Source organism: Ferruginivarius sediminum (genome assembly GCF_003344765.1).
In the GTDB taxonomy this organism is placed as follows: domain Bacteria; phylum Pseudomonadota; class Alphaproteobacteria; order Kiloniellales; family Rhodovibrionaceae; genus Ferruginivarius; species Ferruginivarius sediminum.
In genome coordinates this window covers 54,268-169,202 of record NZ_QPMH01000008.1, presented here as the reverse complement: position 1 = coordinate 169,202, position 114,935 = coordinate 54,268, and the positions used below count along the sequence as shown (strand labels likewise).

The following is a 114,935-nucleotide window of genomic DNA, read 5'->3' as shown; positions in this document are numbered from 1 at the left end:
GGGCTGGCCAGTTCGCTGGGTCTCGACGGTCGACGACGCTATCCGGATCGATGCCCAGACCCGCAAGCAATTCCCGATAGAAGCGGTCCTCGATGGCGCCGACCGCAATGAAGCGCCCGTCCGCAGCCTCGTAAACGGTATAGTAGGGTGCGGCACCGTCGAGATAGTTGCTCTCCCTGTTTTCTCGCCAGAGTCCCATGGCGTTCAGACCGTGGAACATGGTCATCAGCGAGACGCTGCCGTCGCTCATGGCGGCATCGACGACTTGCCCGCAGCCTGTGCGCGAGGCGTTATGCAAGGCTGACAACAAGCCGAAAGCAAGATAGAGCGCGCCGCCGGCGAAGTCCCCAACCAGATTCAACGGCACGACCGGAGGCCCCTCGCGCCGGCCGACTGCGTGAAGTGCGCCGGAAAGTGCGATGAAATTTATGTCGTGTCCGGCCCGCTCGCTCAGGGGCCCATACTGTCCCCAACCTGTCATCCGTCCATAGACCAGGCGCGGATTGCGATTGAGGCATACGTCGGGGCCAAGACCGAGACGCTCCATTACGCCTGGCCGAAAACCCTCGATCAGGACGTCCGCCTTCTCGACGAGGTCGAGCGAAAGGGCCGTGCCTGCCGGGGATTTCAGATCGACCGCGACGGATCGCCGGCCACGGTTCAGGAGGTCCAGCTTTGGTTCGCGCTTGCCGCCAGCGGCATTACCGCCAAGGCGATCCAGGCGAACTACGTCGGCCCCCTGATCGGCAAGAAGCATTGCGCAGAACGGGGCGGGCCCGATTCCGGCGAATTCGACGACGCGCACGCCTGTTAGGGGACCTGTCGCCATGGAACATCTCCTTGTCGTTTACAGTAAGATTGTTGACATTCTATAGAAACAGGCGGTACGGAAAAAGAGCGTATCGGGGTGGTGTGCGGGATCGGTGTCGCAATGACGGTCCCGCAGTTTCGACCGCACCCGATTCCGGAAGTATGGCCCTTTGCGGGGGACGATGGAGAAGCTCCGAGTTTTGTTGGCGTGTGGGGCGGTGGCCTTGGCCGGCTGGTGGTTTGCAGGTCACATTCCCCTTTTGGCGCCGCCGGTGACGGCCATCGGGATTGGGTTCATCGCGATAAACGCGGTTGGCTGGCTGCGGCAGACATTACCGGCCGGAGAACTCTCGTATCTGGCAAGAATTGCACTGCAAACAGCCATCGTTCTGATGGGCGCCAGCCTTGACCTCAATGAACTCTGGCGGGCGGCTGCTGCGTCGATTGAGGTCATCGTCGTCACGCTTACCGTGGGCCTCGCAGCCGCCTTGGTGCTGGGACGCGCGCTCGGGGTTGCCTGGAGGCTGCGCGCCTTGATCGGAGCGGGAACGGTGATATGCGGAGGGTCCGCTATCGCTGCGGTTGCTCCCGCCATTCGTGCAAGGGCGGATGACATCGCCCTTTCGGTCTCCATTATCTTTCTTTTCAACGTGATCGCTGTGCTGATTTTTCCGGCCGTCGGGAATTTCATGGCGTTCTCGGACCAGGCTTTCGGGCTCTGGGCGGGAACGGCGATCAACGATACCTCAGCCGTCGTCGCCGCGGGTTATGCCTTCAGTGACGCGGCCGGCGACTATGCGACCATCGTGAAGCTGGCCCGCAGCACGTTCATTCTGCCCCTGGTCCTGGCCTTCGCGGCGGGCAACGCGTTGATGAGCAATGACGATGAGGCGGATCGGGCAGCGCAGTCCGGCGTCCGGGGCCGGTTGGCCGGATGGGTCAGGGCGGTGCCGATATTTATCGTGCTCTTCGTCGCTGCGTCCGCCCTCAACACCGCCGGGGCTCTAGGCACGCTCATCCCTCAGCTTGCCGACCAGGCAAGCGGATGGCTCATGCTGCTGGCCCTGGCGGCGCTGGGCATGCAGACCGACTTGCGAAGTATGGCACGAACAGCGGGGCCGCCACTCGTCCTCGGTCTGGCAACGTGGGCTGTGGTGGCGGTCACGTCCCTGCTGGTTCAGGCGCTTACAGGACAAATCTGACAATCGGGACTCCTGACAATCGGGACTGGGGCATCGGGTTACTTGAGACAGGAGGAAGGGCGAACATGAGCAGCAATACGGACCCTGTGGTCATCGTGGGCATGGCACGAACACCGGTCGGTGGTTTCCTGGGCGAGCTCTCCGGTTTGAGTGCGAGCGACCTGGGCGGTCACGCTATTGCCGGCGCGATCCAGCGCGCGGGTCTTTCACCGGAAGCTGTGGACGAAGCTCTGATGGGCTGCGTTCTGCCTGCGGGACAAGGGCAGGCGCCGGCGCGTCAGGCCGCTCGGAAAGGCGGTTTGCCCGACAGCGTCGAGGCGGTCACCGTCAACAAGATGTGCGGTTCGGGGATGAAGACCCTGATCCAGGCGCATGATTCCCTGCTTGCCGGCACAAAGCGTATCGTTGTCGCGGGCGGGATGGAGTCGATGAGCAACGCGCCTTTCCTGCTCCCGAAGACCCGCAAGGGATGGAAGTACGGGCCATTCACGACAGAGGATCATGTGGCGCTGGACGGTTTGGAGGACGCTTACCAACCGCGACAGCCCATGGGCAAGTTCGCCGAGGACTGCGCCGAGTTGTATGGCTTCGATCGCAATACACAGGACGCTTACGCGCTGGAATCGCTCCGACGCGCGCGGGCGGCAACGGAAGACGGGACTTTCGCCGGCGAGATCCATCCGGTCGAGGTTGTGGGCCGAAAGGAAACTACTCTCGTCGATACCGATGAGCAGCCTGGACGGGCCAGCGAGGAAGCCATTCCCCACCTTCGCCCGGCATTCAAGGAGAACGGCACTGTCACGCCGGCGAGTTCCAGCTCGATTTCCGATGGCGCGGCAGCCCTTGTGGCAACCCGCCTTTCCATTGCCGAGGATCTTGGACTAAGGCCGCTGGCGCGTATTGTCGGCCATGCCGGCCACGCTCAAGCGCCGGGTTGGTTCACGACGGCACCGGTTCATGCAATACGAAAACTACTTCAGGATATCGGCTGGTCTGCGTCCGACGTCGACCTTTACGAAGTCAACGAAGCCTTCGCGGTCGTGGCAATGGCGGCAATGCATGACCTGTTGATTCCGCATGACCGTTTAAACGTCCACGGTGGTGCTTGCGCCTTGGGCCATCCGATCGGTGCCTCCGGCGCCCGCATCGTGGTCACGCTCCTCAACGCCATGCAACGACGCCAAGTTAAACGCGGCGTTGCGGGCATTTGCATTGGCGGCGGCGAAGCGACGGCCATCGCGTTGGAGACGCTTGCCATTAGATCTCAACTCCGGTCAGCACTCTGATGCGGTTTGCATCGAGGCCATCTCGATAGAACACCCGGAGCTTTCCGTAGACTCGAACCGCGGTGGCGCGCTTGACGTCATAACCGGGCCGAAAGATGTCCCTCGGCGTGTGCCTGTGCGACGGTAGGCGCAATGCGCGGCGCGCCACGTATCTCGATCGGTAGTGCTCCAACGCCGAGAGAGGCAGTTGCTTCCCTGCCTTCAACTGCCTTGCGGCACTGCGCTGCCCGAAGTACCCGCTCCGTCGGAGATGATCCAGTTCGTGCGGGAGCAGCGCGCAGCCAGCTTCAACCTCCTCGCGGGTTAACCATCCCGCCGGCGGCTCGGCGAACGGCTCCAGCGCCGCGTCGATCTGGTGTGCCGGAAACCGAAGCGCATCCAGCGATGTACCGCAGGCATGTAACGCCACAATAGGGAAAATAGAGATTTGGCTGGGGCGCCAGGATTCGAACCTGGGATCACGGGACCAAAACCCGATGCCTTACCGCTTGGCTACGCCCCAACGCGGCGAGCGGGCTGGAACATAGCGTCGTGATGGCGCGCTGGCAACGGCTCCGCGATGCCCGCTCGGCTCTTTCCGCTCAACCTTCCAGCGGGGCGGACCTTAACCACCAGGAAGCGTGGGCGGCGGCAAGCTGTGCGGCGGCGGCATCGGCGGAGGCTTCGTCCGCGTAAAGCCCGAAGCAGGTGGCGCCGCTGCCGGACATCCGCGCCATGAGGCAGCCGCCCGTATCGCCCAGCGCGGCCAGCACAGCGTCGATTTCCGGTGCCAGATCGCGGGCCGTCGCTTCCAGGTCATTCGCATCCTGGCCCAGCCGCCGGGCCAAGTCGCCCACGTCGCGCGGTGCCCGGTCCCAGCGGTGGGCGGGATGTCCGGGACGCTCGGGCCGGGCGCGGAAGACGGCGGCGGTGGACAGTTCGACACCCGGATTCGCCAGTACCAGCCAGCCCTTGGGCAGGTGCGGCGCGGGGCCGATCCGCTCACCGATGCCGGAGACATACGCGGCCTGCCCATAGAGGCAGATCGGCACGTCCGCGCCCAGTTCCAGGGCCAGCGCGTAAAGCTCGTCCGCCGCCGGCGACAAGCTCCACAAGGCCGAGAGCGCCTGCAGCGCCGCGGCGGCATCGGCCGAACCGCCCCCAAGGCCGGCAGCCACCGGAAGTTGCTTGTCCAGCGTGATCATGGCGCCCGCGTCCACGCCGGCGTGCGCCGCCAGACGGCGGGCGGCGCGCAGCACGAGATTGTCGTCCTGCTCGCGCAGGGCTTCGGCGAACGGTCCCGACAGCTCCAGGCTCAGCGTCTCCGCCGGCGCGACGTGGATCCGATCGCCCACGCCCGCGAAGGCGATCAGCCCGTCCAGTTCGTGGTAGCCGTCCTCGCGCCGGCCAAGCACGCGCAGGCTGAGGTTCACCTTGGCGCGGGCAAGGCGCGTGATTGCGCCCTTGCCCGCGCTGACCGCCCCGGATGCCGTCATCCGTTCGGCTGGTCGGCCGCGTCCAGGCCGTCTTCGAGCTTGCCCTCGATGCTGGAAACGACGTCCGGCTCCGGCTCCAGGCTCAGCGCGCGGTGCCACTGGAAGCGCGCTTCCTGGCGGCGGCCGACGCGCCAGTAGGCGTCGCCCAGATGGTCGTTGATCACCGGATCCGCCGGCTTCAGCGCGGCCGCCCGCTCAAGGTAATCGACCGACTCCGCGTAGTGACCCAGCCGGTAGTGCGCCCAGCCGAGGCTGTCGACGATATAGCCGTCCTCCGGGCGCAGCTCGACGGCGCGCTTGAGCATGTCGAGCGCCCGGTCAAGATGGCTCTTCTGCTCCACCCAGGAATAGGCGAGGTAGTTCATGACGTAGGGTTGCTGCGGTTGCAGCTCCAACGCCTTCAGGAGGTGCTCCTCCGCCTCGGGCCAGCGCTCGGTACGCTCCAGCGCGATGCCGCGGAAGTAATAGAGCGTCCAGTGCCGCTTGGCGGGTTCGTCGATGCGCGCCAATGCCCGGCTGTATGCCTCGTCCGCTTCGGCGAAGCGCTCGCGCGAGCGCAGCAGGTTGCCGATACGGTATAGCGGCTCATAACGGTCCGGATGCTCGGCGGCTACCCGCTCCAGCAGGTCGATGGCGTCTGCGTCCCTCTCCAGCGTCTCCAGCGACTCGGCCTCGCGCAGCCGGGCGACGTAATGGAAGGGGGATGTCGTATCGACCTTGCGATAGGCCTCGATCGCCGCTTCGTGCCGGTTCTGGCTTTGCAGGATCTCGCCGACCAGGATTCGCGCGACCGTGAAGTCCGGCCGCATGTGCAGGGCATAGCGAATGTAGACCAGGGCGATGTCGGTCGCTCCCTGCTGATCCAGCAGGCCGGCAAGGTTGAACAGCGCCTCGGAAATCCCCTCCGCCGGCGTGGCGATGGCCGGCGCGGGCGGCGTGTCACCGCGCTGCCCGGCCTCGGCGAGGATGGCTTCCATCACAGGGCTGCCCGGATCCTCCGCCAGATAGCGGCGATAGAGTGCCACCGCCTTGTCGGTGTTGCCCTGGCGCTCGTGGAAGTTCCCGATCAGCCAGGCCAGCCGCAGGGATGGGGACCCGACCTCGGAGAGGGACGCCTCGTAAGCCTGGTTCGCTTCCTCCGACGCGTCGGCCATGTCCGCGATCAGCGCGGCGTGCAGGTTGCCCAGCATGGAGAAGCCGTCGACGGCCTTCAGGTCCTCCAGGCGCGCCATTCCGGCCTTCCAGTTGCCGCGCGCCGACTCGGCCCAGGCACCCAGCAGCGGTGCGGTCAGCGACGACAGCCCGCGATCCGGCAGCCGGTCGAGAAGCTGTCCCGCCTGTTCCAGCTCGCCGGCGCGGAATTGGTCCAGCACCAGCAGCAGGGTCGCCGGGCCGTGGCTGGGCCGTAACTCGGTCAGGCGCTGGGCGAGGCGGCGCGCCTCCGCCATCCGGCCCTCCGTCGCCATCAGCATGAATGTCTGGTGCAGCAGCGCCGGGTTGTCGGGGTCGTCCTCCAGCGCGCGGGCCAGATAGTCCGCCGCCGCCGAGAGGTCGCGCTGCCGGTTGGCGAACATCCCGGCCAGATAGTCGCCGAACGGCGAGGCGATGGACGTCGCCTCGGCATACTCGGGCGCCTGGGTCGCAAGCGCGTCGCGGTTGTCGGCGGTGGCCGCCGGCGCGTCGATCGTCCCGGCCCGGGTGCAGCCGGAGAGCATGAGAACGGTCACCACGGCGGCGCCCAGCGTGCGCGCCGCGGGGAACTTGACGAAGATCGGTGTCACGCGAAGACGTCTCCTTGCCGGCAGGCCGGCAGCTTTCCACAATGGTCGATACAACCGCCCGACTGCGGCATTCCTATGGCGTGCGCGTCGTCGGCATTCTATCCATGAGGCGGGCGATCTCACAATGTTGCCGGTGCCACCTCCTGCCGTTCATGATCGCCGCTGCCCGATGTCCGATACCTCTGAGGATGCTATTCTGTCGAACATAATGATCGATGAACGGGACAACGCGCTGGCAGCGCTGCAGTGGCTGATCGAGGCGGGCGCGGACGAAGCGATCGGCGATGAGGCGGTCGACCGCTACGCCGCGGCGCGCGCGGCCCGTGCCAGCGCATCGCGCTCCGCGAAGCCGCCCGCGGCCGGCGCGGATAGGCAGGGGAAGCCCGAGCCGCGCGCGGCACAGGGCGGCCGCCAGGGCGCGGGACCGCCGGTGTGGCAGCCGCCGGGCGGCGAGCTGCAATCGGCGGAGGCCGCGCGCGGGCACGCCCGCTCGCTTGCAGCCAACGCCACGACGCTGGACGAGCTTCGCGCGGCGCTTGAGAGCTTCGACGGCTGCCCGCTGAAGGCGACGGCCACGAACCTGGTCTTCGCGGACGGCAATCCCGAAGCGCGCGTGATGATCGTCGGCGAGGCGCCGGGCGCGGAGGAGGATCGGCAGGGCCTTCCATTCGTCGGCACATCGGGCCGGCTGCTCGACCGCATGCTGGCCTGCATCGGCCTAAGCCGGCAGGAAAGCGTCTACATCACCAACGTGCTGTTCTGGCGCCCGCCCGGGAACCGCACGCCGACCGCGGCGGAGACGGCCGCCTGCCTGCCGTTCGTGGAGCGGCACATCGCGTTGAAACAGCCGGATTACCTGATCTTCTGCGGGGGCAGCTCGGCAAAGCGGCTTCTAGGGCGGGAGGAAGGCGTGCTGAAGCTGCGCGGCCACTGGTTCGCCTACCAGAACCCGGACATGGCCACCTCGGTTCCGGCGCTGGTGACGCTGCATCCCGCCTACCTGCTTCGCCAGCCGCAGCAAAAGCGCCTGGCGTGGCGCGACGTTCTGGCGTTCAAGGCGGCGATGGACGAAGGACGTGACCCGACAATCGGGGGCGATGCCAATCCAGATTAGTACAGGCGTACTCTCGCGCGTATTGCGGGCATCAACGTTGTTTATCCTCTCAGTAAAACCAATTAACCGCTTTCTAAGCGCTATGGTGTGTCTTGGGGAAACGAGCAACGTTGGCGCAGCAGGCATGTCGTGTCGCACTTGCCGCGTGTTGTCGATTTGAGTACGAAGGGCGCCGGGACGCGAATCTAAAATGCTGGGGGACATGGCTTGAAGGGGGCGATCCTGCGCTGTGCCGCGATGGCGATGGTCATCGCGGCCGTGTTCGCGCTGCCGGCCGGCGCGACATCGCCGGAAGGCGAGGAGACGGCCGTCGCCACCGCTGGCCTCCCGGGCCACCCGCTGCCGGCGGTGTTGAGCGACAAGGATGTCGAGCTGTACCGGCGGATGTTCGAGCTTGGCGAGCCCGGCCGCTGGGACGAGGTCGACCGGCTGATCGGGAAGCTCGGCAACAAGCTGCTGCTGGGGCATGTGCTGGCACAGCGCTACCTGCATCCGACGAAGTACCGGACGCCGTTCCACGAGTTGCGGGATTGGCTGCGGGATTACCACGACCATCCGCAGGCCGAGCGCCTGTACAAGCTGGCCCAGCGGCGGCGGCCCAGCGGGGCCGGTCCGGTGCATCGCAACACGTACACTCGCGGCGATTACGCCGGGCTGCCGGCGCGCATGGCGTCGAAGGACGAGCGTACAAGGGTTTCGCGCACGGCCGGGCAGCGGCGCAAGGCTCGCCGCATCCTGCGCCGCGTGGGCTGGAACGTGCTGAATACGCGGCTCACCATCACCGAGAGGTATTTGGAAGAGGACGAGGTCGCCAGTCTTCTCACCGCCGACGAGACGGCGAAAGCGTATGCCCGCGTGGCTGCCGGCTGGTACTACTACGGCAACGACGACAAGGCCTTCGCGCTGGCGCAAAAGGCGGCGGCGCGGGCTGAGACCTGCGTCAGCGGGGCGCACTGGATCGGCGGCCTTGCGGGCTGGCGCAAGGGCAAGCTGGACGCCGCGGCGACGCACTTCGAAGGATTGGCCGGCTGCGAGTTCTCCAGCGAGCGGATTCGCGCGGCGGGCGCTTATTGGGCCGCGCGCGTGCATCTACGCCTGCGGCAGCCCGACCGCATGAGCCACTGGCTGCGTCGGGCGGCGGCGCACCCGCGCACCTTCTATGGTCAGCTTGCACACCGCGCGCTGGGCACGAAACAGCCGCTGCGCTTCGACCCGGCGGCGGTGGACGAGGCAGCGTTGACCCGCTTGTTGCAGGATCCCGCCGGCCGCCGCGCCATCGCCCTGCTGCAGCTCGGCGAGCGGGAGCGCGCCCGGCGCGAGTTGCTCGGCGTTCAAGGCTGGTCCGACCCGAAGATGGCCGGCGCCCTGCTGATCGCTGCCGAGCGCGGCGGGCTGTCGGCGCTGGCCTTCCGGCTGGCGCAACATCTGGCGGACGCGAAGTCGCCCGAATGGTCCGAGGCCGCGATCAACGCGGCGCTTTATCCGTTGCCGCCGTACCGTCCGGCAACCGGGTTCCAGGTGGACCGGGCACTTCTGTATGCGATGATGCGCCAGGAGTCCGGCTTCAACCCGGATGCGAAGTCGGGTGCCGGCGCGCGCGGGCTGATGCAACTGATGCCGGCGACGGCAAGCTTCGTGGCGCGGCGCGACAACTTTGTGTACAGCCGCCGGGCGTTGTACCGGCCCGACCTGAACCTCGATCTGGCTCAGCGCTATGTGGCGCACCTGCTTGGCAGCAAGGTGGTCGGCGGCAACCTGTTCAACTTGGCGGCGGCGTACAACGGCGGGCCGGGCAATCTGGCGAAGTGGCGGCGCGAAACGGCCTTCGAAGACGACCCGCTGCTGTTCATCGAAAGCCTGCCGTCGCGCGAAACGCGCTTGTTTGTCGAGCGGGTGCTGACCAACTTGTGGATATACCGGCAGCGGTTGGGCCAGCCGGCGCCGTCGCTCAAGGCCATCGCCGCGGGCGATTGGCCGCGCTACCAGCCGCTGGACCGGCCCTTGCAAGAGGTCGCCCAGAAATGAGCCGTATCGACGAAAGCCTGCCCTTCCTGCCCGTCAATATCGCCGTCTTAACGGTGTCCGACACCCGCAGCGAGGCCGAGGACAAGTCCGGCCGCACGCTGAAGGAGATGATCGAGGCCGATGGCCACCGGGTCATCGACAAGCGAATCGTGCGCGACGAGGTTGACGCCATTGTCGCGGTGCTGCGCGGCTACATCGCCGATGCCAGTGTGGACTGCGTGATCTCCACCGGCGGCACGGGTGTAACCGGCCGCGACGTCACGCCGGAAGCCTTCCGCCAGGTCTTCGACAAGGAGATCGACGGATTCGGGGAGCTGTTCCGCTGGGTCTCCTACCAGAAGGTCGGCACCTCGACGATGCAGTCGCGCGCCGTCGGCGGTGTCGCCGGGGCGACCTATCTGTTCGCGCTGCCCGGCTCGACCGGCGCCTGCAAGGACGGATGGCAGGACGTGCTGCGCCCGCAGCTCGATTCGCGGCATCGCCCCTGCAATCTGGTGGAACTGATGCCGCGCCTGCAGGAACACCTGAAAGCAGGCTGACGACGAGTCGGCGTCCGCTCCGCCTATTCCTCCTGCTCCGCCATCGCGGCCTCGGCCTCGACCGGAACGCCCGGCTCATCTTTCGACGTGCGGATGACCTGGATCGTCTGGACGGTCGCCACGTGCGGGGCGGAAGTGAGTTGTGTCGTCAGCTCGTTCTCGTGCGCCGTGTTGCGGGCCACCAGCTTCAGCAGGAAATCGTGCGGCCCCCGGCACATGTGGCACTCCCGCACCTCCGGCCATTCGTGCATTTGCGATTCGAAGGCCTTGAGAACCGAATCGCTCTGGCTGTCGAGGCCGACAAGGGCAAAGAACATCACCTCGTAGCCCATCGCCTCGGGCGCCAGGTCGGCGTGGAAGCCACGGATATAGCCGGATTCCTCCAGCGCGCGCACACGGCGCAGGCAGGGCGGGGCGGAGATGCCGGCGCGGCGCGCCAGTTCGACGTTGGTGATCCGGCCGTCTTGCTGCAGATCCTGGAGGATGCGCAGGTCGATTCGGTCCAGCTTGACACGGCGCATGTTCGAATCCTCCACTCAAGACAGGTAACGGCGAAAGGATATTACCCACCCGTAGACGGTGGGCCAAGAGCCGATCACTTTACAGGGTCCGCTGCTTCGGCTTGCCAGGGTACCGGCCGGCAGGGCAGTCTTAATAGTGATGATGCACGATTCCCGCAATAACCCGCGACCGGATTGCTGGGTGGTGACCGATGGGGCCGCCGGCGCCGAGAACCAGTGCCTCGGCCTCGCAGAGGCGCTTGGCTTCGACCCCGTGGTGAAGCGAATCCAGGTGCGCGCGCCCTGGCGTTGGCTGCCGCCGGATCTGTGGCTGAATCCGGTCGCCGCACTCTCGGGAGAGGGCGATGCGATGGCGCCGCCCTGGCCACGGGTACTGATCGCCAGCGGCCGCAAGGCGGCGGCGCCGGCGTTGGCGGTGCGCAAGATCACGCGCGGCAGGACCTTCACCGTGCAGATCCAGGACCCGCGCGTGCCCGCCGACGAGTTCGATGTCGTCGTGGCGCCGAAGCACGACAACGTGCGCGGCGACAACGTGATCCCGACCGTCGGCTCGCTGACCCGCATTACCGAGAAGCGGTTGAACGCGGCCGGCAAGCAGTTCGCGGGCCTGGTGGAAAGCCTGCCCGCGCCACGCGTCGCAGTCCTCGTCGGCGGGCGCAGCAAGGCCTATGATCTCAGCGCGAACACCGCACGGCGCCTGGGCCAGGATCTTGTCGACATGATTGCCCGGTACGGCTGCGGCGTGATGATGACGACCTCGCGGCGCACGCCGCCGGAGGCGGCCGGGGCCCTGCGCGAGACGCTGGAAGGGCAGGCCGCGGTGATCTGGCAGGCCGGCCGTGACGCGGGCGAGAACCCCTATTTCGGCTTTCTGGCGCTTGCCGACCACATCGTGGTCACCGCCGATTCGGTGAATATGGCGAGCGAGGCGGCCAGTACGGGCAAGCCGGTCCATGTGGTCGAACTGGACGGCGGGCGCGACAAATTCCGCCGCTTTCACGCGCAACTGCGCGAGCTTGGCGCCGCCCGGCCGTTCGACGGGCGCCTGGAGGCGTGGTCGTACACCCCGCTTGACGAGACGCGGCGGGTCGCCCGGCTGGTCCGCAAGCGATTGGAAGCGCGGGAAGAACGCCGGCAGGCCTCACGCGCCGAACTCCTCGCGTCCGCCTAGAGCCCCTGCATGCCCTGTCAAAGGCAAGCGTCGCGAGGTGGCGAATAGACCGGAAGCTGCTTTGATCCGGCCGTTCCGCTCAACTATAACCCGTCCGCCATGACCCAGCACGTCTACCTCGATCCCGTCTGCATCACTGGCCCACAAGCAGCGGCGGAGTCCGCGCTGCCGCTAGCCGGCGGTCCCTTACGCTTCAACGCGTGCCAGGTGGCCCGCCGCGATGACGCCGCGCCGGCCGAGGTTGCTCGGCAGACGCTGACGATTCCGGACCTTGCGCAGGAGCCGACGGCGAAGGACTGGCTGCCGCGCCTGTCGCGCCCGCGTGCGGCCATCGCCGGGCTGACGTTCGAGAAGCCGCGCGTCATGGGCGTCCTCAACGTCACGCCGGACAGCTTCTCCGACGGCGGCGACCGCTTCGACGGCCAGCGCGCCATAGACGATGGCCTGGCGATGTGGGAGGCGGGCGCGGACATCCTCGACATCGGCGGCGAATCGACCCGTCCGAATGCGGAGCCCGTGCCGGTTGAAGAGGAACTGCGCCGCGTCCTGCCGGTCATCGAGGCACTGACGAAGGCCGGCTGCCGTGTCTCCATCGACACCCGTCACGCCCGCACGATGCGCGAGGCGATTGCTGCCGGTGCGCGGATCGTCAACGACGTCACCGCGCTCACCTGGGACGAGGATAGTACGCGCACCGTGGCCGAGGCCGGGGTACCGGTGATCCTGATGCATATCCAGGGCACGCCTCGGACGATGCAGCGCGATCCGCGCTACGATGACGCCGCGCTGGACGTTTACGACTGGCTTGCCGCCCGCGTCGCCGATTGCGAGGCCGCTGGAATCGCGCGGGAGAACATCGTCGTCGATCCCGGCGTCGGCTTCGGCAAAACGGTGCAGCACAATCTGGAACTGATGGACCGCCTGGCGCTTTTCCAGGGGCTTGGTTGCCCGGTCATGCTGGGGGTTAGCCGCAAGTCCACCATCGGCCGCATCGGCTTCGGCGCCGCGCCGAAGGACCGGCTGCCCGGCTCGCTGGCGGCGGAGCTGGCGGGCGTGCAGCGTGGCGTGCAGATCGTGCGGGTGCACGATGTCGGCGAAACCGTGCAGGCGCTGGAGATGTGGCGCGCGATTGCCCTGGCGGAGACGCCGGCGCATGCGACGGCCTGACGTTTTTGTTGAAAAGGTCTAGAATTTCGTAAGGTTTCCGGGGTCCAATGGCGCCTTGGACACGAATGTTTCCCACGGGGGGATGACCCGAATGACTCGCAAGCTCTTCGGCACCGATGGAATCCGGGGCACGGCCAACAGGGAGCCGATCACGGCCGAGACGGCGCTGTCCGTCGCCATGGCCGCCGGCGCGCAGTTCCGTCGCGGCGACCACCGGCACGTGGTCGTCATCGGCAAGGATACGCGGCTGTCGGGCTATATGCTGGAGCCGGCGCTGACCTCCGGCTTCCTGTCGGTCGGCATGGACGTCGTGCTCCTGGGCCCGATTCCCACACCGGCGGTGGGGATGCTGACCCATTCCCTGCGTGCTGACCTGGGCGTCATGATCTCCGCCTCGCACAATCCCTACGACGACAACGGCATCAAGCTGTTCGGCCCCGACGGGTTCAAGCTGTCGGACGAGGTCGAGGCCGCGATCGAGCACCGCATCGCCAGCGGCGTCCACGAGACGCTGGTGGCGCCCGGCCGCCTTGGCCGGGCCCGCCGGCTGGACGACGCGAACGGCCGCTATATCGAGTTCGTGAAGAGCACTTTTCCCCGCCGTCTGCGCCTGGACGGGCTGAAGATCGTGGTGGATTGCGCGAACGGTGCCGCCTACAAGGCCGCGCCGCGCGTGCTTTATGAGCTGGGCGCGGAGGTCGTCGACATCGCCTGCGACCCGGACGGCTTCAACATCAACCATGAATGCGGCGCCACGTCGCCGGGCGCGATGCAGAGCGCAGTCGTCACGCATGGTGCGGACCTGGGGCTATCCCTGGATGGCGACGCGGACCGACTGATCGTCGCGGACGAGCGCGGCAAGCTGATCGACGGCGACCAGATCATGGCGCTGATCACCGGCTTCATGCAGCGGGAGGAGCGGCTGTCCGGCAACGGGCTGGTGGCGACGGTGATGTCCAACCTGGGGCTGGAAAGGCACCTGCACGGCCTGGGCCTGGACCTGATCCGCACGCCGGTGGGCGACCGCTATGTGGTGGAGCGCATGCGCGCCGACGGCTTCAACATCGGCGGGGAGCAGTCGGGGCACATCGTGCTGTCCGACTACACGACCACGGGCGATGGCCTGATCGCGGCACTGCAAGTGCTGGCGCCCCTGGTGGAAAGCGGGCAGCCGGCCAACGAGCTTCTGAGCGTCTTCGAGCCGGTGCCGCAAAAGCTGACCAACGTGCGCGTCGCCGACCGGACGGTGATGAACCTGGCGGCGGTCAAGGAAGCGGTGGCGGCGACGGAGTCGCGCCTGAAGGACCAGGGCCGGCTGGTCATCCGCCCATCGGGCACCGAGCCGGTCATCCGCATCATGGCCGAGGGCGACGACGCCGACATGATCGGCGAGCTGGTGGAGGAACTGGCCGAGGCGATCCGCATCGCCGGCGAAGGCGGCCGGCGGGCCGCGCCATGAGCGCAGGCGGCGGCAAGCGCGGGCGCGTGCTGATCGTCGCCGGCTCCGATTCCGGGGGCGGCGCGGGGATACAGGCCGACATCAAGACGGTGACGTGTCTCGGCGGCTACGCCATGACGGCGATCACCGCGCTGACGGCGCAGAACACCCAGGGCGTCCATGGCGTTATGGGCGTCAATCCCGCCTTCATCCAGCAGCAGATGCGCGTGGTGCTGGACGATATCGGCGCCGATGTCATCAAGACCGGGATGCTGCACAACGCCGAGGTCATCGAGGCGGTGGCCGAGGTGCTGGACGAGGCGCCTGGCATTCCCGTCGTGGTCGATCCGGTCATGGTGGCGCAAAGCGGCGCGTCGCTGCTGGAACCGGAGGCCGTGCGGGCGCTGGTCCGCGATCTGGCCCCGCGCGCCAGCCTGATCACCCCGAACGTGCCCGAGGCCGACAGGCTGATCGGCACGGAGATCGCCGATCTGGAGGCGCAACGCCACGCCGCGCAGGCGCTGCTGACCATCGGCGTGCCTGCTGCGCTGGTGAAGGGCGGCCATCTGCCGGGGCCGGAGATCCACGATGTACTGGCCAGCGCCGACGGCTTGGAGGAATTCAGCGGCCCGCGCGTCCGGACGGACCAGACGCACGGCACGGGCTGCACGCTGGCCTCCGCCATCGCCACCGGCTTGGCCCAGGGCTACGATATGGCCGGGGCGGTCAGGCGCGCCCGCGCCTATCTGCGCCGCGCGCTTGAAACCGCGCCGGGGTTTGGCAAGGGGCAGGGGCCGGTCAATCACGCCTGGACGGTACAGCCCTTCGACGGGAAGTCGTAAAAGGTGCGTTGTCGGCAGCGGATGCGTTCGGCCGGGCGCTATTTGCCCGCGTCCGACGCATTCGCGAAGGACATGTAGTAGAGGATCATGTTCGTCTCGCCGCTATCGTCCACTAGCGGTAGGGCGAGGGTGGCGTACAGCTTGAAGTTGTTCGGGGTCCAGGTAACCGGCGTCATGGGCAGGAAGTACGGTTGCCGGGTCTCCGCCGCCCACCGTGCACGCGCGGCAACCTTTTCGGTGTTCGGCAGTTCGTCCAGGTAGTACCCGGTGGTGTCGTGGCCCGTTTCCTCCGCGATACGGGTCCCGACGAGTCGGATCCGGAAGCGCCAGGGCTTGCGCTCGACCTCGAACAGCGTGATGCCTGGGAGGACGCGGGGAAAATCCGTTGGGTCGAAATCGCTTCGCTTCCGGGGTATCCCGTGACGCTCACCCTCCTTCCACCAATTCCACAACTCACGAGCGTGCAGATCCGGCAGCAGTTCTTCGTCGATATTCCTTATCATACCTTTGTTTGAGGTTTTTCCGCTCAAATGTTTTTGCCAACGACACACGTCAGGGACGGGATGAAGCGTCGAGCGATCAATAGCGGATGGGTTTAAAGAGTGCCAACAGCAAAATTGTCGAATTACAAATAAGAAATGTCTTGCGTTACGACTGGAGGTTGCTGGCATGGGGCCTCTGCAAAGAAGCATTCACTATGTATAACATGAGTTAAATTGTTTCGAAAGCAGTGGCGGTCGAAGGGCAATAATTTCGACTGTAAATATGAAGCCAATGGCTCAGCCAAGTTGCCGGGCTATCCCGAGGCGCGCTTCACGTCCGTCTCTTCCTCGCTCGCGGCAGTATCGGCGCAGGGCCCGGCCTCGATCTGGATCGTCGCGTGATCGACGGCGAAGCGCTTGCACAGCACGGTCTTGATCCGTTGCAGGACGGCCTGCTGGTCGGCGTCCTCCGGCACGCGGGCGTGCAGCGTCACCATCGGCCGTTCGTTGGTCAGCGACCAGGCGTGGACATGATGCACGTCCTCGACCTCGGGCACTTCGGCGCGAAGGTGCTGCTTTAGCCGCAGGATGTCGATATGGCCCGGCGTCCCCTCCAGCAGGATGTGGCCGGACTGGCGCACCAGATGCCAGGCGCTGCGCAGGATCAGTCCGGCCACCACGAGCGACAGGATCGGGTCGATGGGCGTCCACCCCGTCGCCATGATGACACCGGCCGCAACGATGGCGCCGACAGAGCCCAGCAGATCGCCCATGACGTGGAGAGCCGCGCCGCGCAGGTTCAGGTTCTCGCGGTCGCCGCCGTGCAACAACCGGAAGGCGACCAGATTCACCACAAGCCCCAGCGCAGCGACGGCCAACATCGTGCCGCCCATCACCGGCACGGGTTCGAGCAGGCGGCGGACAGCCTCGAACACGATGAAGGCGACGATAACGAGCAGTGTTCCCCCGTTGACGAAAGCGGCGAGCACCTGGAAGCGGTGGTAGCCGTAGGAGCGCTTCGGGTCCGCCGGGCGCCGGCTGATCCGGAAAGCCAGCCACGCCAGGAACAGCGAGGCCGTGTCGGTCAGCATGTGCCCGGCATCCGCCAGCAGCGCCAGCGAGCCGGAGATCAGGCCGCCGACGACCTCGGCCACCATGAACGCGCCGGTCAGCAGCATCGCCAGGAACACCCGCCGCTGCCCGTCGCTGTCGCGTGGCGGGGCGTGATGATGATGGTCGTGATCCGCGTGGCGGCTGTCGGCGTGACTGTGCGGCATGCCTGTGGCTGGCTGGTTGGAACCTTCTACCCGACAGATTTGCGCGCTGGTGGAATGAAGATCAAGGTTCCGCTCCAATCAGGTGCGTTGAACTTCGGCTGCCTTGTCCCCAGGTTGCCAGCCGTGTGATGGGTCGGGAACCATCCTGAATTCAAAGAAGCAAGAAGGGACTGCCGCTTAGGCAGACGGGCGCATTGGCGGGCAAGGCACGCTTGGTGGACGACATGATCGTCGTCCGGCCGGGAGCGGAAGAGGCGATCAAATCCGGCCGCACAAGGCAGTTCTGGCGAGAGAAGCTGCGCGACAGCATCGCCGATGCCCTTACGCGCGGGGGCATCGAGCACGAGTTGCGCCTCAGCTTCGGCCGCATCTTCGTCGCGACGCCGCGCGTCGATGAAGCGCTTGGTATCCTGCCGTACGTCTTCGGCGTCTCGACGTTCTCGCCGGTCCGCGCCGTCGCGCCGGCGGAGATGGACGAGATCGTACGCATCGGCAAGGAGGCGTGCCACGGTACTGTCCGGGGGCGTACGTACGCCGTACGCTGCGGACGGCAGGGCGGGCATTCGTTCTCGTCCGTCGAAGTGGAACGGACGCTGGGCGCGGCGCTCAACGAAGGCGCCACGGTCGACCTTGATAACCCGGAGGTGACCGTGCGCGTCGAGGTGCTGGGCGGCCGCGCCGTGATCACTGAAGAGCGCCGCCAGGGCGCCGGCGGTCTGCCGGCCGGCATGCAGGGCCGGGCGCTGGCCCTGCTTTCGGGCGGCTACGATTCGGCGGTTGCGGCCTGGCGGACCATGCGCCGCGGCGTGGAACTGGACTTGTTGCTGTGCAACCTGGGCGGCGCCGCGCAGGAACGGATGGTCCTGCAGGTCGCCAAGTTCCTTTACGAGGCCTGGGGCCATGGCCAGCAAAGCCGGTTCCATGTCCTGGATTTCCGCCCGGTGATGGAGGATATCCGAGCCCATATCCGCCCCGGCCTCTGGCAGGTCGCCCTGAAGCGGCAGATGTACCGCGCCGGCTGCCGCGTGGCGGCGGAAACGAAGGCCGAGGCATTGGTGACGGGAGAGGCGATCGGACAGGTCTCGTCCCAGACATTGGGCAACCTTCAGGCGATAGAGCCCGTGGCCGACCGGCCGGTCCTGCGCCCGCTGCTGGGCTTCGACAAGCAGGAGATCCTGGACGCCGCCCGGGCCATCGGCACCGCGCCCTTGTCAGAGCGCGTGCGTGAGACCTGTGCCCTGGCCGGCGGCCGCCCGGCGGTGCGCTCCCGCCCCGGCACGCTGGAGCGGGCGGAGGCGGCGCTGGATCCCGCCCTGCTGGCGCACGGCGTCGAGGGGCGGAAGGTCCTCGACCTCCGCAAGGTGACGCCGGACGAGTTGCGCCAGCCCTATCTCTTCGTGCGGGATATTTCCGAGGACGCCGTGGTGATCGACTGCCAGCCCCGGCACATGTACCGTGCCTGGCACGCGCCGGGCGCCGAGCACTGGGAAGCCGACCGCCTGGCCCGCGACTATCGCCGTTTGCCGCGCGAGAAGACCTACGTCCTCTACTGCACCTTTGGCACACAGACTCCGGTGCTGGCCGAGCTGATGCAGCAGGCCGGCTACGAAGCCTACGCCTTTGAGGGCGGCCTCAGCCGCGTGCAGGCCTGCGTGGAGGGAAAGGAAACGGAAGCGGTGAGGAGGGCCGTATAATGCACAAAACCCCGCCACGGGCGGCGGGGTCTTGCTGACACCGAGGCCGGTTTGCGATCACCATTCCTCGACGGCCAGCCTAAGCTGGACTTAACTGCCGGTGCGACCGACGACTGTCCTATATTTAGGACATAAGCGATCCTGTAGTCAACGCTAGACGCCGATGCCCGCCCTTACGCTAGCCTTCACGCGTTCCATCGTTCCGTCGTCGAGCACGCGCACATCATCAACGCGTTGCCCCTCATCCCACTTCTTGAAGAGGAATCGAAGACGGTGGAAGGCGACGGTCAACACGATGTCACCTTTCACCCACATGGTTGGGTTTCCGCATGGAGAAGGCAGAGGCGGATCGAGTGTAATCCGCAAATGATGCGGTAGGACCAGTCTGGGCCTTTTCGTGCTGAGCGGTACTATCGTGCAAAGCAGGTCTCTGCCTGGAATCGGTGCGGAGAGCACGATTGCTGGCCGCCGCTTACGCATTTCAGGCGTCCGAAAACCCTCGTTGAGGTCCACGCGGATGATCGTTCCCGGTAATGGATGTTGCTGCAACGTCACGAATTCGCCCCCATTTCGAGTCGCGAGCGAACTTAGTGCCTTCAAACAGATTTTTCTAGAAACGACCGGGCCCTAACCCTCCGCCGCTTTCCGGGCCATCGCCCTCAACCGCTGGGTGAGGGCGATGGAGAGCAGGACGGCGGCGGTGAAGACGTAGAGGCCGGCGTGGAGCGTGACCTCGCTGATCAGCGAAGCCTTGAGTGCCACGACCAGCAGGGCCACGACGAAGACGTCCAGCATCGCCCAGCGGCCCAGCAGGTCAAGGACGCCGAGGGCGCGGGGCAGGGCCGGTGCGCGGGCATCGACGCGGTACCAGAGCCACAGACCGGCCAGCAGCTTCGCCAGCGGGAAGGCGACGGCGAACAGCGCGACGACCGCGAACAGCAGCCACTCTCCCTCGCGCCAGAGCGCCACGACGGTGTCGAGCAACGAGACGCTGTCGTCCAGCCAGACGAATGTGCTGACCGTCATCAAGGGCAGCGTCCAGCCCGCCACCAACATGGCGAGCGTCATCGCGAGGCCGGGGCCGACGAGCCTGTCGACGCGGCGCGCGCGGGCGGCGAGGGAGGCTGCGTGCACTGGACGGATCATGGCGGTGGAGCCTTATGCGCCACATGCACGCCACGCAAGACCCATTGGCTTTGTGCGGCATTTCGCGACGTGTCGAGCGGGCCCTTCCCGGTATTTCCGTTTGCGCGGCAGGGGGCGGACGCGCTAGGACCATGCGGGCCCCGGCGGTGCTCTGCGCACGGCGGGTGCGTCCTGTGTGCCATACCGACGGGAATCGACGAAGGTCAGGTCCAGTCCAGAGATGAGCCGAACTTCGGAAAAGGCCTTGCTGCCTGCCGGGCTGCGCGATGTGCTGCCGCCGGATGCCGCCTACGAGGCGGATACGGTCGAGCGCCTGATTGCCGTGTTCTCGGCGCGCGGCTATGAGCGGGTGAAGCCGCCCCTCCTGGAATTCGAGGAGGCGCTGCTGTCCGGCGCGGGCGCGGCGCTAAGCCAGCAGACCTTCCGTCTGATGGACCCGGTGAGCCAGCGCATGTTGGCCCTGCGCGCCGACATGACGACGCAGGTGGCCCGCATTGCCGGCTATCGCCTCGCCAAGGTGCCGCGCCCGCTGCGGCTGTGCTACGCGGGCCAGGTGTTGCGGGTGAAGGGCAGCCAGCTTCGCGCGGAGCGGCAGTTCGCCCAGGTCGGCGCCGAGCTGATCGGCACCGACGCGGAGGCGGCCGACGCCGAGGCCGTGTCGATGGCGGTGGAAGCACTGCAAAGCGTGGGCCTGCAGCGGCTGTCGGTGGACTTGAACCTGCCGCCGCTGGTGGGCGCGCTGGCTGCTGAGCTCGGGCTCGATCCCGAGTTGACGGCGGAGCTGCGCCAGGCGTTGGACCGCAAGGATGCCGCGGCCGTCGAAACGCTGGCCGGGGCGCACGCCAAGCTGTTCCTGGGCCTGCTGCAGGCGGCCGGCCCGGCGGACGAGGCGCTGGCGAGACTGGAGAGGCTTGCGCTGCCGGCGGATGTCGCGGCGGGGGCCGGTCGGCTGGCGCGGGTGACGGTGCTGCTGCGCGCGGCGCTGCCGGACCTCACGCTGACGGTCGATCCGGTGGAGCACCGCGGCTTCGAGTACCAGACCGGCGTGTCGTTCACGATCTATGCCCGCGGCGTCCGCGGCGAGATCGGACGGGGCGGGCGCTACACCACCGGCGATGACGGGGCGGAAGAGCCGGCGACCGGCTTCACGCTGTTCATGGATTCCGTGATGCGCGCGATGCCGCCGGCGCCGCCGGGCCAGCGGGTCTATCTGCCGGCAGGCACGCCGCACGACGAGGCCCGCGCGCTGCGCGCCGACGGCTGGGTCACGCTGGCCGGGCTGGAGTCGGCGGCGGACAGCGCGGCGGAGGCGCGGCGGCTCGGCTGCGCGCACCTGTGGCAGGACGGCCGCGTGGTCGAACTCGACTGAAGCGAAACCGTTAACGAGATCTGCACGGAACGGATAGGACCTGGATGGCAAATGTCGCGGTAGTCGGCGCCCAGTGGGGCGACGAGGGCAAGGGCAAGATCGTCGATTGGCTGTCCGAGCGCGCCGATGTGGTCGTTCGCTTTCAGGGCGGGCACAACGCGGGCCACACGCTGGTGGTGGGCGGCGTCACCTACAAGCTGTCGCTGCTGCCATCGGGCGTGGTGCGTCCGGACAAGCTGTCGGTCATCGGCAACGGCGTCGTGGTCGACCCCTGGGCGCTGGCCGAGGAGATCGAGCGCGTGCGCGAGCAGGGGCTGGAACTGACGCCCGAGCGGCTGTGCGTGGCCGACAACGTCTGCCTGATCCTGCCGCTGCACGGCGCCGTCGACCGCGCGCGCGAGGCGGCCAAGGGGCACAACAAGATCGGCACCACCGGGCGCGGTATCGGCCCGGCCTACGAGGACAAGGTCGGGCGGCGGGCGATCCGGCTGTGCGACCTGGCCGACCCTGACCAGCTTGCCGAGCGTGTCGAGGGGCTGTTGCTCCACCACAACGCGCTGTTGCGCGGCCTGGGCGAGTCGACCTTCGAGGCCGAGCAGGTGATCGCGGAGCTGCGCGACATCGCGCCACGGATCCTGCCCTACGCCGGGCGGGTCTGGGATGTGCTGGATCGCGCGCGGCGCGCCAACAAGCGCATCCTGTTCGAGGGTGCGCAGGGGGCTATGCTCGACGTCGACCACGGCACCTATCCCTATGTGACAAGCTCCAACACGGTCGCGGGGCAGGCGCTTGCCGGCAGCGGTTTCGGCGGCAACCTGGATTTCGTGCTGGGCCTGACGAAGGCCTACACGACCCGCGTGGGCAGCGGTCCGTTCCCCACGGAACTGAACGACGAGGTCGGCCAGCGCCTGGCCGAGCGCGGGCACGAGCTTGGCACCGTCACCGGGCGGGCGCGGCGCTGCGGCTGGTTTGACGCCACGATGGTGCGTCAGGCGATCAAGGTCGGCGGGGTGGACGGAATCGCGTTGACCAAGCTGGACGTGCTCGACGGCATGGACGAGCTCAAGGTCTGCACCGGCTATACCATCGACGGCGAAACCTGCGACCACTTTCCCTCCTCGCCGCGTCTACAGGCGGCGGTGCGTCCGGTGTTCGAGACGCTCGACGGCTGGCACGAATCGACGCGCGGGGCCCGGTCGTGGGCGGATTTGCCGGCGACCGCCGTCAAGTATATCCGCCGGATCGAGGAACTGATCGAGGCGCCGGTCGCGCTGCTTTCGACCAGCCCGGAACGCGACGATACCATTCTCGTCCGCGATCCTTTTTTGTCCGACTGACGACTCGAAATCTTAACTAATATTTAGGCGCCTAGTGGTAGGTTCAATATCCCGCTCAACGGGGCGTTGAATCTATGGCTGGCGTGGACACGGAACTGGCGGAAAAACTGGCGGCACAGGACGCGGCGTTGACAGCGTCTGGTGTGCTTATGGCGCTCGTCGTGGCGGGCGCCATCTTCGTTGTGATCCTGATTCTCCGCGTGCTGCGGCAGCGCGAGATCCAGGCGTCGCAGGCCACCCAGCGTTTCGACGACATCACCGATGTCTCGGCGGAGTGGATCTGGGAAACGGATTCGCAACATTGCTTCACTTATTTCTCGCAACGGTTGAGGGAGGTCACCGGCCTGGACTTGCAGACGCTCTATGGCCGGTCCCGCTGGGATATCGCGCAAAGCCGCATGGCCGACCCGCTGTGGCGGGAGCATCTGAACGACCTCGCCGCGCGAAGGCCGTTCAGCAACTTCGTCTATGAACTGACGGACGGGCACGGCTGTAAGCGCTCCATCATGGTCAGCGGCAAGCCCGTCTTCGACCACGGCGGCACGTTCCTCGGCTATCGCGGCACCGGTATCGACGTCACCGCTTCCATGCAGGCGCACGAGGCCGCCCGCGCGGCGGAGCGGCGGGCCAGCGCCGTGATCGCGGCGACGCTCGACGCCTTCCTGGCAACAGACGGCGAGGGCAGGGTTGTCGACTGGAACGAGCGGGCCGAGGCGCTGCTGGGCTGGTCGCGCGCCGAGGCGGTGGGACAGCCGATCGACACGCTGTTCACTCCGGACGAGAGCGAGGCGCCGGAAGGGTTTTGCTTTCGCCGCTATATCACGGAAGCCTGTTACGGTCCCGGCCAGACCAAGCGCGTGGAAACCGCATTGCGCAACCGCCAGGGGCGGACCTTCCCCGTGGAATTGACGGTTACGTCGATCGCCGCCTCGGGCGGCTGGCAGTACGCGGCCTTCATCCGCGACATCTCCAAGGAACGCGAGTCCGCCCAGGCCCTGCGCGAGGCGAAAGAGTCCGCGGAGATCGCGAACCGGACGAAGAGTCAGTTCCTGGCAGCCATGAGCCACGAGCTGCGCACGCCGCTCAACGCGGTCATCGGCTTCTCCGAGATCATGGAACGCGGGCTCCTGGGTCCGCTGCCGGTCGCCTACCAGAGCTATTCCAAGGATATCCGCGACAGCGGCCGCCATCTGCTGAACGTCATCAACGACATACTCGACATCTCGAAGGTCGAGGCGGGGCGGATCGAGCTGAACGAGGGGGCCGTGGACGTCTTTGACATGGCGGAAAGCAGCATCCGTCTGGTCGAGGAGCGCGCGCAGCGCAGCGGTGTGAGCGTCGTCAACGAGGTGCCGGCCGATCTGCCGGCAATCTGGGTGGACGAGCAACGCCTGAAGCAGATCCTGCTGAACCTTCTCACCAACGCCGTCAAGTTCACCCCCGGCGGGACCGTCCGGGTGGGGGCCGAGGTCGACGGCGATATGCTCGTGCGCGTGTGCGACGACGGCGTCGGCATGGATGTGGCGGACGTGCCCGACGCCATGACCGCCTTCGTGCAGCTGGACAGTGGGCTGGATCGCAAGCACGAGGGGACAGGGCTTGGCCTGCCCCTGTGCGAGCGTCTGGCGAAGCTGCATGGCGGGACGCTGCACATCGACAGTGCACCGGGCGAGGGGACCACCGTGACGCTACGCTTCCCCGCCGAGCGGATCATGCGCGATTCCGCGGCACGCGCCGAGGCCGGGAAGTGAGCGTTAACCCGATCTTTGCTCTGATCCCATTTGCTAAGCGGTCATGGCGCATGGGGCGCGATCAGGCTGGGGCGTGACACGTGGCGGCGAAGGCATCCGATCAGCAACAGGAGGCATCCGGGAAGCGGCCGGCCGGCGAGGTGGCCATCGGCCGGCACATCCGACTGCGCACGACGCAGCCGATGCCACAGTTCGACCGCAAGACCGCCAAGGCTTACGCGGCTTTCGACAAGCGCTCTCCCAACACGCCGATGTATGCGCTTGTCTGCGACGAATCGGCGCCGCCGCGCCTGAACATCCTGGCGACGCTCTCGCGTATCGAGAATATGCCGTTCGTCGTGCCGGTCGATTGGGGCGTCGTCGATTGGCCCGATACCGGCGAGCGGCGCTTTGCCGTCGCCTTCGAAGCGCCCGTCGGCGAACGGATCGTGCCGGATCCCGAGCGGTCGTTCCGGCCGTGGCGCGACGAAAAGATCGTCGAGCACGTGATTGCCCCGGCGGTGCGGGTTCTCACTGAACTGGACAGCCGCGGGGTCACGCATCGGGGCATCTGCCTGGAAAACATCTACACCGGCAGTTCCGGCGTTGTGTTCGGCGAATCGGTGGGCGTGCCGGCGGGACTGATCCAGCCCACCGTCTATGAAACCATCCAGGCCGGGCAGGCGGCGCCGGAGGGCCGTGGTGAGGGGACGCCAGCGGATGACCTCTACGCCCTTGGCGTCGTCATCGTCATGCTGCTGCGCGGCGGCAACCGCATGGCCGGCTGGTCGGACGAGGATGCCGTCGCGGAGAAGATTGCCAACGGCAGCTATTTCGCCCTGCTTGGCCGCACGTCGGTGTCCCTGAAGCTGATGGAGCCGCTTCGGGGCCTGCTTTGCGATATCGAGGCCGAGCGCTGGGAGCTAAATGATCTGGAGATGTGGCTGAACGGCCGCCAGCTCAGCCCGATGCAGGCGACCTTGCCAACGAAGGCGCGGCGTCCCTTTACCTTCGACGGCGTCGAGTACATCAGCCCGCAGGCACTGGCGCACGCGATGGCCAACCGCTGGCCGGCGGCGTTGCAGGTGATGCGCCACGGCGATATGGACCTCTGGGCGCAACGCAATCTTCCGAACGAGATACAGGCGAACCGCATACGCGGGCTCCTGGTAGGCGGCCAGACTGGCCAGAGTGGTGGCGAGGACCGGGGGCTGGCGCGGCTCCTGATCGCCCTCGACCCGGCGGCGCCAATCCGAATGCGCAATCTGGCGGCGCGGCCGCGGGCGCTGGCGAAGGTGCTGGCGCTGAACTACGACAAGTCCAACGGCGTGCGCGACCTTGTGATCCACGCGATCCTGGCCAAGCTGCCGCAACGTTGGATCGAGTTCCAGCTTGAGGGCACACCCGACCCGCAGGAGATCCAGACCTTCGAGCGCATGGGTTTCTTCCTGGGCCGCAATCAGCCCGGCTATGGGGTCGAGCGCTTCATCTACGAGTTCAATGACGACTGGCCCTGCCTGTCGCCGCTGGTACGTGGGCAGTTCGTCCATACCATCGAGTCGCTGCTGCCCGCGCTGGAGCGCCTGGCGGAAAGCGGCGATACGCCCAGCGAACCCGTGGACCGCCATATCATCGCCTTCTGCGCGGCGCGGATGTATCCGCAGCCCGAACGCCTGCTGCAGGGCTTGGCCGACGCGCGCGATTCGATCACGCGGCAACGGGCCATCCTGCATCTGCTGGCGCAGCTTCAGCGCCGCCACGGGCCGGCGAAGCTGCCGGCGCTGACCCGCTGGGTGGGGGAGTTCGCCAATCCGGTCGTCGACTCCCTGCGCAATCAGAAGCTTAAGGACCGGGCGCGCAAGGCACTTGAACGTGCCGTCGAGCTGGGGTCCCTGGTCGAGTTGGTCGCCGGCGTGGACGATCCGGAGGCTCGCCGGCGGGACGTCAGCGGCTTCGAGATCGCGCAGAAAGAGTACGAGCGCATCACTCGGGAGATCGATTGGCTGGAAAACGGCGGTCTTACGGCCGCGCCGCGCATCGCCCAGGCCTCGGCCAGCGCGTCGGCCGCCGTTTCGGGGTTGTGCTCGGGTCTGATACTGATGTTCCTGACGTTGTTCTACGTACTATGAGGTGGATGGTTCGTCGGCGATGAGCAGTGCCCGCAGACAGCCCGGTGCGAACGGGAAGGCCGCGCCCGGCCGGCCGGGTGGTACCCGCAAGGCCTGGTCGAATATCGCCATGGGAATGTTCCTGCTTCCCGTCATGGCGGTGCTGCTACCGACGAGCATCGTTCTGGGCGTGCTGATGCTACCGACGCTGGCCGCGGGATTCGTCGGCCGGGGGCGGGCGCGGATGCTGGCCGCCACGGTCGGCATGCTGAACTTCGCCGGCTGCGTGCCCCCTCTGGTCGAGCTTTGGGGGTTGGGGCACACGCTGGCCGCCACCGGCGAGGTACTGGGCGAGCCGCTGATGTGGTTCGGGCCCTACCTTGCGGCGGCGTTCGGCTGGATGATCTTCCTGACGATCCCGCCGCTGGTTCATCGCTACTACGAAACAGTCACGAACAACCGCCTGAGCGCGCTTCGCAAGCATCAGGACCGCCTGCGCGAGGAATGGGGCGACGAAGTCGCGGGCGACGAGGCCGCGGCGGATGATACCAGCGCGGACAAGGCCGGCGAAGCCAGCGCCGCCGCATAGCGGCGCGTCGCTTCCTTTATGGGCGTTATCCGGCTGCGGGCCTTAGGCAGGCGGGGCTTCGCGACGGACGCGGCGGCGCAGTTCGATGAGGTACAGGATCACGAAGAAATAGAAGAAAAGCTCCTGCACCTCTGAGCCGCGATAGAACAGGCCGCTTGGGGTTCCGGCCAGCCATGCGCCTGCCTCCTCCAGCCGTACCGATTCAGCCATGAGCGCCGCCGGCAGACAGGTGATCGGCGGCATGATATAGGCGATACGGCTTCCGGCACTTGGCCAGCCGCGCAGCCGCTTCACGAACGGCAGGACGAGCCCGCCGGTGATGACGCCCAGTTCCAGCAGCAGGCGCGGCTTCTGGTCGAACCAGGAACTGACGTTGTGAAGGTTCGTCTCGCCCTGGTCGTTCATCGCCTGCCAGCCCTCGGGCGTGGCCCACACGAAAATGTGCTGGCCCCAGGACGCTTCCTCCCCGGCGACATAGGCACAGCCGGCCAACGCAAGCCCGACCCATCCGGCAAGCCAGCGGCGCTGCCGGACCTCGGGCCTTGTCAGCAGCATGGCCGCCAGAACGGCGCCCGCCGCGCCCTCGATCACGTGCAGCGTTTCCAGCACGCCGGTCTCGGGGATCATGTACTCCCGATAGAATTCCGGCGCCGCCTGCCCCAGGACAGCCAGGGTGACCGCGGTGGCGACGGGCAACCAAAGCCATGCCCACAGCGGCAAGGGTGCGGGCTTGGCGCCGGTCGAATCAATCTTTGCGCCCGCCTTGGAGCGGGCGCTGGTCAACTGCGACATCGTCAATCGAACCTTGGTTGCGTAGCGATGTCACATTAATGACGCCGTTCCGCGAGGGAAAGGATTCACTGCGTCCACAACCTTTGGACCGGCGTAGAGGTGGCGGTAAAATCACTTGGCGGGAAAACGAAAAACGCCGGCCCCCTGGTCTTGGGGCCGGCGTCTTTGACAGGCCGGCGCCCGGAATCAGGCTGTCGCGCCGAGCTGCTGTTCCTTCGCGGCGTTGCGGATCGACTTCTGCAGCTTCTCGAAGGCACGTACCTCGATCTGGCGCACACGCTCGCGGCTGATGCCGTATTCCTGGCTCAAGTCCTCGAGCGTGGTCGGGCTCTCCTTCAACCGCCGCTCCTCCAGGATGTGGCGCTCCCGTTCGTTCAGCGTCAGCATGGCGTCCTTCAGAAGGCCGCGGCGCTTTGTCAGTTCCTCGCGGTCGGCAAATTCGGACTCCTGGTTCTCGCCCTCGTCGACCAGCCAGTCCTGCCACTCGCCGTCGCCATCAATGCGCAGCGGCGCGTTCAGGGAGTGGTCCGGGCTGCCCAGCCGGCGGTTCATGTTGACCACGTCGGTCTCGGGCACGTTCAGGGCCTGCGAGATCTCGTTGATCTGATCGGGGTCCAGGTCGCCCTCGTCGATCGCCTGCATTTGGCCCTTCAGCTTGCGCAGATTGAAGAACAGCTTCTTCTGCGCCGCCGTTGTGCCCATCTTCACCAGCGACCACGAGTGCAGGATGTATTCCTGGATCGCCGCACGGATCCACCACATAGCGTAGGTCGCCAGACGGAAGCCGCGTTCGGGGTCGAAGCGCTTGACCGCCTGCATCATGCCGACGTTGCCTTCCGAGATCAGCTCGGACAGCGGCAGCCCATAGCCCCGGTAGCCCATGGCGATCTTCGCGACCAGACGCAGGTGGCTGGTCACCAGCTTATGCGCGGCGTCGACGTCGCCATCCTCGCGCCACCGCTTGGCGAGCATGTACTCCTCGTTCGCCTCCAGCATCGGGAACTTCCGGATCTCCTGGAGGTACTGCGAGAGATTGCCTTCGCTTGCGACTGTTGGAACTTGTGGCTGTGCCATGTGACGAACTTCTCCGAGACGACTCTAAACCGTGTGCCTACCTGTGCTCACGCTGCATCATTGGAACAACGCCGGGCACGCCGATTGTGTTCCCGCCGTGCCCTGGCAGGGGCGCCCGTGCATTTCGTATTCATGTCGTGAGCCCCCTATTGATGCAAGAATGAATATGAGTGATTTGGTCATATATTTCAAGGGGTGTTCGACAGCGCCTCGATCAGCCGGGCTAGATCGGTCGGCAGCCGGCTTTCGAAGCGGCATGGCGCGCCCGTCACCGGATGGCGGAAGCCCAGTGTCGCGGCATGCAGTGCCTGCCGGTCGAAGGCCCGGACGGCGTCGCGCGCCCGCTTGCCAAGCTGGCGCAACCGTTTGCCGTGGGCGCGGCCGTAAAGCGGGTCGCCGATGAGCGGGTGTCCCGCTTCGGCCAGGTGGACGCGGATCTGGTGGGTGCGGCCGGTCAGCAGGCGGCAACCGACCAGGGCGGCGTTTCCGTTGGCCAGGGCCCGCTCGACCTTGTAGCGCGTGACGGCCGGCCGGCCGCCGTGCGCCAGCACCGCCATCTTCTTTCGGTTATGCGGGCTACGGCCGATATTGCCGGAAAGTTCTCCCTGCGTGGGCGCGGGCACACCCCAGACGACGGCCTTGTACACCCGTTCGATCTCGCGCGCGGAAAATTGGCGGACTAGCTCGGCGTGGGCGGTCTCGGTCTTCGCGGCGACCAAAAGGCCGCTGGTGTCCTTGTCCAGGCGATGGACGATGCCGGGCCGCCGCTCACCGCCAATGCCCAGCAGGCTGTCGCCGCAATGTGCGATCAGCGCGTTCACCAGCGTCCGGTCGGGGTTGCCGGGGGCGGGGTGGACGACCAGGCCAGCGGGCTTGTCCACCACGATCACGGCCTCGTCCTCGTAGACGACGGCAAGGTCCATCGCCTGTGCCTGCGGCCGGGCGGGCGCGGGCGGCGGGACGTCCAGCACGAAGACCTGCCCGGCCTTTACGCGGTATGAGGCCTCGGCTATCGTCTCGCCGTCCGAGGTCAGGCAGCCGGCTTCGATCAACGCCTTCAGGCGGCTGCGGGACAGTTCGGGCAGCGCGGCGGCCAGCGTACGGTCGATACGCTCGCCGGCCCGGCTGGGCGGGGCGGTGATCTCGATACGTCTTGGGTCTGCCGCGTCCATCGTCTTTCCGGGTCAGCGAACGAACATCAAACGAACAGGATGGCAAGGCATGCAGGCGCTGAAGGCCCTGGTCATCGGCATGGGGATTCTCATCCTTCTCGGCACGGCGGTCGTGATCGTCACCCTTGTTTCGCGCGTCGGCGGCGTGGAGGACAAGGGCTTCGGCACGTTGTACCTCGATTTGCCGGAGAGTTGCCGGATCGCGGCGGTCACCGCGATGGAGGGCAGGGCGGTCCTGCGCCTGTCCGGGCCAGCCAAGGACGGCTGCGGCCGGCTGGTTGTCGTCGACCCCTTGGAAGGCAGCGTGCTGGGCCGCATCGAGCCCGGCGCCGCGCCGTCGGTGCCGGGCGGGGACGATTGAGCCGGCGTTTCACCACCGTATGAGTCCTATTCGACAGGTTCGAGCATGAACTTCGCAAGCGACAACACCAGCGGCGCCTCGCCGGAAATCATCGCCGCCGTTTCCGCCGCCAACACCGGCGCGGCGATGCCCTATGGCGCCGACGACATTACCGCGCGCGTCGCCCAGCGTCTGAACGAGGTCTTCGAGACGCAGGCCGTATCCTACCCCGTGGCCACGGGGACGGCCGCCAACTCCCTGGCGCTCGCCGCCGGGACGCCGCCCTGGGGCGCGGTTTACTGCCACGGCGATTCGCACATCAACCGGGACGAATGCGGCGCGCCCGAGCTGTTCACCGGCGGGGCGAAGCTGGTTCCGTTGGAAGGCGACGACGGCAAGGTGACGCCGGCGGTGCTTGAGGCCGCGCTGGCCGGTGCCAAGCCCGGCTTCGTGCATCAGGTGCAGCCCGCCATGCTGAGCCTGACGAACGCCACGGAGGCGGGGACGGTCTACACGCCGGACGAGGTCGCGGAACTCGCCGGGATCGCGCACGCTCACGGCCTCAAGGTCCACATGGACGGTGCGCGCTTTGCCAACGCCGCCGCCTCGCTCGGCTGCACGCCGGCGGAGCTGACGTGGAAGGCGGGCGTGGACGTCCTGGCTTTCGGTGCGACGAAGAACGGCGCGCTGGCGGCGGAGGCGGTGGTGTTCTTCGACCGCGAGCTTGCCGAGAACGTCGGCTATCGGCGCAAGCGGGCCGGCCACCTGTTCTCCAAGATGCGTTTCCTATCCGCCCAGCTTGAGGCGTACCTGAGCGACGGCCTGTGGCTCGCCAACGCCTCGCACGCCAACGCGATGGCCGCGCGGCTGGCGGCGGGGTTGTCGCACGTGCCGGGCTGCCGCCTCGTTCACCCCGTGCAGGCGAACGAGCTTTTCGTGGAGATGCCGGCGGCGACGGCGGACGCGCTGTCGGACGGCGGCTGCGTCTTCTATCGCTGGAAGCCCGGCGATCCGGTCTCGACCCGCTTTGTCACGTCGTTCAACTCCGACCCGGCGGACGTGGACAGGGCGGTGAAGCTGGCCCGCTCGGCCGCCGGGCAAAGCGCCGCCGAGTAGGCGCGGGGAGGCCGCCCGGTCGGCGAAAGCGGAGAATTTCTCGCAGTACCCCCCTTGCGCTGGCCTCGCGCCTTCGTTATGTAACCGTCCGCAGACGCCAAGCCAGCGTCCCCTTCGTCTAGTGGCCTAGGACGCCGCCCTCTCACGGCGGAAACAGGGGTTCGAACCCCCTAGGGGACGCCAATATTTTCCCTGCCGAAAAATCAGTGACTTAAAAGGCGGACTCGATCCCAAGGTCACCGTGCGGTCCATATAACCGGCCGGGCAGTTCGCCACACGATCAGTGGTCGTATACAGCTGTTTGCAGAAGAATCCGGACCTCCCTCGTTGATGCGCGTCAAGGCGCTCGCGGTGCATTTGGGCGAGCATCGCTGTCGGCAGCACGCGATCCGCGCTGGTTCGGCCGCCGAGGCCGTGCAAGTTCATAGTGAGGGCTTCTTAAATGACCGACACGCCGCCGATTGGCCAAAGGCAACGTCGCGACCGCTTGATCCGCGAGCATGAGCACGATCCTTACAAAGTCCGCTCAAAGCTGCCGGAGCCCAGCGTTTGTCCGCAGTGCGGCGTCGCTTATCAGGATGGGCGCTGGCAATGGCCTGGCCAACCGCCCGAAAATCCGCATGAGGAACTGTGCCCGGCCTGCCGGCGGACCAACGACCACTATCCCGCCGGGATCGTTCGTCTGGAAGGTGGGTTTCTGCGCGCTCACGAGAAAGAGATCCTGAGCCTTGCCCGCCATGAAGAGGGGCTGGAGAACGGCGAGCATCCGCTGCACCGGATCATGGCCGTCGAGCATGAAGATGGCGCGCTCGTCATCAAGACCACAGATATCCACCTTCCGCGCCGCATCGGCGAGGCGGTCGACAGGGCCTATAACGGAACGCTGGATTTCCATTACGAAGAGGAAACCTATCTGCTGCGTGTCGCGTGGTCGCGGGAGGCCTAGCGCCGAAACGGCGCGGCGAAGCATTGCAGGCCCTGCGTGGTGAGCATTGGCAAGGCTCTGGCACGGGCTGATTTGATCACGCGCTTTGCGACTGCCTACGCGAGGCGCAGCTCGTAAAGGCCCTTGGCGAGCTGGTCATGTAGATCGACTCGCTCCAGAAGCATGTCGGTGCCGGCGTCCTCGGCCTCGCTGACCGCTTTGGCCCAGTTGTCGCGGGCATGGTCGCCCTTGCCCACACGCGCGAGAGCGAGCAACTCCTCTCGAGCCGGCTGCGGCAGCGCGTCGATGGCTTCGCGCAAGGCGGAAAGGGACGGGTCGTCGGCCGGCAAGGGGTTGAACGCAAGCGATGCGGCCGCGTTGTGCGGTCCCTTGGCCGGCGGCGGCTCGGCCAGTTGCGCCTCTTTCATGTACTCGATCATCCGGTCACGCGCCAGCCGCGCGGCGCGCGCCAGTTCCGTGATACGCTTGGCATCCTCGGCGCCCAGATGGTCCAGCACGATCAGCCTCCTGCCCAGGTCGTCAGCCCATCTCGACCAACTTCCCGATATCAGCACAATAACCCCCGGCTGACCTTGATTCGCGTCAAGGCTAGTCGGCGCCGCCTGCGCGAGGGTTGGTCGGCGACTTCGCGAGCGGAACGGCCGTGTACGTGATGATGGATGCCATTCGGCGGGCGCAGGGCGAAGCGCTGGAGGCGCTGGGCTTCGGCCCGAGGGAATGCCCCTCTCGCAGCTTGGTGTCGGGCCGGCGCTGGCGCCTGCGTGACTACGGCAAATCCGGCGGAGCGCCTTCCCTGGTCATCGTCGCGGCACCGATCAAGCGGCCGTACATCTGGGATCTCGCCCCCGAGGTGAGCGCGGTGCGCTACTGCCTCGCCCAGGGATTTCGCGTCTTCCTGGTCGAGTGGATTCCGCCTTCGATGAGCGACCGCGGCGGGGGACTGAAAGCATACGCCGACGATGGAATCGGCGAGGCCGTGCGGATCGTCTCCACGGAAACGGGCGGCGCAAAGCCGTTCCTGATCGGCCACTCGCTCGGCGGCACGCTGGCCGCCGTTCACGCCGCGATGCATCCGCACCGGCTGGCCGGGCTGGTGCTTCTGGGCACGCCGCTCTGCTTTGCGCCGGGGTCCAGCCGGTTTCGCGATGCACTCGTTTCGATGGCCGGGCCGCTTGCCTGGAATGCCGACCCGGTTCAGGGCTCGCTTGTCTCGCAATTGAGCGCCCTGGCTTCGCCGGGAACCTTCGTCCGGTCGCGGATCGAGGATGCCGCCTGCGGCTGAATGCATCCATGATCGCATGCATAAAATACCGTGCGGGTACGGCGCCGGCGGCGAGAATGCGGACTCCTTGTTGGGGAAAGCCGGACAGGGATCTACAGTCTCCATTCCGGGTTCGCCGCATGACATCGGATTCCTGAAAGGGCAGGGCTTTATGCGTGAAGTTACCGAGTTTCCTCACCGTGTCCGCGTGATCGAGAACGCCTGGATCCCGATGTCCGACGGCACGCGGCTGGCGGCGAAGCTCTGGCTGCCGGCGGATGCGGAGGAGGCGCCGGTTCCGGCGATTCTCGAATACATCCCCTACCGCAAGCGCGACAACGAAGCGGTCCATGACTCGATCATGCACGGCTATTTCGCCGGGCACGGCTATGCCGGGGTGCGGGTGGACCTTCGCGGCTCAGGCGAGTCGGAGGGCGTGCTGAGGGACGAGTACCTGCCGCAGGAACTGGCCGACGGCCTAGACGTCCTGCGCTGGATCGCCGCGCAGCCTTGGTGCGACGGCAAGGTGGGGATGATCGGCATCTCCTGGGGCGGCTTCAACGGTTTGCAGATCGCCGCGCTTCGGCCGCCCGAGCTTGGCGCGGTCATCACCCTCTGCTCGACCGACGACCGCTACGCCGACGACATCCACCACATGGGCGGCTGCCTGCTTGGCGACAATCTCTCCTGGGCCTCGACCATGTTCGCCCGCAGCAGCCTGCCGCCGGACCCGGCGCTGGTGGGTGAACGCTGGCGCGATATGTGGATGGAGCGGCTGGAGGGCAGTGGGCTGTGGCTGGAGAAATGGCTGCGCCACCAGCGTCGCGACGATTACTGGAAGCACGGCTCGGTCTGCGAGGACTACGAGGCGCTCCAGGTGCCCGTCTACGCGGTCAGCGGCTGGGCGGACGGCTACTCCAACGCCGTTTTCCGCATGCTGGCGCATCTCAAGGTGCCGCGTAAGGGTCTCGTGGGGCCATGGAGCCACAGGTATCCGCACCTTGGCGTGCCCGGTCCCGCCATCGGCTTTCTGCAGGAGGCGCTGCGATGGTGGGATCACTGGCTCAAGTGCATCGACACCGGAATCATGGACGAGCCGATGCTGCGCGTGTGGATGCAGGACAGCGTGCCGCCGACCACCAGCTATGCCCACCGGCCCGGCCGCTGGGTGGCGGAGCGGGAATGGCCATCCCCGCTTATCCGCGAACGGCCGCTGCGCTTGATGTCCGGACGCCTCGTCGCGGACGACGCGGCACCGGAGTGCGGCGGCGAGGAAGTGCCGTTGGATATCCAGTCGCCGCTGACGCTCGGTCTGTTCGCCGGCAAGTGGTGCTCCTACGCCGCCGGACCGGATCTTGCCCACGATCAGCGGCAGGAAGATGGTGGCGCGCTCGTCTTCGAGACGGAGCCCCTGGGGGAGGCTCTCGAAATCTGCGGTGCGCCGGTGCTGGATCTTGAGCTGGAGGCGGACCAGCCGGTCGCGATGGTGGCCGCGCGGCTCTCGGATGTTGCGAGCGACGGCAAGGCAACGCGTGTCACATACGGCCTGCTCAACCTGACCCATCGGGAAAGCAGTGAGCATCCCGCGCCACTGGTGCCGGGCCAGCGTTATCGTGTCACCGTGCGGCTGAACGAGATCGCCCAGCGGTTCCCCGCGGGCCACCGGGTGCGCCTTGCACTGTCGACGTCCTACTGGCCGCTGGCCTGGCCGCCACCGAAGCCGGTGTTCCTGCGGGTTCATGCCGGCAAGAGCCGGCTGATACTGCCCGAACGCCCGGAACGGGACGAGGACGGGCGGCTTCCCGAATTCGGCGAACCGGAAGGGGCCGCGCCGCTGGAGAAAGTCCAGATCGAGGCCGGGCACCGGAACTGGCTGGTCCACCGCGACCTTGCCAGCGACGTTTCGACGCTGGAGGTCATCAACGACCTGGGTACCTTCCGTCTTCCCCACGCCGACCTGGTTCATCGCATCAAGGGGGTGGAGCGCTATTCCTCGCGCGATGACGAGTTTGACAGCCTGCGTGGGGAGACCGTGTGGGATCATGCGATATGGCGGGACGACTGGGCGATAAGCATGCGCACGCACACCGTCCTGAGCTCGACGGCGTCCCACTTCCATATCCAGGCGACGCTCGATGCCTACGAGGGCGACAAGCGCGTGTACTGCCGCAACTGGGACGTCTCGATCCCGCGCGACTGCGCGTGACGGACCTTCGGCGGCGCCCCGGCTTGATTCAACTCATGGGCGGCCTCTGGGTTCTGGACTAGGCTCGCTTCATTGTGGACATCACCGCCGCTGACTGTCGGCGCTTGTCCGATTTTCCCGGGATAGATTGCCATGACCGCCCAGCAGCCGAACCCCAGCGATATCGTCTACCGCCAGCCCACAATCGATGACGGCGAAACGATCTGGCGCCTCGTGCGCGCCACCGGCACGCTCGCCGAGAACTCGCCCTACAGCTACCTGATGTTCTGCCGATCGTTCGCGGATACCTGCATCGTGGCGGATGCGGGCGACCGCCTGGCGGGCGCGGTCCTGGCGTATACGCCGCCGCAGACGCCGGACGTCCTGTTCGTGTGGCAGATCGGCGTGCACCCGGCGTTCCGTGGGCGGAAACTCGGCTTCAACATGCTGGACCAGCTCCTGGACCGGCCGGCCTGTGCCTGGATCTCGCGGGTGGAGGCGACGGTGACGCCCAGCAACGACGCGTCGATGGGGCTGTTCCATAAGCTGGCCGAGTACCTGAACGCCCCCATGGAGCAGAAGGTGGCCTTCCCCGAGGCCGCGTTCCCCGAGGGCGAGGCGCACGAGACCGAGATGCTTCTGCGCATCGGTCCCATCGGGGCGCGCAAACAGCCGGAGCCCAGCGACATGGGGTTGTTCGAGCGCCTGGAGTCCGAAGTGCGCGCTTATAGCCGCGACTTCCCGACGGTCTTCACGCGCGCTTCCGGGGCGCTGATGTGGGACGAGCAGGGCCGGCGCTATATCGATTTCTTCGCCGGGGCCGGGGTGCTCAACTATGGGCACAACCATCCCCAGATGCGGCAACGCCTGATGGAGTACATGGCCGGCGACGGCATGCTGCACGGGCTGGATATGGCGACGACGGCGAAAGCCCGGCTGCTGCAGACGCTGGAGGAGGTCATCCTTTCGCCCCGGGGCCTCGACTACAAGGTGCAGTTCCCTGGTCCGACGGGCACGAATGCGGTGGAGGCGGCGCTCAAGCTGGCCCGCAAGGTGACGGGCCGGCACAACGTCGTCGCTTTCACGGCCGGCTTCCACGGCATGACCCTGGGCGCGCTTGCGGCCACCGGAAACCGCTTCAAGCGGCATGGCGCCGGTCTGCCGCTGGCCGGCACGGTGCATCTGCCATTCGATGGCTACCTGGGCGGAACCTGGGACAGCGCCGATCTGCTGGACCGCGTCCTCGCCGATCCCGGCAGCGGTATCGACCATCCCGCCGCCGTGATCGTGGAGACCGTCCAGGGCGAGGGCGGAATCAATGTCGCGAGCTTCGACTGGCTGAAGCGCGTCGCGGAGATCTGCCGGGCGAACGACGTCCTGCTGATCGTCGACGATATCCAGATGGGATGCGGACGCACCGGGCCGTTCTTCAGTTTCGAGCCAGCCGGAATCGTGCCCGATATCGTGTGCCTGTCGAAATCGATCGGCGGCATCGGCCTGCCGCTTGCCTTGACGCTGTTCCGCCGCGAATTGGATGTGTGGGAGCCTGCCGAGCACAACGCCACGTTCCGGGGCAACAACGCCGCCTTCGTGACGGCTGCCGAGGCCCTGGACATCTTTTGGCGCGACGACGCGTTCAGCGCCGCGGTGGCGCGAAAGGGCGCCCTGGTCGCCGAACGCCTTGCCGGCATTGTGGAGCGCTTTCCGGAACTGAAGCTCTGCGCCCATGGGCGTGGCCTCGTTCATGGCCTTGAGTGCGGCCTGGACGGCGTGGCCAAGCAAATCGTCCATCAAGCTTTCGAGCGCGGGCTGATCGCCGAAACCTCGGGCGCGCGCTCCCAGGTCGTGAAGGTGATGCCGCCGCTGGTCATCGACGACGAGACGCTTTCCGCCGGGCTCGACCTGCTTGAGCATGCCGTTGCCGCTCTGGCCATGGAGCCGGGGGAGGCTTCGGGCACGTCGGCAAGCTGAGCCGACAGCCTGTCCATGGACGGACGTGCGGGCTCGCCATGACGGCCGACGCCGGGATAAGGTCATGCAATGACCGATCGATACGATGATAGCAACCTGCTGACGTTGATCCGCGCTGGCCGGGTGTTTGCGCCGGAAGCGCTGGACGAGACCGACATCCTGATCGCCGATGGCCGCATCGCCGCGCTGGGCCGGGGCCTTGACGTGCCGGACGGCTGGCCGGTGGAGGTCGTGGAGGCCCGCGAACTGACCGCGGTTCCGGCGTTCATCGACCAGCACGTCCACGTGACGGGCGGCGGCGGCGAGGGTGGTTTCGCCACGCGCTGCCCGGAGATTACCGCGGCGGAGATCGCCGCCCGGGGTATCGCGACGGTCGTCGGCATTCTGGGAACCGATAGTATCAGCCGCTCCCCGGCCGATCTCCTGGCCAAGGTGCGCGGGCTGCGCGCGGAAGGGATCGCCGCCTACATGTACACCGGCGCCTACCGCGTGCCGCCGCCCACCCTGACCGGCGACGTGCAGACGGACCTTGCCTGGATTCCCGAGGTGATCGGGGTGGGCGAGATCGCGATCTCCGACCACCGCTCCAGCCAGCCACGGCAGGACGAGATCGAACGGCTGGTCAGCGACGCGCGCGTCGGGGCCATGCTGGCCGGCAAGCGGGGCATTTGCCACTTCCATCTCGGCGACGGCGAACGCGGTCTGGCGCCGCTACGGCGCTTATTGTCCGAAACCGAGATTCCGGCCGAGCAGGTGATCCCGACCCATGTGAACCGCAATCGCGCATTGCTGGAGGATGCGGCGGATTACGCGAAGGCTTTCGGGGCCTGCGTGGATGTGACGGCCTTCGATTCGCCGGGGCCGGACGATCTGTCGGGTTTCCAGGCGGTGTGCGATCTGCTGAAGCGCGGCGTCGCGGTGGAACGGATCACCATGAGTTCCGACTGCAACGGCAGCCTGCCGGATTTCGATGCAAAGGGCCGCTATCTGGGCATGCGCGTCGCCCGGAATACCGCCTTGATCGAGGACTGGCAGCGTCTCGTCCTGGAAGAGGTCCTGCCGCTCGACCGGGCGCTTGGCCTGATCTCCGGAAACGTGGCGCGGGTTCTGGGCCTGCAGGAGCGCAAGGGACGACTTGCTGCCGGCTTCGACGCGGACGTCACGCTGCTCGATGACAAAATGCGGCCGATTCGAACATTCGCGGGCGGGCAGTGCGTTTACGCCAGCGAGGCTTGAGTCCAGCCGCGGACCGGCGGTCAAAGCCGGTCCGCGGCAGTTTCAGGGCACGCCTCCTATTCGCCGTAAACCAACTCGGGCAGCCAGAGCGACAGTTCCGGAAACGCCATCACGATCGCCAAGCCGATCACCATGATCGCGACGAAGGGAATGATCGACAGGTAAATGTCCCTCAGATTGATGCCTTTCGGCGCCATCGCCTTCATTAAAAACAGGTTATAGCCGAAGGGCGGGGTCATATAGGCGATCTGGCAGGTTATCGTGTAGAGCACGCCGTACCACACCGGATCGAACCCCAGGCGCATCACCAACGGCACATAGAGTGGCGCAACGATCACCAGCATCGCGGTGTCGTCCAGGAACATGCCAAGGACGATGAACGATAGCTGCATCATGATCAGCGTCTCCCAAGGGCCGAGATGCCAGCCCTCCAGGAACAGGCCCTGGATCGCGTATTTTGCGCCCAGGCCGTCGAAAACCGCGCCAAAGCACAGCGCCGCCATGATCACCCAGAGGAACATGCAGCTTATCGACAGAGTCTTGCGGATCGTCTCCTGGGTCACGTCCCAGGTCAGGCGCCGCTTGACCGCCGCGACGATGGTTGCCGAGCCAGCGCCGACGGCCGAGCTTTCGACCAGGCTTGTAACGCCCGTGAAGAACAGGCCCATCATGGTGAAAAAGATCACCAGGGGCGTGATGCCGGCGCGCAGCAGGCGCAGCTTCTCCGGCCAACTGACCTCCTGACGCTCCTGGAGGGGCAGTGGCGGGCCCAGATGCGGCTGCAGCCAGCAACGGATCGCGATGTAAATCACGAACAGCGTCGCCAGCAGCAGGCCGGGAATGATGCCGGCGAGCCAGAGCTGACCGATAGGCTGCTTGGCAATGATGCCGTAGAGCACCAGCACCACCGACGGCGGAACCAGGATCCCCAGCGAGCTGCCCGCCTGGATCGTTCCGGTGATCATCAGCTTGTTGTAGCCGCGCCGCATCATCTCCGGCAGTGCGACGCTGGCTCCGATTGCCATGCCGGCGACGCTGAGCCCGTTCATCGCCGAGATCGCCAGCATCACGCCGATGGTCCCGATCGCCAGACCGCCGCTCAACGGGCCGGCCCAGACGTGGAACATCCGGTACAAATCGCTGGAGATACCGGATTCCGAGAGCATGTAGCCCATGTAGACGAACAGCGGCAGCGTCACGAGTGGATACCAGTCCAGCACCGTCATCGCCGCGTTGAACGGCATCTGGTTGCCGCCGGTGCCATAGAGAAGCAGCGCCGCGGACGCCGCCACGAAACCGATCGCGCCCACGACCCGCTGGCCCGTGAACAGGAGGACCAGCATGCCCCCCAGCATGGTGAGGGCGATGAGTTCGTTGCTCATTCGGCGTCCTCTCCCAGCGCCCGTGCCACGTTCTTCAGGAAGCGCGCCGTCGACTGCAGCAGCATCACCGCAATGCCGACGCACATGACGATCTTGATCGGCGCCATCGGAGGTGCCCAGGCGCTGCGGCTGTTTTCCCCGTACTTCAGCGCATACTCGGCACTGGACCAGCCGCCGTAGAGCAGCATCACGAGGTAGAAGATCAGGAAACAGATGGTAACCGCATCGACCGTCGCCTTGGTGCGCACGGACCAGCGCTCATAGAACAGATCCATGCGCACGTGAGAGCCGAGCTGCATGGAATAGGCGCCGCCGAGCAGGAAATAGGCGACCAGCATGAACTGCATGCTCTCGACCAGCCAGATGTAGGAGGTGTTGAACAGCACGCGAGAGAGGGCCGCGAAGAGCAGCGTGCCCATCATCACGAAAATCAGGTATACCGCGAAGCGCCCAAGCCTGTAGGACAGCTCGTCGACGGCACGAATGTAAAGTCTCAAGGGCTTTGGCATCCGAGCTTCCCTTTTCACGCAGGTCACGCCTTGTTGCCTGCATCCCCTGCCACGTCCCCATGCGCGGCTTTCCGTTGAAACTCTTCAGTCGAGTAGCAGCCCGGACACGCTTTCGAAGTCCGGAACGTGAAGCTGCGTTCGGCGGAACGCCGTCAGCCGGGCAGGCGTCCCGCGATGGCGTTCTCGATAAGAGGGCGTAGATTGTTCTTGTTGAGCGGTACCGGGTTGCCGCCGGCGGTCGGGTCGGTCTCGGCCATCCCGGCGATCCGGTCTATCCGGTCGGTCCCGACACCCAGGTCGGCCAGCGTATGCGGCACGCCGAGCGCCGTGCGCAGCTCCGTCACCCAGGCCATGATGCCGTCGAAGGACGGGTCGTCCAGCCCCAGGTAGGCCCCCAGGCGCGCGAGTTTCGACTCCACCGCCGCACGATTGAACGCCAGGACGTAAGGCATGACGACAGCGTTGGTCAGCCCGTGGTGGGTATCGTAGAGAGAACCGACCGGATGGCTGATCGCGTGGATCGCGCCAAGGCCCTTCTGGAATGCGACACACCCCATCATCGCCGCCGCCAGCATGTGGGCGCGCGCCTCCAGGTCGTTGCCGTCGCGATACGCTCTCGGCAGCGCATCCTTGATCATTCGTGCGCCCTCGGCGGCTATGCCCTGGGCCATCGGGTGGAAGCTGGGCGCGCAGTAGGCCTCCAGACAATGCGCCAGGGCATCCATCCCGGTGGCCGCCGTTACCCATTGCGGCAGGCCGGTCGTCAGCTCCGGGTCGCCGATCACCTGCTTGGGCAGGATCTCCGGGTGGAAGACCACGACTTTCCGGTCCACCGCGGCGATATGGATCACGGATGCCCGCCCGACCTCCGAACCGGTGCCGGCGGTCGTCGGAATCGCGATGGACGGGAGGATGCCCTCAACGTTTGCCTGCTTCCAGTTGTCGCCGATGTCCTCGAAGGCTTCCATGGGCAGGCTCTGCGCGGTCATGAACGCGATCGCCTTGCCCGCATCCATTGCGCTGCCGCCGCCAAACGCGATCACGCCGTCGTGGTTGCCGGCGCGCAGCACCTCGACCCCTTTGGTGACGTTCTCGTCGCTGGGATTGCCTTTCACGCCGGCGTAGAGATCGGCGTCGAATCCGCCGGTCTTAAGGATATCCAGCGTCTCGTGGACGATCGGGTTGTCGGCCAGGCCGGCGTCGGTCACCACCAGCGGGCGGCTCATGCCGGCCGCCCTGCACGCGTTCGGCAGCTCGCGCCGGCGGCCGGGGCCAAAGCGAATCGTGGTGGGAAAGGTCCAGGTTCCGGTGGGATTACTCATGTATCCAGTGTCCCTGTCTCAGATTCGATGGAGATTGAAGGATTTCGGACGCGTCAGCGGAGCGTAGCCGAGCCGGGACAGCGTGCAGCCGTGGCCCGAGTCCTTGATGCCGACCCAGGCCAGCGCGGGATCGAGGTAGTCCGACTTGTTGGCGAAGACGGTCCCGGTCGCAACCTCGTCGCCCAGCCGCCGCGCGGCATCCAGGTCCCTGGTCCAGATCGACGCGGTGAGTCCGAACGGGCTGTCGTTCATCAGGCGCACGGCCTCTTCGTCGCCGGCGACCCGCATGATGCCGACGACGGGACCGAACGACTCGTCCATCATCACCGCCATCGAATGGTCGACGCCGGTCAGGACCTGCGGGGCCATGTAGGGCGTGCCGTCGCTGGCCGCCGGGAACGCGCGCGGATCGATATGCGCGGTGGCTCCCGCCGCCACGGCCGCCTCGATCTGCCGGCGCACCAGCTTGGCCGCATCCGCCCGCACGAGAGGGCCGAGCGAGGTTTCCGGGTTCAGCGGGTCGCCCAGTTCAAGGCCGTTTACCGTCTCGACGAATCGGCTCAGGAAATCGTCGTAGATGTCGGCGTGCACATAGATCCGCTCGATGCCGCAGCAGGACTGTCCGCTGTTGAAGAAGGCGCCGTCCGCGGTGCCGTCGACCGCCTGCTCGAGATCGGCGTCGGGGCGGATGTAGGCCGGATCCTTGCCGCCCAGCTCCAGGCCCAGTCCCGGGAAGTTGCCGTCCGCGGCCTCCTGGATCGCGCGGCCGCCAGGAACCGATCCTGTAAAGCCGACGAACCCGATGCGCCGGTCGGCGACGAGGCGCGCGGTCGTGGCGCGATCCAGGTGCAGGCACTGGAAGACTCCCTCGGGCAGTCCGGCTTCCTGCAGGATCCGGGCCATGCGCTCGCCTGACAGCGGTGTCTGCGCCGAGGGCTTCAGCAACACCGCGTTACCGGCCGCGAGCGCCGGCCAGACCGCGTTGACCGCGGTCATGTAAGGGTAGTTCCAGGGCACCACGATCAGCGCAACACCGAGAGGCTCCCGGCGGATGAACTGGTGCTTCGCGCTGTCGTCGGCGACCGGGATGTCCGCCAGTTCCCGCGGCGCCGCATCGAGCATGTAGCGGGCGCGCTCGGCGAAGATATCGGCTTCCTTCGGCGAGGCCGCAATGGGCCGGCCCATTGATCGGGTGATCTCCTCGCCGAGGTCGTCGCGCTCGGCAACGATGCGATCGACCGCGTCACTCAGGATGGCAATGCGTCGATCGAGCGGCGTCGCCCGCCACGCGCGCTGGGCAGCGACGGCGCGGTCCAGTGCCGCTTCCACCTCGGTATCGGTTGCGTATGGCCGCTCGACGTAGACGGACCCGTCGATTGGCGAGATACACTGAAGGCGCTTGGTCATGGCTGCTCCGCCTCTTTATCTTCGCAAGATTCCGGTCCGACCGCCGTCAGCCGCGTTCGAACAGTCGGACACGCTCCCAGTCGGTCACGCGACGGTCGTACTCGTACTGCTCCCAGCGCCCGGTGTGGACGTAGTGGTCCACCACCTCGTCGCCGAGCGCCGCGCGCATGACCTCTGATTTGTCCAGTGCCTCGACCGCCTCGCGCAGCGTTTTCGGCACGTCCGGCACATTCTCGGCCTCGTAGGCGTTGCCGGAAAAGGCCTCGGGCAACTCAAGCTCGTTCTCGATGCCGTAAAGCCCGGCGGCGATGGTTGCGGCATAGGCCAGGTAGGGATTCGCGTCCGCGCCCGGGATGCGGCATTCGACGCGCCGGCCCTTGCCGTGGCCGATGATGCGGAAGCCGGCGGTGCGGTTGTCGAAGCTCCAGGCCGCCTTGGTGGGCGCGAAGGAGGCCGCCTGGAAGCGCTTGTAGGAGTTCACGTAAGGCGCGAAAAAGTAGGTCATCTCCCGGAATAGCGCCAGTTGACCCGCAAGGTAGTGCCGGAACAGCCTGCTCATGCCATTCGGATCGCCCTCGTCCGGAAAAAGGGCGGTATCGCGGGCCTTGTCCCACAGCGAACTGTGCAGGTGGAACGAGTTGCCGGCGTGCTCGAACGCGTATTTTGCCATGAAGGTCAGCGACTGGCCCCACGCGTGCGCGATCTCCTTGGCGCCGTTCTTGTAGATCGTGTGGCGATCGGCCATCTCCAGCGCCTCGGCGAATTTCAGATTGATCTCCTCCTGGCCCGGCCCGAACTCGCCCTTCGACACCTCGACCGGCACCCCGGAGCGATCCATGTGGTTGCGGATCGCGCGGATCAGCGGCTCTTCCTTCGTCGTCTGGAAGATGTGGTAATCCTCGATGTACCAGCCGCCGTGCGCGAGGTTGTCGTAGGTGTTGTCGCGGGCCGACTCGTACGACTCGTTGAAGACGTAGAATTCCAGCTCCGAGCCCATCTTGGCTGTCCAGCCGTGCTCGTCGAGGCGCGCCAGTTGCTTCTTCAGGATCTGGCGCGGGGCATGGGCCAGGTCGTTGCCGGCCTCGTCGCTGAGGTCGCACAGCACGATCGCCGTGCCCTCCAGCCAGTCGCAGCGGCGCAGCGTGCCAACGTCGGGCTTGAGGACGAAATCTCCGTAGCCAAGATCCCAGGATGCGGCCCTGTAGCCGGGCACCGGCTCCATATCCATGTCGCAGGCCAGCAGGTAATCGCAGGCGTGGGTTTCCTCGACGACCGAGTCTAGAAAGAAATGCGCGGTGGCCCGCTTGCCCAGCAGGCGTCCGAACATATCCGGAAAACAGACCAGAACCGTATCGATGGTTCCGGCCTCTGCTTCCTTGCGCAAATCATCCAACGTCAGCATGGGTATGTTCTCCCGCGGATTCTTCTGGTTGCCGTCCGTCCGATTGGCGGTTTTTCGGGTGGATCGCGTTACCGTGGCGCAGTCCGTGAATTCGAGTCCGTGTGCGAGAAATCCGGCAGCACGGCCCGCAGCGCCGCGCTCAGGCGATCCGCCCACTGGCCGCAGCCTGCGTCCGTCATCAGCTGGTTATTGGCGATCTCGATCATGACACAGGGAAGGCCTCGCTCTTCGCCGTGGCGTTCAATTGTATGATAAACGCGGTCATCGGGGCTGTACGGCCGGTTGAGTCCAAGCGTGAGGCGCGTGCCGTCGCATCCTTCGACCAATTGGCCGACCAGCCGGCGGGCCAGCCTCCGGTCGCGGTTGAGGATGATCCCGATGTCCCAGGGCCGCGTCATTCCGCCTATCCGTGGCGTGAAGCTGTGCACGCTGATGACGAGTTGCGTCTGCCGGGTCTCAAGGCGGGTGTCCAGGAGTTGGTCGATCGCCTGGTGATACGGCTGGTAAATGCCGCGGATTCTTGCCGACCTGTCGGCGTCGCTCATTTCGGCGTTGCCCGGCACGCGGATGCCGTCGTTCTCGACGACGATGCTGTCAGGGTCATCCGGCTTGCGGTTCACGTCGATGAGAAGGCGCGAATAGTTGCACAGGACGTACGCGGCGCCGAGCTTTCCGGCCATGGCAACCGTGAGCGCCGCGGCGCCGGGATCGTAGGCGATGTGTGTTTCAAGCTGCGCCGGGGTCAGGCCGAGACTGTCGAACGCATCCGGGATCGCGTTCGTCGCATGGTCGCACAGAAGCACGATTGGCGTGGGCGCGTCGGCACCGTGAACGCGTGCGGCGGGCTGCGAAAACGAATGTCTCGTGTCTGAAGGGCTCATCGTCTGGCACGCAGGAGTTCGCCGCGCGGCCGCGAAAACGCGGTCGTCGAGAGACGGCGGTGGAACATCTCACCGGAAAATCGGTGCGGCCCGGAGACGACCCCGCCGATCCCTTCCGGGTGACGGGGCCGCCTCCATGCGGATCGCTTGCGCTCAGGCCTATTCAACGCCGGCAAGGACGAAGTTGCTGCGGCGCGAAATGTAGCGCCAGTCCTCCTTGGTCAGCATGCCGTCCTGGTTAACGTCCTGAGCAATGAACTGATACTTGTCGTAGCCTTGGGCCTTGGCTTCTTCGAAACTGATCTTGCCGTCGCCGTTCTCGTCGGCCGTTTCGAAGGAAGGTTTCTCCATTTCGGCGGCCACGGCGGCGTTCGTCGCGGCCAGCCCGGCCACCATGGCCAGGGCGGATGCGGCGGCGATCGAAACGGTGCGGAACATGGTGTCCTCCTTTCCCGCGAGCGCGCGGGGTCGTGACATCAGGGATTCGAGCGGGTCCGTCGGCTACGCGCCGTAGCGGTATGGCGGGCCCGCCTTGCGCATCGTCTCGGTGTACTGCTTGAGGATCTCGACCACACGGGCGTTGCGCTCGCTCTCCTGCGCCCGCTCGTCCCAGAACTTGAACGCCTCGTCCTCGACCTTGCGCCACTCGGACTCGGGGATCGAGGTGGTCTCCAGCTTGTCCCCGTGGACACGGTAGTAAGCCTCCCCCCACCAGTACCATTGCAGGCGATTGTAGTGAGAGGCGTCGATGCACATCAGCCACAGGCGCTTCAGGCGCTCGGGGACCTTGTTCCAGCTTTCCGTGTTGACGAGGTAGGAACCGGCCCAGGCGCCGGAGACGTTGTTCGTGAGGTAGTAGCTGGTCACGTCGGCCCAGCCGGCGTTGTAGTCCTCGGCGATGCCGGACCACGCCACGCCGTCGAGCGAGCCGGTCTGCAGCGCGACCTGGACGTCTTCCCAGGGAATCGACACCGGCGTCACCCCGAAGCGTTCCATGAAGCGGCCCACGGTCGGGAACATGAAGAGCCGCAGACCCTTGAAATCCTCCATCGACCGGATCGGCGTCTTGGTCGCGAAGTTGCAGGGGTCCCAGGCGCCGGTCGAGAGGTAGGTGACGTTCTCGATCTCGCTGTAGGCTTCCTCGAAAACCTCCTTCAGCCCGTACCAGTTCCATAGCACCGGCACGTCGAGGTAGTAGCGCGAGGCGAACGGGAAGTACGCGCCGAAAATCGAGACGTCCACCGGCGCATTGATCGAGTCGTCGTCGCTTTGAATTGCGTCGACCGTGCCGTTTTGCAGTGCCCGAAACAGCTCGCCGTGAGGCACCAGCTGGTTGGCGTTGTACAACTCGATCTTCATCTCACCGTCGGCAATCCGATTGAACTCGTCCACCGACGGCTTGATCACCTTCTCCGCCAGCGCTGGACCGGCGTAGGTCTGCAGCCGCCAAGTAATCGGGCTCTGCGCCTTGACGTAAGGCGCGCCGATCGCTGTCGACGCCGCTGCAATGGATGCCGTGCCGGCGGTTCTGAGAAATTGCCGTTTGGTCACTCTGTTCTGATCGGTCATGCAGGCCTCCCTGTTGCGGCCTTCGAGAACGCGGTTTCACGTCGTTTTCCGATCACGGCTTTCGCCGCGACCGCAAAAAGTGTTTCATAAAATTTCCGAAGGAGTCCAGGCTTGAATAGCTTTTTTCAGAATCGCCATTCGTAGTGTTAGGGTTCACTCTGGGCGATTCGCCAACGCGGCGGGCGTCAACGGGAGATCGTGGAGGACGGGCTGGGAATGGACGAACAGCAATCGACCGTAGCCGAGGTGCTGCGCAGCCAGTTCAACACATTGACGCGTGCTGAGCGGCAACTGGCGGACGTGCTCCTGGCGCACTACCCGGTTGCAGGCCTGTCCAGCATCACCGGACTGGCCAAGAAGGCGCAGGTCTCGACGCCCACGGTCGCGCGCCTGGTGAAAAAGATTGGCTTCAGTGGCTATCCCGACTTTCAGGCCTCGCTGCGTTCCGAGCTGGAGGCCACGATATCGAGTCCCATCGCCAAGCATGATCAGTGGGCCGAGGGGGCGCCGGACACCCACATTCTCAACCGTTTCGCCGAAGCGTCGATGACCAATCTGCAACGGACCCTGAGCCGGCTGGACACCGACAGATTCGATGCCGTGGCAGGCCTGCTGGCGGATCCCGAGCGTGGCATCTACCTCGCCGGCGGCCGGATAACCCACTCGCTCGCCGAGTACCTTTTCACGCACCTGCAGGTCATCCGTGGCGGGGTCACGCTTGCGACTTCGCACGCGGGCAGTTGGCCGCACATCTTGCTCAACATGCAGGAGGGCGACGTCCTGATCGTGTTCGACGTGCGGCGCTACGAGAACAATCTGGTCCGCTTCGCGGAATTGGCGAGCGAGCGGGGCGTCATCGTGGTCCTGTTCACGGACCAATGGGGCTCTCCAACCGCGAAGCATGCGCGCCACGTATTCAGTTGCCGCATCGAGGCGCCATCCGCCTGGGACTCGTCGGTTGTCATGATGATGATCTCGGAAGCATTGATCGCCGCCGTCGAGAACCTGCGTTGGGAAGCCACGCGTGAGCGGATGAACGACTTGGAAACCCTGTTCGACCAGACACGGCTCTTGAGAAAATTCGTGTGAGACAGGGGTGCAAACCGGATCGCCAGGGGTGGTCGCCTATTTCTCCTCCCCCCACCGTGCGCCCGTCGGCCGCACGACGCGCGGGAAGGGCACCACAACGCGGGAGTGGGAGGCCACTGTCTGGAGGGGTCGGTTGAGGGCGTAGACCTGCTTGCCGGCCTCGATCATCACCACGCCGCCGAAGCGGTTGAACCAGCGCTGGCCGATACGCTCCCACGCCGGGGCGGTGGCAAGCAGGGTGCGGGTGCGCGTCGGCGGCACGAACAGCGCGTGGCTCGTCTGCATCGGCATGAACATCTGCTCGCGCAGCAGGCCCGCAAGCTGCGAGGCGCTGTAGGGATGGCCGTGGCCGAAGGGCGTACGCTCAAGCCGCGACCAGACGCCCCGGCGGTTCGGCACCACCACCAGAAGGCGCCCGTCGCCCATCAGCACGCGCCAGACCTCCTCCAAGAGCGGGCGAAGCTGCTCGGTCCGCTCCAGGGCGTGGACCAGGAGAACGCGGTCGATTGAATAATCGGGCAGGGGCAGCGTCGCCTCGTCGCTCAGCGCCACCGCGTTCGGCCCCTCCGGCGGCCAGCGCAGGACACCCTGCTGGGCCGGCATGAACGCCAAGACCCGCTCCGCCTCGTCGCGGAACTGCCGCAGATAGGGTGTGGCATAGCCCAGGCCCAGGACGCGCTGACCGGAAAGACTGGGCCAGATCGCGCGCACGTGACGGCGGATCAGGTGACGCGCCACCTGACCGGTTCGCCCGGCATAGAAATCGCGCAACTCGACGATATCCGCGAACATGCGCCGATTCTAACATAAAGCCGGTCGGGCGGGGAGTGACTCCCCCTCAGTCCGCTTCGTGGACAGCTCCTCCTCCGGGGAGCGACTTGGGGGAAACCAGACACCAGTCGTCTCCCCTGGCAGGGGAGACAGCTCGCCGCAAGGCGAGCAGAGGGGTGCGGCCTCTCGGCTTCGCGGCTGTCAGCATGGGGGCCTCCCTTTGTATCTTGGCGTTGCTGGTTGACGGCAAAAATAGGAATATTGACCTATATGCCATCCCCCGCTAGACTCGTGGCCAGTGTTTCAACGGCGAAGCTTGGGGGTGTCGATACCGCGGTCAAAGACTTCGAGCCAAGCGTCCGCGCCCGGCGATCCGTTTCCGTATGCAAACGTCATCATTCGTCATCATGACGGCCTCCGCCGTCTTCATCGGGCGGCGTCGCTTCCGGCAAGCTGGACAAAACCCGCCGAACCGCGATGCCCGCGCTGGACAGGGCGCCCGGGTCGACCAACATTGTGCGCGGAAAGAGGAAACCATCGCGCATGACCGACCGCACGAACGACGGCAAGACCCACCGGCACGACAACGGCGAGGGGTCGTCCCGCGCCCGGCGCCGCAGGCGGCGGGCGCAGGCGGATATGGCTCCAAAGGCCGGCGCGCCCTATCGCGACGAGGATTACGACGACGCCGAGAGCGCGGCGCGGCGTGCCGGTGGGCGCGACAGCGAGGGGCGGAACCTCGGACGCCGAATCAGGCGCTATGCCGAGGTCGGGCGCTCCGTCGGCGGGTTGGCGGCGCAGATTGTCGGCAACCGCTATCTCGGTGTCGAGCTGGATTCCGCCCAGCATTCCAGCGAGTTGAAGGCCGCGCTCGGCGGCATCAAGGGGCCGCTCATGAAGGCGGCGCAGATCCTGGCGACCATCCCCGACGCGCTGCCGCGCGAGTACGCCCAGGAGCTGCAACAGCTTCAGTCGAACGCGCCGCCGATGGGCTGGCCGTTCGTCAAGCGGCGCATGACCAGCGAGCTGGGCCCCGGCTGGCGCAAGCGCTTCAAGGAGTTCAGCCACGAGGCGGTGGCCGCCGCCTCGCTGGGGCAGGTTCATCTGGCGGTCGACGACCGGGACCGCAAGCTGGCCTGCAAGCTGCAATATCCCGACATGCAGTCCGCCGTGGACGCGGACCTGCAGCAGCTTCGCTGGGTGCTATCGATCTACCGGCGCTACGACAACGCCATCGACACCAGCGACGTTTACCAGGAACTTTCGGACCGTCTGCGCGAGGAGCTGGACTACGGCCTTGAGAGCCGTCACATGGCGCTTTACGGCCGCATGCTGGCCGACGAGAACGGCGTCCATGTGCCGGAGCCGGTGCCGGATCTGTCGACCCGCCGCCTGCTGACGATGACCTGGGTCGACGGCATGCGGCTGATGGAGTTCGTCGACCACCACGCCGATCAGGAAGAGCGTAACCGCGTCGCCTACAACATGTTCCGGGCGTGGTACGTGCCGTTCTATTACTACGGCGTCATTCACGGCGACCCGCACCTGGGCAACTACACGGTCCGCGCCGACGATCAGTCGATCAACCTCATGGACTTCGGCTGCATCCGCACCTTCCGCCCAAAGTTCGTCAAGGGGGTGATCGATCTCTACTGGGCACTGGAAAACGGCGACGAGGAGTTGGCCCGGCACGCCTATGCCACCTGGGGCTTCGTCAACCTCAACGCCGAGGTGCTGGAGGTCCTGAACCTCTGGGCCAGGTACCTCTACGGCCCCCTGCTGGAAGATGCGGTGCGGCCGATCCAGGACGACAACAGCCCGGCGTACGGGGCGGAGCTCGCGAACAAGATCCACAAGGAGCTGAAGCGCCTCGGCGGGGTAAAGCCGCCGCGCGAGTTCGTGCTGATGGACCGCGCGGCCATCGGCCTGGGCTCGGTCTTCATGCACCTAAAGGCCCAGATGAACTGGCACCGCATGTTCCACGACATGATCCGGGACTTCGATGCCGATGCCCTGGCGAAACGCCAGAAAGAGGCGTTGGAGGCGAGTGGCGTGCCGCTTCCCGCGTGAGCGGCCGGATTCTCGCGTAGGTTGATGCTCACGATTAGTTGAAGGGGTCGCGCGGCTTGGATCGGCGGAAAACGGCGGCGACAGACAACAACCGTGACTCGAAAAAAGCTACGAGTTAATCCGTTTTTAAGGCGAAAATGCGTCAATCTCCCCACGCCAGCGCGCTGCCATTGAGCGGCTGCGCGGCGTTTCAGCCTCCATTTGGAGCTATACAACCCATGCGGGTGTGGGGTGCGGTGTCCGGGGGCGGATGCCGCTGCATGGGGAGAGGGCGCGGGCGCCGCGGGGCGCCCGCGCCCTTGCTGTTTCTTGATGCCCGATCCCGGCGGGTCTCGATGTCGAACGGGGCGGGCGGGCAAGCCCCCCCCCCCCCGGCACTGCGAGACTCCGCCGGACGTGCTACAAGGCCCTGTCCGAACTGACTGAAAGGGCACTTGATGCAGAACGCCGGCCATCTCAACGACGTTCTGGTGGTCCTGCTCGCGGCCATCGTCAGCGTGCCGCTGGTGCAGCGCCTGCGGGTCAGCCCGGTGCTTGGCTATCTGGTCGCCGGCGTGGTGATCGGGCCGCACGCACTGGGCCTGATCCACGACCTGGAAGGCACCGAGATCCTGGCCGAGTTCGGGGTGATCTTCCTGTTGTTCGCCATCGGTCTGGACCTGCCGCTGCGCCGCCTGGTGGCGATGCGGCGGTATATCTTCGGCCTGGGCCTGGCGCAGGTTTTCCTGACCTCGCTTGCCATCGGCGCCATCGCCTATGCCGCCGGCCTGCCGCCGGAGACCGCGTTGGTGGTGGGCGGCGCGCTGGCCCTGTCGTCGACGGCGACCGTGCTGCAGCTTCTTGTGGAGCGGCGCGAGGTGGCCGAGCGGCACGGCCGCATGTCGGTGGCCGTCTTGCTGTTCCAGGACCTTGCGGTGGTGCCGCTGCTGGCCTTGCTGCCGATCCTGGCCGGCGGGTCGCGGGATATCGTGAGCGCGCTCGGCCTTGCCGGGGTCAAGGCGCTGGTGGCCATCGCGGTCATCCTGATCGTCGGGCGGCTGCTGCTGCGCCCCGTTTACGCGGTGATGGCGGAGACCCGGAACGCGGAGATCTTCGCCGCGACGAACCTGTTCCTTGTACTGCTCACCGGCTGGGCCACGGCGCAGGCGGGCATGTCGATGGCGCTGGGCGCATTCCTGGCGGGTCTGATGCTAGCCGACACGGAATACCGCCATCAGATCGAGGCGGATATCCAGCCGTTCCGCGGGCTTTTCCTCGGCCTGTTCTTCATGACCGTGGGCATGGGGGTCGACCTGGGCCTGATCGTGGCCGACGCCGCCGCGGTGTTCGGTCTGGCGGGGGCGCTGCTGGCCGGCAAGGCGGCGCTGTTGTTCGTGCTGCTGCTCGTCGGCGGCAATGGCGCCGGGTTGGCGGCGCGGGTGGCCCTGCTGCTGGCGCAGGGCGGCGAGTTCGCCTTCGTCGTCTTCGGGCTTGCGATGCAGCAGGGCATTCTGGAACGCGGCATCGGGCAGACCCTGGTGGCAGCCGTCGCGATCTCCATGGCCAGCACGCCGTTGTTCGCGGAACTGGGCAAGCGTATCGCCGCGCGCGGCGAGCGGCCAAAGGCCACGCCTGAGGCGCTGACCAAGGCCACCGGCGACATCGAAAACCACGTCCTGGTGGCCGGCTTCGGCCGTGTCGGCTGGACCGTGTGCAAGCTTCTGGAACGCAGCGAGATTCCCTATGTCGCACTGGATGTGGATATGGACCGGGTCCAATCGGGCCGGGAGCAGAACATGCCGGTCTATTTCGGCGATGCCAGCCGGATCGAGGTGTTGCGCGCGGCCGGGTTGGAGCGGGCGCGCTCGGCGGTTATCACGCTCGACCAGCCCCGGCTCGCGGAGCAGGCGGTCGCCGTCCTGCGCAGCTATGACCGAAACCTGCCGGTGGTTTCCCGTGCGCGCGACATAGACCACCGCAAGCGGCTGGAGGAAATGGGCGCGAGCGCGGTGGTATCCGAAGCCCTGGAGGCCAGCCTGCAGCTTGGCGCCAAGGTGCTGCGCCTGACTGGAACGGCGGGAGAGCAGGTGGAACAGGCCCTGGACGAGTTCCGTCGCGACGACTACGCGATCCTGAGCGCGCTGCCCGGCCGCGAAGGGGAGGACGGCGAGCCGGGGCCGGGCCGTTTCGCCGGCTGGCTCTCCCGCCACCTGCACCTGCGCCGCAACCGCGGTGGCAAGGGCACATAGGAGAGGGGCTCGCGCCGTCTACTCCGCCGCGCTGCGGATCGGGGCCGGGTTGCGGAAGGCCTCCAGAAGCTCCGCCTCGCGCGTCTTGGCGGTTTCCAGGTTGCGCATCTTTACGTGGCCAAAGCCGCGGATCTGCTGGGGCAGGGCCGCAAGCTCGACGGCAAGGGCGTGGCTGCCGGCGGTCATGCCGGTCAGCAGTTCCTCCACCAGTGCCTCGTACTCGCCGATCAAGGCGCGCTCGCGCTTGCGCTCGCCCGTGTAGCCGAAGATGTCCAGTCGGGTGCCGCGCAGGCCCTTCATGCGGGCCAGCAACTTGAAAAGCCGGAAGGTCCACGGCCCGAACTCGCGCTTCCTTGGCTCGCCGGTACCGGCGTCGGGACTGTTCATAATCGGCGGGGCGAGGTGGAACTTCAGCTTGAAGTCACCCTCGAACTGGCGCTTCAGCTTGCGCTCGAACTCGCCGCTGGTGAACAGGCGCGCGACCTCGTACTCGTCCTTGATGGCCAGCAGCTTGAAGTAGCTCTTCGCCACCGCCCAGCTCAGCGCCTCGTCCGTCGGCGCGACCTTGCGCTCGGCCGCGCGCACGCGCTCCACCAGCTTGCGGTGGCGTTCGCCGTAAGCGGCGTCCTGATAAGCGGTCAGGAAGGCGACGCGGCGGTCGATTGCTTCGTCCAGGCTCTCCGACAGCCGCTCGGAGCCCGTCGCCTCGTCCTTGCCCTGCGGCGCGGCGGCGCGGGCCACCGCGTCGAGGTCGTGCGCGGCGCGGCGGCCCCAGAGGAAGGCCTGCTTGTTGAAGTCGATGGCGACGCCGTTCAATTCCACCGCCTGCATGATGGCGCCGTGGCTGATCGGCACCAGACCCTTCTGCCAGGCATAGCCCAGCATGAAGAGATTGGTGGCGATGGCGTCGCCCATCAGCGCGGTGGCGATCTCCGAGGCGGCGATCAGCTCTGCGTGCTCCGGCCCGACGGCCTCGCGCACGCGCTGCTGCAGACGGCGGCCTGGGAAGGTGAAGTCGGGATTGCGGGTGAAGTCGCCGGTGATGGCCTCGTGCGTGTTGACCACGGCCCGCGTCCGGCCGGCGCCCATCTTGCCCAGCGCCTCGAACCCGGCGGCGACGACGAGGTCGCAGCCCAGCACCAGGTCGGCCCCGCCGGCGGACAGCTTGGTGGCGTGAATGTCTTCCGGCGTCGGGGCGATGCGCACGTGGCTCATCACCGCGCCGCCCTTCTGCGCCAGCCCGGTGATGTCGAGGACGGTGCAGCCCTTGCCCTCGATATGCGCGGCCATGCCCAGAAGCTGCCCGATGGTGACGACACCCGTGCCGCCGACGCCGGTAACGAGGACGCCATAGGGGGCGCCCACCTCCGGCAGCGTCGGCTCGGGCAGTTCCGGCCAGAGGGCCTCGTCGCTGTCGGCCGCCGTCTCCACGCCCTTGCGCAGCTGCCCGCCCTCGACCGTGACGAAGGAAGGGCAGAAGCCGTTCAAACAGGAGAAGTCCTTGTTGCAGCTTGATTGGTCGATGGCGCGCTTGGTGCCGAACTCGGTCTCGTGCGGGACGACCGAGACGCAGTTCGACTTCGCCGAGCAGTCGCCGCAGCCCTCGCAGACCAGGTCGTTGATGAAGACGCGCTTCGCCGGGTCGGGATACTGCTTGCGCTTGCGCCGCCGGCGCTTCTCCGCCGCGCAGGTCTGGTCATAGACGATGGCCGTTACGCCCGGCGTCTCGCGCAGCTCGCGCTGCACGGTGTCAAGCTCGTCGCGGTGCTTGATGGTGGTGCCCGGCGCCCACTCGACGCCGAGGGGATACTTCTCCGGCTCGTCGCTGACGACGCGGATGGTCTTCACGCCCTCGGCATAAAGCTGGCGGGTGATCATCGCCGGGTCGAGCGGGCCGTCGACGTGCTGGCCGCCGGTCATGGCGACGGCGTCGTTGTAGAGGATCTTGAAGGTGATGTTCACGCCCGCGCCGACGCAGGCACGCACCGCCATGATGCCGGAGTGGAAGTAGGTGCCGTCGCCCAGGTTCGCGAACACGTGCTCCGTCTTCGAGAACGGCGCCTGGCCGATCCAGGGCGCGCCTTCCCCGCCCATGTGGGTGAAGGTCTCGGTGTTGCGGTCCATCCACAGCACCATGTAGTGGCAGCCGATGCCGGCCAGCGCGCGGCTGCCCTCGGGCACGCGGGTCGAGGTGTTGTGCGGGCAGCCGGAGCAGAAATAGGGCACGCGCGACAGCGGCGCCGGTTCCTTGGTCAGCGCCTGTTCCTTCTTCTCCAGGAAGGCGAGGCGGTCCCGCATCCGCGGGCTGTCGTGGAAGCGGGCGATACGGGCGGCCACCACGCGAGCGATGCGTGCCGGCGTCAGCTCGCCGTCCGAGGGCAGCAGCCATTCCCGGTTCTCGTCGAACTTGCCGACGACGCGCGGACGCACGTCGGCGCGCCAGTTGTAAAGCTGCTCCTTCAATTGGTTCTCGACGACCGCGCGCTTTTCCTCGACGACGAGAACCTCTTCCAGGCCCTCGGCGAAGGCGCGGATGCCCTCGCGCTCCAGCGGCCAGGGCATGGCGACCTTGTAGACGGACAGCCCGATCTTGGCGGCCAGCTCCTCGTCGATGCCCAGGTCGTCAAGCGCCTGGCGCAGGTCGAGATACGCCTTGCCAGTCGTCACGATACCGAAGCGGCGGCTCGGGCTGTCGATGACGCGCTTGTCCAGCTTGTTGGCGCGCGCGAAGGCCAGGGCGGCATAGACCTTGTGGCGATGCAGCCGGGCTTCCTGCTCCAGCGCGGTGTCGGGCCAGCGGATGTTGAGGCCGCCCGGCGGCATCTCGACGTCCTCGGGCAGGACGATGCCGATGCGTCCGGGATCGACATGGACGGAGGCAGAGCTTTCCACCGTCTCGGTCACCGCCTTGAAACCAACCCAGCAGCCGGAGAAACGGCTCATCGCCCAGCCGTAAAGGCCGAGGTCCAGGATCTCCTGCACGTTGGAGGGGCTGAGCACCGGGATCATGGCGTCCATGAACGGGTGTTCGCACTGACTTGTCGTCGTGGACGACTTGGCGCCGTGGTCGTCGCCGGCCAGCAGCAGCACGCCGCCGTTCTTCGCGCTGCCGGCCATGTTGCCGTGGCGGAACACGTCGCCCGAGCGGTCGACGCCCGGCCCCTTGCCGTACCACATGGCGAAGACGCCGTCGTAGGCGAAGTCCTTGAAGATGTCGCCTTGCTGGCTGCCCCAGACGGCGGTGGCCGCAAGGTCCTCGTTGACGCCCGGCTCGAAGTGGATGGCGTTGTTTTTCAGGAATGGCTTGGCCGACCAGAGCTGCTGATCCAGGCCGCCAAGCGGGCTGCCCCGATAGCCGGAGATGAAGCAGCCGGTGTTCAACCCCGCGGCGCGGTCGCGCTGGCGTTGCATCATCGGCAGGCGGACCAGCGCCTGTGTGCCGCTCAGGTAGATGCGGCCTTCATCCAGGCTGTATTTGTCGTCGAGGCTCACCTTCGTCAGGGCCATGTGCGCGACGCCTCCATGTGAGCGGATGCCGAGGCGCTTCACGCGCGCTCTTCTTCCTTATCACGCACCAGGATAGTGCCTGACGGCGGGGCGGGACAATGCGTCGCGGTCTTGCCGGGCGCAAAACGCAAGAAACCGGCTTGCGGGTCGCAGCCTTGCGATAAAGCGCCGGGTCGTGGGTTCCGCCGCGCGAAATTTTATTGCGCGACATACGGTCCGCGACTCCGCGGATGCGGCTATGGCGTATCCGCACCCTATTGCCCTTTATGAGATAGATTCGTATTGCAAAATAATCGCGTTAGGTGTATTTCAAGCATAAGGGTCGCCACCTGAAGCCTCTAGCCATCGCGACGACGGGCGGCAAGCCGAATCGCGGACCGGCGGGCATGTGGCAGGTCATTGGTGAAGCTGTCCGCCCTCGCGACGGCCACGGGCCGGCGGGCATGCTTTTCCCCGCATTAAAATGGGAGGCCGTCTGATGGGGTCCGTTATCGTTATCGAGCCGTCGCCGGGAGGTCTCGCGCTTGTCGAGGCCGGCAAGGCGCACGGCAAGCACGTTGTCCTTCTGGCAAGCGCGCAGGCAGGCGAGAAAGTCCGCGCCGCCGCGAAGGCGCAGGGCGCGGAGATCGTCGATGTCGACACCAACGACGTCGATGCCGTGCTGGAAGCTTGCCGGTCCCTGGCGGGCACGCACGAGGTCGAGGCCGTGGTTCCGGGCATGGACTACTACGTGCAGGCGGCGGCGAAATCGGCACAGGCGCTCGGCCTGCCCGGTCTGTCGCCGGACCTGGCCCGGCGCCTGCGCAACAAGTACGAGGTGCGCCGCATGGTCGCCGAGGCCGGCGTCGCCACGCCGTCGTTCGCCCTGGTCGGCGACGACGAGAGCGATGTGGAGAATGCGGCCGCCATCACCGGCTTCCCGGCGGTGCTGAAGCCCGTGGACGCTAGCGGCAGCCTGGGCGTGCAGCGGGTGGACGACCTGGAGGAGTTGCAGAAGATCGTCGCCAAGCGGCGCGAAAAGGCGCTGGTCGATGTCGGGCGCCGCGTCGGCGAGGCCTGGATGCTGGAAAGCTACCTCGACGGCCCCGAGTACAGCGTCGAGGGCGTGATCGCCGACAACGGCCCGCTCGTCCTGACGGTCACGAAAAAGCGCCTGGGCCCCGAGCCTTACTTCATCGAGGTCGGCCACGTCGTCGGCGACGCCCTGCCGGCGGAGTTGCAGCGCGCGCTCTCGGATTATACCCGTCAGGTGATGGTGGCGCTCGGCCTGCCGCTGGGCGTGTTCCACGCCGAGGTGCGTCACACCAGCCAGGGGCCGATGCTGATCGAGGTGAACGTCCGCCTGCCCGGCGACCGGATCACCCGTCTGGTGGAGTTGGCCTGCGGCTTCTCACTGCCTTCCGCGCTGCTGCGCTCTCACCTGCACGGGCCGCTGCCGGCCGCGGAGTGCGGGACCAGCGCGAACGGCCTGGCCGGCGTCAGCTTCGTCACCGCCGCCGACGTCAAGCAGGCGCCCAACGATGTCGAACTGGAAGCGCTACGCGACCAGCCCTGGGTGGATGAGCTGGAATTCGCCGGAATGCCGGAGAACCCATGCTGCGCCGCTTTCCGGGAGCGTCTCGGTCATGTCGTCTGTACGGCCGAAAGCGCGGCTGAGCTGGATGAACGCCTGAACCGGGTGAGCGCCGTCCTGACGGGCACCGCCCACGCCGGCATTGCGGCCATGGCGGCGCAAGCGCCGCGCGCGGCCGAAGCCGCCTGCTGTCCGGGCGGATAGGGTCGCGAGCGCAGCCGGCACGCCTTCATGCTCCCTTAGGAGGCGTGCCGGTTCAGCGCAGGGCGAACAGGAAAATGGCGGCCAGGAGCGCGGCGTTGAGCAGCCACCAGACGGTCAGTTGGCGCAGCGAATGGGACATGGGTTTCCTCAGTCGTATCTGAACCGTTCGGCGATGATCCGCCGGGCGGGGACCTTTCGCTTTAGCAGCGCGCCTTCCACCGTTTCCAGCATGGCCGGCGGCCCGCACAGGGCGTAGAGCCAGTCCGGCTTCGCACCGTATTCGAACACGGCATCGACGGCGGCGGCATCGACCATGCCGGTCAGGCCGTCCCACGCCGCCGGTGGTTCGGAAAGCACGTGGATCACGCGAAACCACGGTTGTTCGGCCAGCCGATCCAGTTCCTCGCGGTAGACGATCTGTTCGGCGCTGCGGTTTCCGTAGACCAGGATCACCGGCCCCGGCGCGCCCTCCGCCTCCATCTGGCGGAGCATGCTGAGCATGGGTGCGATCCCGACGCCGCCGGCGAACATGACGATGCCGGGCGCCTTGGGGTCGAGGAGGAGGTTGCCGAACGGGCCCTCTATGTATGCGCGCGTTCCGGGACGGATGTTCCCGAGGCTACCGGTAAAATCGCCGGCCTCCTTGATGACGAACTCGACCCGCTCCCCGGCGGTTGGAGCGGAGGCAATGGAGAATGGGTTCTCCGCCAGCGAGAAGGGGCTGTGGCCGACGTTCAGCCAGACGAACTGCCCCGCCTGGAAGTGAAACGCATGCTGGCCGTCCGGCTCTATCGTCAGTTCCCACGTCCGCTCCGCAACCGGACGCACCGAGCGCACCCGGTAAGGCCGGCCGAGTTGGCGCAGCGGCTTTACCACGTAGACCGTCAGCAGCGTCAGCACCGCAAGCGCGAACAGGACAACCCAGAGGCCGGCCAGGACCGGGTCGCCGCTGTAGCGCCCGGCGTCCAGCGCGTGATGCAGCGTCAATCCGGCGACCAGCAGGGCGCCGACGCCGTGTCCCAGGCGCCAGGCCTCGTAGCGATAAGGAATGTGGTCGCGGAAGATCGCGGTGAGCACCAGGACAAGGAACAGGATCCACGCGAGGACGCCGGTGGCGATGCTGGCCTCGCTCAGTCCCAGGCTGTGCAGGCCGGCGCTGTCCCAGGGCAGCGGATGCAATCTCAGCGGTGTCGCGTAGAGAAAGGGGTGGAGCAGCACGAACACCGCCGCCGTCCGGGCCAGCAACTGATGGAAGCGCATGGTGACGTCCATGCCGATTCGCGCGGAGATCGTTCGGAACCGTCCGGAAAGAACGAACTCCATCAGCATGATGGCAAAGGCGGTGAGTCCCAGGCCGCTGGCGATCTCGTCCATCACTGCGCGCGGTGGGTGCCCTTGCGCGGCGGCCATCAAGAGCGGCGCCGCCGCAATCGCCAAGTAGCCGATGACGAGCACTACGGGATGCAAAGACAACTCCTGTCCTGCTTACCTGGGGTGGGCGATCTAAACCTATAATAAAAATATTTTTAAAATGATGCTCAGATAAACAACCTCAGTATATCTATTGCAGAAAAATATTATATTGTAAAATGCGGAACATGCCCCATTTAATCAGTGTGATGTTTTTCGTGGATAAGCGCTTTGAAAAGTTACATCGGCGAAACGGCGTTTGGCGGCGGTCGCTGTTGGTTGTGGCGCCGAAGGGCTGATGACAGCCAGCACCATGCAGGACGACGTGGCATTGGCATGGATCAACGCATTCGCACAAATCTATGAATAGGATGCTGCAGCGCTTGACGAGAGGTTCTCCGCGATCCTGGTCCGGATGAAGCTCTCTATAAGAACATTCAGGAACGGTGTAGCAGCCTTGTCGAACTGACCTAGTGTTCAAGGGAAGCCAGCGTAAATATGCGTCGGATCAAATTTCGATTTTTCGCCAATGATTCTGCCCGATAGGGCAGAACCCTGTGATATTGGAGCCTTCCTCGACTCATGTCACTTTTGAACATACGCAAAATGCGATAGTTTTTAATTGGCTGGGCGGCGAAATTGGCGAAATTCATGCGAGGAACAATGTCCGTGGACAGCGCCCAGATTCAGACGACGCCGGAAACCGAGAGCACCAGTCTTCGCCGGGTGGTGGCGCCATTTCAAGGCCCCGTTCTTCGCGAAAGCCTGTCGCAGCTCGCGACCTCATTCGGCGGCTTCTTCGCGGTATGCACGGCGATGTACTTCGCCGTGGACATCTCTTTCTGGCTAGCGCTTGCGCTCGCCCCACTGGCTGCCGGCTTTCTGGTGCGCATCTTCATTATCCAGCATGATTGCGGGCATTTCTCTTTCTTTCGCTCGCGGCGCGCCAACGATGCGGTCGGGTTCGCCTGCAGCTTGCTGACAATGACACCGTACGTGTCCTGGCGCCGCCAGCATGCCGGCCACCACGGCATCTGGAACGATCTCGATCGCCGGCAAAGCGGGGCGGATATCTATTCGTCCTGCCTGACCGTTGCCGAGTATCGGGCACTCAGCCCCGGACAGCGCTGGTGGTATCGGACGACGCGGCATCCCCTGGTTGCCAATGTGCTGTTGCCGCCCCTGGTATTCCTGGTGCTCTACAGGTTTCCGTTCGATACGCCAAAAGACCGGAAGCGCGAGCGCCGGGCCGTTTATGTCACTGATCTTGCACTGCTTGGCGGGCTCGGCGCACTCGGCGTGGCGGTCGGTTTCGATCGTGTCGTCGCCGTACAGCTACCGGTTATTACCGTGGCGTCCATCATCGGCGTTTGGCTTTTCTCGGTTCAACACCGCTTCGAGGAGACGTGGTGGGTGCGCCACGACCAATGGCGATTCAAGGATGCCTCGCTTCTTGGGTCCTCCTACCTGCGATTGCCGCGGGTTTTGCAGTGGTTCACAGGCAATATCGGGTTCCATCACGTGCACCACCTGAACCCCCGCGTACCGAACTACCGGCTTCAGGCTTGCCACGAACGGATCGCGCCACTGTGTCGCATTCCGGTGTTGTCTCTGCGAGATGGCCTGCGGGCCTCGCGTTTCATCCTGTGGGATGAAGACCGTCAGCGGATGGTAACGTTTCGGGATGTGGACGGAAGAACCGACCGGTGGTTCTCGAAGCGGCGAATTCCCGCGCAGTCCGTGTCGACCGACCCCGCTTATACGGAATGACGACCTTAGCGAAGTGGCCTGCCCTTAACGAGAAGTCGAAACGCCGGCATTGTCTTCGCTGCCGGACGAGTTTCGAGAGTGCCTGGGCAGGAGAGCGGATCCGTGCCTCACGCACGCCCTTCAATACAATTCCTCCAGCTTTGGGCCATAGGCCTCGCGAATGCGGTGGCGGCGGATCTTGAGGGTGGGGGTCATCATGTCGTTGGCGACGGTGAAGGCCTCCGGGGCGACGGCAAAGCGGCGGACCTTCTCCGACTGCGCGACCTCCAGGTTCACGCGGCGGATGGCCTCCTGCATGACGCCGCGGAATTCCTCGTCGGCCGAGAGCTGGGCGAGGTCGCAGGGCTTGCCGTGGGACTTCGCCCATTCGACAGCGAACTCCTCGTCCGGTACCAGCAGCGCCACAAGGTGCGGGCGCTTGTCGCCATAGACCATCGCCTGGCCGATCTCCGGCTGGCGGGTGAGGAAGCCTTCCACCCTTGCCGGCGACAGGGTGTCGCCGCCCGAAAGGACGACGATGTCCTTCTTGCGGTCGGTGATGCGGATGTAGCCGTCGTCGTCGATGGTCGCCAGGTCGCCGGTATGCAGCCAGCCGTCGACAATGGTCTCGGCCGTGTGCTCCGGCATTCGCCAATAGCCCTTCATCACCATCGGGCCGCGCACCAGAAGCTCGCCGTCGGAGGCCAGCCTCGCCTCGACGCCGACCAGCGGCGGGCCGACGCTGTCCAGCTTCGGCTTGTCCGGCGGGTTGCAGGAGATGATGGGCGCCGCCTCGGTCTGGCCATACCCCTGCAGGATGCGCAGGCCCAGCGCCTGGAAGAAGATGCCGATGTCGGGGTTGAGCGCGGCGCCGCCGGAGATCATGCCCTTCAAACGGCCGCCGAAGCGATCGCGAACCTTGTCGCGAACCAGCTTGTCCAGAACCCGGTCCTGTACCCACTCGAGCGGCCCGAGCCGCTTGCCGTGATAGCGCTTGCGGCCGAGGTCCAGCGCGCGCTGAAACATCTTGCGCCGAAGCGGCGAGGCCTTGTTCACGCCGCGGATGATACGTTGATAGAGCGACTCGTAGAGACGCGGCACCGCCGTCATGATGGTCGGGCGGACCTCGCCAAGCTCGCCGCTCAGATGCTCGACCCCGCGAGAGTAGTAGATCTGCGCGCCGATCGTCATCGGGAAGAACTGGCCGGCCGTATGCTCGTAGGCGTGGGAGAGCGGCAGGAAGGACAGGAAGCTCTCGTTCTCCTCCAGGCCCAGCATGGAAAGGAGCTGGAACGCCATCTTGCCGTTCGACAGCAGGTTGCCGTGCGTCAGCATCACCCCCTTGGGCGCCCCGCCGGTGCCGGAGGTGTAGATGAAGCAGGCGACGTCGTCGCGCCCGATGGCGGCGACCCGCTCGTCCACGTCGTCCGGCTGCTGGCCTCCCTGTTCCAGCACCACCTGCCAGTAGTGGACGGGGATGTCGCGATGCGCCTCGTCGCCGATATCCTCAATCGCGACGACCAGGCGACAGTCCGGCGCCCGCTCCGCCGGCGCCATTAGCGGCTGCGCCAGGCTCCGGGTGGAGACGACGGCCATCGCCGCTTCGCTGTCTTCCAAAATATGGGCGTGATCGGCCTCGGTATTGGTTGTATAGGCCGGGACGGTGATGGCGCCTGCGGCCATGATGGCGAGGTCGGCGATCAGGAATTCGGGCCGGCTTTCCGAGACCAGGACAACGCGCTCGCCCCGCTCCAGCCCGAGCGCGCGCAGGCCAAGCGAGAGCGCGCGCACCTGCCGCGCCACCTCGGCGTAGCTCGAGGACTGCCAGGATCCGTTGCGCTTGCTCCAGAGGAACGGGCGGTCGGACTCGCGCGCGGCGACCTCGAAAAAGGCCTCGGGCAGGCTTGTCCAGCGGTCGTAGTCCTGCGCCCTGGCGGACGCCCCCTTGTCCGTCATCTTGTTCTCCTTTGCGCAACCGCCCCGCCTTCCTGTCGGGCCGGTTCCCCCATGCGCGGCCAAGTTCTCTTGGCCGGGGCTTTATCGTGCCTTATATCGCAGGGGGTCAAGGAGGAGTCATATGGCCGATACCGCGAATGTCACGCAAGCGCGCAATGACACCGATCACGAGAATCTGGGCGAACTGCCGGAATGGGACCTGCGCGACCTCTATCCCGCGCCCGATTCGCCGGAGCTGAAGGACGATCTGGAGAGGGCGCGATATCTCGCGCGCAGCTTCCGGGAGGACTACGAAGGCCGCCTCGACGAGATCGACGGCGGCTCGCTTGGCGTGGCCGTGGAGCGCTACGAGGCGCTGCAGGAACAGCTTGGCCGGATCATGAGCTATGCCCAGCTCGTCTACTCTGGTGACATGTCGAACCCGGAGGTCGGGAAGCTCTATCAGTGGCTGCAGGAGACGGTCACGGCCATTTCCACGGACCTCGTTTTCTTCACACTCGAACTGAATAGCATCTCCGAGGAGGCGCTGGAGCGGAAGCTGGAGGATGAGCGGCTGGCGCGGTACCGGCCGTGGCTGCGCGACATCCGGGCGCTGCGCCCGCACCAGCTTTCCGACGAGCTGGAGCGCATGCTGCACGAGAAGCATGTCACCGGCCGGGCGGCCTGGGTGCGACTCTTCGATGAGACGATGGCGGGCCTGCGCTTTCCGCTGGACGGCGAGGAGCTGACGTCCTCCGAGATCCTGAACAAGCTGACCGGTCACGATCCCGCGACGCGCAAGGCGGCGGCGAAATCTTTCGGCAAGGTGCTGGGGGATAACGCGCGCACCTTCGCGCTGGTCCACAACACGCTGGCCAAGGACAAGGAGATCGAGGACACCTGGCGCGGATTCACCCGGCCGGTGTCGGAGCGCAACCTGCAGAACCGCGTGGAGGACGAGGTCGTCGACGCGCTGGTGAAGGCGGTGACGGACAGCTATCCGAACCTGGCGCACCGTTACTACAAGCTGAAAGCGCGCTGGTTCGGCGTCGACAAGCTGCCCTACTGGGACCGCAACGCACCGTTGCCGGAGGACGACGATCGCATCATCCCATGGCATCAGGCACGGCAGACCGTGCTGGGGGCCTATGGCGAGTTCTCCTCAACGCTGGCCGAGGTCGGGCAGCGTTTCTTCGACCGTCCGTGGATCGACGCGCCAACCCGTGCGGGCAAGGCGCCCGGTGCGTTCGCGCATCCGACGGTGCCCAGCGCGCATCCCTACCTGCTGCTGAACTACCAGGGCCGGTCGCGCGATGTGATGACCCTGGCGCACGAGCTGGGCCACGGCGTGCATCAGGTGCTGGCCGGCGGGCAGGGACACCTGATGGCGGATACGCCGCTGACGCTGGCCGAGACCGCCAGCGTGTTCGGCGAGATGCTGACCTTCCAGGCGATGCTGCGCGCGGAGAAGGACCCGAAGCGGCGCAAGGTGATGCTGGCCGGCAAGGTCGAGGACATGCTGAACACGGTGGTGCGCCAGATCGCCTTCCACATGTTCGAGACGCGCCTGCACGACGAGCGCCGCGAGGGCGAGGTCATGGCCTCGCGCATCGGCGAGATCTGGATGGAGACGCAACGTGAATCCCTGGGCCCGGTGTTCGAGTTCGACGAGGAGTACCAGTACTACTGGGCCTATATCCCGCACTTCATCCACGTGCCGTTCTACGTCTACGCCTATGCCTTCGGCGATTGCCTGGTGAACTCGCTCTACGCCGTCTACGAGAACGCGCCGGAGGGGTTCGTCGAACGCTACCTGGAGATGTTGCAAGCCGGCGGCACCAAGCGCCACCGCGAGCTGCTGGCGCCGTTCGGCCTGGATGCGTCCGACCCGGCGTTCTGGCACAAGGGACTGGACGTCATCTCCCGCATGATCGACGAACTGGAAGCCTTCGACTGACGGCCGCCGGGGCGGCGAGAAGGGGCGCAGCCTTCCTTCGTTGCCGCCGCGACGGCCGAAGGGGGGCTCTCATAGAGGTGACTCGTTCGAGCCATCCGTGGGTTTCAGCCGAACAGACCGGCCCATACCAGCCTGGCTGCCAATAGCGTGAGTACGATATTCAGAAGCCGGTGAAACCTGCGGTCTTGCAGGCGCACAAGCACTTGGCGTCCGATGAGCGTGCCGGCAAAACCACTGGCGATCATGCCGGCCAGCAGCGGCAGCCATGGCGCGAAGGCGAAGCCGAGGGCCCCGAAAGCGGCGATCTTGATGCCGTGCTGCAGGGACATGCAGGCCGAGAAGGTACCGACATGCGTCAGCCGGTCGAACTCCAGCCGCTTGACGATGGTCGCCACGAAGGGCCCGGTCGCCCCGAAGAACATGGTGAGAAAGCTGGACACGCCGCCGCCCAGCCACAATCCGGCGCGGCCCAGGTCCGGCTTCGGTCCCCAGACGGCATAGAGGATGAACAGGCCAAGCCCGGTGCGCACCCACGCCGGCGGCAGGTCCACGACAATCAGGCCACCCAGCGCCGCGCCGCCCAGACTGCCAATACCAAACCCCAGCAACGGCCCCACGCGCACATGACGGCGGAGCACCAGCGTCCGTCCCACGTTGGAGCCCGCCTGTACCACGCCATGCACCGGGATCAGCGCCGCCGGCGGCACCAGTACGGCCATCACCGCCAGAAGCACCACGCCCCCGCCGACGCCCACGGCCGCGGTCAGGAACGACGTGACTGCCGCCGTGGCAATCAGCACAGCCGCCGCGACGGCCGACAGTCCTGGCGGCAACAGCCCCGCAATCTCGGCTTCCATCCCCGACCCTCCGGCCGCCACGAACGCACGACGCGGCCGGTCTTGTCACGCCGAAGCGGGTAGAATGGCAATATCCTTGCGACGGGTGCTAACCGACTGAAAGGACTGGTGCCGGACCCGCCTCAGTTGCGTCCGCTGAGGAGGCCGCGGGTGATGACCTGGGCCTGGATTTCCGCCGCGCCCTCGAAGATGTTGAGGATGCGGGCGTCGCAGAGGATGCGGGAGATCTTGTATTCCAGCGCGTAGCCATTGCCGCCGTGCACCTGCAGAACGTTGTCGGCCACGCTCCAGGCGACACGGGCGCCCAAGAGCTTGGCCATGCCCGCCTCGATGTCGCAGCGGCGGTCGGAATCCTTCTCACGTGCGGCGGCGTAGGTGAGCTGTCGGGCCATCATGGTCTCCACGGCCGCCAGGGCGATCTTGCCGGCCACGCGCGGGAAGCGCACGATGGGCTTGCCGAACTGCACCCGGTCGATGGCATAACCCAGGCCAATCTCCAGCGCGTTCTGCGCCACGCCGACGGCGCGGGCGGCGGTCTGGATGCGCGCGGACTCGAAGGTCGCCATCAGGTGCTTGAAGCCCTCGCCCTCGCGGCCGCCCAGAAGGGCGCTTGCCGGGACCTCGAAGTCGTCGAAGGCGATCTCGTACTCCTTCATCCCGCGATAGCCCAGCACCTCGATCTCGCCGCCGGTCATGCCCTTGGCGGGGAAGGGCTCGGCGTCGGTGCCGCGCGGCTTTTCAGCCAGGAACATCGACAGGCCCTTGTAGCCGGGCTCGTCCGGGTTCGTGCGCGCCAGCAAAGTCATCAGGTCCGAGCGCGCGGCGTGGGTGATCCACGTTTTGTTGCCCCGAACCCTGTAGGTCTCGCCTGCCTTCACCGCCCGCGTGCGCAGCGAGCCGAGGTCGGAGCCGGTGTTCGGCTCGGTGAACACGGCGGTGGGCAGGATCTCGCCGCTGGCGATCTTCGGCAGGTAGTGCTGCTTCTGCTCCTCGGTGCCGCCCAGGCGGATCAACTCGGCGGCGATCTCGGAGCGGGTGCCAAGCGAGCCCAGGCCGATGTAGCCGCGCGACAGCTCCTCGGTGACGACGCACATCGCCGTCTTGCCCATGCCCAGTCCGCCGTAGTCCTCGGGCACGGTCAGGCCGAAGACGCCAAGCTCCGCAAGCTGCTGCACCACCTCGATGGGGATCAGCTCGTCCTTCAGGTGCCAGTCGTGCGCGGCGTCGGCGTGGCTGTCGGCGACCTTGCGGAACTGGTCGCGCACCATCTCCAACGTCTCGTCGCCCAGGCCCGGCTTGCCGAAGTCGCGTCCGTCGAAGCACTCGACCAGCAACTCGGCGATGCGCACGCGTGCGGCATTGGTGTTGCCCGACTGCTTCAGGGCCCGCACCGCCGCGTCGTCCTCGAACGCGCGAACGGCCTCGGGGTCCACATCAAGGTCGCCGGGGCGGACGATCTCGCCCTGGCTCATGGCGATGCCGCCGCTCATCTGGTGCAGGTACTCGCCGAAACCGACCTGAAGGATAAGCGTTTCCAGCTCGCCGAACTCGTGCGCGTCCCGCAGCCGCTGCGCCCAGGCCAGCGTCGCCTTCAACGCCGCCGTGTAGGTGGCCAGCCACGCATAGCCGTGCGCGGCGTGCTGCTCGCGCTCCACAAGTTCACCTTTCACCTTGCCCTCGGGGGCGACGATGCGGGCGAGCGAGGTCTTGGCGCTGTCGCGCAGCGTCTCGGCAGCGGCAAGCGCAGTCTCGCAGACGTAAAGCGGGTCGGCGATCGCGGGCTGTCCGGGCCCGGCCTCGGCGACGGCGACTTGGATCATCGGGGGGGGGCCTCCTGCTCGCAGGCGGAATCGTCGTGTCAGGCGGGACGGGCGCGGACCGGCGCAGGGTCCGCGCCCGTGACTGCCAGGAAGGGCGCGCGCCCTATTCCTCGACCGCGTCCTCCAGGGTCCGCAGGCCGGGGCGCTTGGCGCTCACCAGCACGGCCATGTTGCCGGGCTTGTGCTGGTTCTTCATCATCTTGGTGTGAGCGCGGGGGATGTCCTCCCACGAGAACACCTCCGACATGCAGGGGTCCACCCGGCGCTCGATCACCATGCGGTTGGCCTGGCTGGCCTGCAGCAGGTTCGCGAAGTGGCTGCCCTGGATACGCTTCTGCCGCATCCAGACGAAGCGCGCGTCGAACGTCAGGTTATAGCCGGTGGTGCCGGCGCAGAACACGACCATGCCGCCGCGCTTCACGATGAAGCAACTCACCGGGAAGGTCTGCTCGCCGGGGTGCTCGAAGACGAAATCGACGTCGTTGCCCTTGCCGGTGAACTCCCAGATCGCCTTGCCGAACTTGCGCACCTCTTTCATGTACGCGTTGAACTCGTCCGTGCCGACGTCGGGCAGGCGGCCCCAGCAGTCGAAGTCCTTGCGGTTGATGACGCCCTTGGCGCCAAGCTGCATGACGAAGTCGCGCTTGCTCTCGTCCGAGATCACGCCGATGGCGTTGGCGCCGGCGGCGGCGATGATCTGGATCGCCATCGAGCCCAGGCCGCCCGAGGCGCCCCAGACCAGCACGTTGTGGCCCGGCCGCAGGATGTGCGGACGATGGCCGAACAGCATGCGATAGGCCGTGGCGTGGGTCAGCGTGTAGCAGGCGCTCTCCTCCCAGGTCAGGTGCTTCGGCCGGGGCATGAGCTGGCGGTCCTGCACGCGGGCGAACTGCGCGAAGCTGCCGTCCGGCGTCTCGTAGCCCCAGATCCGCTGGCTGGGCGAGAACATCGGGTCGCCGCCGTTGCACTCCTCGTCGTCGCCGTCGTCCTGGTTACAGTGCACCACGACCTCGTCGCCGACCTTCCAGCGCTTCACCTTCGAGCCGACGGCCCAGACGATGCCCGAGGCGTCGGAGCCGGCGACGTGATAGTCCGCCTTGTGCACGTCGAAGACCGAAATCGGCTGGCCCAGCGCCGCCCAGACGCCGTTGTAGTTGACGCCCGCGGCCATCACCAGGATCAGCACGTCGTGGCTGTCCAGCGGCGGGGTCTCGACGACTTCCTCCACCATCGCCTGCTCGGGCTCGCCGTGCCGTTCGCGGCGGATCGCCCAGGCATGCATCTGCTTCGGAACGTGGCCCAGGGGCGGGATCTCGCCGACGTCGTAGAGATCCTTCTTCTCCTGGCCCCCGCGAAGGTTCACCACTTCGGCCGGCTCGCTCATCGCTTGCTCCCGTATTCTGTCCAACGCCATAAAGCCCAAACCTTTTGGGCACGGTGTGCGCACCCGATTTTCTTGACTCTTAGCGGGCGCCCATATCTTTTGCAATGCACAATCATCAATTTTTTGCTTAGTTAAGGCTTGAAACGCAAGAATGTGTCGTCAACGATGTGGCGTTCGTAAGAATACCGAAGGTGGGAGATTCTGATGGCCGAAGAACGCCGCAGCGCACAAAAAGACGGGGAGCAGTCGGTGCGCGATAAGCCCTGGATGATCCGAACCTATGCCGGTCATTCCAGCGCCCAGGCGTCGAACGCGCTGTATCGCAAGAACCTCGCCGCCGGTCAGACGGGGCTGTCGGTCGCCTTCGACCTGCCCACGCAGACGGGCTATGACGCCGACCACGCATTGGCGCGCGGCGAGGTCGGCAAGGTCGGCGTGCCCATCGGCCACATCGGCGACATGCAGGCGCTGTTCGAGGGCATCCCGCTGGATCGGATGAACACCTCGATGACGATCAACGCGACGGCGCCGTGGCTGCTGGCGCTCTACGTCGCGACGGCGGAGCGCAAGGGCATTGCCCGCGACAAGCTGTCGGGCACGGTGCAGAACGACATCATCAAGGAATACCTCAGCCGCGGCACCTATATCTTTCCGCCGCAGCCGTCGATGAAGCTGATCGGCGACGTCATCGCCTTCACCTACCGCGAGATCCCGAAGTGGAACCCGGTCAACGTCTGCTCCTACCACCTGCAGGAGGCGGGCGCGACGCCGCAGCAGGAGCTGGCCTTCGCGCTTGCCACCGCGCAGGCGGTGCTGGACGGGGTGAAGGCCGGCGGCCAGGTGCCGGAGGAGGACTTCCCGCGCGTGGTCGGGCGCATCTCGTTCTTCGTCAACGCCGGCCTGCGCTTCATCACCGAGATGTGCAAGATGCGCGCCTTCGTGCGCCTGTGGGACGAGATCGCGCGCGAGCGCTATGGCGTCGAGGAGGCGAAGTTCCGCCGCTTCCGCTATGGCGTGCAGGTGAACTCCCTGGGCCTGACCGAGCAGCAGCCGGAGAACAACGTCTACCGCATCCTGCTGGAGATGCTGGCCGTCGTGCTGTCCAAGGACGCGCGGGCGCGGGCGGTGCAGCTTCCGGCGTGGAACGAGGCGATGGGCCTGCCGCGCCCGTGGGACCAGCAGTGGTCGATCCGCCTGCAGCAGATCGTCGCCTACGAGACGGACCTGCTGGAATACGGCGACCTCTTCACCGGCTCGCCCGTGGTCGAGGCGAAGGTGGACGAACTGTGCGCCGCCGCCTGTGAGGAGCTGGACAGGATCGAGCGGATGGGCGGTGCCGTGGCAGCGGTGGACAACGCCTACATGAAGGAGCGGCTGGTGGAAGCGAACGCCGAGCGCCTGCGCCGCATCGAATCGGGCGAGCAGACCATCGTCGGGGTGAACGCCTATGCGGAGAGCGAGCCCTCGCCGCTGACGACCGGGGCGGACGGCAGCTTCCTGGCCGTCGACCCGAACGACGAGGCCGCGCAGATCGAAAGCCTGCACCGCTGGCGGGCGGAGCGCGACGACGCGGCCGCGACGGCCGCCCTGGAGGCGCTGAAAACGGCGGCCGCGGAAGGCCGCAATATCATGGAGCCCTCGATCCAGTGCGCTCATGCGGGCGTGACCACCGGCGAATGGGGCGACGCGCTGCGCCAGGTTTATGGCGAGTACCGCGCGCCCACCGGCCTTGGCGGCGTCGGCGGTCATGCCGAGGCGCCCGTGCGCATGGCCGACGTCCGGCAGCGTGTGGAAGAGGTCTCCGGCCGGCTCGGCCGGCGCCTGAAGATGCTGGTCGGCAAGCCGGGCCTGGACGGCCACTCCAACGGGGCGGAGCAGATCGCCGTGCGCGCCCGCGATGCCGGTTTCGAGGTGGTCTACGAGGGCATCCGCCTGACCCCGGCGCAAATCGTCGGCGCGGCGCTGGAGGAAGGCGTCCACGTCGTCGGCCTGTCCATCCTCTCCGGCTCCCACGTCTCGCTGGTGCAGGACGTCATGCAGCGCCTGGAACGCCAGGGCCTGAGCGATATCCCCGTCATCGTCGGCGGCATCATCCCCGAGGAGGACGCCAAGGCCATGAAAGCCGCCGGCGTCGCCGCCGTCTACACGCCGAAGGACTACGACATGACGGCGATCATGGCCGAGGTGGTGGACATCGTCGACCGGGCGACGCGGGAGGCGGCGTAGAATCCCGCAAAGCCTCTTGAACCTTGCAATTGGCTGTTATTCAAGCCATTGTCTTGTACAGATTTAGGTACAGGTGTGGCTATGAAAGTGGTGTCTTTCAGCGAAGCGCGAAACAAGCTCAAGGCGTTGTGCGATGAGGTTCGCGCAAGCCATAAGCCTGTGCACATTCATCGGCGCGGCGGCGATGATGTCGTTATCGTGTCCGCGGACGACTGGGAGGCGTTGGAGGAGACGCTCCATATAGCATCCATTCCAGGAGCCTCTGAGCGGCTGCGAAATCCCGGCGATTTCAAGGCCCTGACCCCCTTCTCTCGCGAAGCTTTTGATCGGATGATCGAAGAGGAGCGCCGGTTGATGGAAACAGAGGCCGGAACCTCTAATTCCGTTTGATCGCTTGTGCGCAGGGTTGAATTTTCGTCTGTGGCGCGCCGCCAACTGGCACGCGTCGCCAAAAAACGGCCTGAGTTACTATCTGCCGTCTTCGAATCCGTTGCTGACCTGCGGCTTGATCCCTTTGGTGGTTTAAACAAGCCGGAGCCATTACGCGGGAGCTATCAGGGATACTGGTCAATCAGGCTGAATAAGAAAGACAGGCTCGTCTACACTGTGGCCGATGACAGCATCTTGGTCTATAGCGTGGAGGGCCACTACAACGACCATTGACCGTCGCCCTACCGCCGCTCCCATTCCTGGAAGAACGCCTTCATTTCTCCGTCCGGAATCGCCTGTTCGGCATAGGTGAAGGTGCCCTTGTCGGCGATTTCGGCGGCAGCCTCGCGGACGGCGGCGAGGGTGCGGCGGGCGATGGAGCCGCCGACGCTGATCCGCTTGACGCCAAGCTCCGCCAGTTCCGCCACGCTGAGAGCCGAGCCGGCAAGCCCCATGACCACGTTCACCGGTCCGTCGACCTCGCGCACCAGAGCGGCGATGGTCGGTTTGTCCTTCGTGCCCGGCGCGAACAGGCAGTCGGCGCCAGCCTCGCGGTAGCGGTTCAGACGCTCGACGGTCTCCGCGAACGGCTCGGCCACGCCCAGCATGAACGGATCGGCGCGGGCGGTGAGGGTGAAGGGAACGCCACCGGCGTCGGCGGCCTCGCGGGCGGCGCGGATTCGCTCGGCCGCGTGCTCGATATTGTAAAGCGGCTTGTCGGCATCGCCCGTATGGTCCTCGATGTTGCCCCCCACCATGCCGGCCGCCATGGCCGCGCGGATGGTCTCCGCAACCTCCTCCGGTGCGTCGCCATAGCCGTTTTCGAGGTCGCCGCTGACCGGCAGGTCCACGGCATTCGCCACGCGGCTGTAGGCGTCAAGCATTGCTGCCCGGGGCACGGTGTACTGGTAGTCGGGCACGCCGTTGACGTAGTTGACCCCCGCGCTGGTCGTGCCCAGCGCCTTGAACCCCGCCGCGGCCAGCAGTCTCGCGCTGCCCGCGTCCCAGGCGTTCGGCATCACGAAGGTGCCGGCTTCCAGGTGCAGGTCGCGGAAGATGCGGCCCTTGCGGGCAAGGTCGGCGGTCATGGCGGTCCCCACTGACATACGTTAAGATGGCGATCGGCCCAGTCTACACGCCGTGCGCGTATCCGCATACGGCTTCGGCAGCGTGTGGGAACGGGCACTTGTCTGCAATCGCATCTTTCATGGGATCCAGGTTGTTCGGTGTTTGTGTGAGCGGGTTGTTTCCGGCGCGACACGGTGTTTTCACCGCCACGTAATTGGCGGCCGCTTTCGTGCGGCCTATGTTTCGGGCGCACGATGAACGCCGCCCAAGGGCGTATCGCCGGAGGTCGAAGTGTCGAATGCCGTTCACGCCGCGGCGCTGTCCACGCTTGCGCTGCCCTTCGTTGTGGCGCTGGGCGTGGCGCTGCTTGTCTGGCGCACGGGTATCGGCGGGCGTGCCGGGCTTGCCGTGGCGCTGGGCGTTCTCGCAGGGGCGACGGCGGGCGAGATCGCGGTCGCCGGCTGGCCCGCGCTGCCGCCCATCGGCGCCATCGACAAGCTGCCATGGCTTGCCCTTGCCGGCGCCGCGCTGGGGCTTGTCAGCGCCCGGCTGCGCGACGCGCGGACACGCCTGCTCCTCGCGGCCGCCGGGGCGGCGGGCGTGGTGCTGTGGCTGGGCTGGCCCCGGCTTGGCGTCCCGGACGCGCAGGCCTGGGTGGCGGCGATCCTGGTCTGGGCGGGTGCATCCTATGCCTTGAGCCGCTTGGGGGAGGTGGCGAGCCCCGGTGGGGCGCTGTTGCTGGTCATCGGGTCGTTCGCCGCCGCCGGCGTGGCGTTCTATGGCTCGTCCTACAAGATGGCGCAGCTCGTCAGCGTTCTCGCCGCCGCGACCGCCGGGGCGATGGCCGGGGCGGGGGCCGCCGGGCCCGGTTTGGGGCATGCGGGTCGGCTCGCGGCGGCCCTGCCGCTGGTCGGATTGGTGACGATCCTGGCGCTTTATACGCAGTCGGAGCCGTTCGCCATGCTGCTGTTGCTGCCGGTGTTCCTGGCAGATTCGGCACGGCGAAGGCTGGCGGGTGCGGGCGCAGGAACGCCGCTGACGCTGCTGCTTCTGGGTGGGCTGGCGCTGGTGCCGGCGTGCGCCGCCGTGGCCGTGGCGTACTGGCGCTCGGGCTCTCTCTATTTCTAGGAGGTGGATGGCATGCAGTGGCGCAACGATCATAGCCGCTATGGCGCCCTGGCGCAGGCGTTCCACTGGGTCATCGCCGCGGGCTTCGTCTTTCAGTTCGCGCTGGCCTGGTACATGGAGGATCTGCCGAACACGCCGGCCAAGATCGAGCTTTACAACCTGCACAAGTCGGTGGGCGTCACCTTGCTGGTGCTGGCTGCGCTGCGCCTTGCCTGGCGCGCGTTCAATCCGGTCCCGCCGTTGCCCGCAGGCCGGCCGAGGTGGGAGGAACTGGCCGCGCGGGTGAGCCACTTCGCGCTTTACGCCTTGCTGTTCGCACAGCCGATCACCGGCCTCGTGTTTTCCCTTTATGCCGAGTTCCCGACGATCGTCTGGGGCTGGACCCTGCCCGATCCGGGTTTCGACGAGGCCACCAAGAATGCCTTCTTCGCGGCGCACTTCTACCTGTCGTGGGCGGTGCTGGCCCTTGTCGGCGTCCACATCGCCGCGGCGCTGCGCCACCACATCGTGCTGAAGGACGACGTGCTGCTGCGGATGCTGCCCGCGCGCGGCAGGCAGACGGCGCGTGCGCGGGCAAAGCAAACGGGAGTTTGAATTGATGCGTTTCCTCGCTGTCGTTTTCGTGCTCTTCCTGGCCACCGCGCCGGCGCTGGCGCAGGTGCCGAAGTGGAACGTGGACCACGCCGAAAGCCGGGTGGGCTTCACCGCCTGGCAGTCGGGCACGCCGGTGCCGGGCGCGTTTGAATCCTTCAAGGCGGACATCCGCTTCGACCGTGACCGCCCGGAGGAAAGCAGCGTCGACGTTCGGATCGATATCGCGAGCGTCAGCACCGGCTCGATGGACCGCGACCAGACGATCAAGTCGCCGTCGCTGTTCCATGCGCGGGAATTTCCCACGGCCCGCTTCAAGGCGGACAGCTTCGTTCGTGGCGAGGGCGATACCTACATCGCGCAAGGCGAATTGACGATGCGCGGGGAAACCCATCCGGTCGATCTGCCGTTCAACCTTCAGATAGATGAAAACGTCGGCGAGCTGCGTGCAGTCGCGGATGGAGAGGTGACCGTGCAACGTCTGCGCTGGGGGATCGGACAAGGACAGTGGGAGGACACCTCGATGGTCCCCAACGACGTGCGGATCGAGATCCGCATCGTCGCCACGCGGCCAGTCGACTAAGGTGTATCGCCGGTACCGGAATGGGTACGATGCCGCGTCAGTTGTGTTATGCTGCGCGAACAGGTCATACGAGGGGAGGCTCCGAGATGAAAGCGAAGCTGGTTGCCGTTGCGTCCGTGCTTTCCATCCTGTCGGCGTCCGCCGTCGCGATTGCGGCCGAGCCGAAGGATGCCGTCGAGTATCGTCAGGCCGTCATGGCATCCCTGGGCGGGCACGCCGGCGCCATCAGCCGAATCGTCAAGCAACAGGTCGACTATGACCACATCGCCCAGCATGCCGAGGCGATTGCGGCCACCGCGCCTCTGGTGGAGGACATCTGGCCCGACAACTCCAAGCCGGGCGACTACGAGAAGACCGACGCGCTGGCGAAGATCTGGGACGAGCCCGATGCATTCCAGGAAAAGGTCGACAAGCTGAAGGTCGAGGCCGAGGATTTCCTTGCCGTGGCGAAGGGTGGCGATCAGGGTGAGGTCATCGCGGCGTTCAAGGAGCTTGGCCAGTCTTGCGGCGGCTGTCACGACGACTATCGCGCCGAATAGGTTTCCTGCTCCGCATCCTCGCGCCATTGCTGGCGGCTGTCGCATGGACGGCCGCAGCACCCGCGCAGGAGCTGACGGATGGCGGTGTCGAGGCTGCGCCCGAGGCCGACAGCGCAATCGCGCGCGGGAAGTATATCCTGTACGCGGCGGGCTGCGTGACCTGCCACAGCAGCGAGGACGAGGGTGCCATGCCGCTGGCCGGCGGCCGGGCGCTGGAAACGCCGTTCGGCACGTTTCATACGCCGAACATTACCCCGCACCAGACGATGGGTATCGGCCAGTGGTCGGAAACCGACTTCCTGCGCGCCCTGCGCCGCGGGCTCTCGCGGAACGGCTCACCCTACTATCCGGCCTTTCCCTATACCTCCTACGCCGGCATGACGGTGCAGGACGCGCGCGACCTGTTCAGCTATCTGCGCAGCCTGCAGCCGGTTGCGAACGCCGTCCCGGACCACGATTTGGCGTTTCCCTATAATTTCCGGCTGGCGCTGTGGCCGTGGCGCTGGCTGTACTTCGATTCGGCCCCATTCCAGCCCGATCCGGACCGCAGCGCCGAGTGGAACCGCGGCGCCTATCTGGTGAACCACCTTGGCCATTGCGGCGAGTGCCACACGCCGCGGAACGCCCTTGGCGCAAAGGACGAGGCGCGGCATCTGGCGGGCAATCCCGAAGGCCCGGAGGGCAAGGCCGTTCCGAACATCACGCCGCACGAGGCCAACGGCGTCGGCGATTGGGACACGGCCGACCTGACGTTCTTCCTGAAGACCGGCTTTCTGCCCGACGGCGACGTGGCCGGTGGCGGCATGAACAGCGTGATCGAAGACTCAACGGGCCATCTGACGGATGCCGACCTCAATGCCATCGCCACCTACCTGCAAAGCCTGAAGCCGATGGCGGACGCGGGAGGCCAGTAGAGGGCCTCCTTCGTCAACAGTGATTTCACGAATCGTTGGTTTGACCGGACCGGCGGGCATGGCAATTGAGTCCATGCACGCCGCGATGCGATGCGGCATCCGGACAATAACGGACTGGAAGGGATTCCCATGCGCACCCTCAAGGCTTTCGCGATTTCCGCGGCCGCTGCCGCCGTTGTTGGCCTGGCCTCCACGGCGCAGGCCGAGCCCAGGACCTTCGAGGTGGACCCGTCGCACACCAACATCCTCTTCACGATCAGCCACTTCGGCTATTCGAACATGATCGGGCAGTTCCAGGAGTTCGCCGGCGAATTCACGTTCGACAAGGACGCGCCGGAAACCTCGCAGGTCAGTCTGACGATCCAGGCCGACAGCCTTGATACCGACCACGAGAAGCGCGACGAGCACCTGAAGGGGCCAGACTTCCTCAACGCCGGGGAATACCCCACGATCACCTTCGAATCGACGGGCATCGAGGTGACGGGCGAGAGCACGGGCAAGCTGATGGGCGACCTCACGATGCATGGCCGTACCAGGCCGGTCACGCTTGACGCCACCTTCAACAGAATGGCTCCGCACCCAATCCCAGCCTACGACGGCGTGCTTGTGGCTGGTTTCTCGGCGCGCGGCACGATCAAGCGCTCGGACTGGGGTGTGAGTGCCTATGCGCCGAACATCAGCGACGAGATGAAGCTGATCATCGAGGTCGAGGGCCACGAGAAGGAAGCGTCCGAATAGAGCCCGGAGTGCCCTCCATAGGACGCGACTCGGATCGGCGCGGCCAGCGATATGGGGCGGCATGGTCCGTCCGTCCGGTGGCCGCGCCAGCGTTGGTACGAAGTGAAGATTCTCACAGTTGCAGGGGACAAGCCTGGGGACAAACGCTGTGAAGCGAAGCGCGCAGCGACCTGCTTTGGCCTGCCCAATTCGTAATCACCTGAACGGTCTCGTTCAGCCGCCTTGACCGCGCGCCCGCGGCCTCGTAACCTCGGCCACGCTATGTGTCTCAGCGACCTGCAAGTGATCGGCATTCGAATTATCGGCCCGGCGTCCGCCGGGGCGCCGGGAGTTCATGCCCGACCGTTCGATACTGATTGCCTGCAGGAGATCACAGATGTCCGCCGAGACACTCGGCCGCTCGCCTGAGCAGCAGAATTCCGTCACTTCAGAAGATCGCCGCATCACCTGTTTCTCGCTCCGCGCAGCCGTGGAGCCGGGTGTGATGCCGCGAGTCCTCGAACTGTTCGCCAAACGCAACCTCGTGCCCGACCGTTGGCATTCCGATGTCGTCGGTACGGCGCGGGATGAACTGTCCATCGACCTTCAGGTCTCTGACCTGACGCCGGAAACAGGGGCCTATATCGCGCGCTGTCTGCGTCAGATCTGGGGCGTGGAAGCCGTCCTGACCTCGGAGAAGCGCTTCGCGTGAGTTATCTGGAACGCTTGGCTGTCATCCACCGCTGGCAGCCGTCCGACTATCGCCCGTTTCTGGTTGACGGCCGTGAGGTCGGGCGGGTTCGTCACGACTTCGCCTGGCTGCTGGTGGAGTTCCCGAAGGTTTTCCGGGTCGATGACGAGGCGGTCGTTCTGGCCGAGGGACTCGATACCGTCGATATGCGCAGCGCCGCGGTGCATGACGTGGTCGAGACGCTGGCGGCGCGTGGCGACATACGTAAGCCGCGCGGCGAGACCTATGGCGTGTCGGAGTGCTGGTCGACGCCGGACCGCCTGCGCATCGACCGCGGGGCGGTGCCGCTGTTCGGCATCAGGGCTTATGGCGTCCACGTCAACGGCTTCGTGCGTTCCCCGGACGGTATAAAGCTCTGGGTCGGCACGCGCGCGAAGGATAAGCGGGTGGCGCCCGGCAAGCTGGACCACATGGTGGCGGGCGGGTTGTCGCACGGCTATTCCGTCGGCGACACACTGGTGAAGGAAGCCGCCGAGGAAGCGGCGGTGCCCGAGATGCTGGCCCGCCAGGCGGTGCCGGTCGGTGCGCTCAGCTACGTTTGCGAGGCGGAGAGTGGCCTGCGCAACGACACGCTGTTCATCTTCGATCTGGAGGTGCCGGCGGATTTCACCCCGGAGAACACCGATGGCGAACTGACGCGCTTCGACCTGTGGAGCGCGGGGCGCGCGATGGAGCGCGTGCGCGACACCGACGACTTCAAGTTCAACGTCGGCCCGGTGATGATCGACTTCTCCCTGCGCCACGGCCTGATCCACCCCGACCGCCAACCGGACTACCCGGAAATCGCCGCCGCCCTGCATGGGGTGCGGCTGTAGGCGGCAGCGACTGCGGACGAGACTATATACACAGCAAACGTCCCCGCCCGAACGGCACCGCGGCCAAAGCATCAACCGCGCGTGCTTCCCCCGGCCCCCGCCGCGCCGCCGCCCAGCGAATTCTCGGCAGCCTCACAGATGGCGGAGAGTGTAAACGGCTTCGTGATCACACTGCAGATCAATTCGTCCAGGTTGTGCGCGCGCTGGCGCTCCGCCGAGTACCCGGTCATCAGCAGCACTGGCAGCTCCGGCATGTCCCGCGCGACGCGAAGCGCCAGTTCGATCCCGTCCATGCCGGGCATGACGATGTCGGTAATCAGAAGGTCGAAGGGTGTCTTCTCGTCAAGGGCATCCAGGGCCGCGAAGCCATCCCCGGCCTCGCGCACCTCATGGCCGCGATGAGCCAGCGCGCGAGCCACGAAACGGCGCACGGCCTCGTCATCCTCGGCCAGAAGTATCCGTGCCATGTCTCTTCATCGCTCGGTTCCGCCGCCTCTTACGGAGGCCTCCGTCATACTAACCCGACGTGCCGGCTTGGGCGAGGCTCAATGATTGCGGGGAAAAATGCTATTCAGGGCTGCCAAGCACGAAGGTCAGCGACAGTTCCCGTGCCTCGTCCGGCGGGTCCGCGCGAGAGGTGGAAAAGTGCGTTTCTCCGCCGGGCGGCAGCGTCTTCGCCTCCGGCTTGAAGGTCCATCTCGACAATTCGTTCCCCCCGGCATCGAACAGCACCACGCGCATGCCCGGCACCTCGCGGCTGGCGTCCGCGGTGTTGATGATGCGCCCCTCGATCGTCAGCAGGCTCTTGCCGTCGGCGACGCTGCGCCGGCGCGAGACGTCGCGCAGCTCCAGATCCGGCGCGACGGCGCTCACCGGCAGGCCCACGAGGTCGTAGAGCGCGGCGGCCTGGGGCACGCGGGCGACCAATTCGTTGCGGCCGAACCACAGTCCGGCCACGATTGCGGCGACGACCATTAACAGTACCAGCCAACCAAGCGGGCCGGCACGGCGGCGCACCGGCTCCGGCTCGCGCTCGGCATGGAGGGCGCGCCGGCGCCGCGCCGCGCCGAATCGCTCCAGATCCTCTTCCGGCGTGGGTTCCCCCTCCTCGGGCGCGGCGCGCAGCCCTTGGGGAATCGGATCCTCTTCCGGCAGCGGCGAAAACTCTCCACGCCCCTCGGCCTCTGGAACGGCGGCCGGCGTCTCGTCTGCCGCGGTATCCGAAGCGGCTTGCGATTCCCCGGCGTCGGGCGGCGTCTGATGCCAGACGTGCTGGCATTTCGAACAGCGCACACTGCGCCCGCGCGGACTGAGTTTGTCCGCATCGATGCGAAAGCGCGCGCCACAGGATGGACAAGTTAGAATCATCACACGGAACGTATTGGATTCCTGATTAATAAACCTTATAGGACCGCGGCCCTTGCCGGCGCAAGGAAAGCGGGGCCTGCCGCGGGCCGGCGGGAAGCCAGCGGCACTTTGCGCCGGCCCCGGCACTGTGCCATGTTGATGTGGGCCCATCTGGGGAGATGTCGTTGGTCCGCTTCGAGAACGTCACCTTTCGCTACGACGCCGGGCCTTACGTCCTGCGCGATCTTTCGTTCCACCTGAGGCCGGGATCGTTCCACTTCGTTCTCGGCGCCAGTGGCGCGGGCAAATCCTCGCTGCTGCAGCTCATGTATCTCTGGCAGCGGCCGTCGGGCGGCGCGATCAGCCTGTTCGGCCGCGACGTCGGCGAGCTGTCGCGCCAGGACAAGGCGGTGATGCGGCGACGAATCGGCGTGGTGTTCCAGGATTTCCGCCTGCTCGACCACTTGAGCGCGCTGGAGAATGTCGCCCTGCCGCTGCGCGTGGCGGGACGGCGCAACTCATCGCTGGACGAGCATGTGGTGGAACTGCTGTCGTGGGTCGGCCTGGGCGACCACATCCACGCCCTGCCGCCCACGCTCTCGGGCGGGCAGCAGCAGCGCGTCGCCATCGCCCGCGCGGTGATCGCCCGGCCCAGCCTCTTGCTTGCGGACGAGCCGACGGGCAACGTTGACGACAGGCTGGCGCTGCGCCTCCTCTATCTCTTCGAGGAACTGAACAAGATGGGCACGACCGTGGTCATTGCCACGCACAACGAGCAGCTTGTCGAGCGGTTCCCGCATCCGGTGATCCGTCTTGCCGGCAGCGACAACATGATTTCGGGCGGGACCCGCCGCACGGCCGGAGCCGGGCGTTGAGGCGAACGGGAGCTGGATCGCCGTGATCGTCGGTCGTCGCGACGTGCCGCTGGACAACGATGCCTCGGCGCGGTTCCTGCCCTGGTTGATCGGGTTCATGGTGTACCTGGCCGCGCTGGCGCTGGCCGCCGCGATTGCCGTTTCCAACCTGACGGAACGCTGGGACAAGGGGCTGTCGGACCAGGTGACGGTGCAAGTGCCGCCGGATATCGAATCGGACGGCGGGCAGGATGCCCGCGTGCAAGCGGTGTTGGAGGTTTTGCGCGGCAAAGTCGGCGTGGTTCGCGCCAGACCGGTGGAGCCGGCACGCATGCGGGAGCTCCTGGAGCCGTGGCTGGGCTCGCAGGCGGCCACCGGCGACCTGCCGCTGCCAAGCCTGATCGCCGTCACCGTGGATCGCGGCGATCCGCCGGACCTGGACGCACTGCGCGCCGAGTTGCGGGAAGCCGCGCCGGGTGCCACGCTGGACGACCATCAGCGCACCCTCGGCCGCCTGCTGGAAATCGCCCACTCGCTGCAACTTCTTGCGATGCTGGTGGTGGCGCTGATTGCCGGGGCCGCGGTGGTGACCGTCGTGTTCGTCACCCGCACGGGTCTCGCCGTCCACCGGCAGGTGATCGAGCTTCTGCACCTGATCGGTGCGCGCGACGGCTATGTGGCCAGTCAGTTCCAGCGCCACGCCCTGCGCCTGGGTCTCGCCGGCGGCGTGGCCGGCCTGGCGCTGGCGGCGGCGACGCTGTTCGGTCTGTCGAAGGTTTTCGAGAGCGGCGGCGAGGCGGCGGTGATTCCGGACCTCTCCCTCAGCCCGCTGCAGTGGGCGATACTGGGGGCGACGCCGGTGGCGGCCGCCCTGGTGGCGATGCTGACGGCGCGGTTCACGGTGCTGCGCACGCTGGCGCGGCTGTCCTGAGATGGCGGGCGGCGCCTCCGGCTCGCTGCGGCGCGGCCGCCGGCGATTCGGCCTGCTGGCCGCCCTGCTGGCGTGCGGTGGATTGCTGCTGGCGGGCTGGTTCGCGGGATTCCTGTGGTTCGTGGGCAAGCTGCCGGGGGAGGTCGCGGAGCCATTGCGCCGGACCGACGCGATTGTCGTGCTGACCGGGGGCAGCGGCCGGGTTCGGCGCGGCCTGGACCTGCTGGCCGACAAGCGTGCGGCCAAGCTGTTCGTCTCGGGCGTCTACCGCGGCGTCGACGTGGCCGAGCTTCTGCGCGTGTCGCAGCGCGCGCCGGAAGAGCTGTCGTGCTGTGTGGCCCTGGGGCACGAGGCCGAAACCACCCACGGTAACGCCATCGAGACGGCGCGGTGGGTGCGCGACAACGGCTTCACCTCGCTGCGCCTCGTCACCGCCGCCTACCATATGCCGCGCAGCATGCTGGAGTTCCGCCGCCTGATGCCGGGCGTCGAGATCGTCCCGCACCCGGTGTTTCCCGAGCATGTGAAGCAGAACGACTGGTGGCGCTGGCCGGGCAGCACCTACCTTCTGCTGGGCGAGTACACCAAGTATCTGGTCGCCGTCGTCCGTGTTGCCGTAACCCCGGTTCCCGCAGATTCGGATTCGTAAACAAGGAGCCTTGATGCTCGCCGTGCGTTCGCTTGCCTTCAACGTGGCGTTCTTCACCTGGTCCATCCTGATGCAGCTTCTGGCGCTGCCCTTGCTGCTTGGACCGCCGCGAATGATGCTGTCCGTCGGCAGGCTGTGGACGCGCGGTACATCATGGCTGCTGCGTCGCTTGATCGGCCTCGATTACGAGATCCGGGGCCGGGAAAACCTGCCTGACGGGCCGTTCCTTGTCGCGGCGAAGCACCAGTCGGCCTGGGACACGCTGATCTTCAGCCGCTTGCTGGCGAACCCGACCTACGTGCTGAAGCGCGAGCTGACATGGGTGCCGCTGTTCGGCTGGTACCTGAAGCACTACGGCATGGTCGCCGTAGACCGGAAGGGCGGGGCGAAGGCACTGCGCCGCATGCTGCACGATGCCGAGGAGCAGGTGGGGCAGGGCCGCACGCTGATCATCTTTCCCGAGGGGACCCGGACGCCGCCGGGGGAGGATCGGCCCTACCATCCGGGCGTCGCCGCGCTCTATCGCGAGCTTGCGCTGCCGGTCGTGCCGGTGGCGCTGAACTCCGGACTGTTCTGGGGCCGCCGGGCATTCCGCAAGCATCCGGGCCGTATCGTGCTGGAGTTCCTGCCGCCGATTCCGCCCGGCCTGTCGCGGCGCGATTTCATGCGGCGCCTGCACGACAACCTGGAGTCGGCCAGCACTCGCCTTCTGGCCGAAGCAAAGGGGGTAGAGGAGCCTTAGCAAGCCGCGCTTACGGCGCAATCGGGGAATACGCTCGCGGGTCATCCCGGATAAACATTAACCTCTTATTAACCATGTGGATAACTTTGTTGACTGATTCTCGCGCCAGCGGATAGCGGACGCGTCAAGCGGCGTCGTATCGCGCGAGAGAACATAAGAAGAACTTTCCCTTGACTCTCCGGAAGCCCTGCTTAACTCTGGTCGTCCGGGCGCCGGATGCGCGGTTTTCCAGGCGTTCCGGCCGTATTCGCTCCCGCAAGAATGCCGGGAAAACTGCCAATGACCGAACTCTCGGCGATCTCTCGCCGCATCTGGGACATGAAGTACCGCCTCCACGGGGAGGACGGGGCGCCTGTGGAAAAATCGGTCGAGGATAGCTGGGCGCGGGTGGCGCGGGCGCTGGCCGAGACCGAAAACGAGGACACGCGGCAGCAGTGGCGCGACGTCTTCTATTCGGCCATGGAGGGATTCCGTTTCATGCCTGCCGGCCGGATCATGGCGGGCGCGGGGACCAGCCGGAACGTCACGCTGTTCAACTGCTTCGTCATGGGCGAGATCCCCGACGACATGGGCGGCATCTTCGCTCACCTGCGCGAGGCGGCGCTGACGCTGCAGCAGGGTGGGGGCATCGGCTACGACTTTTCCACGCTGCGTCCGCGCGGCGCCTATGTCCACGGCGTGGGCGCGGACGCCTCGGGCCCGCTCAGCTTCATGGACGTCTGGGACGCTATGTGCAGGACGATCATGAGCGCCGGCTCTCGCAGGGGCGCGATGATGGGGACGCTGCGCTGCGACCATCCGGATATCGAAGCGTTCATCGAGGCCAAGCACGAGCCCGACCGGCTGCGCATGTTCAACCTCTCGGTCCTCGTGACCGACGCCTTCATCCGCGCCGTTCGAGAGGATGCGGAATGGCCGCTGATGTTTGGGGGCGAGGTCTTCCGCACGCTGCGTGCGCGCGATTTATGGGACCGCATCATGCGGGCGACCTACGATTACGCCGAGCCGGGGGTGATCTTCATCGACCGCGTCAACGCGGCGAACAACCTTTGGTACTGCGAGGAGATTCACGCCACCAACCCCTGTGGCGAGCAGCCGCTGCCGCCCTACGGCGCCTGTCTGCTGGGCTCGATCAATCTTGCGGCGCTGGTGAAGCGGCCGTTCGAGGCGGAGGCCAGGCTCGACCTCGACGCCCTGGCGGAACTGGTGCCGACAGCGGTACGGATGCTTGACAACGCCATCGACTGCTCGCGCTTCCCGTTGCCGCGGCAGGAGGAGGAGGCCCGCGCAAAGCGGCGCATCGGCCTGGGGGTGACGGGGCTGGCGGACGCGCTCATCATGTGCGGCCTGACCTACGGCTCGCGCGAGGCGGTGAGCGCGACGGAGACATGGATGCACGCCTTCCGCCGCGCCGCCTATCTGGCTTCGGCCGAACTGGCGAAAGAACGCGGGCCCTTCCCGCTGTACGACAAGGAGAAATACCTGCAGGGCGAGACGATCCAGGCTCTCGACGCCGATGTGCGCGAGGCTATCGCCACGCACGGCATCCGCAACGGCCTCGTCACATCGGTGGCGCCGACGGGAACCATCTCCATCCTGGCGAACAACGTCTCCAGCGGCTTGGAGCCGGTCTACAGCTTTTCCTATACCCGCAATGTGCTGATGCCGGACGGCAAGCGGCGCAAGGAGGAGGTGACGGATTACGCTGTCGCCCGCTATCGCAAGCGCTTCGGCAAGGATGCCGAACTGCCGGATTCCTTCATCGCCGTGGAGAAGCTGTCCCCGTCCGCGCATGTCGTCATGCAGGCGGCGGTGCAGGGCTTCATCGATTCCTCGGTGTCGAAGACCATCAACGTGCCCGCCGACATCCCCTTCGAGGCGTTCAAGGACGTCTACATGCAGGCCTACGACCTGGGCTGCAAGGGCTGCACGACTTATCGCCCGAACCCTGTGACCGGGGCGGTGCTGGAGACCCGGACCGACGGAGAGGATGGGGAAACGCGGGCCGGTCCCCCTGCTATCGGCCAGGGCAACGTGGAAGAGGCGCAGGCCGGCGACGTGGTCTACATGACCGAGCCGCTGGAGCGGCCGGAGGTGCTGCCCGGCCGGACCTACAAGCTGCGCTGGCCGGAAAGCGACCACGCCATTTACATCACCCTGAACGACGTGGTGCAGGATGGGCGCCGTCGGCCGTTCGAGATCTTCATCAACTCCAAGAACATGGAACACTACGCCTGGACCGTGGCGTTGACGCGGATGATCTCGGCGGTGTTCCGGCGCGGCGGCGACGTCTCGTTCGTGGTGGAGGAGTTGAAGGCCGTCTTCGATCCGCGCGGCGGCGCCTGGCTGCACGGCCGCTACAAGCCGTCGTTACTTGCCGCCATCGGCGAGGTGATCGAGCAGCATATGATCGACATCGGATTCCTGCCGGAACGCGCCGAAGTCGCCGGCAAGAGCCGCACCACCGAACAGCATCGCCGCGCGGTCGGCGAGGAAACCACCCCGCCGCGCCAGTGCCCGAAGTGCGGCGCCGCGGCCGTCATCTACCAGGAAGGCTGCGACCTGTGCACGAGCTGCGGCTATTCGCGGTGCGGCTGAAATCAATGCCAGGCGGTTACCCGGCCGCCATCATGCGCGAGAGATAGACACCGACACCGGCGGCGGCCATCGAAAGCAGCAGCGGCCATAGCATGTGCAGGGCCATCCGGCGTGCCCCGACGACAGTGACGAGGATCGGCTTGACCAGCGTGTTGGCGACAGCGGCAAGGACGATACCAAGCGTTGCGACCGAGGCGGTGGTTTCCTGATCGCCCACCATCGCGGCCAGCGACAGGGTAATGGCATCGACATCCGTCAGACCCGATATGCCGGCAAGCACGTAAAGGCCAGTATCGCCAGCCCAGGCCTTGAGCGCGCGCGCCAGCAGCATCACGAACGTCAGCAGCGCCGCGAACTGCAATGCCATGCGAAGCTCGAACGGGTTGCGCGGTTGCAGGGCGCCGGGTTCGCTGAGGGCCTCTCCATGCCGCCAGCGCCATGCCGTGGCGGCGAGCGCCGTCACAGTCGCGAGGCCGAGTGGCCATGCCAGCGCGGGCAGGAGTTCCGGCGCGACGACGGCCACGATGACGAGTACGCGCGGGAACATGGTCGCCACGGCCCCCACCGCCCCGGCGGCCAGGAGCGGGCTGGCCGCCGCTTCCTTGCTGTTGCGCGCCAGGCGAGCGAGGTTGATGGCGGTCACGGTCGAGGACGCCAGGCCACCCATGAAGCCTGTCAGCAGAACGCCGCGCCTCGCCCCGACGGTCTTGATGGCGATATAGCCAAGGAAGGACAGCCCGGCGATCAGCACGACCATCCACCAGATCCGGTAGGGATTGAGTGCCCCGTATGGACCGTAACCCTGGTCCGGCAAGACCGGCAGCAGCACGACGGAAATGATCAGGAGCTGCAGCACTGCCATCAGCTCCCTTTCTTCCAGCCGCGCGACGATGCCGTGCAACTGCGTCTTCACGCCAAGCAGCAGCGTCAGCACGACGGCGGCGGACGCGGCGACGGTCAGCTCGCCGAAGCCGGCCAGCGCCCCCAGGGCGAAGGTGGCCTGCGCCGCGATAATGGTCGTGCTGCCGATGTCCTCGCCACGATGCAGGGTGTACCAGTGGTTCAGCCCCAGGAGCGCGGTCATGCCCAAAAGCGCCGCGCCGAGCGTCAACGCGTTGGTCAAAAGCGTCAGAACGGCCGAAAGACCGCCAAGTAGCCCGATGACGCCGAATGTCCGCACGCCCGCGACACGTTGGCCTTCCAATAGTTCCCGCGTTTTCCAGCCACGCTCCAGGCCGATCAGAAGGCCGATTGCCAGGGCGACGGCCAGGCGCTCGAGCAGGACGGTCGTGTCGGGCATTCGCCGGCATGTCTCCCAGTGGTTGTTGGTTGGGAATCAGCCTAGCATGCCGGGGCATGTCCGGGTCCATCGGCCATCAGAGGGAGGGGCCGCCTGTATCCGGCGCTCCTATTCGGCTGCGTCCGCTTTCCCCGCCTCCACGTAGGCCAGCAGCCGGTGCAGCGCACGGTCGTGCATGTCCAGCGCTTCCAGGTGATGGACCGTGTTACGCAGGTACTCCAGGCAGGTGCCGCCCTTGCCGCGTCCCTGTAGGATCAGGCGGGACAACTCGGGCATGGAAAGGCGTCCGGCGTATTGATGGTGCGCGGTGTCGACGACGAAGCCGGCGGCGGCGACCCGGCCCTCGTCGGTATCGACCTTGAGCCAGCGGGGATCGTAGACGCCCAGGATCATCTCCCGCTCGTACAGGTAATCCATCACGGCCTCGCCCTCCGCCGCCGGGACGCGGTAGACCAGTCCGCGGCACGAGCCGCCGCGGGCAAGGCCGAGCACGAGGCCCGGGCACTCCGGCGTGCCGCGATAGCGGTGCGAGTAGACACAGAAGCGCCGGTGATAGCCGCGCAGCATGCCGGTGCGGACCTCCACGTGCGGAAACCCCGGCCGCCATATCAGCGAGCCATAGCCGAACACCCAGAAGTCCTTCCCCGGCGGCGGGTCGAGGCGCGGTTTGCCGTGGTCGTAGCGTGCGGTTTGCGACATTCGACTCTCTTGTTTCGCCGACGGGGGCGATCTTATCCGCACCGCCGCATTCTGATAAAGGCCCGCGCGTACACATCGACGGTTGCATTGGCAGCGCGAATAAGGTTCACAGACGGGAGAGCCGCCGGTGCGCCCGGCACCGGATCAACCAGAGCGATGGGGGAGCAAGAAAGATGGCTGAACAAGACGGCTGGAAACTGGCCAAAGATGGACGCATGGATCTCAGCGTGCTGACCGGTCTGCGCACACAGCGCCTGGAGGACGGCGATTTCGCCATCCAGTTCCAGTACCTCACCGACGCATCGCAGGCGATCGACGAGCCGCACATCCTGCAACTCGGTATGTCGAAGGAACAGCTCAATCAGCTTGCCGACGGCCTGAAACAGGCGGCCCAGGGCAAGGCCGAATAAGGCGACGCCGTGGCCGGATCTCTCAGGCGGGCCGCAAAAAAGGCACGGGACACAGCGGCTTAGGGCGCGTACTCTGATGTCGGATCACGGATTCGGAGTCGCTTTCGCATGCGCCGCAAGCAGCTTGCCCTCTTTGCCCTTGCCCTGATCGCCGGAACCGGGATCGGCGTCACCGCGACCTGGTTCTGGGCGAAGGAGACGGTCCACGAGCGTTACGACGGCTGGCTGACGGAGCGCCGGGCCGAGGGTTACCGCTTCACCCGCGCCGAGCCGGCGTTCGGCGGCTTCCCGATCCGGCTGACCGCGCGGCTGGATACCCCGGCCGTCGCGGCGCCGGCGGGCTGGCGCTGGCAGGCGCCAGTGCTGCGCGGACGGGCAGATCTGATCGACCCGCTTGCGGTGAACGTCAACGCGCCGGGAAGCCACATCCTGACCCTGCCATCGGGGCGCGACCTGCGGCTGGATGCGGAATCCGTCGATGGCGAGCTGCGCTTCGTGCCGCAGACCGGAACGCAGGGAGGCGCGCTTTCCCTGCGCGGCGCGCGACTGACCGGGCTGGATGCGGGTACGGTCGCGGCGGACGCGGTCGATCTGTCGCTGCAACCGCTGCCGGCGGAGGGGCGCGAGACGACCGACATCGGCTTCGACGCGGCGGCACGCCAACTGCTTTTGCCGCCGCGCGCGGACACGCCCTTTGGCCGGCAGATCGAATCGCTGACGTTGGACGGTGTGGCGCGCGGGCCGGTGCCGGAGAAGCTGGACGCGCAAAGCCTGCATGCGTGGCGTCAGGCGGGCGGAAAGGTGGATGTCCACCGCGTCGATATCATCTGGCCGCCCTTGCGGATGACGGGCGACGGCCAGCTTGGCCTCGACGGGCGTCTGCGGCCGGAGGGGACGCTGGACGTGGCGGTCGAGGGGCTTGGCCCGGCTCTCGACCGGCTGGAGAAGACCGGCGTTATCGAGCCGAAGACGGCCGCCTACGCCAAGATGGCGATCGCGGCGCTGACGGCGCAGCAGTCCGATGCCGGGGAGGGCAAGGTGAAGCTGCCGCTCAGCTTTCGCGAGGGCCAGGTTTTCCTGGGTCCGGTTCCGCTTTGGAAGCTTTCTCCGGTTCTCGCGGATCGAACGACCCGGCTTGGTGCGCTTCGATAACGCCCTGGCGTAGCGCCCGTGTCCGCCGGAACTCGTCCTCCAACACCTCGCCCTCGCCCCAGCGGATGGCCCGCTGCAGGGCGGTGATGTCCTCGTTGAAGCGCTGCAGCACGTCCAGCACGGCTTCCCGGTTGTTCAGGAAGATGTCGCGCCACATCACCGGGTCCGACGCCGCGATGCGGGTGAAATCGCGGAAGCCGCCGGCTGAGAACTTCGCCACCTCCTGCTGCTCGTGGTTTTCCAGGTCGGCGGCGGTCGAGACGATGGTGTAGGCGATCAGGTGCGGCAGGTGCGAGGTCATCGCCAACACCCGATCGTGATGGCGCGCATCCATTGTGTCCACCATCGAGCCCACGCCCTGCCACAGTGCCGCCAGCCGCTGCACCGCGTCCGCGTCGGTTCCCGGCGGCGGCGTCAGGATGGCCCAGCGGTCCTCGAACAGCTCGGCGAAGCCGGCCTCCGGCCCGGACTTCTCGGTGCCGGCGATGGGGTGGCCTGGAACGAAGTGTACGTGGTCCGGTACGAACGGCCCGACGTCGCGAATCACCGCCTGCTTTACCGAGCCGACGTCGCTCAGGATGCTGCCCTCGCGCAGGTGCGGTCCGATCCGTTCGGCAATCTCCGCGTAAGTGCCAACCGGCGAGCAGATCATGACCAGATCGCAGCCTCCTACCGCCTGCGCCGGGTCCGCGTGGACGGCCGAGCACAGGCCAAGGTCGAGGGCGGTCTGCCGGGTCGCCTCGCTGCGCGCGCAGCCGACCACCTCGCCGACGAGGCCGTGACGCTGCACCGCGAGTGAGAGGGACGAGCCGATCAGCCCGATGCCGATCAGGCACATCCGTTCGAATATGGGGCGTTCGAACATGGGATCGCTTGTCATGTCCGTCGCTCCGCGAAGCTGGCCAGCGCGTCGGCGGCCATGCGCATGTCGGTCTCGGTGCCGATGGACACCCGCAGGCAGTCCGGCAGGCCGTAGCTCGCCATGCGGCGGACCAGCACGCCGTTCTCCTTGAAGTGCGCGACCGCCGCTTCCGCCCGCGCATCGCCGTCGAAGCGCAGCAGCACGAAGTTGCCGACCGAAGGAAGCGCCTCCACCCCGGCGATGCCTGCCTGCTGGCGGAACCAGTCGCGCCAGACCCGGTTGTGCTCCACGGATTTCTGGACGTAGTCGCGGTCGCGCACGGCGGCGACCCCGGCGGCCTGGGCGGCGGCGGAGACGTTGAACGGCCCGCGCAGCCGGTTCAGCACGTCCACCACATTGGCCGGCCCGTAGGCCCAGCCCAGGCGCAGCGCGGCGAGGCCGTATATCTTCGAGAACGTCCGGGTCATCACCACGTTGTCGGCCCGCTCCACCAGTGCGCGGCCATCCGCGTAGGCGCCGTCCTCGACGTATTCGGCATAGGCGGCGTCGATGACCAGAAGGACGCCGTCCGGCAGGCCCGCGTGCAAACGCTCAAGCTCGCCCTCCGGCAGGAAGGTGCCGGTTGGATTGTTTGGGTTGGCGACGAAGACCATGCGTGTGGCCTCGCCAACGCATTCCAGGATACGGTCGACGTCGGCCGTCAGATCGGTTTCCGGCGCGGCGACCGCTTTCGCCCCGGCGGTCGTCGCGGCAATCGGGTACATCAGGAAGCCGTGGCGGCTGTAGACCACCTCGTCGCCCGGCCCGGCATAAGCGCGCACCAGCAGGGAAATCAACTCGTCCGAGCCCGCGCCGCAAACGATGCGGCCGGCATCAAGGTCGTGCACCTTGGCGATGGCATCGCGCAGCTCGGTGGTGCCGCCATCGGGATAGCGGTGCAAGTCGTCCTTGAGCGCCGCGTATGACTGGGCCGCCTTGGGGCTGGGACCCAGCGGGTTCTCGTTCGATGCCAGGCGCGCGACATAGTCGAAACCGGCGAGTTCGGACTCGCCGCCGACGTAGGGCGCAATATCCAGAATGCCGGGGCGCGGGTTGGGCGCCATCGTGCACGTCTCCTCGAAAAAGCCTCTCTCGGGGTCGGCCTCAGGCCAGCTCTTCGCTGGACAGCGGCACCGCGTAGGAGCCGATGGGCCACGCCGTTCCGACAAAGTCGTTGTCCGCGGCCAGCGCGTCCAGCCGCGGATCGCGCTCGTCCAGGGTGCCCTCGCACTCCACCAGGTAGAGCGCCTGCTCGTTGCCGCCGACCCACGACTTCCAGTCGGTCACCTGGAAGCCGGCCTTGCCCATGGCGTCCCGCAGGGCTGAGCGGCTGGTCTCGCGTGCGGTCTCGACGGCCAGATAGCTGCGGTCGTTGCCGGTCTCCTCCGGCGGGACAAGCGCGACGGCCAGCGCCTCGGCATTGCCGGCGCGGCTGCCCGGCCCGGCGAAGGGCAGGCGGGCGATGATGCGCGGCACCTGCCCGCCCGCGCGGGCAAGGCGCGGCCACCAGGGCTCGCTCTCCTCGCTCTCCGGCATCGGCAGGACGCCGACGGTCGCCTTGCCGTCCGCCACGGCCTGCAGGACGCGCGCGGCCGTTCCCATGTCCGAGAAGGGCGTCAAGGCGCCAAAGTGGTCGCGCGCCAGCGCGCGCAGGTCGTTGCCGCAGCCGCCGCCGTTCAGCACCGCGATGGAGAACTCGCCCTGCAGCGACAGGCCGGCGGAGAATATCTCCCGCCAGATTCGCACCAGCACCGCTTTGGGGAAACGTCCCTGGTGGCGCGCGCACAGCCGGCGCAGCACCATCGCCTCCCGCCCCGGCCGGATATAGACCGAGCTGCCCTGCTTGGCGCGGACCACGGCGGCTTGAAGCTCCCCGCGCCGGATCAACAGGTCGTGTATCTGGTTGTCGATCTCGTCGATTTCACGGCGCAGATCGGGAAGCGATGGATCGGCAGACGTCATGAGAAACGCGGTTGTGATCGGGACACTGGGCGACCAGTGATAGTCGCTGCAACGCCCGAAATCAAAGCAAAACCTCGCCCCGAAGACGTTGACAGCCGATCCGCCCCGGCTCTAGCAGTTAGCGTCCGCGCATGCGCCGGCGTGAAAGAGCCGGGCGCGCGCATTTCCCGGGAGACCCCTGTATGGCCACGACGGTCGACGACACGCGCCGGCACGGCAACCTTCATCGACACGCCGACTCCGAATCGGGGACGTGCGTCGAGTTGGGCGCGGCGCGTCCGCTGAAGCTGGATTGCGGGGTCGAGCTCGGTCCCTTCCGCATGGCGTACCGGACCTATGGCGATCTGAACCGGGACCGCTCGAACGCCATCCTCGTCTGCCATGCATTGACCGGCGACCAGCATCCCGCCGATCCGCCGCACACATCGCGGCGCGGGTGGTGGGAACTGATGATCGGGTCCGGCAAGCCGCTGGATACGGACAGGTATTTCATCATCTGCGCGAACGTGCTCGGCGGTTGCCTGGGCAGCGAAGGCCCCCGCGAGATCAATCCCGAAACGGGCGAGCCCTGGGGCCTGGACTTCCCGGTCATCACGATCTCCGACATGGTGCGCGCGCAGGCGATGCTGCTGGACCATCTGGGCATCGATCAGTTGTTCTGCGTCATCGGCGGCTCGATGGGCGCGATGCAGGTGCTGCAATTCGCCTCCAGCTATCCCGAGCGCACCTTCGCCGCCGTCCCGATTGCCGGCGCGGCACGGCATTCGGCGCAGAACATCGCATTCCACGAGGTGGGCCGGCAGGCGATCATGGCCGATCCCGACTGGTGCGGGGGCGACTACCTGCGCCAGGACAGGGTGCCGCGGCGCGGCCTGGCGGTGGCGCGCATGGCCGCGCACGTCACCTACCTGTCCGAGGCGGCGCTTCACCGCAAGTTCGGAAGACGGCTGCAGGACCGGCCGTCGGTGACCTACGGCTTCGACGCGGACTTCCAGGTGGAGAGCTACTTGCGCCACCAGGGCTCCACCTTCGTCGACCGCTTCGATGCAAACTCCTACCTCTACATCACGCGGGCGATGGACTATTTCGATCTCGCGGCCGAGCACGACGGCGTCCTGGCGCGGGCCTTCGCCGACACGCCGGTGCGGTTCTGCGTGATCTCCTTCACCAGCGACTGGCTGTTCCCGACCTCGGAAAGCCGGGCCGTCGTCCACGCCCTCAACGCCGTCGCCGCCGATGTCAGCTTCGTCGAGATCGAAAGCGACAAGGGCCACGACGCCTTCCTCCTCGACGAGCCGGAGTTCTTCGCCGTGCTGCGCGGCTTCCTGCGCGGCTGCGCCGAACACCGGGGCCTGCCGTCTTGAGCCCGTTCGACGCGACCATGATACGACGCAGCCCGATCCGCGCCGACCTCCAGCTTATCGCCGACATGGTCGAGCCGGGCTCGCGCGTGCTGGACGTGGGCTGCGGCGACGGCCAGCTTCTGGACGTGCTGATGCACGACCGCGAGGCGGTGGGGCGCGGCATCGAGTTGAGCCAGGCCGGCGTCAACGCCTGCGTCAGCCACGGCCTGTCGGTGGTGCAGGGCGACGCCGACACCGACCTGAAGGATTACCCTTCGCACGCCTTCGACTACGTCATCCTCAGCCAGACATTGCAGGCGACGCGCTCGCCGAAGGTGGTGCTGCAGCACATGGTTCGCATCGGCCGGCGGGCGGTGGTGTCGTTCCCGAACTTCGGCCACTGGCGGGTGCGACTGGCCCTGCTGACGCAGGGGCGAATGCCGTCGTCCAAGGCGCTGCCCGACTGGTGGTTCGAGACCGCGAACATCCACCTCTGCACGATCCGCGACTTCCTGCTATTGTGCGCCGACCTCGGCATCACCGTCGAGCGCGCGCTGGCCCTCGACAACAGCGGCCAGGACAAGCGCATCGCCAGCCCGCGCCTAGCAAACCTGCTGGGCGAGCACGGGCTCTTCGTGCTGTCCAAGGAGCGGGGCGGGGCGGGTTAGTTCTGGCGCGGTGCGAGTTCTTGCAATGCGCCGATCCGTCCCTTTGTTTCTTGTACTTTCGTCAGTCAGCTATACAAGTCGTCCGTCGACCGAATATGCCTTGTCGTCTTAAAATATTTTAAATTTCCCCAAGGACTCATAAACGTCACAGCGCGCATTAACCCTTTACCGCGACGTGTTTAACAAATGAGCGCATAATTCAATCAGTTCTGTTTGTTTTCGTGCGGGGGTCATTATGCGGACAGCACCCTCTTTCGTCGCACGTTTCAGCCGATCGATTGCTGTCGCGGGCGCGGTTGCCATCCTGCTCGTGGTTTCGACGAGCCTTGCCGGTGCGCAGGACCGGGCCGGCGAGCGCGGTTACGAAATCGAGTTGGCGGGCTATAGCGTCGATCCCCTGAAGCTTGAAGCCGCCGTTCCCAAAGAGAAGATGCTCGACCGCGAGGCGCTGCAGCGTCTTCGGCAGCAGCCCGGTTACTACATCGTGCAGTTCGAGCGCCCGATGACGGCGAAGCTGCGGGAGGAGCTTTCGAGCCGTTTCGGCCTGGATTTGCGGGAATACATCCCGAACCTGGCGTACCTGGAACGTCTCGACCCGCCTCGGCGCGCGAAGCTGTCCGAGCATCCGGCCGTGCGGGCGGTCGTTCCGTTCCAGCCGGCCTTCAAGGTGTCGCCCACCATCGGCAAGTTCGAGCCGCGCACCGAGGAGCGAAAGAAGGTCGAGGGGCTGCTGCTGCGTGCCATCCTGTTTCCGGAGGCCGAGCCACGCGAAACGGCAAAGCAACTGCGCGAGATCGGCGCCACCAGGATCGACATCCGCGACGACAGGGAGATCGGCGGCGTGGCGCGGCTTCGCTTCGTCCTCGACGATAGAGAGGCCGTCGAAAAGATCGCCCGGCTGCCCGAGGTGCGTTGGATCGAGGAGGTCGGCGAGATCATTATCGACAACGTCAACGCCGCCACCACCATTCAATCCGGCACTGCCGGGACCGCGCCGGTCTGGAACAGCGACCTGCACGGCGAGGACCAGATCATCGGCATCATCGACAGCGCCCCGCCGGACATCAACCACTGCTTCTTCCAGGATACGGTGGACAACACCCCCGGCCCGGCGCACCGGAAGATCCTGGACATCCGCAACGATGCGGGTCTTGCCGCCGGCGGGCACGCGACCTTCACCGCCGGCAACGCCGCCGGCGACGACTTCAACAATCCGGGCGCGCACAACCGGCGCGGCGGCGCCTGGGCGGCGCGGCTGGTCGCCGGGACGACGACGGACGTCGACAACGGCACGCTGCTATCCGAGTTGACGGCGGCGGCCGGCATCGGTGCGCGTATCCATACCAATAGCTGGCACGACAACACCGCTGGCGCCGGCAATGCGGCGACCTACAACCAGAACGCAGCCGACGTGGACAATTTCACGTTCAACAATCAGGACCATCTGGTCTTCGGCTCGATGGGCAACAACAGCGAGGAGCAGGGGCCTCCCGGCACGGCCAAGAACGCGGTGGGCGTGAACGCCGCGCAGGCCGACCCGAACGAAGGGAATATCGGCGATGGCAATCCCGGTCCGACAGCCGACGGCCGGCGCAAGCCCGACCTTGTCACCGTCGGGTGCAACATCCAGTCCGCGACGGTCTCGACCGCTTGCAACACGGGCCCGCGCTCGGCCTGCGCGACCAGCTACGCGACGCCGCACGCCGCCGCCGCGGCCACGCTGGTCCGGCAGTACTTCGACCAGGGCTGGTATCCCACCGGCACGCGCCAGCCGCATCACGTGTTCATCCCCACGGGCGCGCTGATCAAGGCGACGCTGGTGAACTCCACCATCAACATGGCTGGTCCGGCCGGCTATCCCTCAAACCAGGAAGGCTGGGGCATCGTCAGGCTGGACGACGCGATGTTCTTCCCCGGCGACGCGCGCAACCTGCGTGTCTGGGATGTCCGGCACGGTGACGGACTGACGACGGGCGTCACCCGCACGCACACCGTCAACGTGACCGACCCTGGCGAGCCGCTGCGTGTCACGCTGGTGTTCAGCGACCCTCCTGGCACCGCCGGGGCGACTAACCCGACGGTCAACGACCTGGACCTCCGCGTCACCACCCCGGACGGCACCCAGACCTTTCGCGGCAATGTCTTCGCTGGCGGCACCTCGACCACGGGCGGCGCGGCGGATGGGATCAACACCGTCGAAATGGTAGTGATCAACAATCCCGCCGCGGGCGAGTGGACGATCGCGGTCGACGGCACGAGCGTCGCGGTCGGCGATCCGGGACAGGGCTATGCGCTGGCAGCCACCGGCGACTTCCCCGAGCCGCCGGCGCCGACGGGCGACCAGAACCTGCTGGTCGTGCGGGCGAACTTCTCCGATGTCGCGGTCACGCCCTCGCTGCCGAACCTGCAGAACAAGATCGCCGACGTCGTCGATTACTATGACGAGGTCAGCTACGGCGAGATCGAGATTATCCCGGACTATCGCGGCCCGATTTCGCTGGATCAGCCGCGCAGCTACTATTACCACCCCTCGCGCAGCCTTCTGGTGGAGATGACGCAGGAGGTGGTGGACAAGCTGCTGACCGCCGATCCGGACGTCTTCGACCGGGGCACGGCCGATCCCGCCGACGACATCGACCGCATCCTTGTCGTCACCAACGATCCCGGCTTCGACAAGGACCGGGCGACCACGGGGCCGTGGCCTTATGACATGCCGGCCGGCTTGCCGCGTCCGCTGTCGGTGTCGGTGCATTCCTTCCAGAATTCCGTGGCGCACTATACCCACGGTCTGGGCCATCAATTTGGCTTCGTCGACCTCTACGCCTATCCGGGCGTGGTGTTTCCGCGCGCCTATGTCGACCAGTGGGACAACATGGGCGGGTTCTACAACAACGTCCACGTCCTGGCCTGGCAGAAGGAGAAGCCGGGCTGGATCGCCGGGCACGGCGGCGACGTGACCTACATCCCGCGCCCGACCGCCGGAACGACGACCACCTCGAACGACCTGCAGCTTTTCCTGCAAAGCGAGACCGGCGCGAACCGCAAGGCCATCGCGTTGGGCCTCAGCGAAGGGGCGGCCACGGCGGACGACGAGGACGTGTTCTACATGATCGAGGCGCGCGACAACGCCAGCGCCGATTACGACGCGGCGCTGCCGGCCTCGGGCGTGCTGATCTACTACGTCAACGAGTTGATTCCGCCGGGCGAGGGGCCGGTCATCATCCGGGATGCGAGCCCCGGCACCGCCACCCTGGACGATGCCACCTTCGGCGTCGGGGACGGCACGACTATTCCCGGCACGGGCATCACGGTGACGGTCAAGGCCGGGACCGGCGGCGCTGCCTATAACATCGACATCACCTATTCGCCGCCCGCGACCGACTACAACGTCAACATCACCCGCGGCGACACCATCGGCGGGCAGTTCTATTCCTACTTCAGCCCGGATATCTGGGTGGATTCGCCGAAGAACGGCTTCAACCTTGGCGGCGGCCCGCCGCCGCACGAGGACCGCGAGGACCCGGTGATCGGCGAGGTGAACCGCATCTACGCGCGGGTCTCCAACGATGGCCCCGGCGACGCCTTCGACTTCGACATCAAGTGGCGCGTGTCCGAGCCGTATCACACGGTGGGCGGCGAGGCGGACTTCGACAGCTTCGTCGGCATCAAGCACGTTAACCAGCTCAACGACAGCGCCCAGACCATCCAGTTCGTGGAATGGACCCCGGTGGACGACGGCGACCCGCATAGCTGCGTGCGCGTCGACCTCATCAACCTCGTTGGCACCGACACGAACGAGCATGACAACTGGGCCCAGGAAAACCTGCGCGAGGTCGAGAGCATTACCGCCAGTCCGTACACCACGGTCCAGCACCGCTACGACCTCAGCAACCCCTATGACGAGGAGGAGCTTTTCTACTTCCGTGTCCACGGCGTGCCGGCCGGCTGGGACGTGCAGCTTATTCCGCGCAAGGCGCTGCTGAAGCCGGGCGAGCGGACCGAGGTCTATGTCCTGATCACCCCACCCGAGGACGCCAAGGTCTGCACCGAGGAGCGGGCGACCATCGAAAGCTGGGCCGCGCGCGATCATACGCTTGTGCCGGTCGGCGGCGGGGTGCTTCAGGTGGATCTGCGGCGGAGGACCGAGATGACCTTCGATACGGGCCTGCGGCGCTGCGACGACAGGGATTTCGATCTACTGGTCCGCCAGCTGGCCGAGGCAGCGAAGATGCAGGGCCGGGACGTCGACATTCAACGGATCCGCGAGGAAGCGAAGAAACGCTTCCGGGACTGCCGCCGCATCGTCGTTCAAGGCTGCACCAATCCGCCGGCGAAGAACCAGGAGATCGTCGTGAAGTACGAGCCGCCCGTCGGCGACCCCGTCTACCGGACGGTGAAGACCGACGCGAACGGCTGCTATGAGGATTTCTTCCTGACGGTGGACGAGGGCAACTGGAAGGTCTCGGCGGAGTACCCGGGCGACAACTGCAACGGCTCGGTGACGGTGCCGCCGCGCGTGGTCTGCCTGTGCCAGCGCGGTCAGCGCGGCTGACCGGCCAACACGGCGCCGCTTACTGCAAGGGCCGTGAGACAGCGTTCGCGCGCTTCGTCTTGCGGCCCTTCGCCGTTGAATGGGTGGACAAGACCGCCGAGCGCCTCGTCCCGACGGGATCGGCGCCGATTGGGGGTGACGTTTCCACAGCTACCGATCTCTTGATCTTCCGCCGCGCACGGGCGATGACGGCCCGAACGGGTTTGTGGCGCATGGGCACGGCATGGAACCGGCGATCTTCATCCTTGTGGTCTTCGTGCTGGCCCGCGTGTGCGGGCGCGCGACCGAGCGGCTGCACCAGCCAAGCTCGGTGGGCGAGGTGATGGCCGGGGCCGTCCTGGCCGTCGTGCTGGCGCAGCCGTTCCTGCCGGCCGGCGCGGACTGGGGTGTTCACGCTGAGGGACCGTTGCTATCGGGCATTGCCGAAGCCGGTATCTTCCTCCTGCTGCTCCGCGCGGGCGTGGAGATGGAGCCCTCGGAGATCGTGCAGAATTCCCGCCGTGCGCTGATCGTCGCCGTCGGCGGCAGCGTCGTGCCGCTGGCCCTTGGCGCGGGATTCGCATGGCTGGTGCTGCCCGACGGGCCGTTGAAGGCGGCGCAGGCGCTGATCGTCGGTACCGGGCTCGCGATCTCGGCTGTGCCGGTGGCGGCGAACGTGCTGATGGAACTCGGCGTGCTGCATCAGCGCGTCGGTGAGGTGATCCTGGCGGCGGCGGTGTTCGACGACATTCTGGCGCTGATCCTGCTGGCCGCCATCACCGGCATGATCGGGGGCGCGGAACTGGACGTGGCGGGCGTGCTGCTGCTGGTCGGCAGTGTCGTGGTGTTCTTCGCCATCACCAGTACGCTCGGCAGCTATGTCATCCCTCGCATCTGGCCGTGGCTCGGCCGGCATGGCGTTCCGATGTCGCTGAGCGGGCTGCTGGTGCTGGCCTTCGCCTTCGGCCTGCTGGCGACGGCCTTGGGGCTGGACTTCGTGCTGGGTCCCTTCGTCGCCGGGTTGTTCTTCGAGCAGGCGAAGGTCGGCCCCGAGACCTTCGAGCGCGACAAGCACGTGCTGGACGTCGTGACTTTCGGCGCCCTGGGGCCGCTGTTCTTCGCCTCCATCGGCCTTCGCCTCGACCTGCATGCGCTGATTGAAACGCCGGCGTTCCTGGCGGCGCTGCTGGCGATTGCCTTCCTCGGCAAGATCGCGGGCGCCGGCATTGCCGCGAGGTTGAGCGGGCTGGACCGCCGCGACTCGCTCTCGGTCGGCGTCGGGCTCTCCGGCCGCGGCGCCATCGAGCTTGTGATCGCCGACCTGGCGTTGCGCAGCGGCGCGTTCCGGCCGCCGCCGGGCGGCGATGCAATCGTGGAAAACCTGTTCTCGGCGCTGGTGATCACCGCCGTGGTGACCACGATCACCACACCGCTATTGCTGCGCCAGACGCTGAAGCGCTGATCGACCCAGGCCGGCTTCGCCGGTCGTCGGCGCGATAGCGGACTGACCGTTCTTGTGCTTGGTGAAGACGAGGGTGACGCTGCCGACCTCGATGCCCCACTTCGTCACCTGGGCCCGGTTGATGAGGATGCCGTCGCCCATCAGGTAGAGCCAGTCGTCGAAGTGGACGCGCCAAGTATCCTCCCCCACGGGCAGGTCGACGCTGTAGGACCAGTTGAAGACATTGCCATATGCCTTGCCCGTGGCGGCGCCGATGACATCGTCCGCCGTTCCCTTGTAGGTGTGCTCGTCCAGCTTGCGGATCGTCCACACCCGGCGAGCCGTCTCGCCGTCCTTGTAGGCGAAGTCCTCGTCCAGGGTCAGCGTGCCGTCGCTCCAGGTACCGTCGATGCGGACCACGAACTGGCGGCGCAGGTCGCCGAAGCGGTCCTCGAACACGCCGTAGGCCGTCGTGTGGCCGACGAAATAGTCTTCCAGCACAAGTTTCGGCTCGGCGCCCTCGAAGTCTTGGACGCGCATGCCGCCGCAGGCCGACAGGGCGATGGCAAGGCCGCCGAGAGCGGCAAACAGAAAGGCGGCATGCATCCGGAAAGCTCCCCGCAATGGATAAAGCTGTACGGTGGCTGCCCGGAGGGATGCATCGCCGCACGCAGCCTGAGGTAGCGCCTCTGTTTCCGGCGGCAAGTCCCCCGGCGCGCCATTGCAGCAAATCGGCGGGTGCGCGGTTGAAATCACACGCGAAAGTAGATGTATTGTGTTATAAACAATCTTTATGCGGGTTATGTATCCGGCGTTGAAAACCTACAGGGGGGACTATGAGACGGTGGTCTAGCGCGATGCGGCTGTGCCGCATGGCCGGGGCGGCGGCAGTGCTGTCGCTGCTCGGCGCGTCGGCGGGCATCGCCGGCGGGGACGGAGGCAGCTATAACGCGTCGGCGCAAACGCGCTGCGACGGCGTGTTCAGCAACGGGACGCGGATCGATGTGTCGGATCCCAAGGATCTCGCCGACGTTCCCGGCAAGCAGACCTTCTGCGACTTCCACACCTTCGGCTGGAACCAGTTCCTGTGGCTGGTTGAGAGTGTCGACGGTCAGCCCCGCTTCATGGGTTTTGCGCCGTGGTACAACATGCTCTCCCACGACCCCGCCCTCGACAAGCCGGCACCTTATCCGGGCGGCTCGACGGCGTTGAAGACGGCGCTGCTCGACAAGACGCAGGCGGGCTCCGGCGATGAGCTGATCGATGTCGACGGACAACTCGTGCGCTACGACATCCGCTATGACGAAACGGCCTACAACTTCGTCGTGCGCGAGAACCTCTACGACAAGAGCGGCTACGACAAGGCGTGCGATCCGGATGACAAAGGCGTCTGCGCCAACAACGTCTGGCTGCCGCCGAACGGCACCGACAACGGCAACTTCATGGAGCTCAAGACCTCATGGCGCACGTTCGACGAGGGCGAGTGCCCGGAAGATGAGATGTTCTGCGAGGGCGACTTCGGCCTCGTCGGCATGCACATCGTCGAAAAGACGCCGACGCACGGCGAATCGATCTGGGTGTCGATGGAGCACATCGCCAACGTCCCCGACTGCGAACCGGGCCACAGCCTGTCCATCGCCGAGACCGGGCCGGACGGCATGGCGTGGAACTTCTTCGATCCGAAGACGGCGCCGGACTCGGTGATGAAAAGCAAGACCTGCAACGTCACCGGCGACTCGCCGCAGTGTAACGGCGACCCGAACAAGGACGGCAAAACCCGGCAGGTCAACGTCTGCCGCACCGACATGCTGCCGGCCGGCGGCGCCAGCGATGCGAACTGCGCCGTGGTCCCGTCCAGCGAGGGCGACAAGAACGCCAACAGCAAGGGCAACGTGGCCTGCCTTAACGCCTCGCTCCGGCCCAAGCTGGAGGGCCCCTGGGGCAACTATCATCTGATCGGCACGCTCTGGACGAAGCCGGGGCAGGGCCCGACACAGGACTTCCGCATCAAGGTGTTCCAGGACGAGGAGAAGGGCCTGTCCTATGTCGATGCTGTGGGGCTGCCGCACTTGGCGAACGCCACCATGGAGACGTACCTGCAGGTCGGCGCCACGGGCTACGATCCGCTGGGCAACAATGCCACGCAGGCCGGCTGCTTCTTCTGCCACAACCTGCCGGACAAGTCCTACCAGATGGACCTCAGCCACTTCCCCACGAAACTCGACGCAAGTGTGGAAAACCTGAAGTCGGCCCACTAAAACCGTCGGTGGTGCCCGGTCCTCGCCGGGCACCACTATACGGAACAGGTGCAAGCGTCATGGAACAACATCAGGTCGCCGTCTTCACCGGACCGGGCGAGGTCGAGCTTCGCCGCGAGGATGTGCCCGTACTGGGGCGCGGGGAGGCGCTGGTCCGCCTGCGGGCCTGTGCGCTCTGCACGATGGAACAGCGGCTTTGGCAGGGCCGGCAGAGCGACTATCCGATCGCGCCGGGCCACGAGGCCGCGGGCGTGGTGGAGGCGGTGCATGGCGAGGGCGTGCTGAGCGCCGTCCCCGGCGACCCGGTGGCCGTCGCCTTCCTGGATCGCTGCATGCAGTGCGACAATTGCCGGCGTGGGGAGACGCACCTTTGCACCGGCAAGATGGCGGGCCGGGCGCCCGGCCGTTTCCGCCGCATCGGCGGGCTGTCCGAATACGCCGTCGTCCCGGCATGGAAGCTGTTCCGCATGCCGGCCGATCTTTCGTTCGACGAGATCGCGCTGAGCGAGCCGGTCGCCTGCGTCGTGCACAGCATCCACAAGGGAAAGCTGCGCCTCGGCGACGACGTGCTGGTGATCGGCGGCGGCACGATGGGGCATCTGCATGTCCGCCTGGCCCGTCTGCGCGGCGCCCGCGTGTTCCTGAGCGAGCCCAGCCCGGAGAAACGCGAGCTGGCGCTGGCCCACGGCGCGCACGCCGCCTTCGCGCCCGAGGAGGCGGCGGAGGTTCTGCGCGAGGCGACCGGCGGGCGCGGCGTCGATGCCGTCTTCGTCACCTTCGGCAGCGCGGCCACGGCGGCGCAGGCCAGCGAGAGCGTGCGCAACGGCGGGCGCATCGTCTACTACGGCAGCTTTCCGGGCGATGCCGAGGTGGGGCTTGGCCCAAGCGCGCTACACCGCCGCGAGATCGTGCTGGACGGCGCGCGCAGCCAGACCATGGAGGACTGGAGCGAGGCCACGCGCCTGCTGGCGAACGGCATCCTGGACTTGGGTTATCTGGTCTCGGCGCGCTATCCGCTGGCCGATCTGGGCAAGGCCCTGCAACACGCCGTCGACGCTTCGGCGTTCCGTATCGTCGTCAACGCCTGAACCGGGAGGAAGGGCATGGCCGGGACGGCTTATCCCAAGCGGCGCCTGCACCGGATGTTCGGCGGGGACGGGCGCACGCTGATCGTCGCGATGGATCACCTCTCGCGCCTGGGACGCGGCACGCGGATGCGCGATCCGGGCCGCGTGCTGCGGGAGGTCGCGGCGGCGGGCAGCGACGCGGTGCTGCTGCGTCACGGATTGGCGGGGCGCCACACGGCGGACATCGGCCGCATGGGATTGGTGCTGTCGCTGGGCTACGACCTGCCGGCGCACGACTACGGCGTGGAGCTGGCGCTGCGGCTGGGCGCGGACGCGGTGAAGGTGGAGGCCTTCCCGGAATCCCCCACGCTGCCGCAGTCGCAGGCCAATCTGGCCCCGCTGGCGGCGCGCTGCGAGGCCTGGGGAATGCCGCTTCTGGCCGAGATGATCCCTGTCGGATTCGCCGCGAAGGACCAGCACACGCCCGAGCATATCGCCGACGCGGCACGCCTGGGCGCCGACCTCGGCGCCGATGTCGTAAAGACGAAGTTCACTGGCGACACCGAAAGCTTTGCCGAGGCCGTCGCCCTCGCCGGGGTCCCGGTCGTGATCCTGGGCGGCTCGACCGGCGACGAGGAAGCGCTGCTTACCACGGTGCGAAAGGCGTTGGATGCCGGGGCCGTGGGGGCGGCGGTGGGCCGGCGTATCTGGGGCAGCGACCACCCCGGCCGGGTGGCCGGCGTGCTGGCGCGGATGATCCACGAGGATCTGGATGTCGGCGCCGCGATGGCGGAATTGTCGCGGCGGACCGTCGGCGGCGGCTAGTCGTCCCCGGTTCGGCGCAACGTGATGGCGGAGTCCCTCTTCATCGGCGTCGATCTGGGCACCAGCGCGCTCAAATGCGGACTCTGGGATACCGCCGGTACCTGCCACGGCGCCGCGCGGGTGGCGTATACAACGGAGACCCATGACGGCCGCGCCGAGCAGCGGGCCGGGGACTGGTGGGCAGCCCTATGCACCGCCGTGGGCGAGTCCTGCGAGGGTGCGGCGCGCGCGCGTATCGCGGCAATTGCCGTCGGGGGGCACGCGCCAAGCCCGGTCTTCGTGGATGACGCGCTGACCCCCGTCGGGCCCGTCCTGACATGGCGGGACAGCCGGGCTGCGGAAGATGTGGCACATGTTTTTGCCGACCTCGGCGGCCGGCCGGCGGACGGCCCGACGCGGCTGGCGGCGCAGGTGGCGGCACGTGCCCGCTGGATGCGTCGCGAAGTGCCCGAGGCTTACGCCCGCGCGGCGGTGGCCCTGCATAGCTGGGAATACCTGATTGCCCGGTTGAGCGGCGAGGCCCCTTGCGAGCGCGGCGCGCCAAGCGGGCTTCCCGTTGCCCTCGGGGTGGCCGAACGCCTGCTGGCTGGCAGCGGGCCAGCGGCTGGAACAATCGCGGGTACGGTTATGCCCGATGTCGCGGCCCGGCTTGGCGTGCCGGCGGGAACCGCCGTCGTCGCCGCTGGGCTGGATTCCTATCTGGGCGCGGTGGGCAGCGGAATTTCCGCGCCGGGCGATGCCTGCCTCACCGCCGGTTCGTCCAGCGTGGTGGCCAGCCTTCTGGAACCGCCCGCCGAAGGACGCTTCCGGCTTGCCGGCCTGCCGATGGCGAGCGTCCCCGTCGGCGCCACCGGCACATTGCTGCGGGCCGCGCTGGCGTTATCGAAGGATCCCGTGGCGCTACAGATCGCGCGCGCGGTCGAGCTTTCGGCGCCATCGGTCGATTTGGAAGCGCTGGACCCGGTCGATCCGGGCGCGCCCGCTCGCGTCGCCGAGCTTGGCAGGCGCATTGGGCCGGAGGCTGCGCTGCGGGCGGTGCTGGAGGCGATCATGACTGCGGAGAGGCGAGTCCTGGCGGAAATCGGGGGGCCGCTAACGCGGCTGCGCCTTGTCGGCGGACAGGCGGCAAGCCCGGCTTTGACCCGCTTTCGGGCCGAGAGGCTCCCATGCCAGATCGAGGTGCCGGCGCGCCACGACAGCGGCGCGCTGGGCGCGGCGATGCTGGCGGCCGTGGCGCTTGGGGCTGTCAGCGATCACGCCGAAGCCGCGCGGCGCATGGTGCATCCCAGCCGTGCCTACGCGCCAAGCGGCAAGCCCGGTGCGTCCAGTTCGGCCAACAACGGGTCCGACTCATCCTCCCGCATCCAGATCGACAGCAAATAGGCCGCCCCGGCGTAGTAGACGGGTGCGGCCTTGCGGTCCATCCGTGCCGTATCCAGCGCGGCCAGCGTGAACTTCACCAGATGCGTGTCCGCCCGCACCGCCGCCCCGGTCGCCAGGACGGTTCGCAGACCGTCCTCGTCCCGCCCGGCCGCGTGATAGGCACTGGCGGCCGCCGTTTGCGGGTCCGCCGTCAGCGCTTCGGAAATGTCCAGCTTCGGGTCGGGAAGGTCGAGCGTGTCCGAAAGCTCGTGCTGTCCCAGCCCGGCGCGGAAGGCGAGCGTGAGGACACTGGCGAAGCGAACGGCGGCAAGTGGGTCGCGAACCATCGGGGCGACGGCCCATACCGCTTGCGGGATGGTCAGGCAGTGCGTCCAGCCCAGCTTGGCGTGCGCGGCGGTGTCCTGCACCATCGAGTCCGCCGCCGCCCGCACCATGCCGCGCAGCGCGGCGTTCCAGGTCTCCGGCGTCTCCGCCGCGCCGCGCCAGCCGCCGGCGAGCAGGCGGTGCGGCAAGCCGGCACTCTCGGTTTCCTGCACGATGGGCGCGATGCCGTTGAAGCTGGCGTTCTCCAGCCTGGGCGTGGTGGCCATCGCCCGCCAGTAGGACGCTTCGAAGGCGGCGGCCGGTTGCGCCTCCCAGGCGCCGCCCGGTCCATCCGGCTGCGTCTGGATGCGGGCGTCCGCCTCGAAGGCCAGTTGCCGGGCGTAGACACGGACGGCGCGCAAGGACAGGCTGGCGGCCAGCGGTCCGGAGCGCGCGGCGAGATAGAGATAGATCGGCACATGCGCCGCCGCGCCCAGGTAGTCGAAGACGAACTCGGTGAGGCCCGCCAGTATGTCGGCGGGATTGGTGGCGCCGGCCAGCCATGTCATCGCCGAATCCGCCGCGTCCATGTCGCCGGCAGCGATCGCGGCGCGCAGCACCGCCAGCGCGGCCGTGGTGGACTGCGGCCCGTCATACGTCGGCGCGGGGTTGAGGGCGTTGCCCAGCGCCTCGTAGCGGGCGGCCAGATGGGTAAGCCGGATGCGCGCCGCCGTCCGTGCCTCCGGCGCCGCCATCTCCAACAGGCTGTAGCGGGCCAGCGCCTCCAGCGGGGCGTGCAGCGTGAAGCTGCTGGTCTCCCCTTTCGGCGCGTGCAGGCGGTCGCAGACATGGCCCAGCAAGGACAGGTCGCTCAGGCGTTCCAGACCGCGTGCGTGGTAGGCGTCGGCCACCGCCTCCGGGTCGATGCCGATCAGCGGGTTCGTCATGAGACCGTTCTCCCGTGCCCGGTGCGGGCGTCCTCAGGCGTCGAGGTCGGCGTGCAGCGGTGTGTCGCGAAGCCGCGCCTCCAACGCGTCGAAGTTGGCGATAAGGTCACGCAGCGGGGCGGGGTTCAAGCGCTCCGTCACGCCGGTCAGTGGACTCTCGAACTCCTTCGCGCCCAGATGGCGCAGCACGCGGTTCTGCGCCTCGAGGTCCCGCAGGTTTTCGTAACCGATTTCCACCGCCGCCTGCCCTGTCTCGCTCAGCCGCGCGCGCAGGTCGTCCAGGTAGCGGTCATTCACCTGGGCGTGGCGATGCAGTGCCTCCGCCTCGACGGCAATGCGATGGCCGTTTTGGCGATAGCGCGACCAGGGATAGCTCTCCCACTCGCCGGTCTCGAGCGCGATGCTCTCCGAAACGAAGGCGCGCACGCGGTTCTGGCGCGAGACGATGACCTTGCGGATCGCGGGTTCGGACAGCACGGCGTCGAAGATGCGCGGATCCTGTCCCCGATTGATTTTGAAACCGACGATGCGCTCTTCGACCCCCGCAGCCCACAGCGCCTGCAGGAAGGCCGGCGGATCGGCGTCGCGCTGCTCGCGGCCGCCGATGTGGCGTCCGGCCCGGCGCCATTTGACGGCGTACTTGACCTCTTTCGGATTGAAGATTTCGTGGTGGCACAGGATTTCGGGGTGGGAGTCCAGCGCGCTGCACAGCCAATTGCTGCCGCTGCGCGGACAGGCCAGCACGACGAAGCGCGTCGATCCGCCGTCGCCGCCGCCTTGCGTCATCGGTGTCCTCCCCCAATCAGGGTCTTGCCGCGTCTCGCGGTCGCGTGGCTCTCAGCGTACCCTAATTCGACGTCGCCAGCAGGAGATGGCCAAGCTTCGTGCGCTTGGTATTGAGATACGGCTCGTTCTCGGGCGATGCCGAGACCAGCAGCGGCACGCGTTCGGCAACGCGGATGCCGGCCTCCTCCAGGCTGGCGACCTTTTGCGCATTGTTGGTCAGCAGCCGGATTTCCCCGACCTCCAGATGCCGCAGCATCTGCGCGGCCATGCCGAAGTCTCTGAGGTCGATTGGAAAACCAAGGCGCGTGTTGGCGTCCACCGTATCCAGCCCGCCGTCCTGCAAGGCATAGGCGCGCAACTTGTTCGACAGGCCGATGCCCCGTCCTTCCTGGCGCAGGTACAGCACGACGCCCTGTCCCGCCTGGGCGATGGCCTCCATGGCCTGGGCAAGCTGCTCGCCGCAGTCGCAGCGCATGGAGCCCATGACGTCGCCGGTCAGACATTCGGAATGCAAGCGTGCCAGCACGGGCCCGCACGCCGCGATCTCGCCCATGATGAAGGCGACGTGCGTGCGGTGGGTCAGCGGATCCTCGAAGGCATAGGCGCGAAATTCGCCGTGCTGGGTCGGCATGCGCACGCCCCAGGCTGCTTCGACGGGACGCAAGGGCGCCGCGCGGCGGCGGTGTGCGATCACGTCGCCGATCCGGGCGCGCGGCAGGCCGTGCGCCGTTGCGAAGGCATCCAGGGAGGCGCCCGGTTTTCCCGGCCCTGCCTCGAGGCGAAGCTTCCGGACCACGGCGGCTGGCTTGCCTCCGGCGATGCGCGACAGATCGATGGCGGCTTCCACCGGCGTCGGGCAGGTCATTACGCCCATCGGGCTGACCCGGACCATCGTGAACCGGGCGGAGAGGTCGGCTTGCCCGGCCTGTGGTGCACCGTCGGCGAGCGCCCGCAACGCCCCGGCTTCGCCGGCGAAGTCGGACTGGTTGTCGCTGCCCGCCTCGAACGCGGCCTCGCCCTCCAGCAGGAAGTCCGGCGCGGCACGGGCAGAGGTGCCGTTCGCCACGGCTTCGAGTTGTTCGATGCTGAGGCCGATGGCGCCGCGCCCACGGCCGTGCGTCGATATGAACGCCAGCGCCTCCGGCGTTGCTGCCTCGGCGGCGAGGATCAGGTAGCCGTCGTCCGAATCCCCTTCCACCTGAAGGATGCCGATCCCGCCCTTACCGTAACTGTCGATAAGCGTCTCGATTGCCGAAATTCCCAAGACTCCTCCCCCATGCGGGCCATGCTAGGTCGAAGGTGCGGCATGATGCCCGCCGCAATTCGACCGGGCCGGCGATTGCCCTACAAGCGAACGACGTTCCCGTTGTCGATTTCTTCGAGGACGGTCGCCCACCCGGCCACGTGCTGGCGCATGACGCAAAGCGTGTTCGCCACCTCCAGCGTCTTGGGACGGACCAGGTAGACGCTGCCGTCGTAGCTGCAGGCGGCGACCAGATCGTCGGCTCGCGATACGCCGCTGATGCCGTTTTGCGCGATCGTGCGCCGTTCGAGCGTCTCGCTTTCCAGATCGATCCCGATGATCCCACCCCAGTAGTCGCCGACGACGACATACCCGTCATCGGCGAAGCACACGGACTTGAGCGAGCGGTGCCCGGCCTCGATCGACTGCAACAGCACGCCGCTTTCCAGGTCGAACACCTTGACGGTGAAGTCCCTGGACACGCTGACCAGCCGGTCGCCCGAGGGAGAGATATCGACATCGTTGATGATCGCGGTGTGGCCCAGGAAGCGCTGCAGCAGCCGGCCGTCGAACGTCCAGCTCATCAGCAGCCCGTCGGCGCCGCAACTCACACCCAGCGCCTCGCGCGGGTGCAGGCACAGCGACTTTACCGCTCCTTCGTGCAAGTTGATGCGGCCAACGGGATGTCCTTCGCGCACGACCCGGACGATGGCGCCGCTGTAGCACGCCACGAAGGATTCGCCCGCATACTCGGAATGATGGGCGACGCGGATCGAGTTGATCGGTCCCTCGCCAAGCGCCACCTCGCGCTCGTTCGTCAAGCTGTCGCCGTCGATGTCGAAGATATGCAGCTTTTGGTTGTGGGCGCCGGCCACGACGAGGCCGGAGGCCTCGTCAAGCGTCACGGCGTTCATCAGCATCCGGCCGGCCAGCGGCTCCACCGTCTCCAGCACCTCCCCACCGTCGGGCGACAGGCGCCCCAGCCGGATATAGCCGTCGTCGCTGCACGTTGCGATCCGGCCGCTGTCGGCGCCGGCGACCTCGTTCAGGCAGGCGTTGCCCTTGGCGATGGTCTGGTCGCCGATCTCTTGCTCCAACGCGCCGTCGGTGGACCAGATGATGGCGGTGCCGTCGAAGGTGCCGCCGATGAGCCGCGTACCGTCCGGCGACCAGTTGAGCGAGCGTTCCCACATCGACGGGTGGCGCTCCAGGCTGGCCTTTTGCTCCAGCGTCGCGCCGTCCCACAGCAGAACCCGCTGGTCGTAGCCGGCGGAAACCAGATCTCCATTGGCGGGCGAGGCGACGACCTTCTTGATTCCGGAACCGTGGGCCGGGATCTCCTTCACCAGCGAGCCATCGGCGATGTCGAGGACCCGGATGCAGCCGTCGTCGCAGCCCAGCGCCACGTGGCCGTTGATGGTATCCACCGCGCAGGTGTCCGTCTCGTTCTCGAACGGCCCGATGGTCCGCAGCAGCTTGCCGCTGGCCACGTCCCAGACCCTGAGCGTCATGTCGTCGCCCGAGGAATAGAGGCGGCCGTCGTGATAAGTCAGCGACAGCACATCCTTCTCGTGCCCCTCCAGGACACGAAGGATGGCGCCGGTGGTGAGGTCCCAGATCAGGATTCGCCGGTCGCGTGAGGCGGAGGCCCCGGTCAAGTCATCGATGAAGACAAAGGCTTCCGCGTCATCGGCGTGGCCCAGCAGAACGCGGATGGGTTTCCCGCTGTGAGCGTCCCAGATGCCGATGGTGTAGTCCGACGAGCAGGTGGCAAAACGCCGCCCGTTCGGCTCAACGGCGATCTGGTTGACGAGGTGCCTGTGGTAGCCCAACAGCTGAGCTTCGTGCGTGACGAGGTCGAAGCTGGCGACCGCGCTGTCATAGGCTGCGCTGACCAGGTGCGAGGTGCCCGGGATCATCGCGACGCCGGTGACCGGGCCTCGATGGCGCAGGAACGTATCCGCTTCCCGCGAACCGGAATCGAAAGCATCGCCGCGGCCCCGCGGCATCGGAGCAGTCGTCATTGCCAGCCTCCCCCTGCGATTGCGACACGCAGTGCACGACGCGATTCATGTTTTTGCTAGTCTAAGTTTAGAATTATGCCCCAATCGGTTGTGCTTCACCAGTTGAATGAATGTTTGACCATCAGGCAGTGGTAGCATAAACTTCGCGGCTTGGTTGTGTGCAGGACGTAAGAGTCAACGGTGTCGGTTGAGCGATAACCGGCCGTTATTCAACAAAGAGCACTCGTCGAACCGTCGAATTTATACACGCAGGGCTAGTCGAGCCGTGGTCATTGCGCACGTGTTTCGTTGCTTCACTCGGCATGGCTCGGCCGGAGAAGGCTGCATTCGCGAGGGTGCACTCTGGATTCGCGCGCGGGCGGGTTTACCAAGGCGGTCCCCTGTTCGCGGGATCAGCGCGCAATGACGGGCGAGCGCCTGATTCCGCTTGCGACCGTCGGCGCCTACTTCCTGTTGACGCTGGCCCTTGCCGTTGTTCTCCGGCGCCAGAACGACACCATCCGCGAATACTTCGTCAGCGGCTTCAAGGGCACGTGGTGGCTGGTGGGCGCCGGGGCGTTCATGTCCAGCTTCAGCGCATTCAATTTTACCGGCGTCGCGGGGATCGCCTATCAGGCGGGCTGGAGTGTCATGATCGTGCTGGGCGCGAACACGCTGGCCTTCCTTTTGAACGCCGCCGTGCTGGCGCCGTGGTTCAGGCAACTGCGCGCCATCTCGGCCGCGCAGATCGTGCGCCAGCGCTTCGATGCGACAACACACCAGGTTTTTGCCTGGCTGCTGGTGCTGACCCAGACGATCTTCGCGGCGATCCAGCTTTACGGCCTGGCGATCTTCTCCGCCGCCGTCTTCGGCTATCCGACCGAGGCCGTGGTGATCGTCGTCGGTCTGATCGTGGTCGCCTATGCGCTGACCGGCGGGCAGTGGGCGGTGCTGGCGACGGACTTCATCCAGGGCTTGGTGCTGCTTGGCATGACGGTGCTGCTGGCCATCCTGTGCCTGGTGGAGGTCGGCGGGCCGCTGCGCCTGTTCGAGTTGATCCGGGAGGGCGGGCTTGCCACTGACTACCAAGTGTTCGACTCTGGCGAGCGCTTCGGCGGGCAGTTCACGTTGATCTGGGCGGCGGCGATGCTGATCAAGAGCGTCACCGCATTCAATTCGATGACGCAGGCGCCGCGCTATTTCGCGGTAAAGACCGGCGCGGACGCCCGCAAGGCGGCGCTGCTGACCGCCGGGCTGACGGCCTTGGGCAGCATCCTGTGGGTGATCCCGCCCATCACCGCGCGGCTTTTGTATCCCGAGGCTGTGGAGGCGATGGCCATCGCCAAGCCCGGCGAAGCGTCCTATGCGGTCGCCAGCACGATGCTGCTGCCGCCGATGCTGGGCGGATTGATGGTCGTGGCCGTGTTCTCCGCGACGATGAGTTCGATGGACACCGGCCTGAACCGCAACGCCGCCGTGTTCACCGCCGACATCTACCCCGCGCTTTGCCGGTTCCTGGGCCGGCCGCCGGGAAGCGAGGCGGGCCAGCTTCGCCTGGCGCGGGCGATGACGCTGCTCATGGGGATTGTCGTCGTGGCCACCGCCCATCGCATGGCGAGTGGGAGTGGCGGCGGCGTATTCCAGCTTGGCCTGACGCTCAGCACGATGCTGGGAATTCCGCTGACGATTCCGCTGCTGCTCAACATGTTCGTGCACACCTCGCCGGTGTGGGCCGGCCTGTTCGCGGGCGGCGCGGCGTTGGTGCCGGCAGTGCTGGGTGCGCTGTCGGGTACCGCTTTCCTCAGCGAGATCGGACAGGCCATGCCGTTCGGTGGCGTGGTTCTGCAGGAACGCTGGAGCTTCCAGGCGCAGGTGCTGGCAAGCACCAGCGCCGGCGTCGGCGCTTACATGTTCAGCACACTGGCATGGCCACGCGCCACCGCCGCCTACCGCGCGCAGACAGACGCCTTCTTCAAGCGCATGACGACGCCGGTGGATTTCGCGCGCGAGATCGGCGTGGACAAGGACGGGATGCAGTATCGTGTGCTGGGGATCGCGTCCGCCGTCGTGGGCGGCGGTATCGTGGCGTTACTGCTGCTTGCCGGGACATGGAACTGGAAGGTCGGCCTGGCGCTGCTGCTGGTCGGTGGCGTGCCGGGCCTGCTGGGTATCGTGTTGCTGCTTGCCGCCGGGCGTGCCGGTGGCGGGGCAGGGGGGATCGGAAAGCCGTTGATGGCGAAACGGAGGGGGATATGAGGGGGAACAGCCTGTTCGGCGGCGTGCTGGACACGTCTGGCGGCCTGGAGAACGCGCACGACGCGGCGCGGCTTCGCGATTTCACCATGGCCTGCACGCGCTTCGACTTCGGCGGGCCGATGGGCGAAAGCGAAAGCGTCGATGGCCTGCTGGCCGAGGCCTGCGCGTCTGGCCGCGATTATTGCCTGGTGCTGTCATACGGTGCCGTGCCGCTGCGCTTCCACGACACGCGGAACGGCCGCTTTACCAATCTATTCGCCGCGCTGGCCGAATGGACGAAAGGAGCGGGTTTCCTGGTTGCCGGCATTCCGCTGGGTGCCGCCACCGACGGCGGGCTGGACGAGCTTTGCCTG

The 114,935-nt window shown here is 66.7% G+C and carries 96 protein-coding genes and 2 tRNA genes (2 of these 98 only partly in view); 57 read left to right on the top strand and 41 right to left on the bottom strand.

Annotated elements, in window-relative coordinates; genetic code table 11:
• Positions 1-805 carry the 5' portion of a CaiB/BaiF CoA transferase family protein gene (locus DRB17_RS10845; RefSeq protein ID WP_241503812.1) on the bottom strand. The gene continues 329 nt to the left of window position 1, outside the view, so the window shows 805 of its 1,134 coding nt (coding positions 1-805); the start codon lies at positions 803-805; its stop codon lies off the left edge, out of view.
• A 187-nt stretch (positions 806-992) separates the two neighbouring features.
• Between DRB17_RS10845 and DRB17_RS10840 the strand changes: the two genes are divergently transcribed.
• Together DRB17_RS10840 and DRB17_RS10835 are read left to right on the top strand one after the other, a co-directional pair.
• On the top strand, positions 993-2,012 hold the full coding sequence (locus tag DRB17_RS10840) for a YeiH family protein (protein ID WP_114582217.1): 1,020 nt from the start codon (positions 993-995) through the stop codon (positions 2,010-2,012).
• A gap of 65 nt (positions 2,013-2,077) precedes the next feature.
• Complete coding sequence (locus tag DRB17_RS10835; RefSeq protein ID WP_114582216.1) at positions 2,078-3,298, top strand: acetyl-CoA C-acyltransferase; 1,221 nt, start codon at positions 2,078-2,080, stop codon at positions 3,296-3,298.
• Between the two features lie 428 nt (positions 3,299-3,726).
• On the opposite strand, the gene DRB17_RS10830 is transcribed toward DRB17_RS10835, so the two are convergent.
• The 3 genes from DRB17_RS10830 to DRB17_RS10820 form a co-directional block, all read right to left on the bottom strand.
• Positions 3,727-3,800 (bottom strand) — tRNA-Gln (locus DRB17_RS10830).
• Positions 3,801-3,879: 79 nt separating this feature from the next.
• Entirely contained in the window at positions 3,880-4,773 is an 894-nt protein-coding gene (locus DRB17_RS10825; RefSeq protein WP_114582215.1) for a 4-(cytidine 5'-diphospho)-2-C-methyl-D-erythritol kinase, read from the bottom strand.
• Positions 4,770-6,554, bottom strand: a complete 1,785-nt coding sequence (locus DRB17_RS10820; RefSeq protein WP_114582214.1) for a tetratricopeptide repeat protein — start codon at positions 6,552-6,554, stop codon at positions 4,770-4,772. The genes DRB17_RS10825 and DRB17_RS10820 overlap by 4 nt, the downstream gene beginning before the upstream one ends.
• A 208-nt stretch (positions 6,555-6,762) precedes the next feature.
• On the opposite strand from DRB17_RS10820, the gene DRB17_RS10815 reads away from it, so the two are divergent.
• From DRB17_RS10815 to moaB, 3 genes are all read left to right on the top strand, one after another.
• Positions 6,763-7,668, top strand: a complete 906-nt coding sequence (locus DRB17_RS10815; RefSeq protein WP_114582213.1) for a uracil-DNA glycosylase — start codon at positions 6,763-6,765, stop codon at positions 7,666-7,668.
• Between the two features lie 207 nt (positions 7,669-7,875).
• Positions 7,876-9,693, top strand: coding sequence for a lytic transglycosylase domain-containing protein (locus DRB17_RS20850; RefSeq protein WP_114582212.1), 1,818 nt, complete (start codon positions 7,876-7,878; stop codon positions 9,691-9,693).
• On the top strand, positions 9,690-10,232 hold the full coding sequence (gene moaB, locus DRB17_RS10805) for a molybdenum cofactor biosynthesis protein B (RefSeq protein ID WP_114582211.1): 543 nt from the start codon (positions 9,690-9,692) through the stop codon (positions 10,230-10,232). Before DRB17_RS20850 ends, moaB begins: the two co-directional genes overlap by 4 nt.
• A 23-nt stretch (positions 10,233-10,255) precedes the next feature.
• Here the strand turns inward: moaB and DRB17_RS10800 are convergent, their stop codons facing one another.
• Positions 10,256-10,753 (bottom strand): Lrp/AsnC family transcriptional regulator, encoded by a 498-nt coding sequence (locus tag DRB17_RS10800; RefSeq protein WP_114582210.1) that lies wholly within the window; start codon positions 10,751-10,753, stop codon positions 10,256-10,258.
• Between the two features lie 139 nt (positions 10,754-10,892).
• On the opposite strand from DRB17_RS10800, the gene DRB17_RS10795 reads away from it, so the two are divergent.
• The 4 genes from DRB17_RS10795 to thiD all read left to right on the top strand — a co-directional run bounded on the left by DRB17_RS10795 (position 10,893) and on the right by thiD (position 15,371).
• Positions 10,893-11,924, top strand: a complete 1,032-nt coding sequence (locus DRB17_RS10795) for a mitochondrial fission ELM1 family protein (RefSeq protein WP_241503811.1) — start codon at positions 10,893-10,895, stop codon at positions 11,922-11,924.
• Between the two features lie 99 nt (positions 11,925-12,023).
• Entirely contained in the window at positions 12,024-13,091 is a 1,068-nt protein-coding gene (folP, locus tag DRB17_RS10790) for a dihydropteroate synthase (RefSeq protein WP_114582209.1), read from the top strand.
• A 91-nt stretch (positions 13,092-13,182) separates the two neighbouring features.
• Positions 13,183-14,550, top strand: a complete 1,368-nt coding sequence (glmM, locus tag DRB17_RS10785) for a phosphoglucosamine mutase (protein ID WP_114582208.1) — start codon at positions 13,183-13,185, stop codon at positions 14,548-14,550.
• Positions 14,547-15,371 carry a bifunctional hydroxymethylpyrimidine kinase/phosphomethylpyrimidine kinase gene (gene thiD, locus DRB17_RS10780; RefSeq protein ID WP_114582207.1) on the top strand — a complete coding sequence of 275 codons (825 nt, stop codon included), beginning with the start codon at positions 14,547-14,549 and terminating at the stop codon, positions 15,369-15,371. The genes glmM and thiD overlap by 4 nt, the downstream gene beginning before the upstream one ends.
• A 38-nt stretch (positions 15,372-15,409) precedes the next feature.
• Here the strand turns inward: thiD and DRB17_RS10775 are convergent, their stop codons facing one another.
• A complete protein-coding gene (locus DRB17_RS10775; protein WP_161958784.1) occupies positions 15,410-15,874 on the bottom strand; it encodes a PAS domain-containing protein in 465 nt (154 codons plus the stop codon).
• A 293-nt stretch (positions 15,875-16,167) separates the two neighbouring features.
• Positions 16,168-17,130, bottom strand: coding sequence for a cation diffusion facilitator family transporter (locus DRB17_RS10770; RefSeq protein WP_114582205.1), 963 nt, complete (start codon positions 17,128-17,130; stop codon positions 16,168-16,170).
• Positions 17,131-17,324: 194 nt separating this feature from the next.
• On the opposite strand from DRB17_RS10770, the gene DRB17_RS10765 reads away from it, so the two are divergent.
• On the top strand, positions 17,325-18,824 hold the full coding sequence (locus DRB17_RS10765) for a tRNA sulfurtransferase (protein ID WP_206607854.1): 1,500 nt from the start codon (positions 17,325-17,327) through the stop codon (positions 18,822-18,824).
• A gap of 153 nt (positions 18,825-18,977) precedes the next feature.
• On the opposite strand, the gene DRB17_RS10760 is transcribed toward DRB17_RS10765, so the two are convergent.
• Both DRB17_RS10760 and DRB17_RS10755 read right to left on the bottom strand, forming a co-directional pair.
• Positions 18,978-19,379, bottom strand: a complete 402-nt coding sequence (locus DRB17_RS10760) for a type II toxin-antitoxin system PemK/MazF family toxin (RefSeq protein ID WP_161958783.1) — start codon at positions 19,377-19,379, stop codon at positions 18,978-18,980.
• 72 nt (positions 19,380-19,451) lie between these two features.
• Complete coding sequence (locus tag DRB17_RS10755; RefSeq protein WP_114582203.1) at positions 19,452-19,970, bottom strand: paraquat-inducible protein A; 519 nt, start codon at positions 19,968-19,970, stop codon at positions 19,452-19,454.
• Between the two features lie 220 nt (positions 19,971-20,190).
• On the opposite strand from DRB17_RS10755, the gene DRB17_RS10750 reads away from it, so the two are divergent.
• The 5 genes from DRB17_RS10750 to DRB17_RS10730 all read left to right on the top strand — a co-directional run bounded on the left by DRB17_RS10750 (position 20,191) and on the right by DRB17_RS10730 (position 27,103).
• The gene (locus tag DRB17_RS10750; RefSeq protein WP_114582202.1) at positions 20,191-21,339 is read left to right on the top strand and encodes an ATP phosphoribosyltransferase regulatory subunit; all 1,149 of its coding nucleotides are present in this window, start codon (positions 20,191-20,193) and stop codon (positions 21,337-21,339) included.
• Between the two features lie 44 nt (positions 21,340-21,383).
• Positions 21,384-22,676: an adenylosuccinate synthase gene (locus DRB17_RS10745; RefSeq protein ID WP_114582201.1), complete on the top strand. Its 1,293-nt coding sequence runs from the start codon at positions 21,384-21,386 to the stop codon at positions 22,674-22,676.
• Between the two features lie 74 nt (positions 22,677-22,750).
• Positions 22,751-24,427 (top strand): PAS domain-containing sensor histidine kinase, encoded by a 1,677-nt coding sequence (locus DRB17_RS10740; RefSeq protein WP_114582200.1) that lies wholly within the window; start codon positions 22,751-22,753, stop codon positions 24,425-24,427.
• Positions 24,428-24,507: 80 nt separating this feature from the next.
• The gene (locus tag DRB17_RS10735; protein ID WP_114582199.1) at positions 24,508-26,535 is read left to right on the top strand and encodes a protein kinase family protein; all 2,028 of its coding nucleotides are present in this window, start codon (positions 24,508-24,510) and stop codon (positions 26,533-26,535) included.
• Between the two features lie 19 nt (positions 26,536-26,554).
• A complete protein-coding gene (locus DRB17_RS10730; protein WP_147274881.1) occupies positions 26,555-27,103 on the top strand; it encodes a hypothetical protein in 549 nt (182 codons plus the stop codon).
• A 42-nt stretch (positions 27,104-27,145) separates the two neighbouring features.
• Here the strand turns inward: DRB17_RS10730 and DRB17_RS10725 are convergent, their stop codons facing one another.
• The 3 genes from DRB17_RS10725 to DRB17_RS10715 all read right to left on the bottom strand — a co-directional run bounded on the left by DRB17_RS10725 (position 27,146) and on the right by DRB17_RS10715 (position 30,141).
• Positions 27,146-27,895 carry a hypothetical protein gene (locus DRB17_RS10725; RefSeq protein ID WP_114582197.1) on the bottom strand — a complete coding sequence of 250 codons (750 nt, stop codon included), beginning with the start codon at positions 27,893-27,895 and terminating at the stop codon, positions 27,146-27,148.
• 186 nt (positions 27,896-28,081) lie between these two features.
• The gene (gene rpoH, locus DRB17_RS10720; RefSeq protein WP_114582196.1) at positions 28,082-28,969 is read right to left on the bottom strand and encodes an RNA polymerase sigma factor RpoH; all 888 of its coding nucleotides are present in this window, start codon (positions 28,967-28,969) and stop codon (positions 28,082-28,084) included.
• 188 nt (positions 28,970-29,157) lie between these two features.
• Complete coding sequence (locus DRB17_RS10715) at positions 29,158-30,141, bottom strand: RluA family pseudouridine synthase (protein ID WP_114582195.1); 984 nt, start codon at positions 30,139-30,141, stop codon at positions 29,158-29,160.
• Positions 30,142-30,190: 49 nt separating this feature from the next.
• Here DRB17_RS10715 and DRB17_RS10710 point away from each other — a divergent pair, with 49 nt between their 5' ends.
• From DRB17_RS10710 to DRB17_RS10695, 4 genes are all read left to right on the top strand, one after another.
• Positions 30,191-30,502 carry a hypothetical protein gene (locus DRB17_RS10710; RefSeq protein WP_114582194.1) on the top strand — a complete coding sequence of 104 codons (312 nt, stop codon included), beginning with the start codon at positions 30,191-30,193 and terminating at the stop codon, positions 30,500-30,502.
• 45 nt (positions 30,503-30,547) lie between these two features.
• Positions 30,548-31,597, top strand: coding sequence for a threonine aldolase family protein (locus DRB17_RS10705; protein ID WP_114582193.1), 1,050 nt, complete (start codon positions 30,548-30,550; stop codon positions 31,595-31,597).
• A 107-nt stretch (positions 31,598-31,704) separates the two neighbouring features.
• A tRNA-Glu gene (locus DRB17_RS10700) sits at positions 31,705-31,780 on the top strand.
• 259 nt (positions 31,781-32,039) lie between these two features.
• Positions 32,040-32,543, top strand: coding sequence for a BCAM0308 family protein (locus DRB17_RS10695; protein ID WP_114582192.1), 504 nt, complete (start codon positions 32,040-32,042; stop codon positions 32,541-32,543).
• 95 nt (positions 32,544-32,638) lie between these two features.
• Here the strand turns inward: DRB17_RS10695 and DRB17_RS10690 are convergent, their stop codons facing one another.
• Positions 32,639-33,040, bottom strand: coding sequence for a DUF3775 domain-containing protein (locus tag DRB17_RS10690; protein ID WP_114582191.1), 402 nt, complete (start codon positions 33,038-33,040; stop codon positions 32,639-32,641).
• 155 nt (positions 33,041-33,195) lie between these two features.
• Between DRB17_RS10690 and DRB17_RS10685 the strand changes: the two genes are divergently transcribed.
• The 4 genes from DRB17_RS10685 to iadA all read left to right on the top strand — a co-directional run bounded on the left by DRB17_RS10685 (position 33,196) and on the right by iadA (position 39,196).
• On the top strand, positions 33,196-33,825 hold the full coding sequence (locus DRB17_RS10685) for an alpha/beta fold hydrolase (RefSeq protein WP_147274880.1): 630 nt from the start codon (positions 33,196-33,198) through the stop codon (positions 33,823-33,825).
• A 151-nt stretch (positions 33,826-33,976) separates the two neighbouring features.
• Complete coding sequence (locus DRB17_RS10680) at positions 33,977-36,010, top strand: CocE/NonD family hydrolase (RefSeq protein ID WP_114582189.1); 2,034 nt, start codon at positions 33,977-33,979, stop codon at positions 36,008-36,010.
• A gap of 132 nt (positions 36,011-36,142) precedes the next feature.
• Positions 36,143-37,960, top strand: coding sequence for a diaminobutyrate--2-oxoglutarate transaminase (ectB, locus tag DRB17_RS10675; RefSeq protein ID WP_114582188.1), 1,818 nt, complete (start codon positions 36,143-36,145; stop codon positions 37,958-37,960).
• A gap of 69 nt (positions 37,961-38,029) precedes the next feature.
• A complete protein-coding gene (gene iadA, locus DRB17_RS10670; protein ID WP_114582187.1) occupies positions 38,030-39,196 on the top strand; it encodes a beta-aspartyl-peptidase in 1,167 nt (388 codons plus the stop codon).
• Positions 39,197-39,252: 56 nt separating this feature from the next.
• Here iadA and DRB17_RS10665 read toward each other — a convergent pair whose 3' ends face one another.
• The 8 genes from DRB17_RS10665 to DRB17_RS10630 form a co-directional block, all read right to left on the bottom strand.
• Positions 39,253-40,578: a TRAP transporter large permease gene (locus DRB17_RS10665; RefSeq protein ID WP_114582186.1), complete on the bottom strand. Its 1,326-nt coding sequence runs from the start codon at positions 40,576-40,578 to the stop codon at positions 39,253-39,255.
• Entirely contained in the window at positions 40,575-41,075 is a 501-nt protein-coding gene (locus tag DRB17_RS10660) for a TRAP transporter small permease subunit (RefSeq protein WP_241503810.1), read from the bottom strand. The genes DRB17_RS10665 and DRB17_RS10660 overlap by 4 nt, the downstream gene beginning before the upstream one ends.
• Before the next feature lie 164 nt (positions 41,076-41,239).
• Positions 41,240-42,409 (bottom strand): iron-containing alcohol dehydrogenase, encoded by a 1,170-nt coding sequence (locus DRB17_RS10655; protein ID WP_114582184.1) that lies wholly within the window; start codon positions 42,407-42,409, stop codon positions 41,240-41,242.
• A gap of 18 nt (positions 42,410-42,427) precedes the next feature.
• Positions 42,428-43,816: an aldehyde dehydrogenase family protein gene (locus tag DRB17_RS10650; RefSeq protein WP_114582183.1), complete on the bottom strand. Its 1,389-nt coding sequence runs from the start codon at positions 43,814-43,816 to the stop codon at positions 42,428-42,430.
• Between the two features lie 46 nt (positions 43,817-43,862).
• On the bottom strand, positions 43,863-45,218 hold the full coding sequence (locus tag DRB17_RS10645) for a glutamine synthetase family protein (protein ID WP_114582182.1): 1,356 nt from the start codon (positions 45,216-45,218) through the stop codon (positions 43,863-43,865).
• A gap of 68 nt (positions 45,219-45,286) precedes the next feature.
• On the bottom strand, positions 45,287-46,021 hold the full coding sequence (locus DRB17_RS10640) for an N-formylglutamate amidohydrolase (protein ID WP_161958782.1): 735 nt from the start codon (positions 46,019-46,021) through the stop codon (positions 45,287-45,289).
• A gap of 237 nt (positions 46,022-46,258) precedes the next feature.
• Positions 46,259-46,537, bottom strand: a complete 279-nt coding sequence (locus tag DRB17_RS10635) for a hypothetical protein (protein WP_161958781.1) — start codon at positions 46,535-46,537, stop codon at positions 46,259-46,261.
• A gap of 63 nt (positions 46,538-46,600) precedes the next feature.
• Positions 46,601-47,668 carry a TRAP transporter substrate-binding protein gene (locus DRB17_RS10630; protein WP_114582179.1) on the bottom strand — a complete coding sequence of 356 codons (1,068 nt, stop codon included), beginning with the start codon at positions 47,666-47,668 and terminating at the stop codon, positions 46,601-46,603.
• A gap of 216 nt (positions 47,669-47,884) precedes the next feature.
• Here DRB17_RS10630 and DRB17_RS10625 point away from each other — a divergent pair, with 216 nt between their 5' ends.
• Positions 47,885-48,757 (top strand): MurR/RpiR family transcriptional regulator, encoded by an 873-nt coding sequence (locus tag DRB17_RS10625; RefSeq protein WP_114582178.1) that lies wholly within the window; start codon positions 47,885-47,887, stop codon positions 48,755-48,757.
• Between the two features lie 36 nt (positions 48,758-48,793).
• Here DRB17_RS10625 and DRB17_RS10620 read toward each other — a convergent pair whose 3' ends face one another.
• Complete coding sequence (locus DRB17_RS10620) at positions 48,794-49,549, bottom strand: class I SAM-dependent methyltransferase (RefSeq protein ID WP_114582177.1); 756 nt, start codon at positions 49,547-49,549, stop codon at positions 48,794-48,796.
• 522 nt (positions 49,550-50,071) lie between these two features.
• Here DRB17_RS10620 and DRB17_RS10615 point away from each other — a divergent pair.
• Together DRB17_RS10615 and DRB17_RS10610 are read left to right on the top strand one after the other, a co-directional pair.
• A complete protein-coding gene (locus DRB17_RS10615) occupies positions 50,072-51,598 on the top strand; it encodes an ABC1 kinase family protein (RefSeq protein ID WP_241503809.1) in 1,527 nt (508 codons plus the stop codon).
• Positions 51,599-52,035: 437 nt separating this feature from the next.
• Entirely contained in the window at positions 52,036-53,826 is a 1,791-nt protein-coding gene (locus DRB17_RS10610) for a monovalent cation:proton antiporter-2 (CPA2) family protein (protein WP_114582176.1), read from the top strand.
• A gap of 18 nt (positions 53,827-53,844) precedes the next feature.
• On the opposite strand, the gene DRB17_RS10605 is transcribed toward DRB17_RS10610, so the two are convergent.
• Positions 53,845-57,333: an indolepyruvate ferredoxin oxidoreductase family protein gene (locus DRB17_RS10605; protein ID WP_114582175.1), complete on the bottom strand. Its 3,489-nt coding sequence runs from the start codon at positions 57,331-57,333 to the stop codon at positions 53,845-53,847.
• A 478-nt stretch (positions 57,334-57,811) separates the two neighbouring features.
• Here DRB17_RS10605 and DRB17_RS10600 point away from each other — a divergent pair, with 478 nt between their 5' ends.
• The gene (locus tag DRB17_RS10600) at positions 57,812-59,110 is read left to right on the top strand and encodes an ATP-grasp domain-containing protein (protein WP_114582174.1); all 1,299 of its coding nucleotides are present in this window, start codon (positions 57,812-57,814) and stop codon (positions 59,108-59,110) included.
• Between the two features lie 147 nt (positions 59,111-59,257).
• Here DRB17_RS10600 and DRB17_RS10595 read toward each other — a convergent pair whose 3' ends face one another.
• Positions 59,258-60,577 carry a ferredoxin reductase family protein gene (locus DRB17_RS10595; RefSeq protein WP_147274879.1) on the bottom strand — a complete coding sequence of 440 codons (1,320 nt, stop codon included), beginning with the start codon at positions 60,575-60,577 and terminating at the stop codon, positions 59,258-59,260.
• Positions 60,578-61,183: 606 nt separating this feature from the next.
• Here DRB17_RS10595 and DRB17_RS10590 point away from each other — a divergent pair.
• Positions 61,184-62,290 (top strand): fatty acid desaturase family protein, encoded by a 1,107-nt coding sequence (locus tag DRB17_RS10590; RefSeq protein WP_114582172.1) that lies wholly within the window; start codon positions 61,184-61,186, stop codon positions 62,288-62,290.
• Positions 62,291-62,410: 120 nt separating this feature from the next.
• On the opposite strand, the gene DRB17_RS10585 is transcribed toward DRB17_RS10590, so the two are convergent.
• Positions 62,411-64,225 (bottom strand): AMP-dependent synthetase/ligase, encoded by a 1,815-nt coding sequence (locus DRB17_RS10585; RefSeq protein ID WP_114582171.1) that lies wholly within the window; start codon positions 64,223-64,225, stop codon positions 62,411-62,413.
• Positions 64,226-64,346: 121 nt separating this feature from the next.
• On the opposite strand from DRB17_RS10585, the gene DRB17_RS10580 reads away from it, so the two are divergent.
• Positions 64,347-66,161, top strand: a complete 1,815-nt coding sequence (locus DRB17_RS10580) for a M3 family oligoendopeptidase (protein WP_114582170.1) — start codon at positions 64,347-64,349, stop codon at positions 66,159-66,161.
• 104 nt (positions 66,162-66,265) lie between these two features.
• Here DRB17_RS10580 and DRB17_RS10575 read toward each other — a convergent pair whose 3' ends face one another.
• From DRB17_RS10575 to ccrA, 3 genes are all read right to left on the bottom strand, one after another.
• Positions 66,266-67,018 (bottom strand): TSUP family transporter, encoded by a 753-nt coding sequence (locus DRB17_RS10575; protein WP_114582169.1) that lies wholly within the window; start codon positions 67,016-67,018, stop codon positions 66,266-66,268.
• A 122-nt stretch (positions 67,019-67,140) separates the two neighbouring features.
• Positions 67,141-68,838, bottom strand: a complete 1,698-nt coding sequence (locus DRB17_RS10570; RefSeq protein WP_114582168.1) for an acyl-CoA dehydrogenase family protein — start codon at positions 68,836-68,838, stop codon at positions 67,141-67,143.
• A 103-nt stretch (positions 68,839-68,941) separates the two neighbouring features.
• Positions 68,942-70,222, bottom strand: coding sequence for a crotonyl-CoA carboxylase/reductase (gene ccrA, locus DRB17_RS10565; protein ID WP_114582167.1), 1,281 nt, complete (start codon positions 70,220-70,222; stop codon positions 68,942-68,944).
• 204 nt (positions 70,223-70,426) lie between these two features.
• Between ccrA and DRB17_RS10560 the strand changes: the two genes are divergently transcribed.
• The 3 genes from DRB17_RS10560 (at position 70,427) to DRB17_RS10550 (ending at position 73,111) form a co-directional block, all read left to right on the top strand.
• Positions 70,427-72,448 carry a protein meaA gene (locus DRB17_RS10560; RefSeq protein WP_114582166.1) on the top strand — a complete coding sequence of 674 codons (2,022 nt, stop codon included), beginning with the start codon at positions 70,427-70,429 and terminating at the stop codon, positions 72,446-72,448.
• An 81-nt stretch (positions 72,449-72,529) separates the two neighbouring features.
• Positions 72,530-72,838 (top strand): type II toxin-antitoxin system Phd/YefM family antitoxin, encoded by a 309-nt coding sequence (locus tag DRB17_RS10555; protein ID WP_114582165.1) that lies wholly within the window; start codon positions 72,530-72,532, stop codon positions 72,836-72,838.
• 30 nt (positions 72,839-72,868) lie between these two features.
• Positions 72,869-73,111 (top strand): Txe/YoeB family addiction module toxin, encoded by a 243-nt coding sequence (locus tag DRB17_RS10550; protein WP_206607853.1) that lies wholly within the window; start codon positions 72,869-72,871, stop codon positions 73,109-73,111.
• A gap of 8 nt (positions 73,112-73,119) precedes the next feature.
• On the opposite strand, the gene DRB17_RS10545 is transcribed toward DRB17_RS10550, so the two are convergent.
• On the bottom strand, positions 73,120-73,965 hold the full coding sequence (locus tag DRB17_RS10545) for an isocitrate lyase/PEP mutase family protein (RefSeq protein WP_114582163.1): 846 nt from the start codon (positions 73,963-73,965) through the stop codon (positions 73,120-73,122).
• A gap of 271 nt (positions 73,966-74,236) precedes the next feature.
• Between DRB17_RS10545 and DRB17_RS10540 the strand changes: the two genes are divergently transcribed.
• From DRB17_RS10540 to DRB17_RS10505, 8 genes are all read left to right on the top strand, one after another.
• A complete protein-coding gene (locus DRB17_RS10540) occupies positions 74,237-75,073 on the top strand; it encodes a hypothetical protein (RefSeq protein WP_114582162.1) in 837 nt (278 codons plus the stop codon).
• Between the two features lie 12 nt (positions 75,074-75,085).
• On the top strand, positions 75,086-75,667 hold the full coding sequence (locus DRB17_RS10535) for a cytochrome b (protein ID WP_114582161.1): 582 nt from the start codon (positions 75,086-75,088) through the stop codon (positions 75,665-75,667).
• A 4-nt stretch (positions 75,668-75,671) separates the two neighbouring features.
• A complete protein-coding gene (locus tag DRB17_RS10530) occupies positions 75,672-76,247 on the top strand; it encodes a YceI family protein (RefSeq protein ID WP_147274878.1) in 576 nt (191 codons plus the stop codon).
• A gap of 86 nt (positions 76,248-76,333) precedes the next feature.
• Positions 76,334-76,786, top strand: a complete 453-nt coding sequence (locus DRB17_RS10525; RefSeq protein WP_161958780.1) for a c-type cytochrome — start codon at positions 76,334-76,336, stop codon at positions 76,784-76,786.
• On the top strand, positions 76,750-77,700 hold the full coding sequence (locus DRB17_RS10520) for a c-type cytochrome (protein WP_241503808.1): 951 nt from the start codon (positions 76,750-76,752) through the stop codon (positions 77,698-77,700). The genes DRB17_RS10525 and DRB17_RS10520 overlap by 37 nt, the downstream gene beginning before the upstream one ends.
• A 129-nt stretch (positions 77,701-77,829) precedes the next feature.
• On the top strand, positions 77,830-78,438 hold the full coding sequence (locus tag DRB17_RS10515; protein WP_114582241.1) for a YceI family protein: 609 nt from the start codon (positions 77,830-77,832) through the stop codon (positions 78,436-78,438).
• A 376-nt stretch (positions 78,439-78,814) separates the two neighbouring features.
• Positions 78,815-79,129, top strand: coding sequence for a hypothetical protein (locus DRB17_RS10510; RefSeq protein ID WP_241503807.1), 315 nt, complete (start codon positions 78,815-78,817; stop codon positions 79,127-79,129).
• Positions 79,126-79,983: a DUF4743 domain-containing protein gene (locus DRB17_RS10505; RefSeq protein ID WP_114582158.1), complete on the top strand. Its 858-nt coding sequence runs from the start codon at positions 79,126-79,128 to the stop codon at positions 79,981-79,983. The genes DRB17_RS10510 and DRB17_RS10505 overlap by 4 nt, the downstream gene beginning before the upstream one ends.
• A 71-nt stretch (positions 79,984-80,054) precedes the next feature.
• On the opposite strand, the gene DRB17_RS10500 is transcribed toward DRB17_RS10505, so the two are convergent.
• Together DRB17_RS10500 and DRB17_RS10495 are read right to left on the bottom strand one after the other, a co-directional pair.
• A complete protein-coding gene (locus tag DRB17_RS10500) occupies positions 80,055-80,450 on the bottom strand; it encodes a response regulator (RefSeq protein ID WP_114582157.1) in 396 nt (131 codons plus the stop codon).
• 100 nt (positions 80,451-80,550) lie between these two features.
• Complete coding sequence (locus DRB17_RS10495) at positions 80,551-81,351, bottom strand: DUF3426 domain-containing protein (protein ID WP_277738574.1); 801 nt, start codon at positions 81,349-81,351, stop codon at positions 80,551-80,553.
• Positions 81,352-81,509: 158 nt separating this feature from the next.
• Here DRB17_RS10495 and ftsE point away from each other — a divergent pair, with 158 nt between their 5' ends.
• From ftsE to DRB17_RS10470, 5 genes are all read left to right on the top strand, one after another.
• On the top strand, positions 81,510-82,205 hold the full coding sequence (gene ftsE / locus DRB17_RS10490) for a cell division ATP-binding protein FtsE (RefSeq protein ID WP_114582155.1): 696 nt from the start codon (positions 81,510-81,512) through the stop codon (positions 82,203-82,205).
• Between the two features lie 22 nt (positions 82,206-82,227).
• Positions 82,228-83,115 carry a cell division protein FtsX gene (locus tag DRB17_RS10485; RefSeq protein WP_241503805.1) on the top strand — a complete coding sequence of 296 codons (888 nt, stop codon included), beginning with the start codon at positions 82,228-82,230 and terminating at the stop codon, positions 83,113-83,115.
• Between the two features lies 1 nt (position 83,116).
• A complete protein-coding gene (locus DRB17_RS10480; RefSeq protein ID WP_114582154.1) occupies positions 83,117-83,764 on the top strand; it encodes a YdcF family protein in 648 nt (215 codons plus the stop codon).
• Between the two features lie 13 nt (positions 83,765-83,777).
• Positions 83,778-84,506, top strand: coding sequence for a lysophospholipid acyltransferase family protein (locus DRB17_RS10475; protein WP_114582153.1), 729 nt, complete (start codon positions 83,778-83,780; stop codon positions 84,504-84,506).
• Between the two features lie 279 nt (positions 84,507-84,785).
• Complete coding sequence (locus tag DRB17_RS10470; protein ID WP_114582152.1) at positions 84,786-87,104, top strand: adenosylcobalamin-dependent ribonucleoside-diphosphate reductase; 2,319 nt, start codon at positions 84,786-84,788, stop codon at positions 87,102-87,104.
• Between the two features lie 16 nt (positions 87,105-87,120).
• Here the strand turns inward: DRB17_RS10470 and DRB17_RS10465 are convergent, their stop codons facing one another.
• Both DRB17_RS10465 and DRB17_RS10460 read right to left on the bottom strand, forming a co-directional pair.
• Positions 87,121-88,404 (bottom strand): MgtC/SapB family protein, encoded by a 1,284-nt coding sequence (locus DRB17_RS10465; protein WP_114582151.1) that lies wholly within the window; start codon positions 88,402-88,404, stop codon positions 87,121-87,123.
• 108 nt (positions 88,405-88,512) lie between these two features.
• On the bottom strand, positions 88,513-89,103 hold the full coding sequence (locus DRB17_RS10460) for a gamma-glutamylcyclotransferase (RefSeq protein WP_114582150.1): 591 nt from the start codon (positions 89,101-89,103) through the stop codon (positions 88,513-88,515).
• A 173-nt stretch (positions 89,104-89,276) separates the two neighbouring features.
• Between DRB17_RS10460 and DRB17_RS10455 the strand changes: the two genes are divergently transcribed.
• Both DRB17_RS10455 and DRB17_RS10450 read left to right on the top strand, forming a co-directional pair.
• Positions 89,277-89,513: a hypothetical protein gene (locus DRB17_RS10455; RefSeq protein WP_114582149.1), complete on the top strand. Its 237-nt coding sequence runs from the start codon at positions 89,277-89,279 to the stop codon at positions 89,511-89,513.
• A gap of 108 nt (positions 89,514-89,621) precedes the next feature.
• The gene (locus DRB17_RS10450; protein ID WP_114582148.1) at positions 89,622-90,665 is read left to right on the top strand and encodes a DUF2125 domain-containing protein; all 1,044 of its coding nucleotides are present in this window, start codon (positions 89,622-89,624) and stop codon (positions 90,663-90,665) included.
• Here the strand turns inward: DRB17_RS10450 and DRB17_RS10445 are convergent.
• Genes DRB17_RS10445 through DRB17_RS10435 form a run of 3 tightly spaced genes read right to left on the bottom strand, consistent with a single transcriptional unit; the run spans position 90,565 to position 93,528 of the window.
• A complete protein-coding gene (locus DRB17_RS10445) occupies positions 90,565-91,545 on the bottom strand; it encodes a prephenate/arogenate dehydrogenase family protein (protein WP_241503804.1) in 981 nt (326 codons plus the stop codon). The genes DRB17_RS10450 and DRB17_RS10445 overlap by 101 nt on opposite strands.
• The gene (gene hisC / locus DRB17_RS10440; RefSeq protein WP_114582147.1) at positions 91,542-92,630 is read right to left on the bottom strand and encodes a histidinol-phosphate transaminase; all 1,089 of its coding nucleotides are present in this window, start codon (positions 92,628-92,630) and stop codon (positions 91,542-91,544) included. Before hisC ends, DRB17_RS10445 begins: the two co-directional genes overlap by 4 nt.
• 40 nt (positions 92,631-92,670) lie before the next feature.
• Positions 92,671-93,528: a chorismate mutase gene (locus DRB17_RS10435; RefSeq protein WP_114582146.1), complete on the bottom strand. Its 858-nt coding sequence runs from the start codon at positions 93,526-93,528 to the stop codon at positions 92,671-92,673.
• A 182-nt stretch (positions 93,529-93,710) separates the two neighbouring features.
• Here DRB17_RS10435 and metX point away from each other — a divergent pair, with 182 nt between their 5' ends.
• The 4 genes from metX (at position 93,711) to DRB17_RS10415 (ending at position 101,532) form a co-directional block, all read left to right on the top strand.
• Complete coding sequence (gene metX, locus DRB17_RS10430) at positions 93,711-94,892, top strand: homoserine O-acetyltransferase MetX (RefSeq protein WP_114582145.1); 1,182 nt, start codon at positions 93,711-93,713, stop codon at positions 94,890-94,892.
• Positions 94,893-94,909: 17 nt separating this feature from the next.
• Positions 94,910-95,539: a methionine biosynthesis protein MetW gene (gene metW / locus DRB17_RS10425; RefSeq protein ID WP_114582237.1), complete on the top strand. Its 630-nt coding sequence runs from the start codon at positions 94,910-94,912 to the stop codon at positions 95,537-95,539.
• Positions 95,540-95,774: 235 nt separating this feature from the next.
• Positions 95,775-100,091: a S8 family serine peptidase gene (locus DRB17_RS10420; RefSeq protein ID WP_114582144.1), complete on the top strand. Its 4,317-nt coding sequence runs from the start codon at positions 95,775-95,777 to the stop codon at positions 100,089-100,091.
• A 223-nt stretch (positions 100,092-100,314) separates the two neighbouring features.
• Complete coding sequence (locus DRB17_RS10415; protein WP_114582143.1) at positions 100,315-101,532, top strand: cation:proton antiporter; 1,218 nt, start codon at positions 100,315-100,317, stop codon at positions 101,530-101,532.
• Here the strand turns inward: DRB17_RS10415 and DRB17_RS10410 are convergent.
• Positions 101,503-102,117, bottom strand: coding sequence for a DUF3833 domain-containing protein (locus tag DRB17_RS10410; protein ID WP_114582142.1), 615 nt, complete (start codon positions 102,115-102,117; stop codon positions 101,503-101,505). The two genes, DRB17_RS10415 and DRB17_RS10410, sit on opposite strands and share 30 nt — an antisense overlap.
• Positions 102,118-102,347: 230 nt before the next feature.
• On the opposite strand from DRB17_RS10410, the gene DRB17_RS10405 reads away from it, so the two are divergent.
• From DRB17_RS10405 to DRB17_RS10390, 4 genes are read left to right on the top strand one after another with little or no spacing between them, the layout of a single operon-like run.
• Positions 102,348-103,769: a hypothetical protein gene (locus DRB17_RS10405; RefSeq protein ID WP_147274877.1), complete on the top strand. Its 1,422-nt coding sequence runs from the start codon at positions 102,348-102,350 to the stop codon at positions 103,767-103,769.
• A 59-nt stretch (positions 103,770-103,828) separates the two neighbouring features.
• A complete protein-coding gene (locus tag DRB17_RS10400; RefSeq protein ID WP_114582140.1) occupies positions 103,829-104,857 on the top strand; it encodes a zinc-dependent alcohol dehydrogenase in 1,029 nt (342 codons plus the stop codon).
• Positions 104,858-104,872: 15 nt separating this feature from the next.
• A complete protein-coding gene (locus DRB17_RS10395) occupies positions 104,873-105,661 on the top strand; it encodes a class I fructose-bisphosphate aldolase (protein ID WP_114582139.1) in 789 nt (262 codons plus the stop codon).
• A 24-nt stretch (positions 105,662-105,685) separates the two neighbouring features.
• A complete protein-coding gene (locus DRB17_RS10390) occupies positions 105,686-107,044 on the top strand; it encodes a xylulokinase (protein WP_114582138.1) in 1,359 nt (452 codons plus the stop codon).
• On the opposite strand, the gene DRB17_RS10385 is transcribed toward DRB17_RS10390, so the two are convergent.
• The 4 genes from DRB17_RS10385 to DRB17_RS10370 form a co-directional block, all read right to left on the bottom strand.
• Positions 106,957-108,294, bottom strand: a complete 1,338-nt coding sequence (locus DRB17_RS10385; protein ID WP_114582137.1) for a hypothetical protein — start codon at positions 108,292-108,294, stop codon at positions 106,957-106,959. The two genes, DRB17_RS10390 and DRB17_RS10385, sit on opposite strands and share 88 nt — an antisense overlap.
• Positions 108,295-108,327: 33 nt before the next feature.
• Entirely contained in the window at positions 108,328-109,080 is a 753-nt protein-coding gene (locus DRB17_RS10380) for a hypothetical protein (RefSeq protein WP_114582136.1), read from the bottom strand.
• Positions 109,081-109,141: 61 nt separating this feature from the next.
• Positions 109,142-110,344: a GTP cyclohydrolase II gene (gene ribA / locus DRB17_RS10375; RefSeq protein WP_114582135.1), complete on the bottom strand. Its 1,203-nt coding sequence runs from the start codon at positions 110,342-110,344 to the stop codon at positions 109,142-109,144.
• An 80-nt stretch (positions 110,345-110,424) separates the two neighbouring features.
• The gene (locus DRB17_RS10370) at positions 110,425-112,347 is read right to left on the bottom strand and encodes a WD40 repeat domain-containing protein (protein WP_114582134.1); all 1,923 of its coding nucleotides are present in this window, start codon (positions 112,345-112,347) and stop codon (positions 110,425-110,427) included.
• A gap of 402 nt (positions 112,348-112,749) precedes the next feature.
• Here DRB17_RS10370 and DRB17_RS10365 point away from each other — a divergent pair, with 402 nt between their 5' ends.
• Positions 112,750-114,582, top strand: a complete 1,833-nt coding sequence (locus DRB17_RS10365; protein WP_114582133.1) for a sodium:solute symporter family transporter — start codon at positions 112,750-112,752, stop codon at positions 114,580-114,582.
• Positions 114,579-114,935, top strand: partial view of a hypothetical protein gene (locus DRB17_RS10360; RefSeq protein ID WP_114582132.1) — the 5' portion only. 1,023 nt of this gene lie beyond the right edge of the window; only the first 357 of its 1,380 coding nucleotides appear in the window; the start codon lies at positions 114,579-114,581; the stop codon falls past the right edge of the window. Before DRB17_RS10365 ends, DRB17_RS10360 begins: the two co-directional genes overlap by 4 nt.

What these genes read in the sequence shown, in the direction of transcription:
- DRB17_RS10800 (WP_114582210.1), bottom strand. Translation starts at nt 10,753, where the DNA reads ATGCGCCGTGTCAAGCTGGACCGAATCGACCTGCGCATCCTCCAGGAT.
- DRB17_RS10620 (WP_114582177.1), bottom strand. Translation starts at nt 49,549, where the DNA reads ATGTTCGCGGATATCGTCGAGTTGCGCGATTTCTATGCCGGGCGAACC.
- metW (WP_114582237.1), top strand. Translation starts at nt 94,910, where the DNA reads ATGATACGACGCAGCCCGATCCGCGCCGACCTCCAGCTTATCGCCGAC.
- DRB17_RS10445 (WP_241503804.1), bottom strand. Translation starts at nt 91,545, where the DNA reads ATGACAAGCGATCCCATGTTCGAACGCCCCATATTCGAACGGATGTGC.
- DRB17_RS10450 (WP_114582148.1), top strand. Translation starts at nt 89,622, where the DNA reads ATGCGCCGCAAGCAGCTTGCCCTCTTTGCCCTTGCCCTGATCGCCGGA.
- DRB17_RS10625 (WP_114582178.1), top strand. Translation starts at nt 47,885, where the DNA reads ATGGACGAACAGCAATCGACCGTAGCCGAGGTGCTGCGCAGCCAGTTC.
- ccrA (WP_114582167.1), bottom strand. Translation starts at nt 70,222, where the DNA reads ATGAGCGAGCCGGCCGAAGTGGTGAACCTTCGCGGGGGCCAGGAGAAG.
- rpoH (WP_114582196.1), bottom strand. Translation starts at nt 28,969, where the DNA reads ATGGCACAGCCACAAGTTCCAACAGTCGCAAGCGAAGGCAATCTCTCG.
- DRB17_RS10385 (WP_114582137.1), bottom strand. Translation starts at nt 108,294, where the DNA reads ATGACGAACCCGCTGATCGGCATCGACCCGGAGGCGGTGGCCGACGCC.
- DRB17_RS10795 (WP_241503811.1), top strand. Translation starts at nt 10,893, where the DNA reads ATGATGCACGATTCCCGCAATAACCCGCGACCGGATTGCTGGGTGGTG.
- DRB17_RS10400 (WP_114582140.1), top strand. Translation starts at nt 103,829, where the DNA reads ATGGAACAACATCAGGTCGCCGTCTTCACCGGACCGGGCGAGGTCGAG.
- DRB17_RS10395 (WP_114582139.1), top strand. Translation starts at nt 104,873, where the DNA reads ATGGCCGGGACGGCTTATCCCAAGCGGCGCCTGCACCGGATGTTCGGC.
- DRB17_RS10630 (WP_114582179.1), bottom strand. Translation starts at nt 47,668, where the DNA reads ATGACCGATCAGAACAGAGTGACCAAACGGCAATTTCTCAGAACCGCC.
- DRB17_RS10685 (WP_147274880.1), top strand. Translation starts at nt 33,196, where the DNA reads ATGATGGATGCCATTCGGCGGGCGCAGGGCGAAGCGCTGGAGGCGCTG.
- iadA (WP_114582187.1), top strand. Translation starts at nt 38,030, where the DNA reads ATGACCGATCGATACGATGATAGCAACCTGCTGACGTTGATCCGCGCT.
- DRB17_RS10415 (WP_114582143.1), top strand. Translation starts at nt 100,315, where the DNA reads ATGGAACCGGCGATCTTCATCCTTGTGGTCTTCGTGCTGGCCCGCGTG.
- DRB17_RS10390 (WP_114582138.1), top strand. Translation starts at nt 105,686, where the DNA reads ATGGCGGAGTCCCTCTTCATCGGCGTCGATCTGGGCACCAGCGCGCTC.
- DRB17_RS10825 (WP_114582215.1), bottom strand. Translation starts at nt 4,773, where the DNA reads ATGACGGCATCCGGGGCGGTCAGCGCGGGCAAGGGCGCAATCACGCGC.
- DRB17_RS10650 (WP_114582183.1), bottom strand. Translation starts at nt 43,816, where the DNA reads ATGACCAAGCGCCTTCAGTGTATCTCGCCAATCGACGGGTCCGTCTAC.
- DRB17_RS10695 (WP_114582192.1), top strand. Translation starts at nt 32,040, where the DNA reads ATGACCGACACGCCGCCGATTGGCCAAAGGCAACGTCGCGACCGCTTG.
- DRB17_RS10655 (WP_114582184.1), bottom strand. Translation starts at nt 42,409, where the DNA reads ATGAGTAATCCCACCGGAACCTGGACCTTTCCCACCACGATTCGCTTT.
- DRB17_RS10745 (WP_114582201.1), top strand. Translation starts at nt 21,384, where the DNA reads ATGGCAAATGTCGCGGTAGTCGGCGCCCAGTGGGGCGACGAGGGCAAG.
- DRB17_RS10530 (WP_147274878.1), top strand. Translation starts at nt 75,672, where the DNA reads ATGCGTTTCCTCGCTGTCGTTTTCGTGCTCTTCCTGGCCACCGCGCCG.
- DRB17_RS10510 (WP_241503807.1), top strand. Translation starts at nt 78,815, where the DNA reads ATGTCCGCCGAGACACTCGGCCGCTCGCCTGAGCAGCAGAATTCCGTC.
- DRB17_RS10715 (WP_114582195.1), bottom strand. Translation starts at nt 30,141, where the DNA reads ATGGACGCGGCAGACCCAAGACGTATCGAGATCACCGCCCCGCCCAGC.
- DRB17_RS10525 (WP_161958780.1), top strand. Translation starts at nt 76,334, where the DNA reads ATGAAAGCGAAGCTGGTTGCCGTTGCGTCCGTGCTTTCCATCCTGTCG.
- folP (WP_114582209.1), top strand. Translation starts at nt 12,024, where the DNA reads ATGACCCAGCACGTCTACCTCGATCCCGTCTGCATCACTGGCCCACAA.
- DRB17_RS10470 (WP_114582152.1), top strand. Translation starts at nt 84,786, where the DNA reads ATGACCGAACTCTCGGCGATCTCTCGCCGCATCTGGGACATGAAGTAC.
- DRB17_RS10730 (WP_147274881.1), top strand. Translation starts at nt 26,555, where the DNA reads ATGAGCAGTGCCCGCAGACAGCCCGGTGCGAACGGGAAGGCCGCGCCC.
- DRB17_RS10535 (WP_114582161.1), top strand. Translation starts at nt 75,086, where the DNA reads ATGCAGTGGCGCAACGATCATAGCCGCTATGGCGCCCTGGCGCAGGCG.
- DRB17_RS10380 (WP_114582136.1), bottom strand. Translation starts at nt 109,080, where the DNA reads ATGACGCAAGGCGGCGGCGACGGCGGATCGACGCGCTTCGTCGTGCTG.
- DRB17_RS10635 (WP_161958781.1), bottom strand. Translation starts at nt 46,537, where the DNA reads ATGTTCCGCACCGTTTCGATCGCCGCCGCATCCGCCCTGGCCATGGTG.
- DRB17_RS10465 (WP_114582151.1), bottom strand. Translation starts at nt 88,404, where the DNA reads ATGCCCGACACGACCGTCCTGCTCGAGCGCCTGGCCGTCGCCCTGGCA.
- glmM (WP_114582208.1), top strand. Translation starts at nt 13,183, where the DNA reads ATGACTCGCAAGCTCTTCGGCACCGATGGAATCCGGGGCACGGCCAAC.
- DRB17_RS10680 (WP_114582189.1), top strand. Translation starts at nt 33,977, where the DNA reads ATGCGTGAAGTTACCGAGTTTCCTCACCGTGTCCGCGTGATCGAGAAC.
- hisC (WP_114582147.1), bottom strand. Translation starts at nt 92,630, where the DNA reads ATGGCGCCCAACCCGCGCCCCGGCATTCTGGATATTGCGCCCTACGTC.
- DRB17_RS10600 (WP_114582174.1), top strand. Translation starts at nt 57,812, where the DNA reads ATGGGGTCCGTTATCGTTATCGAGCCGTCGCCGGGAGGTCTCGCGCTT.
- DRB17_RS10775 (WP_161958784.1), bottom strand. Translation starts at nt 15,874, where the DNA reads ATGATAAGGAATATCGACGAAGAACTGCTGCCGGATCTGCACGCTCGT.
- DRB17_RS10545 (WP_114582163.1), bottom strand. Translation starts at nt 73,965, where the DNA reads ATGACCGCCGACCTTGCCCGCAAGGGCCGCATCTTCCGCGACCTGCAC.
- DRB17_RS10570 (WP_114582168.1), bottom strand. Translation starts at nt 68,838, where the DNA reads ATGATCCAAGTCGCCGTCGCCGAGGCCGGGCCCGGACAGCCCGCGATC.
- DRB17_RS10725 (WP_114582197.1), bottom strand. Translation starts at nt 27,895, where the DNA reads ATGTCGCAGTTGACCAGCGCCCGCTCCAAGGCGGGCGCAAAGATTGAT.
- DRB17_RS10580 (WP_114582170.1), top strand. Translation starts at nt 64,347, where the DNA reads ATGGCCGATACCGCGAATGTCACGCAAGCGCGCAATGACACCGATCAC.
- moaB (WP_114582211.1), top strand. Translation starts at nt 9,690, where the DNA reads ATGAGCCGTATCGACGAAAGCCTGCCCTTCCTGCCCGTCAATATCGCC.
- thiD (WP_114582207.1), top strand. Translation starts at nt 14,547, where the DNA reads ATGAGCGCAGGCGGCGGCAAGCGCGGGCGCGTGCTGATCGTCGCCGGC.
- DRB17_RS10370 (WP_114582134.1), bottom strand. Translation starts at nt 112,347, where the DNA reads ATGACGACTGCTCCGATGCCGCGGGGCCGCGGCGATGCTTTCGATTCC.
- DRB17_RS10435 (WP_114582146.1), bottom strand. Translation starts at nt 93,528, where the DNA reads ATGACGTCTGCCGATCCATCGCTTCCCGATCTGCGCCGTGAAATCGAC.
- metX (WP_114582145.1), top strand. Translation starts at nt 93,711, where the DNA reads ATGGCCACGACGGTCGACGACACGCGCCGGCACGGCAACCTTCATCGA.
- DRB17_RS10475 (WP_114582153.1), top strand. Translation starts at nt 83,778, where the DNA reads ATGCTCGCCGTGCGTTCGCTTGCCTTCAACGTGGCGTTCTTCACCTGG.
- DRB17_RS10560 (WP_114582166.1), top strand. Translation starts at nt 70,427, where the DNA reads ATGGCCGAAGAACGCCGCAGCGCACAAAAAGACGGGGAGCAGTCGGTG.
- DRB17_RS10455 (WP_114582149.1), top strand. Translation starts at nt 89,277, where the DNA reads ATGGCTGAACAAGACGGCTGGAAACTGGCCAAAGATGGACGCATGGAT.
- DRB17_RS10585 (WP_114582171.1), bottom strand. Translation starts at nt 64,225, where the DNA reads ATGACGGACAAGGGGGCGTCCGCCAGGGCGCAGGACTACGACCGCTGG.
- DRB17_RS10575 (WP_114582169.1), bottom strand. Translation starts at nt 67,018, where the DNA reads ATGGAAGCCGAGATTGCGGGGCTGTTGCCGCCAGGACTGTCGGCCGTC.
- DRB17_RS10755 (WP_114582203.1), bottom strand. Translation starts at nt 19,970, where the DNA reads ATGATCCGTCCAGTGCACGCAGCCTCCCTCGCCGCCCGCGCGCGCCGC.
- DRB17_RS10460 (WP_114582150.1), bottom strand. Translation starts at nt 89,103, where the DNA reads ATGTCGCAAACCGCACGCTACGACCACGGCAAACCGCGCCTCGACCCG.
- DRB17_RS10815 (WP_114582213.1), top strand. Translation starts at nt 6,763, where the DNA reads ATGATCGATGAACGGGACAACGCGCTGGCAGCGCTGCAGTGGCTGATC.
- DRB17_RS10645 (WP_114582182.1), bottom strand. Translation starts at nt 45,218, where the DNA reads ATGCTGACGTTGGATGATTTGCGCAAGGAAGCAGAGGCCGGAACCATC.
- ectB (WP_114582188.1), top strand. Translation starts at nt 36,143, where the DNA reads ATGACCGCCCAGCAGCCGAACCCCAGCGATATCGTCTACCGCCAGCCC.
- DRB17_RS10610 (WP_114582176.1), top strand. Translation starts at nt 52,036, where the DNA reads ATGCAGAACGCCGGCCATCTCAACGACGTTCTGGTGGTCCTGCTCGCG.
- DRB17_RS10590 (WP_114582172.1), top strand. Translation starts at nt 61,184, where the DNA reads ATGTCCGTGGACAGCGCCCAGATTCAGACGACGCCGGAAACCGAGAGC.
- ftsE (WP_114582155.1), top strand. Translation starts at nt 81,510, where the DNA reads ATGTCGTTGGTCCGCTTCGAGAACGTCACCTTTCGCTACGACGCCGGG.
- DRB17_RS10555 (WP_114582165.1), top strand. Translation starts at nt 72,530, where the DNA reads ATGAAAGTGGTGTCTTTCAGCGAAGCGCGAAACAAGCTCAAGGCGTTG.
- DRB17_RS10515 (WP_114582241.1), top strand. Translation starts at nt 77,830, where the DNA reads ATGCGCACCCTCAAGGCTTTCGCGATTTCCGCGGCCGCTGCCGCCGTT.
- DRB17_RS10665 (WP_114582186.1), bottom strand. Translation starts at nt 40,578, where the DNA reads ATGAGCAACGAACTCATCGCCCTCACCATGCTGGGGGGCATGCTGGTC.
- DRB17_RS10495 (WP_277738574.1), bottom strand. Translation starts at nt 81,351, where the DNA reads ATGATTCTAACTTGTCCATCCTGTGGCGCGCGCTTTCGCATCGATGCG.
- DRB17_RS10710 (WP_114582194.1), top strand. Translation starts at nt 30,191, where the DNA reads ATGCAGGCGCTGAAGGCCCTGGTCATCGGCATGGGGATTCTCATCCTT.
- DRB17_RS10770 (WP_114582205.1), bottom strand. Translation starts at nt 17,130, where the DNA reads ATGCCGCACAGTCACGCCGACAGCCGCCACGCGGATCACGACCATCAT.
- DRB17_RS10480 (WP_114582154.1), top strand. Translation starts at nt 83,117, where the DNA reads ATGGCGGGCGGCGCCTCCGGCTCGCTGCGGCGCGGCCGCCGGCGATTC.
- DRB17_RS10750 (WP_114582202.1), top strand. Translation starts at nt 20,191, where the DNA reads ATGAGCCGAACTTCGGAAAAGGCCTTGCTGCCTGCCGGGCTGCGCGAT.
- DRB17_RS10615 (WP_241503809.1), top strand. Translation starts at nt 50,072, where the DNA reads ATGACCGACCGCACGAACGACGGCAAGACCCACCGGCACGACAACGGC.
- DRB17_RS10840 (WP_114582217.1), top strand. Translation starts at nt 993, where the DNA reads ATGGAGAAGCTCCGAGTTTTGTTGGCGTGTGGGGCGGTGGCCTTGGCC.
- DRB17_RS10405 (WP_147274877.1), top strand. Translation starts at nt 102,348, where the DNA reads ATGAGACGGTGGTCTAGCGCGATGCGGCTGTGCCGCATGGCCGGGGCG.
- DRB17_RS10605 (WP_114582175.1), bottom strand. Translation starts at nt 57,333, where the DNA reads ATGGCCCTGACGAAGGTGAGCCTCGACGACAAATACAGCCTGGATGAA.
- DRB17_RS10740 (WP_114582200.1), top strand. Translation starts at nt 22,751, where the DNA reads ATGGCTGGCGTGGACACGGAACTGGCGGAAAAACTGGCGGCACAGGAC.
- DRB17_RS10420 (WP_114582144.1), top strand. Translation starts at nt 95,775, where the DNA reads ATGCGGACAGCACCCTCTTTCGTCGCACGTTTCAGCCGATCGATTGCT.
- DRB17_RS10500 (WP_114582157.1), bottom strand. Translation starts at nt 80,450, where the DNA reads ATGGCACGGATACTTCTGGCCGAGGATGACGAGGCCGTGCGCCGTTTC.
- DRB17_RS10410 (WP_114582142.1), bottom strand. Translation starts at nt 102,117, where the DNA reads ATGCATGCCGCCTTTCTGTTTGCCGCTCTCGGCGGCCTTGCCATCGCC.
- DRB17_RS10835 (WP_114582216.1), top strand. Translation starts at nt 2,078, where the DNA reads ATGAGCAGCAATACGGACCCTGTGGTCATCGTGGGCATGGCACGAACA.
- DRB17_RS10705 (WP_114582193.1), top strand. Translation starts at nt 30,548, where the DNA reads ATGAACTTCGCAAGCGACAACACCAGCGGCGCCTCGCCGGAAATCATC.
- DRB17_RS10365 (WP_114582133.1), top strand. Translation starts at nt 112,750, where the DNA reads ATGACGGGCGAGCGCCTGATTCCGCTTGCGACCGTCGGCGCCTACTTC.